The following is a 115,343-nucleotide window of genomic DNA, read 5'->3' on the forward strand; positions in this document are numbered from 1 at the left end:
CTTCTCCGGCCAATTTTTACCCACAAACTGGGTTCTCCAGGCATCAGAACCTCCAAAACCATCCATGATTTGTACAACATTATCTGTGCTGATGATGGCAGTTCGCTGTGCAAATGACAGCGAACTTGTTATCAATAAAAGCGAGATATATATTTTTCTCATTTATTTTTTTGTTTTTCTTATTGTCGCATTTTTTTAACGCTCAGTTTGTCATTCCGAGGAACGAGGAATCTCACTAGAAATTCCGCAAAGTATGTCGCCAATCTTTGTCGATTAACGAGTGCGATTTCTCCTTACGTCGAAATGACAAAAATTGCGGATAACATGAATGCGTAAAATATCTTACTTATAACTTCCAACGTAGGTAACTACAGCCCTCGCAGGAATTTGAATATTAGCAGCATCAACAGCGGTTCCTTTTTTCAGGCTTAAGGTTTCAGAAGTTGTGTATGGCGTTAATTTATTATCGGTTAATGTCCCTCCGGCAAGGTTTAATTTATAGGCTTTCGCCGATTTGCTGATGTTAACAGCAACAACAACCAGCTTTTTATTTGCGACATCTTTGTATGCAGTTACCATTACATCATTAACAGAAGCGGCATTATCTACACTAGGAATCTGCACTCTTACCATTCCCGGTTTTACGAAAAATGAAAAATTTCCTAATGCCCAAAGTGTTTTTGAATCTCTAATATAACCATCATTTTTGCAATAATCTGAATTTCCGGCACCGTTGCTTGCGCCATCGTCTACGTGAATTAAACCGTCTTTGTAATCACCGCGGCTAATAGCTGTCCACCACTGCCATGAAGTAACTCCTCCAACCGCAATATCTGTATTGATAATACGAGCTGTCCAAAGTGCCAGCGACATTCCTAAATCTCTTCCTGCTCCTGCTCCGCCTGGTAATTCTGCAGTTCCCGGATTTTCCAGAACGCAGTATTCAGATGACCAAAGGCTTATATTTCCGGCTCCCTGAATTCCTGAAGCCGCTTTTTGTCTTGAAGAAACCATTTCGCTTAAAGGCCATGCCTGCCAGTAACTGTGTGCAGAAATAGTTTTCTTTACGTTGCTTAATCCACTGATTTTTTTAGCTGAATTGGCTCCAAAGAAATAATCGATTTGGTTTGATCTGCTTTCTTTACCCGAAACTGTTTTATACAATGGTTCATAAGCACCTGCTTCGCCAACTACAATTTGTGCTGCAACTCCTTTTGACTGTAATTTTGGAGACAGAATATTTACAAAGCTGTAAATATTGGCATTTGTCGCAGGAGAACCTTCCTGATTTGTTCCGTCCCACTCGTATTGCGGTTCATTAAACGGACTTACATAATCGATTGTTAAACCTTGCTCTGTTTTTAATTTATCTAAAGAATTTGCCCAGAAATCAGCCAAATCTGGCATTTTTCCATCTTTTAAATTGTAGAACTCTTTGATGGTTGCGTGTGCTTTTCCATTTTGGGTTAAGTAAACCGGCGCACTATTTGCAAAAGCCAGTAATTTTTCAACACCGCGTTCTCTGGCAGCTTTCATAAACCAAACCTGTCCGGCTTGTTTGTTCATATTATAACTTACACCATCTGTTGTAAAACATTCTGTACGTCTCCATTCATCCGTAATATCGCTGGCATCGCCTTGCTCTGAACTTCCTGCTCCCAGATTAAAACGCCATAATGATAACCCGATTCCTTTTGGGTTTCCATCGGCATCAAAATCTTTGCTGAACAATAAATCGGCTATTTTGTTTCTTTTGTCTGAAGGCCAGTTTTTTCCAATAAAGTTACACTGCCATGCATCAGAAGCTCCAAAGCTTTCCATTGTTTGAAGATTTGCATCCAGATTGATACTTAATTCTGCTGCAGAAGATCCTGAATCTGAATCTCCGTTATTTTCAGAGTCACAGCTTACTAAAAAAGTATTTGCGAAAAGTAAGCCTGCACATAGCAGACTTACTTTATTTTGTTTGTTAAACTTCATTTTAATAACCAGGGTTTTGAGTAATTAATCCGCCGCTTAAGTCAATTTCTAACTGTGGTATTGGCCATAATAAATTTTTAGCCGGACTAAAATTGATTCCTTTGTCTTGTGATTCTCTGGTATTTGTAGTTTCATACGGATCTGTAGAATTCAAATTGTATTGAACAAAAGTCCCATTTGGCCCCATTAGAGATTCGATTACCGGTCTTCCGGTTGTTGGGTCTTTTTCACGACGAATATCAAATAAACGTAATCCTTCAAAAGCTAATTCTAAACGACGCTCTTTGTAAATTTGTTTTAAAAGCGTTGGGCCAGAAATTCCTGTTTTTGGAGTTAACTGAACACGCGCTCTGATGATATTAATATCTGCCAAAGCATCTCCGCCTGTATGGTAGTTGGCTTCTGCTCTTGTTAAATACATTTCTGCCAGACGAATCAACGGAACATTTAATGGTAAGTGTCCGTCTTTTTTATCTAATGCACGACGTGTTGCTATTGGAATATAATATTTACGGCAGATACGTCCTGATTTATTATCGTTTAAGCTGAATTTATGTGTTGGATTTAAAACTTCATCCCCGTAAGCGGCTTCTCCCCATTTTGTAATGGTGCTTCTGCGGCGAATAACATCATTTTCAGATAAATAAGCGTTTTCTAAATCACTGGTTGGCATACACCATCCCCATCCGTCAATAACATCTGCGGCATCATTACTTGGAAAATTTTTCTTGTCTTCACCTCTTGCTCCGGAGAAAGTAGGTAACATAGACCCTAAATTTTTGTCTTGTACAGATGATGACTGCGCTTCAAGAATTGATTCAACTCCGTTATGATTGTTTACATTCCATATATTTAAGAAATCAGATTCTAATTGAAATGGTCCTTCAGTAATTACTTTGTTTGAATATAATTTGGCATCAGCCCATTTTTCCTGAAATAATGTAACACGAGCCAGTAATGCATATGCAGCCCATTTGTTTATTCTTCCGTTTCTTGCTACAGGAGCGCTTTCTAATTTTGCTGCTGCATCTTTAAGGTCTGCTTCAATTTGAGCATAAACATCTGCTGCAGAGCTGCGCTGTAAATTCAAGTCGCCTGTTCCTAAAGATTTTGTATATAAAGGAACTCCGCCAAAAAGGTTTACCAATTCGTAGTAGCAATACGCACGGGCAAATAATGATTCTCCCATATATTGATTTTTTTGAGAATCAGAAATTGGTGATAAAGCCATTTTCTCTAAACCAATATTTGCCGATTGAATCGTATAGAAATGCGCTGTATAAATGCTGTTCATAGCTCCCATATTATCAGGAGTAACTAAATACTGCGCACAAGGTCTGAATGCTCCGCTGTCTTGACCTGTATTCCCCATCCAGGCATCATCTGTCGCGGTTTCGCTAACTAATCGAGGAGCAAGTAAGGTATACCAATCATTAGTAATTAACAATCTGCGGGTTAATTCGTTGGTATAATTTTCACATTCCTGTGCAGTTTGAAAATAATTTTCTAAAGTCTGCGTTCCTCTTTCTTCTTTTTCGATAAAATCGTCACAAGAAACTGTAAATACAGCTAAAGCTATTATGGATACTATTATTTTTTTCATGATCGTTTTTTATTAAAATGCAACATTAAGACCCATCAAAATTGTTGGCTGTACAGGATAATTCCATCCGCCAAAACCTGATCCTTTAACACTGTCCCCTTTATTAGGATCTCCACCAGCTACCTCAGGATCAACCCCTGTGTAGTTTGTCCATGTCCATATGTTCTGACCTGACAATGATAATCTCAATTTATCTAAACCAAATTTGTTGTAGAATGAATAACCTAACTGTAAGTTTTTCAAACGTACAAATGAACCATCTTCAACATACAATGAAGAGAATTTAGTGTAGTTCTCATTATTGTCGTCTTTTGATAAACGCGGAATGTAGTTTGAAGTACCTTCTCCATGCCAAGCCATTTGATCTAATCCGTTTACTTTGTTTGTTAGACTAGCTCCATTGTATAAATCTGAAATGTTTTGGTTTACGATATCATTTCCAATACTTGAATAAAAGTTTGCTACTAAATCAAATCCTTTATAACCAAAATTGAAATTCAAACCTACATTGTAATCTGCCCAAGGAGAACCAATTTTTGTTCTGTCTTTTTCGTCCAGTTTTCCGTCACCGTTAACATCTTTAAAACGAACATCTCCTAACTGTGCATATGGTTGTAATTTTGTACCATGTTCGTCTGTATGAGAATTTAACTCTGTTTGATTTTGGAATAAACCATCAGCAACATATCCGTAGAAATATCCCGGTTCTTCGCCTTTTACAGTTAAAGTTCTGTTGCTTGATCCGTATAATTTTTCTCCCTCAGATGATAATGACAGCATTTCGACATTTACAGTTGTAAAAGTTAAGTCTACACCATAAGAAAAATCGCCTTTTTTATCTTTATATGAAAGCAATAAATCGATACCGCTTGACTGCATTGAACCAACGTTTGTCCACATTGTAGAATATCCAGGGAATCCGCTGTATGTTGGAAACTGTTTTAGGAATAACATATCGTTTGTTTTCTTTTGATAGTATTCTAATGATCCTGAAAGTTTATTTTTCCATAATCCGAAATCAATTCCAAAGCTGACATCTTCAACCGTTTCCCATTTAATATCTTTATTGGCCATAGAAGAAGGGAAAGAAGTATCGACAACCTGCCCGTTAATTATATAAAATCCCTGTCCGATATTTGACTGATAAACAGCACTTGGTAAATTTTGATTTCCTACTTTACCCCATCCTGCTCTAAATCTTAAATCGCTTAATACGTCTTTTGTTTTTTCCATAAACCCTTCATTTAAAATTCTCCATGAAACTGAAGCTGAAGGGAAATTTGCCCATTTGTTATTGGTCATAAATTTTGAAGAACCATCTCGTCTGAATGTTCCTGTAAAATAATATTTACCATCGTAATTATACGAAAAACGAGAAATGTAAGACATTAAAGAACTTGACCAGCTGTTACCGCCGCTATTACGGTTTTTAGTCGCAGCATTTAATTCTCTCATAGATTCTGAATTGTTAGGAACTCCTTCTCCATAACCCCAAACATCATTTCCGTTATACTCCTCCATAGTGTTACCAATCATTAAAGAAGCATTGTGTTTGTCTGCAAATGTTTTGGTATACGTTGCAGTATTCTGCCATGTCCAGTCTACATTGTTTGTTGCTTTTCTTTCGATGGTATTGATTTCAGCTTTTTCGTGTGCCGCGTCAATTTCGAAATCCGGAGTAAATTTGCTCCAAATTTTATCTCCAACTTCAACAGAAGCCTGTGTACGAATTACTAAACCTTTTATTGGTTCATATTGTAAATATCCGTTTGTATTTAAGTTGTACTGATCTGTGTAATCATCATAACGGTTTACGGCTGCAACCGGATTCCATACATACGATGGAGAACGGGCGTAAATACTGTATTCATTTTCTAATCCTGTTAACTGACTGGCAGGTTTGTAAATTGGCGTAATTGGATCAATTTTATCAAAATCTGCCCAGTTTCCAGGAGATCCCCAAGTTTCATAACGAGGGTTTAAAGTGATTCCAGCTGAGAATTTATCAGAGAATTTAAAATCATTTGCAATTCTCATCGTTACTCTTTCCCATCCGCCTATTCCGTACATAGACTCTGAGTTATAGTAATTCAGACTTATCGCATAAGTATGTTTGTCTGAACCTCCGCTTACTCCAAAAGAGGCATTGGTAACAGGTGTTCCTGTTTTAATTCCGGCTCTCCACCAGTCTGTTGTTTTTCCTTTATACTGAGAAGGATTTGGCAGATAATCTGAATAGCCTGAATTGTTGTATGCTGTATTCATGATCGTTGCATAACCTTCGGCATCAGCCATATCATATGGGTTTTTCATAATCTGCATACCAGAACTCAAATCAAAATTAAATCTGGTTTTACCTGCTTTGCCCTTTTTAGTCGTAATCAGGATAACTCCGTTTGATGCACGAGAACCATAAATTGCACTTGCAGAAGCATCTTTTAAAACTTCCATAGACTCAATCTCATTATTGCTTAAGAAATTGATGCTGGTTCCCATTGGGATTCCGTCTACTACATAAAGCGGGTCTGTACTTAAGTTTACAGTAGAAATTCCACGAATTAAAACTCTTGGCTGCGCACCGGGACCTCCCTGTCCTGTAACCTGAACTCCGGAAACTTTTCCCTGCAATGATTCAGTTACGTTACCTACTGTCATAGTTTGTAATTCTTTTCCTTTTATAGAAGAAATAGAACTCGTTACAGTGCTCTTTTTTACAGAAGCATAACCTACAACCACAATTTCGTCTAACGCCTGGCTTGATTCCTGAAGAATGACATTGATCTCGGTTTTATCGCCAACAGCTAAAACCTGAGTTGTAAAACCTACAAATGAAAACTCAATTTGAGCATTTTTGTTTGGAACATTGATTGTATAATTCCCGTCAAAATCAGTTGCTGCAGATGTTGAAGCTCCTTTTACATTTACGTTTACTCCGGGAATTGGTACATTTCCTTTGTCCTTAACAGTTCCTTTTATTTTTATTTGTCCAAATGATACAGCTGTACACAAAAGGGCAATAAAAAACCATATATATTTAAATTTCATATTTAGATGTTTTATTTATTAATGTTATAAAAGCGTAATAACAAATTATTTCTTTGTTATAAAAACTCTCTCTAACTCTGTATCAAGAACTACTTTATAAACTCCGGCCGCTGCTGGGTATTTAGCGTTTCCGTTTTCTCCCGGCGACATGGTACAAATACCATTTTTAATTAATCTCCATGACGGACTCCACCATTGACCTGTAAAAGTTCCTTCCATAGTTCCGGTTAAGGTATACTCTCCAACTAATTGATAAGGATTGGCTGGATTATTGGCTAAGTGAAGTTTTTTCACAACCCACGCATTCCAGGTATCCCAGTTTGCACCGTCGATTCCGCCTCCGCAAACGCTTACGAAAGGTTTTCTTAAAGCTTCGTCGTCATGCCATAATCCGTTGGCAACATCAGCCCAGACTTTGCTCGAAGGTGTATATTTCGTTGCAGTATATTTTAAAGTGTTTGGATTTACTTTAATAATATAATATCCTTTTGTTGGCAGAATAACTGCGGTTGAAGCAACATCGTCTACTAATTCTCCAGACGCATTTAAACCAAAACAATGTGGGGCAAAATCTGATTCCTGGCCTAAGAAATAAATTTCTTTATTGTCTGTATCTGCATAGTATTTAAATTCAAAATCCTGTCCGTTTTTTTCGTGGAAATACATCGGAACTCCAACTGCATCTGTCGTTAGGTTTGTACCTTTTGGCTGGTCGCATAAATAAATTGCAGGATACTCATTTGTAGCCACAATATTTATGTTTAATGTTCCTGTATTCGGAATCGCAAATTTATCTTTTGCTGTAATTGTCAATACGTAATCAGCTGCAGTTACAGGCAGTGTATAAGTTTTATTAAAAGTATAAGATTGAGGCGATCCTGTTAACTGAACGGTTTCATCAATGCCAAGCGCAGCACATTTAACCTGAACATAATCAATTCCTGAATCGTCATTTACCGCAAAGTTTACCGGCATTTCATTGCTTGTTGATAATAAGATAACGGATCCTTCTTTTGGAGTAACCATTGTTATTGAAGGAGCAGCAAATTCGCCGTCCAGACGTAAATTAATTTCTTCATTTACTGCATTTCCGGAAACGTCTGTAATGGTAAGTTTTATTTTGAATGCTTCAGAAGTTCCTCTGTTTGCCGGAACTTCGAAAAAATAACTCAAATCGTATGATTTTAAAAGAGGATCTGTTGCAAATGAGATTACTTTATCAAGCGATAATTCTGGAATTTGAATCTCTACGCTTTTTAATCCTAAGTCATCAGCCAGAGCGGCTTTAATTTCAAATTTTCTGCTTGGTGCACCATAAATTTCTTTTGTTGATACAACTACCGTAGGATCATCAGAACTTGGAAATCCTGATTCGTTATTTTGGCATCCGGTAAAAAAGATGGCAAAAAGGGTAAGAAAAAATAAAAATACATTTTTTTTCATTTCTTAATTTTTAAGGTTAGGTTTAGTTAGTTTGTTTTTTTCTAAAAACGTAAGTTGGTTTAAACTTGTAGGTCAATTTTTAAATTTTGATTGTCTGTTCATGAGGCAAAAAACAGACTGCAAATGATTATCTGGTTATTTTCATATTGGTGAGTTTGGTTAATTGTTAGTATATTTTTTTCCTTTTTTCTTTCTTCTTTGTTCTTTTTACTTTTTTAAAATGTCTTTGTTTGTTATTTTACCCGCAGTTTTTAAGCTGCGGGTATGATAAGTTATATTGTAAAACCAACTCTTACTCAATATTTAAAGAAGGCTCAATTCTTTAAACTGATAAAAACTTATCGAAACAAACACTTATGATTTTAGTATAGCAATGCGACTAACTTCATTACTATTACTGCAAAGAAATGTTTAATTCACACTCTCTAACAGGGGTAAAATGGAAAAAAAAGGAGGTCAAATTTGTAATTAACCATTATTTTGAGTTAAAAATTACGAACTACAAAAAAATACTTACATATTTTTAAACATTACATAATTATTATTTTTAATCACTTTTATCACTTAAACGTTTGAATTTATATAAAGATAAGACTGTATCTGTTACAAAAGAGTAAAGATAATGGATAAAAACAGGCATTTTTAGCTTAACTTATTTGATAATATTGAGATCTGAGTTGAAGGAACTCTTGTACTTTTTAATATATTCTGATGGCGTCATTCCGAAGAGTTTTACAAACTGCTGTCTGAAATATTTTGGGTCTTCAAATCCTACTTCGGCACTTGCCTGAGTAATATTCATATCTTCGGTCAGCATTAACATGGCCGCTCTTCGAATACGAACTGAACGTATAAAAGCATTTAAAGTCTGTCCCGAAATAATCTTGATTTTTGTATAAAGTGTTCTGTGGCTCATTCCCATTTCGAGGGCAAAGTTTTTGATTGTAAAATCTCTTTTATGAATATTGGCTTCTACAATATCAATACATTTTTTTAGCATTTCCTGATATTCTACCGGAACTTTCTGGGTATTTTCTTTTAGTGTAATGCTGTCTAAGAAATAAGTACGCAGGTTGCTTCGGTTTCGCAGTAAAGATTCTACACGTGCTTTGAGTATATCATCATCAAATGGTTTTGTGATATAATCATCGGCGCCATCATTTATTCCCTGTAAGTGGGTTTCAGGATTTTTTGATGCGGTCAGCAGAATTACGGGTATATGAGACAAGTCGTTGCTTTCTTTTATTTTTCGGCACAATTCCAAACCATCCATTTCTTCCATTGTAATATCGCTGATTACAAGATCCGGCATGTGTTTTTTGGTCAGTTTTAAACCTTCTTCCCCATTTTCTGCACTATAAACGACATAGTTTTCTGAGAATAATTTTATCAGATAGGCTCTGATTTCCTGGTTGTCATCAATAATTAAAATGGTGCGTTTTTCAGTAAGCATGATTTTTTGGAAATCACTTTCTGAAACTATACTATTTGAATTTGCATTGTTTTCTTCGGCATCATCAATTATTAATTCATCAAACAACTGACTTCTTTGCGGAGCATCATTTGTAATTTCGACATTTTCAAAGTGGCTGTTTCCTTTCAGGAAAGTTAGTTTAAAGGTACTTCCTTTCCCTACTTCACTTTCGCAGCTTACCTGGCCTTTATGTTTATCTACAAAATATTTGACAATAAAAAGTCCGATTCCAAAACCAGTTCCTATTGAAACTTTTGAATTGATCTGTTTGAATTTTTCGAAAATAACCTCAATATCTTTTTTCTCGATTCCGTCGCCGCTATCAGAGATTTCAAGAAAAACCTCATCATCACTTTCTGTCACTATCAAATTAATTTCTCCGCCAATTGGTGTGTACTTAAAGGCATTTGACATTAAATTGAATAACGAAATCTCAATTTTTTCATAATCGCCGATAATCACAATTTCATGGTCCGGAATTGTAAAATTATAATTGATGCTTTTATCTTTTGCCTGATTTACAAAACATTGATAAACTTCATTACAAAGATTATTTACATTTATTGGGGATAAACGCAATGAATCGGCATCATTTTCTGCTTTTCTAAAAAGAAGCAGCTGATCTACAAGGCTTAAAAGTCTTCTGGCATTTCGGTGCGCAATGGCCAAATCGCTTCCCGAAGAACCGTTTTGAACATTTTCTTTCTGAACTGCTTTTTTCAGCGGATTTATTATCAGCGAAAGCGGTGTTCTAAATTCATGTGAAATATAAGTAAACATAGAAGACTGCTTTTCGGCAATTTCCTTTTCTTTCTTGCTTTCTAACTCTGCAATTTTTACTTTATATTTTAGTTTTTCTTTGTTTTTATGATAATCCAGATAAACGAAAAGAAGTCCTGAAATACTCAATATATACAATAAATAGGCCCACCAGGTTCTGTACCAGGGCGGCAGGACTTGTATCGAAACAAGGCTGACTTCTTTGTTCCAGCCGCCTTTAAAATTGGTTGTTTTTACTTTAAAAGTATATTTTCCTTCGGGAAGTCTTGAATAATTTGCTTTTCGGGCCTGACCCACATAATTCCATTGCTCGTCCCAGTTCTCTAAAAAATAAGCATAATTTATTTTGTCTGCATTATTATAATCTAAGGCAACAAATTCTAATGATAAAGTGGTTTGATCGTAAGCCAGTTCGACTTCTTTTATTTTTTCAGAATCGGTTGTAATTGCTGCTTTACTTTCTTCTATTAGCTGATTGTTAACATAAAAATCTGTCAGCAAAACATTGTTCTTTTGGTTGAATCCTTTTATTGCTTCGGGAAAAAAGACGTTAAAACCGTTTATACCGCCAAAAAGAAATTCTCCTGTCGATAATTGAAGTCCGGCATTAAAACTAAACTGGTTGCTTTGTAAACCATCATTTACAGAAAAATTGCGAAACGTTTTTCTTTTTTTATCAAATCGGCAGACACCATTATAAGTACTCATCCATAGGTTTCCTTCCTTATCTTCTAATAATCTTAAAATGGTATTTGAAGGCAGTCCGTCATCTGATGTAAATCTCTTGAAATTATTGGTTTTACGGTCATACAATACCAATCCGCCTTCTTGTGTTCCGAGCCAGAGATTTTTGTCTTTGTCTTCATGAATACATCGAATTGGATTGCTAAAAGCTATTTTTACAATCTTTCTGATATTTTTTTCTATTGAAAATAATGTACCATAATTGGCACCCCAAAGTTTCCCGTCTTTAGTTTCTATAAGACATTGCAGATTATTAATGGTTCTGTCAAAAAGAACAAAATTATTTTTAGTACGATCAAAAAGATACAAAGAACCTTCGTTAGTGGCACTTGCCCAAATATTGGCTTTTGAATCTTTATAAACAAACCAAATATTCTTTTCAATTTGTTTCGTGTACGGATTGTAACAAGAAAATCGTGTTACGCTATTGTCTTTTTTATTAATGCGGTTTATTCCTCCGGCCCAGGTCGAAATCCAGATATCGTTATTATTATCGCGGGTAATTCCGGTTATAAAAGTGCTTGAAAGAGCGTTGCCATAATTAACGTACGTATTATTTTTTCGGTTCCAGTATTTTAAACCTGCACCATCTGTACCCACCCATATATTCCTTTTTTCGTCTTCGCAAAAAGACAAAATAAAGTTTTCGGCAGGGTCTTTTGCATTGTACCTAATGCTTTTAAAATATTTAGGTGTATTGCTCAACATACTGATTCCGCCCCGTAACGAGCCAAACCATTTGTTTCCTGACTTATCTTCGTATAAACTCCAAACCGAATTGCTTTTGGCCAGCTGATTACCTTGTATGTTATTTTGGGCAATTGCTGTTTGATTTGTTCTGTCCACTTTAAAAATCCCGCAGCCGTCTGTTGTGATCCAGATTTCTTTTTTCTTATCCAAAAGAATATCGGTAACACTGCATTTTACTGTAAAGTAATTTCCTGAAAGTGCACCAGATTTTGTATTGAAAAGAAAAAGTCCTTCATCAGTTCCTAACCAAAGATTTTCATCAGGAGCTAATTTCATTGCCTTTACTTCTTTGGAAAGTGGAAAAACTACTTTTAAACTTTTAGAAGTATAACTGTAACTGCAAATTCCAACATTTCTAACGTAAACCCAGCAATGCGCCTTTTTTTTATCATCCTGAAGTGCAATTGCATCATAATTGCTGACACTGATCCTGCTGCCCAATACATTTAACGGAATATGTTTTCCAACAAAAGTGCCATTTTCAAAAGTAATTAAGCCTAAATTTTGAGAAGCAATTAATACCAGATTCTCAGACACAGACCGCATTTGATGAATGATATCTTTTAGAACTTTTGGCTTTTGATCCGATAAAATAAACTGAACAGGATTAAATCTGTTATTGGTTTTATTGTAAACACAAACACCATTTGCACCTCCAACCCAGATATTTTTTTTAGAATCACCTTCAATATCATAGATTGTATTAAACAATAATGATTTTGGGTCGTTGATTCGGTTTCTAAAAACTTTAAAATTGTAGCCGTCGTATCGGTTTAAGCCATCGTAAGTTCCAAACCACATAAAACCTTCGCTGTCCTGAAATATAGTTGTTACGGAATTATTGGATAATCCGTCGGATATATCAAGAAATTTAACCGGATAATCTTGCGGGTATCCAGAAAATGAAAAGCCTATTAGTAGAATATATAAAACAAAATGCTTCAAAACGTAATTTTTAATTTACTTGTAAAAAGTACAATTATAAGCTAATTTTATAGATAATTCACATTAATCACTAGACAAAAATAACATTAACTTCTTTATTTATGAGATTTTACCTTGAATGTTTATTTTTAATAAACTAATACCTATAAACTAATAATGTTAAGAAAAGAAACACATATTACATAAAATATCTCGAAAATACTTAAAACATAAACCCCTTAAAAACAATATTTTTTTAAGGGGTTTTTATCTAAAATTATATCTGGCTATACTTTAACTTTCAACATTAAATTTTCAATTTTAGAATTCGAAATTTCCGGGTTTGCCCCCGGCGCTTCGGCAACTAAAGCTCCTACTGCACAAGCAAAATCGATAGCGGTCTGCGGTGCTTTTCCGGTAAGTAATGATGTTATTAAAGCTGCTAAAAAGGAATCGCCCGCTCCTACAGTGTCGGCAACTTCAACAGGATAACCTCCGTTTTCATAAAGCTGTCCTTCCCACATTAACAAAGCTCCGTGTTTACCTTTAGTTACACACATAGCGGTTACTTTAGTTTTTTTTGCAATAAAATGCATATTGTCTTCTAAACTTACAAAAGGCGATTGCATTGCTGCGGCAATCTCTAACAATTCTTCATCATTAAACTTTATAAAATTGGCTGAATGCATTAATTGTTCCAGGATTTTATACGAATAATGGGGTTTTCTTAAATTGACATCAAAAACCTTATAAGCATTGGTTTGCAGCAATTCTTCCAGAGATTGTCTTGATACTTCGTCTCTGCAGACCAAACTTCCGTAAATTAAAACATCAGCATTGGCGGCTAAGTTTTTAGCAGAATCGTTCAATACAATTTTATCCCAGGCCGATGGATAACTGATTTCATAACTCGCAGAACCACGTTCATTCAGTGTCACGTTTACTAATCCGGTTGCAAAATTTTCTGTCTGTATAATAGCATTCGTTTCAAGTCCTAAACTTTTTACCTGATCAATAATCGCTTTCCCGTCTTCATCTTTTCCTACACAGCTAATCATGGCTACTTCGCAACCTAATGTTTTCATACGCAAAGCCACATTTAGAGGTGCACCGCCAATCTTTTTTTCATTGGCAAAAACATCCCAAAGTACCTCTCCATAAGCTACTGCTTTAAGATTTTCTCCGTTATTCATTCTAAAATTATTTTATATTACTATTATTCTGTTTGTATAATCTGAAGGTTAGAAAAAATGCCGTTTTATCCTTCAGCAGTTAAACCTCATTTATTTTTGTCTCTTCTGTAAATACGATTCGTTAAAGCCGCTTTTCCGTTAATGTAAAGTTAAGCAACAATTTCAAATCATTCTAATCATTAATAACCTGGATTTTGTTTGTATAATCCCTGACTGAAATTAATTTGTTTTAACGGAATTGGGCAATACTCTTCTTTATGAGCATCAAAAAAGGCATCCTGATAATAGGTTCGTTTTGTTTTTTCTCCAGCATAAAAGTCATTTAATACCTGATCTGTAACGCCCCAGCGAACTAAATCAAAGAAACGATTTCCTTCCATCGCCAGTTCTAAACGACGTTCCCAACGCATGGCTTTACGGGCAAACTCTTGTGTCCAGTTGCAATTCACTCCATCAACATAAGTGTTGATTTTAAAGTTGTTTACATATGGTAATCTTCCTGTACTCTGCGCCGCTCTTTCTCTAATTTGATTAATTAACGGTAAAGCTTCTACTTGTCTTCCTGATTCAATCAGAGCTTCGGCACGCATTAAAATCACATCGGCATAACGAATCTGGATTCTGTTTTTTGAATTTCCATAAAACGGATCAATATTCACTACACAGCTGCAGCTTGGAGCTACGTTTTCTTTTAAAGAAGCAAAATATCCGTACGTTCCCGGAGATCGTACCCAGGCTTCAACATATAAAAATTCAGGATCATATTTATAAGGCAGGCCGGGCATTGCAACGGTGTGATATAATCTTGGATCGACTGTATTTGCATTTATGTTTTTATAATCAAAATCCTGATTGTTGTAGGTATCAAATTCCGGCAAACCGTTTGTTCCGGTTTTAAAAGCATTTACTAAGTTTTGACTTGGTTTATGAAAATCGCAGCATCCTAAACCTTGCGGAGTCGAAAGAACATCCGAAAAATTTAATCTTCCGTATAAAGTTCCGTCATTGTCTGAAAATTGAATTGAAAAGATTGATTCTGCTCCGTTTTCATAAGTTCCCGGCAAAAAGTTATTGGCATAATCAGGTTCTAAACTTGCTTTCCCAATTACTTTATCGGTCGCTGCAATTACTTCCTGCAAATGCTGCTGATTGATTCCTGTAACGGCAAATGTTTCGTCTTGTGTATAAGCCTGATACAAACGCGTTTTTGCTAAATAAGCATAAGCAGATTTTTGAGTGGCACGCCCAACTTGCGGCTGTGTTTCCGGCAGATTATCGGCAGCAGCCTGAAAATCTTCAGCAATTTTGTTCCAAAGTTCTTCGTTTGTAAGTGCTTTGTTTGAAATCGTTTTGTAATCTTCCACAGGAATATCTTCAGTGATATAAGGAATGTTTCTGAACATGATTTTCAGCATAAAATAAAAATGTCCTCTTAAAAAACGCATTTCGGCCATACGTGTTTTTTTCAACGGATAATCAGCTTCCGAAATTTGCTCTAATGCTTTCAAAGCTTTATTGGCTCTTGAAACTCCTACATAACTGATGTACCAAAAAGAATCTAATTCACCAAAATCAGGTCTGATATTATTTGAAACTTCAAAAAAGTGAAAATCCTGAATATCGTTAGTTCCGCTTCCGCCTTTATAAGCATCATCAGAACGAACATTTCCAAATGGCCACAAACTGTATGGCGAGTCATAATGGTCATTTCCTAATTGTGCATAGGCTGCATTCATAAATCCTTCTACTGATTCCGGTGTCACAATATCTTCTTCAGATAAAACGCCACGCGGGTCATTTTCAAGAAAATCTGAACAGGAAGTGATGATTCCCATCACTAAAAATCCTGCTATATATAGTATTTTTTTCATGTCTTTAGATTTAAACTTTTATTATAATGTAAAATTAAGCCCCGCCGTAAAAGTGGTTGGCTGCGGATATCCAAATCCCGCATTTTCAGGGTCTACACCTGTAAAACTTTTAGCATCAATGATCAATAAATTCTGACCGCTGATGTAAAATCTAAAGCTGTCGAAATTCATTTTTTTCAATAAATCTTTTGGCAGGCTGTAGCCAAATTGTAAAACACGTAGTTTAAGATAGTTTCCATTCTCAACATAATAAGTAGAGAATCTTGATTCTGCATTTCGATCTACAGTTGTTAAAGCCGGAATTGTAGAATTTGGATTATCTAAAGACCAGGCGTTTAACAAACGAGTTCCTTTGTTAGAACCTACGTCATCAACACTCCAAAAATCAGTTTGGTATTTTATATTATTAATTACGTCAACATTACTTGCTCCTTCCCAGAAAGTAGTGAAATCCCAATTTTTATATCCTAATCCTAAATTAAAACCGTAAAGCAACCCTGGGTTTGGATTTCCAATCCAGGTACGATCTTTATCTGTAATGGTTCCGTCTCCATTTAAATCTTTGTAGCGAATTCTTCCAAGGCCTTTTCCTTCCTGATTAGCCGAATTGTCTACTTCGCCCTGACTTTTAAACAATCCGTCAGCCACATAGCCGTACATAGAATTGATTGGTCGGCCTAAAATATTATCGTTTAATCCGTCACCGCCATAATTGTTTTTTACTTCATCCGGCAATTGTGTAATCTTGTTTTTGTTTGCCGAAACATTAGCAGAAATATCATATTTTAATCCAAAAGAAGTTTCATCATGATATCCTAAAGAAAATTCCCATCCTTTATTTTCCATCGAGGCGCCATTTACCCAGCGATTTCCACCTTCGCCAATTACTCCTAAATAAGGCGGTAAAACCAAAATGTCTTCTGTTTTTTTGATGTAATAATCAACAGATCCGCTTAATTTTTGTTTGAATAATCCAAAATCTAAACCGATGTTGGTTTGTGTAGTCGTTTCCCATTTTAAATCATCATTTCCAGATTGCGTTGCGATAAAACCGGACGGAAGCAAACCGTTTCCGTTTCCTGCAATGTCATAAGCCGTACCATAAGAAGTTGCCCAGGTTGGACTTCCGCCGGCGTAACTAGCCAAATAAAGACTGTAAACGGCTGTATTACTAATTTCCTGATTTCCGGTTTGTCCCCATCCTGCTCTTAATTTTAAATCTGAGAAAACAGGGGCATTATTTTTAATGAAATTTTCATTACTGATTCTCCATCCTGCCGAAACTGCCGGAAAGGTTCCGAATTGATTATTTTTCCCAAAACGGGAAGAACCATCACGACGAATTGTAGCCGAAAGCAAATAACGATTATCAAACTCATAATCTGCTTTTCCAAAGTAAGAAAGTAATGAATATGTAGTTGATGTTCCGCTTGTAAACGATTCTCCAGTTCCTGCATCAGGATACATATAATCTGGTGTTTCGATCAAAAAGTCGTTTTTGCGCAAAGTTGTTGTGTCGTAAATGTCTTTGTACATCTCGGTTCCAGCCATTAAATTCAAATTGCTTTTTCCGAAATTCAAACTATAAATTGCAGTATTTGTCCAGGTCCATTTATCGCTCACCGATTGATCAATTGTAACCGATGTCTGATCGTTTTGCAGATAACCCGATTTATAACTTCTTTGTAAAGTCCGTTTTTTGTAAAACCCGTAATCGATACCAAAACTGGTTTTGACGTGAAGATTTTTGATGATTTCTAAATCGGCATACGCATTACCAAAAAGACGTAAATAATCGTATTTATTGTCTTTATTATATTCTAAAAGACGAACCGGATTTTGTCTGTCATTCATTCCGCCTACAGGTCCGCCCCAGCCTTTTCCGTCAACGGTATGTACCGGAATAATTGGCACAGCGCGAAGAGCCTGTTCTAAAACTCCGGGATCAGTAACTTCGTTGGTACGATTGAAACTGAAGTTTTCTCCGATAACTAATTTGCCGTCAAAATATTTATAAGAACCATTCATTCTGGCGGAAATTCTTTCAAAATCAGTTGTTTTTACAACGCCTTCATTTTCATAATAGCCCAAAGAAAAAACATAACTTCCTTTATCTGATGCATTTGAAACTGACAAATCATAAGATTCGGCAATTCCGGTTTGCGAAATCGCGTCGTACCAATCAGTATCAGAGGATTTCAGCGTTTTTTCTGCATCTAAATATTCCGGAATTATAATATTGTTTAGCTGTGGTTTATTGTTATTTACCGACCAGTCAAACTGGTAACGCAGGTTATTATTGTTCGGGTTTAAGCCGTCATTAATATTGGCCTGCCATAGAGCCTGACCAAATTGGTTCGCATTCATCACATCCAGCTTTCTCGAATAATTTGAAATGGAAGTATAAGTGCTAAAATTAATCCTCATTTTGCCTTCTTTTCCTTTTTTGGTCGTAATGATAATTACACCGTTTGAAGCACGGGAACCATAAATACTTGCCGAAGAAGCATCTTTTAAAACCTGAATTGTTTCAATGTCATTCGGGTTTAATTCCTGCATTCCAGACTTGGTTGGCATTCCGTCAATTACATAAAGCGGATCTGTGTTGTTTAAAGTTCCTACACCACGAATCACCACTTTTGTATTGGCACCGCTCGGAGATCCGTCAGACGAAATTTTCACCCCCGCTACTCTTCCTTGTAACGCTTTAATTGGGTTTGGTTCCGGCTGTTTCATGACTTCCTTCATGTTTACAACAGCAACTGCTCCGGTAATATCCGTTTTCTTTTGTTTTGAATATCCTGTTACAACAACTTCATTCAGTTGATTGTTATCGAGTTTTAAAATGATTTTTAATGTTTTTTCTCCTTTAACAGAAATTGACTGCGGTGTAAATCCGATAAAAGAAACAACAATTACGGCGTCTGAACTGATTTCCTGGAAAGAAAAATTTCCATCAAAATCTGTCGCTGTACTGGTATTTGTACCAGAGATAATTACAGTCGCTCCCGGAAGCGGCATTCCGTCATCTGACGAAATTACTGTTCCTTTAATTCCTCCTTCCTGCGCTGTCATAATCAGCATCGGAAAAAAGAAAAATAGAAAATAAATAATTTTGGTTTTCATAGTTAGTGGTTTTGGTTTTTAGTTAGTTTATATTTAATTGGTTAAATACGAGATTGCTCAATTCGATTCCTTCATTTGAAGAAACAGACAGAGAAGTAAATGGCTCGTTTGAAAAAAAGATTTCCGTCATTACTTTTTCACCATTATTGTAAAATATTTCAATAGATGTTTTGTCTAAAATGATTTTAAAAACACCTTCTTTTTGATTTCCATCTAATGCAGCTTTGGTAATTGCTGCAGCAAATTTTTCTGAGAAATCATTTTTTCCTGACTTCGAGCGATCCACAAATAAATAATGATCTGAATTATTTATTCCGAAAGTCAAAGATTCACCAACTGCGTTTGAAAGTGTGAAAGTGTATGTATCTTGTTTTAAGTTTTTTAAATTAAAATTGATAATTGCCTGAGTTAAATCAATTTTTCCTGCTTCAGGAATTGAAAGTTTTCCTTTTCCTTTCAGGCTTTTTACTTTAAGGGTTTTAGAAACATATTTGTTAATCTCTTTCACCGGACTGCTAACTAAACTATAGTCATTTCCTTTTTTGATTAACTGAATTTCGCGAGCTATGGTAGCAGCACTTCTCCAGCCAAAAGTTGGTACTTGCTGCGCATAATCCCAATTAGACATCCAGCCAATAAATAATCGCCGTCCGTCTGCGCTTGGAACATTATTCCAGGTTACACCTGCATAATTATCTTTTCCGTAATCAATCCAAACGGCTTTTTCCTGTTCTACTCTTTTGGCAAAATTTGCATCAGGCGTAAAAGTTTTTCCGTCAAAATCTCCAATAAAATACTGCGTTCCTGAACCTCCATTGGCGCCGCCTGGATTTAAACTCTGAATTAAAACCCATTTGGTTTCATTGGTTCCCTGCACTTTTATCTGAAAGAAATCCGGGCATTCCCAAACACCTCCGTGAGCTCCGATATTTTTTCCGAAATCAGATAAATATTCCCAGTTTTTAAGGTCTTTCGATTTATAAAACTGAGATCGATCTTGCGCCGCCAAAACTAATATCCATTGTTTGTGCGTTTCATCCCAAGTTGCTTTTGGATCACGAAAATCACGAATTCCGGGGTTTTTCACGACAGGATTTCCTTCCTCAAATTTCTGCCATGTAAAACCGTTGTCGTTAGAATACGCAATATCCTGCTGCTCAACATCAATTTTATTTTCTTTTTCTTTTGTCATATTATGCAGCGTATAAATCGCTACAATTGGAGCTGTTTTTCCGGTTCCTAAACCTGATGTATTATTTACATCAACAACAGCACTTCCTGAAAAAATGTATTTGTCATTGTCGGGATAAATTGCAATGGGCTGTTCTTCCCATTTTATTAAATCTTTGCTGATTGCATGTCCCCAATGCATTGGTCCCCATTTATTTCCGTCAGGATAATGCTGGAAGAATAAATGATAATATCCGTTAGCATAAAACATTCCGTTAGGATCATTCATCCAGCCTTTTTTTGGTGTAAAATGAAAGTTCGGACGGTACATTTTTTCTTCTGCAAGAGTTGACACCGAAACAACAGTCGTTTGTGCAGCAGCCAAGTATGGTTTACAACCTCCTATTGAGAGTATTACTGCACTATAAAATGCCAGCGGCAGATGTTTCTTTGATTTCATGTTTTTTGGTATTTTTTTTGGTTAGATTTTCACTTAATACTTCTAAAGAAATCCCTTTGGTTTCCGGCATCATAAAAATTACAAACAGCAATTGAAGCACCATCATCAAAGTGAAAATTAAAAAGACGACTTCCGGGCCAATTTCTGAGAATAACATTGGAATTAAAGATGGAATAATCGCTGCCAGAACCCAATGTACTGAACTCCCAAAAGCCTGTCCTGAAGCACGAATGTGATTTGGAAAAATTTCTGAGATGAAAACCCAGATAACGGCTCCCTGCCCGATGGCGTGCGAAGCAATGAATAAGAAAAGAAAAACAGGTACTGATAATCCTCCCCAATTGTAATAAAAAGAAGCCGAGACTAATCCCAAAGAAATAATATATCCGATTGAACCAATGTACATTAACAACTTTCTTCCTAATTTGTCAATTAATGCTACGCCGATTAAAGTAAATATAAGATTCGTAATTCCGATTCCGATACTGCTTAATAAAGCGGTATTTTGTCCTAAACCTGCTTCTTCAAAAATTCTTGGTGCATAATATAAAAAGGCATTGATTCCAGAAAACTGATTGAAAAATGCAATTAAAAAAGCCAGCATTAGCGGAAAACGGTATTTTTTCATGAAGATATTTTCGTGTTTCGTAACGCCATTTTCTCTTGAATCGTCCATAATGGCTGCAAGACTTGCAGACGGATCAATTTTAAACAACACTTTACGTGCTTCTTCATCTCGATTTTTAGATAATAACCATCTCGGGCTTTCCGGAATTGTAAGTATAAAAAGAATATAAATAAAAGACGGAATAGCCTGAACTCCAATCATCCAGCGCCAGGCGTTTTCGCCAATATCTTTTAAAAAGTAATTGGATATAAAAGCAATTAAGATTCCTAATACAATATTAAACTGATATAAAGCTACTAATCGTCCGCGTTTGTCAGCCGGAGCAATTTCAGAAACATAAGCCGGAGCGGCAATGGTTGAAGCGCCAACACCTAAACCTCCAATAAATCTAAATGCAGCAAAAACATAAGGGTCATTTGCAAAAGCGGCACCAATGGCTGAAAGGAAATATAGAATCCCAATCCAAAACAGTGTTTTTTTACGGCCCATTTTATTTGTTGGGATTCCTCCAAAAATAGCACCTACAACGGTTCCCCAAAGTGCCATTGCCATGACAACAGATCCGTGAAAAGCATCAGATGAATGCCAAAGAAGCTGTAATTGTTTATCAGCTCCCGAAATAACTACGGTATCAAAACCGAATAGAAAACCTGCCAGTGCAGCAGTAACAGACCAAATCAATATCTTATTCATTGTACATGTATTAAAAACTTATTGCTAAGATATCCGCAAAAAAATCAACTTATTTTTAATGATGTTACAATTTAATTCTATAATTATTAATAGTTTGATACTTAAATAGCAAAACCTTTATTTACAAGACTTTACAGGATTTAAAATTTATTTACGAAAACCGTGTAGTTTCGATTTTGTTACATTAGGTTTGAAATTGATACTAGATTTGCTTGAAAAAGTAACTAAGTAACAAAGGTACTGAGGTTCTAAGTTGTTAAAATTATAAGTACAGAAGATTTTAGGTTAAAATTTTAAGAACTATTTCTCTTTTTTGAATTGCCTCCAGCTTCAGCTGGAGGTTATAGGATTGGTCTAAATGCGGCTTTAGCCAAAAAGCTTTATTATTTTGGCTAAAGCCTTCTTACCTTTATTTTATAACTCCAGCTGAAGCTGGAGGCAATTTAAATCCCCTAATCTCTCACAAAGGTGCAAAGCTTAAACATAATATCGTCATTTCTACGAAGGAGACCCGAGCGATAGCGGTCTTTTCGAGATTAATTCTATTTATTTCCCAAGGTTTCAACCTTGGGAAATGGACATTGAACTAAAGCTGGAGGCAATTTAAGATCTTCTAATCTCTCAATATTCTAACTAATTTGAAGATTTGTATTCCTTTGGTGAAATTCCAAATTTATTCTTAAAAGCTGTAGAAAAGTAGTTTGGAGAAGAGAATCCAAGCGAGTATGCAATTTCAGAAATATTCATCTCATTTGACTTTAAAAGCTCTGCAGCCTTCTCTAATTTTACATTATTAATATGATCGCTGATATTAATTCCAATAATGGCTTTTACCTTTCGGTACAGCTGAACTCTTGAAACTCCAAGTTTATCTGCTAAATCCTCAACCGAAAATTTAGGATCTTCAACATTCTTTTTAATAATATCATTCATTTTGGTAATAAATGATTGTTCCTGATTTCCAAATTTAGACTCAGGTTCAACGCGATAAATATTATTAGTATAATAATAACGAAGTTTTTCTCTGTTGAAAAGCAGGCTCGAAATCGACTGTTTTAAAATAGAAAGGCTAAATGGTTTGGTAAGATATTGATCTACCCCGCTTTGTAATCCTTTTAAAACAGATTCCTTGTTACTTTGTGCCGTTAAAATAATAATTGGAATATGTGACGAACGTAAATCCTTTTTCAATTCTTTACTAATCTCGTAACCGTCTTTATCAACGAGGTTAATGTCGCAAATAATGATATCGGGAATAATTTCCATTGCTTTTTCAACAGCATCGCTTCCGTCAGAACTATAAACTACATATTCGTTTGATAATTTTGCTTTTAGAAATGTAACCAAATCTATATTGTCTTCTATAACCAAAAGAGTATGTTTTTCTGATTCAGAAATTACATTTGCTTCATTTAAATCAGATTCAATATCTAAATTATCTGTAATTAAATTTTGGGTTATATTATTATTTTCGGCTTTATTTATAATTTCAGAAGGCTGTAAATGGCTGTTTCCTTTTAATAAGGTAATTACAAACTCGCTTCCTTGTTTTGATTTTAATTCGATAGTTCCCTGATGCAAAAGCACAAATTCTTTAGACAAGTGAAGCCCAATTCCTGAACTGTTTTTATTATTATTTGAAGCTCTGAAAAACGGATTAAAAACGTTTGACAATTCATTTTCAGGTATTCCAATTCCTGAGTCCTTAAAACTAATTTTAACAGTATTGTCTTGATTATCGATTATCGAAATAGTTATTTTCCCGTTATCAGGTGTAAACTTAAAAGCGTTTGAAAGCAGATTGAAATATACTTTATCCATCAAACCTTTGTCAATAAACAGTTCCAGATTTTTATTTTTACACGTAAGCTGAAAATCTATATTTCTGCGTGCAGCTTCGCCTTTAAAGTTGGTCATTACTTCGTTTGTAAAATCATAAATCTTAGTATTTGAAGCTCTTAACGTAAATTTTTGCTCCTCGATTTTTCTAAAATCCAATAGCTGATTTATTAATCGCAGCAATCTGTTTGAGTTTTTATGAATCAGTTTTACTTCATCAATAAGTGCAGTACCTTTAATTTTTTCATTTTCAATTAATGATTCTACATAACTCATAATCAAAGTTATGGGCGTTTTGAATTCGTGTGAAAGTCCTGTAAAGAAATTCAGTTTTGCTTCATTGCTTCTTTCCGCAATTTTTGCCATTTCCTGAATTTCATTATTCTGGTCAATTACGGTTTGATTAATTCTTTCGAGTTGTTTTTTCTTTCTTGAAATAGAAATAGTCGAATAAATACTGTAAATCGTCAAACTCAAAATAATCACTAGAAAAAAGCTCATTAACCTAACCAGGTTATTCTGCGAAGCATATTCTCTTTCCTGCACTTTTATCGCTCCTTGCTGCGACTCAATAACCGTTTGCTGCTGATCGACTTTATCCATTTGGTTTTCGATAATTTCAGCATTATTTCGGTCGATAACAATTGTATTGAGGATATTATTTTTAGAAATTGGCTCTTTATTGTACATTTTTAAGGCCAGTTTCAGCGCTTCGTTTCCTCCAGTCGGGTATAAAATAGTTCCGTCTAAAACACCATTTTTTACCAATTCTATTCCGCCATTGACGGTATTCAATCCGTCAACGCCAATAAATTTAATTTTCTTTTCTAATCCTACTGTTTTTGCAGTTTCCCACGCACTTAAAGCCATACGATCGTTATGGGCAAAAATATATTCAATATCAGGATTTTGTAAAAGAATTGCTTTTAAAGGTGTTTTAACCGATTCTCCTTCCCAATCGCCGTGAATGATATTTTCAATTTTGAAACGCTTGTTATCATTGATTATCTGATCGAATCCGAGGCTGCGCTCATACGCTGGCGATGAGCCATTTGCTCCGGTAATTTCGATAATTTTACCCGAGCCTTTACTGTGCGAAATAATATATCGGGCGGCAATTCTGCCAATTTCTATGTTATCGGCTCCAAGATAAGCGGTGTAATTTTCGCCATCAATTTTACGGTCTACTACAAGAACCGGGATTCCGGCTTTTATCGATTTTTCGACAACGGCGGTTAAAGGCTTAGATTGAATTGGAGATACAATAATAACATCTACTTTATTAGAAATGAATCTTTCTATGTCTTCAATTTGCCTCTCGATATTATTATTGGCGTCGCTAATTTTTAAATCGACTTCAGGTCGCAATGATGCTTCAATTTTTATGGAGCTGTTCATTTGTTTGCGCCAATCATCTGTGGTCATCGCCTGAGAAAATCCTACTTTGATTTTATCTCCCTGTTTTTGTTTACAGGAGACTAAACTTAATGATGCTAAAAGTAACATCAAAATATATTTTATAAATTGATACATGAAATTGTGAGTTTATGTAAATAAAAATGAGTTCTTAAAAAATACCTTCTCGTACCAACAACTTGTCAAAATAATTAGGAAGGATTATTTTGCGATGACAAGTAAGAAGGATGTATAATTAAAAAAGTAAAATTAAACTTTTATTTCATGCATGCAAATCGGTAAAGAAATATCTGTAAACGAAAAAAGAGGATTTAAAAATCCTCTTTTTTTATATAAATCAATATTTTGTCCACATATTTTGCGACAAATATTGCCATCAATTCTACCGATATGAAACTCCTAACGGAGTAATGTTTATTCGGTCAATTCTATTTTTCTACCGATATTAAACCCCTAACGGGGTATATTTAGGGGCTAATTCTATCGTTTTTTTCTACCGATATGAAACTCCTAACGGAGTTTTTCTTAATATTTTATCTAAGTGTAAGATTCCTGATGGAGTTAATATGTAAACCCTTATTTATTTCACATATAATATCTCGGAGAGATTAAATATCGGTAGAAAAATATCGGTAACAATGATAAATATGACGTGCCAATTTGTCCCGGAGGGACTATACAAATTTAATCCAATAAAAATACAATAAGCCCTCGGGCACCATGCGCACCCAAAACCAGCGATTGTTCAATATCAGCCGTTTTCGATGGTCCGGCAATAAAAGTTCCGAAACCATATTCCTGATTTCCGATTCTTTCATAAGCTTGCTGCATCGTGCGTACAATATCATTTTTATGAACGATTATTGCTAAATACTGCGCAATAAAAGGCGAAATTCGCTGTCCTAAAATATCATCAGTTACCCAAAGTGCACTATTCTCAGCAACTCCAAAATGTGCTTTTACAACGGTTAATTCAACATCCTGAAGCGAATGCGGATCGACATTGTTCCAATCTAATGAAGCAATTTCTGAAAGTTCGGGAAGCGTTGTAATTAAACGCTTTTGAAGATTGTAGTTTGATTTTATATAATTTATGATTTCACTGTAATCAGAAACCTCAACAGGATCTCCGCCAATACCTTTTAAAACTGTTTTATAAGTTTCAAGTATATCAAAATCTTCTGACCCCAGAAGACTTAAATCCGGCAGATCTGTTATTAAATCAGGCTGGTTTAGTTTTATTCTTTTTAAAATTTCGGCTTTACTGCTCATTGTCTTTTGCTTTAGATTCTCTTGAATTTTTCTTGTACCATTCTCTAAAAGACTGTTCAGGAACGTCTGGCATTTCGCGCTGGTCGTACCATTTATTCATTTTATTATTGACCATTGCCGGAATGTTTTTCATTACAAATCTTCCTGATTTTCCTGCAATGTTAAAAATTGTTGGGTTCGCTAATACCGCTGCCATTGTTTTCATAGCAATAGTTTTTGCTTTTGGCGTATAACCGTCTTTTACCAAAACCTGACGCCATTTGTACAATTGATCGTGGATATCAATTTTTACCGGGCAAACGTTGGTACAGGAACCGCAAAGTGTACTTGCAAAAGGTAAATCGGCATTTTTGCTCATATCTAAATTTGGTGCCAAGATAGAACCAATTGGTCCCGCAACTGCGTTATGATAACTGTGTCCGCCGCTTCGTCTGTAAACCGGACAGGTATTCATACAGGCGCCGCAGCGAATGCATTTTAGGGAATTTCTAAAATCTTCTCTTCCTAACTGTTTGCTTCTGCCGTTGTCGACAATTACAATATGAAGTTCTTTTCCATCTCTTGGTTTCTTAAAATGGCTTGAAAAAGTTGTTATTGGCTGTCCTGTTGCGCTTCTTGCTAATAATCTCAGGAAAACACCTAAATGTCTGCGCTGCGGAATTAGTTTTTCAAATCCCATACACGCAATATGAACATCGGCTAAATGTGCGCCCATATCGGCGTTTCCTTCGTTCGTACAAACCACAAATTCTCCGGTTTCTGCAATGGCAAAATTCACTCCGGTTAAAGCTGCTTTTCGGGTTAAGAAAGTGTTTCTTAAACTATGACGCGCCGATTCGGTTAAATACTGCGGGTCAAAATTTCCTTTTTCTGTACCTAAATGTTCGTGGAAAGTTTCGCTTACATCTTCTTTTTTAAGATGAATGGCCGGCAGAACAATATGACTTGGAGGCTCTTTACGAAGCTGTACAATATATTCGCCTAAATCTGAATCGATAACTTCAATACCTTTTTCGGCTAAATAATCGTTCAAATGACATTCTTCTGTAAGCATTGATTTTGATTTCACCATTTGCTTTACATCATGTTTTGCCATGATAGAATGCACTATTTCGTTATGCTCTTTTGCATCGGCAGCCCAATGTACAATGATTCCGTTTTTTTGAGCATTAGCTTCAAATTCAACTAAATAATTATGGATATTTGAAAGCACATTGGCTTTGATTTTTGAAGCCGTTTCACGCAATAATTCCCAATCATTAATTTGATGTGCCGATTTATCACGCTTTGCACGAACAAACCAAAGTGTTTCATCATGCCAATTGACACGCTCTACATCTTTATTAAACTTTGCTGCGGCTTCGCTGTGCTGTATTATTTTTTCTGATGACATTTTTTATTGTTTAAAAGTCAATTTTGAAATGTTTATGATAGTGTTTATTTAACCGAAAAGTTCGCAAAGCTAATTTTTACTCTTAGTGTACTTTGCATATTTTACTTTGTATACTTTGCTGTTAAAAACTACACTCAACGCTTACTTTTAATTTTCTAGTGAATTTAATATTTCAGCAATATGAATGGTTTTTATTCGGCTTTTTTGTCTTTTCAAAATTCCGTCTAAATGCATTAAACACGACATATCACCGCCGGTTATATAATCAACATTATGGCTTTCGTGATCTTTAATTCGGTCTTGTCCCATTTTTACAGAAACAGCTTCTTCTGTAACGCAAAAAGTTCCTCCAAAACCACAGCATTCATCTTTCCTTGTTAAAGCAACCAAATCAAGTCCTTTTATATTGTGCAGTAATTGTTCCGGTTTTGAAAAAAATGGTGCGTTTAATTCAGACATCTGCGAAAGCATTAATCCGCGTTGTCCGTGGCAGCTTACGTGCATTCCTACTTTAAAAGGAAAACTTCCGTCTATGTGGTCAATTTTTAAAATATCAGTTATAAATTCAGTTAATTCAAAAACTTTGTTTCTAATTTCTGCTGCAGCTTCTTCATTTTTATCATCATGTAAGTGATCTTTTACGTGCAGTACACAGCTTCCTGAAGGGCATACAATATAATCGAATCCTGTAAAATTGGCTATAAAATTAGCATCACAGCCTTTTGTTAAGTGTGCATACCCGCTGTTTGCCATTGGCTGGCCGCAGCAGGTTTGCCCCATCGGAAAATGAACTTCACAGCCTAATTTCTGCAAAAGCTCATATGTCGCTATACCCACTTTTGGATAAAACTGATCGACATAACACGGTATAAATAGTCCGATTTTCATTTCTTATTATTTTATTTTTAGCCCGCAGATCTGGCAGATTAAACAGATTTTTATTTAAGTATCACGCACTTTTTATCTGCACAATCTGAGAGAAACAAAAAACTATTTAATCCTTCATCCCAATAACCATTAGGAACAGATTTTTTAATTTTTAATTCTTAATTTTTAATTGTTTCAATGTTTGTAAAATTTCAAATCTATCAAATCATTCTGAATCGGTTTAGGATTCCAGTTTTGATGAATCGCCAATGCTGCGCCTAAAGCACTTGCCTGCGCCATCGATGCTGCGTAAACTTCTACATCAGGAAAAGCTTCGGCTAATAAATTCATAAAAATAGAATTTTTACTGAAACCTCCGTCAACAAAAATTTTCTTTACAGGGCTGTTACGAATGACTAAATTAGTTGAAAAAACCTGTTGTTCTACCAAATCTAACATTAATTGATGATAGGCTGTTTCATAGCTTTTAAATATTGAAAGTTCTCTTTTTTGAAAAGGGCATTCTTTCAGGATGTCAAAATTATACTTTTTAGGGTAAATAATTTGAAAATTTAAGGCTCTTAAATTTGAAACGACGTTTTTATCAAAATAAACGTCTTTGAACATATCTACAGGAACGTTAAAATGTTCTGCTAATCTTTTGGTTTGTATTTCGTGTTCGTTTCCGGAAAAAAGCCTTGCGGCCTTTACAGGCTTTTCTGTGTATTGCAGATAACACAAGCAATCATGTTGTAATTCCTCAAAAGTTAAAGGCTTATTATTGAACGGATTTAAGGAAATACTCCAGGTTCCTGTTGATAATAAAACAAAAGGCTCGGTAAAGTTTATGGTATACGGAATTATCGCCGATGAACTATCGTGAAGCCCTGCGCCTACTGCTAAACCGTCCTGACTTTTTATGGTATCTTTTCCGTAATGAAATGGCGGAATTTTGACTGAAATGCCTTCACTTTTTAACCATTTATGGTATTTCATTTTTTTGAAATTCCAAAGATTGGTATGGCAGCCTACGCTTGTAATATCAGCATAAGCTTCATTGGTTAAAAGAAAACTCAAAAACTGAGGCAGATGTAAACAATATTTTACCTTTTCGAATAAGTCTGGTTTTTCTTCTTTAAATCGGTAAATCTGCATTCCAGAATTTAAACTTCCCAAAACCGGAGAAGCTGTTTTTACGGCAAATACTTCTTCTCCTTTGTATTTTTTATAGAAGTCGTTTTTTAAATCCTCCGGATAATCTTTTAAATAATTATACAGAGGAGTTAAAACCTTTCCTTCTTTATCAATGTAGACAAAACTAGCACCGTAAGTACTAAAATTAATAGCTTTTAAAACATAATTGGTTAAAGTCTTTATTTCTGATAATCGTTCAAAAACCCAGTTTTTGAGAACTTCAATATCTTCGCAGGGAAAACCGTCTTCATCGACAGTTTCGTCAAGATTGATTGATTTCTCCCAGACAATTTTATAGTTTTCATCAAATAAGAATACCTTTTTGTTTGTTTTGCCAATATCAAAAATTGCAGCTACATTCATTTTTTTAATTGTAAATTGTGAGTTGTCAATTGTGAGTTGTGATTTTTGTTCAGTTTTTTTTAGCAACTCATAATTCACAACTCACAATTCATAATTATAATCCCGTTGCCAATGTTTTTAGCCCTCTCTCTCCAATTAGATTTTTTCTGACAGAAAGGCTTCTGTATAATTCTACCGGATTTAAAGCTGCTCCTGAGCGTAAACGGGCTTCGGCAACTAGAGCGCGAACATCTGTACGAAAAGCATTTTGAAGAATTTCCTGCGCTTTTACTACGTCATTTTCTTCCTGTGCTTTTTCTAATGCTTTTCTGTCTACTGAAAGTGCTTGTGCGTAAGCAATCATAATGGCTTCAACTGACTGTAGTAAATCTTCTAACGGATCTTTAATGTTGTGCGATGCGTCGATCATCCAGCCTAAATCTTTGGCATGGTTCATACCTCTTGCGTCCATTCCTTCAACCAATTCGTTGAAAATCAAAAACAATTGATATGGTTTTAAGGCTCCGGCTGTTAAATCATCGTCACCGTATTTTGAATCATTAAAATGGAATCCGCCTAGTTTGTTTTCCATTAATAATAAAGAAACGATCTGTTCGATATTGGCGTTTGGCAAATGGTGTCCTAAATCGACTAATGTCTGTGCTTTATCGCCTAATTTTTTAACATACGAATAAGACTGTCCCCAATCAGCTACGGTCGTTGAATAAAAGTTAGGCTCAGCACATTTGTATTCTAAAAATAATTTCCAATTGGATGGTAATGCATCGTAGATTTCTTCTAAACTTTCTAATGTATTTTGATACGCTTTACGGAAGTTTAACTGCCCCGGAAAGTTAGAACCATCAGCAAGCCAAACTGTTAATGACTCTGATCCTAATTCGATTCCGTGTTTTATCACTTCAATATTGTGTGCAATTGCCTGTTTACGAACTGCTTTGTTTACGTTTTGTAAAGAACCGTATTTGTAAGTATGTTCAGCACTTGCCTGATCCTGAAATGTATTCGAGTTCATGGCATCAAACTTTAAATTATGCTGTGCCGCAAGGGTTTTGATTGCTTTATAATCTTGTGGAATATCCCACGGAATATGAAGCGAAATGGCTCCTGAAGCATTGTTTAATTTATGAAGCAGCCCGACATCTTCTATTTTTTCTTCGATTGAACGAGGTTCTCCGCCTCCGGCAAAACGTCCGAATCTTGTTCCTCCTGTTCCTAATGCCCAAGATGGAATTGCGATTTGAAAATCAATTAGTTTTTGGATAATCGACTCTGCATTGTCAATTTCTGATGCTGTAAAAACAAGTTTGTTTTGATGTTTTTTTAATAATCCCTCGTTATGAGATTCGATGTGGTTTGATCCGATTAACATAGTTATTGATATTTTAATAGAGTTACAATATATGAATTTTATCTGTTTGCGTTTATTTTTCTAACACATAGAAACATAGTTTTTCTTTACGTTCAAAGGCGTTTCACTTGCATTAATAAACATAGCTCTGTGTGATGACTTGTCATTTTTTTAATCTTTACTCAAGAAAAAAAATCTATGTTCCTATGTGTTTAAAAAACTTCTGCTGATTAATTTATATAATCTAAACTCTGGTTTAATTTTACTATTTTATGGTAATTGGTCTGCTTAGAAAAATGAGATGTCTAAAAAAAATCTAACGCTCGAAAAATCGAACGTTAGACCACAAAAAACCACTTTTGCTTAAACAAACTTATAAAAAAACTTAAATAACTTTTATCTATAAAAGCCCATTCCAACGCCGCCGTCTACGTTTAGGGCATTTCCTGTCGATTTATCCAATAAACCGCCAACAAAGGCAAAACAAGCATTTGCAATATCATCCGGCAATATAATTTCATTCAATAACGTGCGTTTTGCATAGTATGCCGGTAATTCTTCTACCGTAATTCCGTATGCTTTTGCACGGCCTTCTGCCCATCCGCCAGACCAAATATTTGAATCTGAGATTACCGCATCTGGATTTACTGTGTTTACACGAATTTTATCGGCTCCTAATTCTGCTGCCATTAAACGTGTTAAATGTGCCTGAGCGGCTTTTGCAGAGCCGTAACCTGGATTATTTGGGCCAGCAACTACTGCATTTTTAGAAACAATGTTTACAATGTCTCCTCCAAAACCTTGTTTGCGCATTACTTCAATTCCGGCTTTAGAAACAATAAATTGTCCTTTTACCAAAATATCATATAATCTATCCCACTCATCAAGCGTATGTTCTGCAATAGATTTAGAAATACTGATTCCGGCATTGTTAACAATAATATCTGCGCCACCAAACGCTAAACAAGCCTGATCTAATGCCAATTCTGTGCTTTTTTCATCGGTAACATTTAATAAAGTACTGGCAGCAGCATCTTTCCCAAAAGCTTTAATAAATTCAGCTGCTGCTGATTCTAAACGCTCTTCGTTAATATCGTTAAGAACAACGCAGGCGCCTTCCTGAGCAAATTTTTTAGCAATAGCTTTTCCAATTCCACCACCAGAACCCGTAATTAGAGCCACTCTTCCAGACAATGCTTTTGGTTTTGGCATACGCTGTAATTTAGCTTCTTCTAATAACCAATATTCAATATTAAAAGCTTCCTGGTGCGGTAATGAAGTATATTCTGAAACCGCTTCAGCACCTTTCATTACATTTACGGCATTGATATAATATTCTGATGCCAGACGCGCCATCGTTTTATCTTTTGCAAAAGTGAACATTCCCACTCCCGGATATAGAATCACAACCGGATTTGGGTCACGCATTGCAGGAGAATTCGATTTCCTGCAGGCATTATAATAATCTTTGTACATGGTACGATAAGCTTCAAAAGCCGGAGCTAATTTTGCCTTAACCGCATTTATATCTGATAAATCTTCGTTTGGATCTAATTCTAAAACCAGCGGACTTATTTTAGTTCTTAAAAAGTGATCTGGACAAGAAGTTCCTAATGGGGCTAATTTTGAAAGATCATTTGAATTAATGAATTCTAAAACTCTTGCATCATCTGTATAATGACCAATCATTTGACGTTCTGATGAACAGAAACCTCTTAGAATTGGTGCCACTTTTGCTGCTTTTAATTTACGATCTGCTTCCGAAAGACTTTCAATTTTCTGGCCGCCAAAAACCGGACGTTTTTTCCCGTAATTGCTTTCTAAATATTCAGCGCATTTCTCGATTACTTCCAATGTATTAATATAACTTTCGTACGCTGTGTCTCCCCAGGTAAATAAACCATGAGAGCCTAACATGATGCCGCGTAATTTTTTACCTTTTTTTCCAGCTTCCTCTAAACAGCTTCTTAATTGAAGTCCTAAATCAAAGCCCGGACGCTGCCAGCCAACCCAGCCAATTTCTCCATCAAATAATTCTTCAGTAATTTTTGCCCCGTCTTTGGCGGCAGCGATTGCAATTGCCGCATCAGGGTGAAGGTGGTCGATATGTTTAAATGGCAAGAAACCATGCAAAGGCGTATCGATAGACGGTGCTTTTGAAGCCAAATCGAAAATACAGTGATTAAACAATTCTACCATTTCATCTTCAAATTCGATTCCTTTGTAAACATTTTCAAGATTGCGAAGTCTGTCTAAGTATAATGCAGCGCAGCCTGATTTTGTCAATGTTCCAATATCGCCTCCGGAACCTTTAATCCACATTACTTCTGAGTTTGCCCCCGTTAAAGGATCTTTATCTGTAATTTTTACCGAAGTATTTCCTCCGCCATAGTTTGTTAATCTTAAATCGGCTCCTAATAAGTTCGATCGATAAATGAAAAGCGCTACTTCATCTCCTGCTAATGCTGCTGCTTTAGCTTCATCCCAAAGATAGCTCACATGCTTAAAATTCATATTTTTTGTATTTGTATTTGACATTGTTATCATATATTTTTTCAAGTATTTACAAAGAATTCCCAATTCCGACTAAAATGATCGAAAGCATTATCAATCCGATTCCTAAAATAAAAGTGTCGAATGTTTTTTTAGAAACACCTTTCCACTCTTTCAAATAAAATCCCCAAAAATTAGCCGTTAAAATAATGGCTGCCATATGCAGGATCCATGAACTGGCGCCATTTCCCAGCTTGCTTTCGCCCATTCCGTAAAAGAAAAACTGCAAAAACCACATTGTTCCGGCAAGTGCAGAAAACAAAACGTTTTTAGTAATTGGTGTAGATTTATTGGTATAATCTCCAATTGTTTTGTTTTTGAAATTAAGGTAGATACACCAAATAAAATTAGTTGTTAAACCTCCCCAAAGCAAAACAATATAGGTTACGTTATTTTGAAACAATGGATTACAGCCAAATTCTACTGCCTGCTCTGCCATTGGTTTTCCGGCTTCGATTCCGTAATTAAAAAAAGAACTTAAAATTCCTGAAATTACTGCGATAATCAAACCTTTTACAAGGCTGAAATCTTTGTCTTTATCTTCATGTCCAACGGCGAAATCTTTTTCTTTAAGAATTCCGGCTTTTCCAGAGATTGCAATTCCTAAAAGGCAGACTACAACACCTAATAAAACCAATTGCCCGCCAGAACTTGCCAGCATTTCTGTAAATGAAACTTTACCTTCTGTTGGATATAAATCGTAATATATTGAAGGAACTAAAGCGCCAAAGGCAGAACAAAATCCTAAAATGATAGAATTTCCCAGCGACATTCCTAAATAACGAACGCCAAGACCGTATGTTAAACCTCCAATTCCCCAAATTAATCCCATCGAAAAAGTAAAGGTTTTGATGGCTGGTGAAGCTGCTGCAATAATTTCAGTAAAATTTGGAATCGTTAAATAAGCTGCAATTGGGGGTACTATTAACCAGGAAAAAAAACCGCCAACAAGCCAGTAACTTTCCCAGGCCCAATCTTTTACTTTTTTAAAAGGCATATAAAAACTACCCGAAGAAAATCCTCCGATAGAATGAAAAATGATTCCTAATAATGATTCCATTTAATAATTTTGTATGTGGTTAATTGCGATAGTTAATTTCGTTTTGTAAAATAATATAATGTCAAAAAGAAAACTGTCCTGTACTATCCTTTATGATTCGTGTATTTTTTGTTAAAAGTGTTCATTAATTGCAAAGAACAATCGAATTGTATTGGAAAAATAAATTTAAAAACGCTACTTTAGCAATCGATTTCGTAATTATTATACCTTCATTGTAATATAACTGCCTGAAAACAAAGAACACTTTTATTTAATTGCTGTTTTTTGTAAGGAAAGTAATAAAATCAACATGTAAAGCCGTTTTTAGAATCGCTTTTTATAAAATTATAATTAAAAAAATTTGTTTCAAGCCCCTAACCTGAAACTGATTGCAAAATACCAGCATGATTAAATTAATTAAAATAGACGAAGATTCGAGGGTTCCAAAATACAAACAAATTGTTGACTCGATTTTGCAGAATATTGCTAACGGAAATTTAAAAATAAACCAAAAAATTCCTTCTATAAACGGTTTCAGTGAAGAGTTTTATATGTCGCGTGATACTGTTGAAAAAGCATATAATATTTTAAAAGAAAGAAAAATCATTACTTCGATTAGAGGAAAGGGATATTATATTACCCGAACAAAATTGGAGTCGAAAGTAAATATTTTGTTTTTATTTAATAAACTGAGCGCATACAAAATGAAAACTTACAGCTCATTTATTGATACTCTTGGTGCCAATGCACATACTGATCTTCATATTTATCATTGCGACGAAACGCTGTTTTTAAATTTACTGGATAAATTTGAGGGGGCTTATGATTATTATGTTATTACTACACATTTTAAAACAGATGAGTTAAAACATTTAAGTTTTACGGATGAAGTTGCCAAAGCTATTCAGAGAATTCCGGAAGAAAAACTGGTTTTAATGGATAATATTAAACTTTCGCATGAGGGTGAAATCATTAAAATTTATCAGGATTTTGAAAATGATATTTACAATGCACTAAAAGAAGGTTTAACCAAAATTACCAAATACAAGAAACTAATTTTAGTTTATCCTGATAAAGCGGTTTATCCTTATCCGAGAAGAATACTGCACGGTTTTAGAAAATTTTGTGTTGAACATGAAATCAATTTTGAGATTTTAAGTGAAGTTTATGACGATATGATCCTTAAAAAAGGTGACTTATTTATCACTATTGAAGAATCTGATCTGGTGAATTTAATGAAACAGATTCGTGATGAGGAATATGTTTTAGGAAAAGATATTGGCGTTATCTCATACAATGACACACCTCTAAAAGAATTATTAGGCATAACCGTTATGTCAACTGATTTTAATATTATGGGAGAAACTGCTGCCCGAATGATTTTGAATAAAGAAAAAGGGCAGTTTAAAGTGCCTTTTAATTTTATTGACAGGAATTCTATTTAGGAGTTTTGAAGTTTGACCAATTCATTTTATCTTTTTAATTGATGTTTTGTTTGTGGCTCCAAATATTTCAATATTTCACCTAATATATTAAACAGATCTTTAAACTTATCAAATTCCTTTTAAACCCATTTGTTTCAGCTTTTAGAACTGGAATCCATTCTCTATATAAAAAACTCTACATTGTAATTTTCATTATTCCATTCTTTGGACTAAATAGCTGGTCATTTTCTGCATTTTTTTGGAACTTTTGCTGTGAGAAAACAATTCACACATACCATTACTTTTAATGCATCATTTTTCATTATATCACTCTAAATCAAAATATATTCCTGATTAATTGTAAAAAATGCCTTAAGACCACTTAATTTCTAAGACAATTTTGAGCACAATTAGATTCAATAATTCCAAATTAATTCTTAAAAATGGTCTATAAATACAATAAATTTTATTTCATTTTTTGTTAATTTATTCTTAAAACCAAAAACCTTTCACAGCTTAAATAAAATTATAATAAGCTAATTTTCAATAAATTATTATCTATTAATTCAAACTAAGAATTAAGTAAACTGCCATCATCGCTTTTATTTGTTAAAAAAAATGTAAAAAAAATACTATTCCTACATTATTAATTATTATTTTTACACAGTCTAAATAAGAATAGTATTTATAGATATTTCTTATCTAAAAAGACATTGGATAAAAACAATAATGAAAAATAACAGCATCTACGGTCATTTACAAAAAATTATTACAGCAGCAATTTTTCTGTTTATCAGTTTAACTCAGTCGCAAAATAACGCTAGTATAAGCGGAATAATCTATCATTCCGGCATTCCCTTATCAAGAGCGTTAATAGTGCTGAAGCCTGTCGGAAAAACATCAATATCTGATCATAATGGCTTTTTTTCATTTTCAAGGTTATCAAATGGAGTTTACACGATCAGAGTTACGAATATGGGATATAAAGATTATATACAGGAGATTATTTTAAACGAACAGACCTCTAAATCTTTACAGATAGAAATGGAACCTGGTATTGATCTCAATGAAGTAAATGTAATAAGCCGCAGTGAAAAGAAAAATCCTGAAAATCTTGTCAATGCCCGATACAGTGCTATGCCGGTAATAATTATTGACAGAAAAACTATAGAGCTTATGGGAAGCCGCAGACTGGACGAAGTACTAAAGGAACAGACCGGAATTGCTGTCGTAAATAATATCAGCGGCGGAGCCAGATCAGTCGGAGTTCAGATGCAGGGTTTTGGCAGCGAATATATTATGGTTCTTATAGACGGGCAGCCTATGATAGGGAGAAATAACGGCAATTTTGATCTTTCGCGAATCAGTGTATCTAATGTTGAACGTATTGAAATTATTAAAGGAGCTTCTTCGAGCCTTTACGGAAGCGAAGCTCTTGGAGGCACGATAAATATCATTACAAGACATGGTGTTATTGACCCGCAGATGCGGGCTTCTTTAAGTTATGGTTCCCTGAATATTGTAGATGCTACGTTAGAAGGAGAAACTCCGTTTTTGGAGAATAAAGGAACTGCTAATGTCGCAGCAAACTACTACAGAACCGATGGTTACAACACTAATTCAAAATACATTAAAGGTACGACTTCTCCGCCTTATGACAATTACAGCCTGCAGGGACGTTCACGTTATAAGGTAAATCAAAATAGTTATTTAGGGTTTAGCGGCCGTTACGGACTTCGCCGCTCTTATATGCAGAAGGATTTTGGCCTTGGTCATATATCCGGGGATAATCAGGATGAGCAGGATCTTAATCTCTCTCTTTCCTTTGACCATCGTTTTAACAGCAGTCTAAGAAGTATTACCAGATACTACCTTACTCATTATACTGCTGATATGAGTGTGGCATGGCAGCAAAACAACAGCGCTGTAACTCAGGATGTTTTTAAACAAACCCTGCATCGTATTGACCAGCAGTTTTCGTTCAGCAGTAATAATTCCTGCCAGCTTGTGGGCGGTTTTGGCGGCAGTATAGAAAATATGAATGATGATGCGCTGACAGGTGTAAACTCTCTTGAAACATTTTTCTCTTATATTCAAGGGGAATGGACTCCTTTTGAAAAACTAAAAGCCGTTGGCGGATTGCGATACGATTATACCAATAATTTTGGAGGAAGGCTGAATCCAAGTTTTGGGCTGCAGTATTTTATAACGCCTAAAATAACTTTCAAAGCTGGAATTGGTACCGGTTTTAAAGCTCCTGATTTCAAAACCAATTATCTTGTATTTTACAATTCAAGCAGCAACTATCTGGTTATTGGCAATGCGGTGCTCACTCCTACCCTGCAGCAATTGCAGGACGATGGCCAGATAAGTGAAATAAGGCAGTATGTACTAAATCAGACAGCCGGAAAACTGCAGGCCGAAAAAAGTACGTCGTATAATGCCGGACTGGTTGTTGAACCTTCTAAAGCTTTTAAAATAGAGGGAAATGCTTTTTATCATAAAATAACAAATCAAATTAACAGCATACAGGTCGCTACCGGTACAAATAACCGGATTATTTATACTTATCAGAACCTTCCTGAAGCCGTAAACAAAGGATTTGAACTTGCTCTTAAACTCAGTCCATTAAAAAATATGGAAATAAGCGCAGGTTATCAGTATTTAATTGCTCAGGATCTAAGCGTAAAAGACAGCATCAGGGCAGGAAAATGGCCTTACAGCCAAAATATACATGATCCTGCAACAGGAAACTCTTACAAACCGCGTCCGTCAGACTATTGGGGAATTGAAAACCGCTCACGGCACATGGCAAACAGTTCTATTTTTTACCGCTATGATCCCTGGAAAATTAATGCAAATATCAGGGTAAATTTTAGAGGCAAATATCCTTTTGGAGACCGAAATGGAAACCAATTTATTGACAAATATGACATTTTTGTGAAGGATTACTGGCTCACTAATGCCAGTATCGAAAAGCAGCTTTTAAAAAATCATCTCAGTATCAGGTTTACGGCTGATAATATTTTTAACTACACAGATCCTCTCATGCCCGGACAGCCCGGACGTATACTTCTTGGCGGGGTAAGCTATCGTTTCTTTAAAGACTAATAAAACCTAATTAACATTAAATATTTTCCCAAATGATAACAAACAGACCTATTACAAAATGGTACATTTTACTGCTTCTGACTGCAGCGATTAATTTTATGGGATGCAGCAGCAGTGAAGAAAATACTGCTGCCACTCTGGAAGACGGCAAAAGTACTGTCGTTACTGATCTTGCCGGAGATACCGGAGCTTCTATGGGCGATGGAACAAACGGAAAAGAACAAAGAAGCTTTCATACATTTCTATTTCGTTTCAGCGACCAGAAACAGATTTGGCTGCACACCAAGGCAGATTCTTTGCAGTATATGAAAACGACTGACTGGGATATTGCTTTTACCGGACCTTACAACAGCGAGGTTTTTATAAACAATGCAAACTACCAATACAATCCGGGGTTTGGCGGACCTGCTGAAAATACAGCCGTCGTTCTGCTTAATGATTCATACAAAAATATAACCCAGGCCCCTGCCGATACTGACTTTGACAACAGCGGGATAACCAAAATTGGCTGGGCATCTTCTGAAAGCTCTGCCGGCTGGTTCTACTACAGCCTGAGCAGCCATATTATGCAGGCCATTCCTGATCGTACTTATGCTATTAGACTTCCAAATGGTAAATATGCAAAACTGCAGCTTGTAAATGCCTATAAAGGCAATCCGCCTGCAGTAACTGATCTTAACTGGCCTGCGCCTTATTTTACATTTAGATATTATGTACAGACGGATGGAAGCAAAAATTTAAACACAAAATAATATAACCCGATGAGAAAATTTAAAGCCTTAACCAAGAAAATACCACAAACACTGCTGCTGCTTTTTCTTATTACTGCATTAATGAGTGCATGCACATCTGATGACAGTAAACCCGCTGAAGAAGGAAATGAAGAAAACCCTGACACTGAAATACCCAATTCGAATTTGTATTACAAAGTAATTCATGTAAAAAACTATCAGGGAAGCACTTCAGATGAAAATCCTACGGCTCCATCTGCAACTTTATATTACAGCCTTGAAGAAAATAAAGCTGTTGACGGATCTTACAAGAAAACACGCAAATGGGATTTAGCTTTTGGAGGACTTTATGCCAGTTTTTTGTCGGGCAATAATGGAAGCAACTCACAAAATAATGGTTCTCTGGCGGGCGGCATAGGCGGTATCACTATTGCAGCTAAACATTTTAACGATGTGGTTGATATTCCGGCAGACAGTGAATTTAAAACCGGTATTGATCTGATTGGTACAGATGATGCCGGAGCTTTTGGCAATGGAACAGGCTGGTATTTGTATGATTTTGGCGGTGATGTTGTTTCTAATGGTAATGCACAAAAGGCCCATGTAGCGTATGCACTTGGCGAGCCGCTTACCATTGCTAATGGAACTGTTATTCCTGCAAGAACAATTATACTTAAAACTGCAAACGGCAGTTACGCTAAAATTAAAATGATATCAGTCTACAAAGATGTTTATAGTCCGGCAGACTGGTACAAAGATACACCGCATATGTACTACACATTCGATTATGTAATGGTACCGGCCGGAAGCACCAAATTTGAAATTAGATAACCAATCTCTCAATTAACATGAATATTATAAATGCCAAATTAAAGAAAATGCTTTTTTTTACTGCTGTAATGCTCTCTATTTTTTTGACATCATGCACCAGTGAAGAAGACAGATGGACAGATGTAAAAGAAGATCCTGTTACTGAAATCGTTACTGATCTTGATGCCCGAAGAATTATATCTTTTCAGGTAACAAATCCCGGCGAATCCCAAGCTATATACAGTGCTGTAAATAATCTGGAAAAGACAATTACAGTATATCTGCCTTCGTATTATGAATACCAGTATCTTGAAACTGCCATAACGCTGCCGGCAAATACTACTATTTCTCCTGCATCTAAAGAGCTCATTCCGGTATTTAATACAACACCTGTAACTTATACTACAAAAGCTTCCGACGGAACAACTGCGGTATATACTGTAAAAATCGTTATACAGCAGCCAAAACTTATTTTAGATGAGCTTTCGACTGCATCATCTGTTTTTACAGTTAATGCCGGAACCTCAATAACATTAAAGGGAGAAAATTTCCTTCCGTCTTATGAAATAACAAAGGTATTTGTAGTAGATGCACAGGGCAATAAAAAATGGCAGATGAAACAATATAACGAAGGACTCAACATAGCAGGTTTTTATGCTATGTATGTTTTTGGAGCAACTGCTGATTCGCCACTGACCCTGGAGCCTGATACTGATTACTGGCTTATGATGGAAAGCTATAACTTATCAGTAACGATGAAACTTCCATTCAGGATAACGAACTAAAAATCTATTAAAATAAAAAATGCCTGTCTTCACTGCCAGGGTAATGAAAAAAGCCAATTAATCTATTAAATATAAATAATTATGAAAAAAATAATTTTATCTATTGTAGCATTGGCTGCTATTTCATTTACATCTTGCAGTTCTGACGATCAAACTGCCGATTCACAAGCGCAGACACAGGAACAAGAATTATCGAATAAAACCGGAAAAGCGGCGCTTGACCTTTGTACAGTTACTGCTACATCAGTAACAGTAAACAGATGGCAGGCCCCATCTTCTGTTGATGCAAACTGGACTCCTGTAGCTGCAACAATTGGAGGTGTTAACGTACAGTGGGAAGGTATCTATGGAGCCTCAATACGTCCTGTAAACAACACAGCGAGATGGTATGTTGGTACAGTAAGTTTAAGCCAGACATGTGCTGACTGGGACGACTGGAACAGTAGTATTGCTGTTAAAAATGCATTAGCCAACCTTGGTACTGCGCCATCAGATCCGTACAATGTATTGGGTTATGACGGGACTATTTCAGGAACAAACTACGGGTTAGGATATTACTCATACAATATCACAACACATATTATGACTCCTGCAAAAGCTATCGTAATCTGGAAAACAACCTCTGGTACAAATTCGCAATCGATTACTAGTCCTGCATCAGCGACAGAAGCTTACCTGGTAAAAGTAACAAGCGTTACTCCAAGTGGTACAAGCAGTACAATAAACTATAACTGGACTCAGGTACTCTAATTAATAACGGCGTAAAAAAAACATGGGATCACGAAATGGTCAAAGATAATTGCAGTAAAAGCTGGCCGGCGATCTCTGCATAACACCCGTATCATATCATTCCCCCATGACTATCAAACGGCTTTATAAATTACCGCAGGCATTGAATGTACAGGCATTTTAAAAAATAAAAAGCAGACTTATTCAATAAGTCGCAAAATTAAGAAAATAAAATCATTTAAGAATTAAATAAAATTACAATCATGACTAAGAGAAACAATCCCGGCATCTTTTTATATAAGACCGTGATACTTTTTTTATCTGTATTCCTATTTTCATGTGAAACCGAATATAATGATAAAATAAATACCATTCCGGGCGATGTAATAAAAGTTCCGGGATATACCCAAATTGAATCATTTACTATAAAAGATACTGAAAACAACTCTATAAGCGCTGCCATTACTGATGAAAATATCATAATTACATGGAGCAGCTACATGAAACTTCCGCAGACTATAAAACCAGAAATAGTACTTGGTACAGAAGCTGTAATCAGTCCTGCATCAGGAACTGATGTTCCTTTTGCAAATGGTACTGAATTTACTGTTACTTCAAAAGCCGGAACTACAAAAAAGTATACACTGGAAATAGATTTTAGGCAAAAAGAGCCTAGAACCTGGACTACAACTGGCGGAGAAACATTGACCAAAGGTTTGCTGCAGAGTATTATTAACCGTGGCAGCGGAACTACAAATACTATAAATGATTTATGGATGAGCCTCGAAAACACAAGGGTTTATTTTGTATCTGCTGCTGACCAGACGGAGTATACTGCAGAAATAGTTTATTTAGGAAGCGGAGAGACTGTTTCTCCATTTCTTGAATATGGAATCTATTATTTTCTTCCTGAAAATATGCCTCTTGGATTGTATGACCTGCGTGTAAAAAACGGAACTTATGTACTGCAGAATGCAAGTGTTGAAAACAGATTTAAAATTGAGATCACAGAACCGGATTTCTTTACTACTGTAAGATATGGTTTTCCTGTTGAAAAACAAGCCGGAGAAACATTTGAAGTAAGAGGGGCAATGATGAATATTCTAACTTCTGTATCTATTTACAGCAGCAGTAATACCGCAGCGGTTTATCCATTAGAAATTGTAAGCCTGACCCCATACAGAGCTGTATTAAAAGTTCCTGCCGGAATTCCTGCCGGATTATATGAAAGAATGAGATTTATAAGAAACAACGGAGGTACCTCAAACTTAACTTATGCCGTGACCGTAAAATAAACTTTACTCATTAAGCGGATATTTTTTTTTAACCTTCAGCTGCAGTTTTGGCTGAAGGTTTTTTTTTAAATTCTTTCCTTTCTCTTGACATAGTAACTTAATTAAAGCCAACTTTTTTCAGGACAGGACAAAGCATAAAAAAACCTCGCCGGCCGGCGAGGTTTAGCTGTATTATTTTTTTGATTCTTCGATAGAAACTTTTCTGAACTCTTTTAAAAGTTTTTCAATTTCTAAAGTAGCTTTACGTGCTCTTGGTCCTGCAGCTTTGATACCTTTTTCAGTTAAAGATTCAGCTTCTGCTTTGAATGTTTCAATTTCGGCGTTGATTTTTACTAATAGATCTTTCATGCTTATAATTATTAAATTAAGGCGCAAAAATAGAAGTTTGATTTGTAGTTACAACATATTTGCTGTTAAAATTATCATTGTTTTTTGTACTTTAAATTAACCTAAAATTTACGAATCACATTTTGCTAAATCATCTTTTCGCAATAAACTATTAATCAGATAATTATTGTCAAAATAAAATTTCAGGACTCAAATGGGCATGTTTTAAAAAAGGTCTGCAAAAAAAATAAAACAATTTTAAAGTATAAGATTTTAGCTTAAAAAAATATTTTTCTATTGAGAATGTGTGGAAAAATTCCCCAATTGATTGTTTATTCATATACAGAACTACAAAATAAAGGTCAATTATTAAGATTTTGTTATTATTTGTTTTTAAAAGAAGATTAATATCGAACTCATTCTATATTAATCTTAATTTCTGCTGAAAGCTGTTTTTCCTAATTCGTCAAATAGTTGCTGGAACAGGCAGATTTTTAAAGTTTTTGCTGCATCTGGCACGACACAAAAATCAGCACAAAGAATACTGTTGATGTGTAAAGCTTGATTGTGCTTTTCATTCTTTTTATTTTAAACCAACCAGGCATTTAAGCTTAAATGAAATCAATTATAATTCTGCCCTAAATTTAAAGCACTAAAACATTTTTGCATCCAGCACTTCCTTGTTTTGGTTCAGTTAAGATATGAAAAGTTTTTTTGGAAATATTTAAGACTCAGATATAAAAAATAAAGCTTTTTGAAAACTGTCAAACTGAGATTGATAAACCGCCGGATTCGAAAATTTAATTTCCGGGATTTTTGAGATAAAATCTGAAGTATCTTTAAAATACGATTTTAAATCTTTTAGCAGCTCTGTTCTTGATTTTGATGCATCCAGGAGTTTTAGATTTTTAATCTCATTAAAGTAAAGTAAACTATTGTGCAGATGTTTATCAAAAAAACAAATCATTACATTGGTTCCTTTCTTCTCTAGTTTTAAAAAATCTATTAATTCAGTTTTATTATATACTACAAATATCGAACGTTCAAAATCTTTTGGTTTACTTCCGTTTTCTAACAAGAAGGAATCTTCAGAAAATTCAAACTCTTCTTTAAATTTTCTTTTAAACATTTTTAAAAAAACGCCCTGATTATCTCGGTTCCAGGAGCCCCGTTTCCTCCATTGATACCGCTTTTACCATCAATACCATCTTTACCATTAATTGGAACCCAGTTTTTTGGATCTGCAGGATCAGTACCAGGAGTAAGAATATAAACTGTACCTGTTGAATTATCAATATAAAAAGTTGAATCAGTCGGGATAGTCACACCATCTTTCCCTGGCGCTCCATTTCCTCCACTGATACCGTCTTTTCCACTTTTACCATTAATTGGTGTCCATGTTCCAGTTGATGTTTGAACATAAACAATACCCGATACAGTATCAGTATAAATATTAATATCATCACCAGGATAAGTTGAAGTACCTTTTACCCCAGGAGGTACAGTACCTTCCTTAAGTCCAACTTTTCCATCTTTACCCGTACCTGAACCTGCTTCACCAGAAACTGCTAATCTATTCCACTTGTTATTAAGCCAGAAATAGTAACCTGGTGTAACATCTCCAGCTGTTTTAGTATTGAAAACCAACAAACTTTCTGCTTTATCACCTACAATTGGTGCATAAATAAGTGTACTTGTTAAGCTAACTCGAGGTATCAATATACCTTTGGTACTTTTACCATATCTATCCGCTTCAGGAAGATCTACGGTCGTAATCTCTAACTGAGCTGATGAATTTGGCGTCTTAGTTCCAATACCAACCTGAGAACGGGCAGAAAAGGTAGCCAAAACAACAAATAAAGGGAGTAATCTATTTTTCATAACCTTTTAATTATTATGTGTTTAATTATTTTCTTAAGTCTTTAAAATTCAAACATCTAGATTTGAAGGTGCAAAGTTCTTCTGAAAATCAATTTATTTTTGCCCGTAAAAGTTTTTAAACTTATAGATTAAGGTATATATGAAAATAGAGGGTGGTTTATATAGTAAAATTCCTATATTACAAAGGACAAATACTAATGATGGCGTTAGACAAAAACTGACTAAATACTTAATAGACAACAAATTGATTTATAAAAATACAAAAAAAGAGATAAAACTTACATTTTATCTCTTGACACTATTTTACTACATAATTACGTTTAATGAGTAAGCATTTATTTAATTTAGAGTATGCTTTTTTATAAATGCTGATTGCACTATCTAATTCCTTTTTTGAGGTTTTCTAAAGATTTATCCTCTGAAATTTTAATTTGATTCACTACTATTTGGGCAATTATTTTAGCTCCTAATAAAGAAAGATGCGTATCATCTGCCTTATCTTTATCATAATAGTCATTTTCTCCTGCTTTGAAATGCAGGTGCAGTTGTTTTGATTTTTCCGGACCGTAGGATTGCTCTAATATTTCGGTATAATATTCTAAATCGATAAAAGGAACTTTATATTCCTGAGCAGTTAAACGGGTTTCTAAAGGGTAATCGCCGTGGGTAGGGACTAATACTCCTTTTTCATTAAAGCTGCGTCTGGCAATTGAAGTTAACAGAACTGGTATTGCTCCTTTTTCCCTGCTTTCTTTTACAAAACGAATTAAATTATATCTATATGCTGTATGTGGATTTGTATAACGGGTAGAATCTTCTATTTTTTCATCATTATGTCCGAACTCAATAAAGACATAATCTCCTTTTTTAAGTTTTTTATAAATCGAATCCCAGCGTTTTTCGCTGATGAAGCTTTTTGTACTTCGTCCATTTACAGCTTTATTTACCACCACTATATTATCTTTAAAAAATAGCTGTAATACCTGCGCCCATCCATGCTCCGGATTTCTTTCAGGGTCTTTTTTATTGGCCATTGTTGAGTCGCCTATAGTATATAAGGTCGTTTTTTGTGCGAAACAAACCGAGGAAATTAGTAATAAGATTAAGATGTGTTTTTTCATTTTTCTTTTATTTTTTTGATTACTATTGTCAGTCTGAGCGAAGTCAAAGACTTTTTGTGGTACGAGGGTCTTCGACTACGCTCAGACTGACAAAAATTATGTTTTTTTCGAGCAGCTTGTGTTCCTTCGACTTCGCTCAGGAGGACAAGATTGTGTATCTTTATTTTATTTCAAATTACAGTTGTCAGTCTGAGCGTAGTCGAAGACTTTTTGTGATACGAAAGTCCTTCTCCCGAAACCTCGGGATCGCTCAGTAGGACATATTTTTATGGATGTTCTTTGCGTAGACGCACTGCTGTGCGTCTCTACAGAAAACCTTTGCACCTCTGAACCTCAAAAAAACTAATGTTTCGAGACCGCTGTTGGCACTGTCGCTTTTTGTCCTATAAAAACATCTGTCATCAAGACATTTTCAGCATTTTCGTTTGAAAGGGCATTTTTTGCTTCTTTAATTTCTATATTTTTTAGTGATATATTTTTGATTTTTTTATCGGGGAAACCCTGAATTACAATTCCGGATTCTGATGCTTTATTGCAAGTAATATTTGAGAATGAAACATAAGATATATCCGATTGAAATCCTTTTCCTTCACCATGATAATTGGCCGTAATATAAATACAATCTTCAACCTGATCTAATTGAATATTTCGAACAAATATATTTTTGATAAAACCTCCTCGATCTGCATTGGTTTTTAAATAAATTCCTCTTTTTAAGTATCCAATAGTTTTGCAGTTCTCTACAAAAACATTTTGAACTCCGGCCGACATTTCGCTGCCAATAACTACGCCATGAAGCCCTTTAAACTTACAGTTTCTAATTATTATATTTTCACTCGGCGTTGCTGTATTAGCTCTTCCTTCATGATCTCTGCCTGCTTTTATGGCAATGTTATCATCGCCGTTATTAAAGGTTACATTTTCGATTAAAACATCTTTGGCATATTCAGGATCGATTCCGTCGTTATTATGATTCAATGATTTATAACTGATACCGCGAACGGTAATACTTTGCGATTTTAAAAGATGCAGACACCAAAATGGGGAATTTTCGATTCTCACATTTTCGACAAGGATATTTTTGCAATTCAAAAACTGAATCATCTGCGGACGCAGAAAATAACCTTCGCCAAACTTTCTGTCTTTTAGCGGCATATTATTATGGTTCATATCACGGCTTAAATTCTTGCCCGGGCCTTCTTTTGCTTTAAAGCTTTTCCATACTTTTCCTCCTTCTCCATCAATTGTTCCCTCGCCGGTTATGGCAATGTTTGTGCAATTATCAGCATATATAAGCGGGCTGTAATTATAAAGCATGGTTCCTTCCCAGCTTGTTAAAACCATTGGGAGATAATCCTGCGGATTGTCACTGAATTTGATCTTCGCTCCTTTTTCTATTTTCAGGTTTACATTGCTTACAAAATGAATTGGCCCGTTTATTTTATAGATGCCTTTTGGTACAATAATAGTTCCGCCATTATTCTTTTTGCATAATGCCATTGCTTTATCAAAAACAGCTTTATTGTTTGTTATAGAATCTCCTTTTGCCCCTAATTTTAAGATGTTTACCTGATAAGCGGGAAAAACAGGAAGCTGGATTCCATTGACTATTGAATCGACTTTTACTGTTGGAAAATCACCGTTTTGAGCAAATGAACCGAAGCTGATTAATAATAGGATAAGATATTTCATTTTTTTGAGGTTCTGAGGTGCTAAGGTGCTAAGGGTCTGAGTTTTTGAGTTTCTGAGATACTGAGGTTCTAAGACGCTAAGATTCTAAGCTTTGTATAATTCTTAGTATCTTAGAACCTCAGTACCTTAATAACTTTTGTACCAATCTTGTACAGTATCTTTTAGAATATTTTCTATCGAATATTGATCTGTTTCTGATTTAGTAAGCTGATGTGACCATGATACTCTTTTTGCCGGCTGAAATCCTTCTCCGCTGTTATTGTATTCAGCATAAAAAGTATTTTTCTCTGCATCTGGTTTTGACCAGTTTTCCCAGCCTTCGGGTTTTATATGTTTTCCTAATTCGCAGTTTATATAAACTGTTTTAGCATAAATACGCCACGGTCTTCCTAAATAAACGGCATTAGCAGATGGTTCTGCCGTTAGTCTACAATTCTTAAAAACAAAGCCGTATGCTGTTCCTTCGGGAGTTGAAGCGGCAGTTATATATGAACTTTTAATGCTGTGAATAATGCAGTTTTCGAACAATGCCGTTGCACCTCCAAAAATAAAATCGGTTGTTCCTTCAATATAGCAGTCTTTAAAATATTGTCTGGCATTTTTTCCTGATAAATAGAGCGTGTCCTGATTTCCTAAAATATTACAGTTTGAAATTTTAGCACGATTTCCCACAACTGATAGCGCAATTGCCTGACCATTATCACCGGAAACATTTTTAATGGTTAAATTTGATGCCGAAAAATCGTCAGCTTCAACTAAAAGAGTTGAAGTATAAAAGGTGCTGTTACGCCCTAAATTGATCTTCGAAAAATTATCATCAAAAGTAATGATCGTGTTTTCTTTACTTTCACCCAATAAAATCAAATTGGTGTTCCATTCCGGGATTCTAAGTTTTTCTTTATAAGTTCCGTTTTTTATAAAGATGGTCACTTTTTCATATGGAAAAGACGGGCTTGCATAAATAGCATCTTGTATTTTGATAAAGTCGCCGGAACCATCCTGAGCAACTGTTAAAAAGTTAGTTTTTTTTTTCTCTGATGGTATTTCTGAAACTTTTATGCCATTTTTTACTGCCCAGGAAGCGTATTTTTTCAAAACTTCTTTTGGTTCGTCTGTATACCAGGCATAACCGTTTCTGCGTTCTGCACCTATTTCATCTAGTGATTTCTTTTTTATTCCGTCTCGATCGCTAAAGAAAGGTTCGTTGTTATCGAGCTCCATAAATCTTGCCCAGATTGGTGACGCATTTTGAACCTGAATCATTTTTTTGTCTATAATTTTTCCGGCATCATTTAAAACACGTTTCTCTTCGAGGTTAGTGATTTTTGTTTTTTCAAACCATGCAGCAGCACTTTTTACAGCGGTAATTATTTCTGGTGAAGGTTTTTGAATTGACATTAAAAGTAAAACAATTTTAGCCGATTCTTTTCCGCTAAGTGAAGGAAGTTCATAAGCTCTGGCCTTTGCCGGAAGTAAGGTAACTTCGTCATGCTGCGCACACCAAGCCGTTAAAACTCCGTTTTGTTTGTATTGTGTTTTAATAATGCAGTCAATGCCTTTATCAAAAGCTGTTTTAGTTTTGACAATAATTTCTTTTGATGGTTTAATGCTGTAAAAATCAGTTTCTTCAGCAACTTCTTTCATCACATTTAAAATGCGCACCATCGAATCGTCATTATAAGTTATATGTGTGTAATATCCTTTTTTTAAGGGATAAAACTGAGGCCAGCCGCCGTTTGCATATTGCGCTTCTAATAAATAATTTAGACCTTTTAAAAAAGATTCTTTATAACGTTCGTCTTTAACCTGAGTATACATTTTAGACATGAAAAACATTTCCTGAGTGGTTGCTCCATTGTCTGTTGTGGTTTCTTTTGTGGTTTTCTTTATTTCAAGTAATTCTTTTTTCTGCGAGGGAGTCAGCTCATTCTGCATTTGAATGTTTTTTGGCCAGCCTCCAATATCCCTTTGATAAAGCAAAACATTTTCGGCAATTTTTTTTGCTTCTTCTGTACCAAACCAGGACGCATCATTTTTACGAATAATATCCGGCCAGTTTTTATTTGTATTTTGTGCCTTAACTGTAAAACTAAAACCAACAATAAAAAGCAGTACTATTTTTTTTAGCTGAATCATTTTATTTTCATTTAAGATATTCTCTGTATTTTTTTCGCTTCAACAGAAAGCTTAATTTTTGTTTCAAAAAAAATTAAATTTGATATTTTTGTAAGAAAAAACATTTAAACACTATTTTTAGCTGTTAATTTTTATTCAAATGTATTGAGATATTAATTTTTAAAAATCTTTTATTATATCTCATTTATTGAGTCCGTTTTTTTTATCAAAAAGTTATTTTTTAGAATTTGATGCTTTTTCATTTAGTAATTCTAAACCAATCAACAGCAGCATTTCCCGAATCGTTTGTTATTTTTTCGCCTAAAGCAAAAAGTCCGATTTTGGCTCCAATCCATTTTCCTTCTTTCGAAATAAAATCAGTTCCTACTGCCTGATAATTTTTATCGTCTAAGCTGTAAAAAAAACTGCATACTCCGCCTTTCTTAATTTTAACTCTTAAATAAATAATATTATTAGAAATCAAAACTGGTTTTGTTTCGGTTTCAGAAACGGTTTTATTAAATGTTCCCGTTTTTTGGCTTAAATATAATTTTCCTTCTACATTTTTAAAACATAAATAACTATAATCCAACCCCATAATGATTAGTCCGGTCGATTCTCCATTTAATCGTGTATTGAAAGTTATTTTGGCTGTCGCCGAAAATTCTTCGGCAGGAAACTTTTGAAGCAGCAAATTTGGAGCATCAAATATTTTATTGTCTTTAATTGTTGTGACGCAAAATAAATTCAGGTAACCCATACTGGCAGGAAAACCCCAATTGATCTGCGAATTTGCCTGCCACTGCCATTGCAAACCTAACTTAGGTTCATTAAATTCATCTGAAGTCGCCGGATTTTCAATTGGATATTTTTTACCTGCATTTGGTTTTTTAAATGTTGTAACTGGTTCGCCTATTCCGTTTTTATCAAAATCCTGTCCCATAACCGGCCAGTCATTTTCCCATTTCATAGGCTGTAAATGCACAATTCTTCCATAAGCACCTTTATCCTGAAAATGAATAAACCAGTCTTCGCCAGTTTGTGTCTGCACCCAGGCACCCTGATGCGGGCCATTTATTTTAGTTGATCCCTGCTCTAAAACTTTTTTCTTTTCATAAGGGCCAAAAACATTTTTAGATCTTAAAATAGTCTGCCAGCCAGTAGGAACACCGCCTGCAGGTGCAAAAATGTAATAGTAATTGTTTCGTTTGTAGAATTTTGGACCTTCAATTGTGCCTTCACTTTCATGTCCGTCAATCACCATAACTTCATCATTATTAGCGATTGTTCCTTCTGTATTCATTGTGCAGACTACTAATAAACTTTTAATCTGCGCACGGCTTCCTGCAAACGCATGTGTTAAATATACTTTTCCGTCATCATCCCAAAGCGGACTCGGATCAATCAATCCTTTTCCGGCTTTTACCAAAAGCGGCTCTGACCAAGGCCCTTCTGCTTTTTTAGCTTTTATCAAATAAATCCCGAAATCAGGATCTGGATAATAAATATAAAATTCGTTATTATGATACGTAATACTAGGCGCCCAGACTCCATTTCCGTGCTGTACTTTATCATAAGTTTCAAAAGGCGGCTGTTTTGGCAGGGCATAACTTAAAATGGTCCAGTTTACCAGATCTTTAGAATGCAGAATCGGAAGTCCCGGAATACAGTTAAAAGACGATGCTGTCATATAAAAATCGTCTCCAACCCTAACGACATCAGGATCTGAGTAATCAGCGTGAATAATAGGATTTGTGTAAGTTCCGTCTCCATTATCCGGTGTCCAGACTTGTGCCGAATTTTTCTCAAAAGAGAAAATAGAAAGGAGAGTGAAAATGATTTTTATATTTTTCATTTTTATTTTGTTTTTTTACCTCAACGTTTTGTCATTTCGAGGAACGAGAAATCACACTAGTTTATCGACAAAGATTGGCGACTATTGGAATAGAATTTCTTGTGCGATTTCTCGTTCCTCAAAATGACAAGCTATGCGTTTAAAACCTGTCGGGTTTCTATCGTAATTTGCAATTGGAGTTTCTTTGAGGAATTACTTTTCGATGCTTCTCCCGAAGCCTCGGGATCGCTCAGCAAGACAAAGCGTGCGCTCACTCATAACTGATAATTCAAAATTCATAACTCACAATTAACTTCTATCTGTTTAACTCCAAAGCAGCCAAAATAAAAGGTCCTGTCGCTTTAGGATCGTTGTCTTTTTTTCTTTCGTTTACGTAATATTCATAAGAACCATCACGATACGGAGTTCCGCCTAAACCTGCAACCTGACAGCAGTTTGTTAGTGTGATACCGCCGTCTTCGTCTACCTTTTTGATTAAGATTTTAGTCAATCCGTCAAAAGCTTTGTTGGCCAGTTTTTTATATTTTGAAGGTAAATACCCTTTGTTTGCTCCTTTTGCAAAAGCATAAGCAAACATTGCTGATCCAGAAGCTTCTAAATAATTTCCTTTTTCACCTCCTTTATCCGTAACCTGATACCACAATCCAGATTTATCCTGGTATTTAGCCAAAGCCGCAGAAACATTATTTAAATATTTAATTAACTCATTTCTTTTTGGATGATCTTTTGGCATATAATCTAAAACATCAACCAGGGCCATTACGTACCAGCCTAAAGCTCTTGACCAAAAGTTTGGCGAGTTTCCTGTTTCTTTATTTGCCCAAGGCATTGCTTTACTTTCGTCCCAGCCGTGGTATAATAATCCCGTTTTTGGATCTGTTGCGTGCAATTGAATCAACTCAAATTGTTTTGCGATATCGTCAAAACTTTTTCCGTTTTCAAACGTTGCTGTATATTGTGCATAGAATGGTTCCCCCATGTACAAACCATCTAACCACATTTGGTTTGGATAAATTTGTTTGTGCCAGAAACCACCGCTTGCTGTACGAGGCTGCTCTGCTAACTGCTTGCGAACTAACTGCATCGCTTTTAAATATTTATCTTGTTTTGATTCTGCATAAATATCAAAAAGTAAACGTCCGGGAACCACCAAATCGATATTATATTTGTCAAATTCGTAGGTTTTAATGCTTCCGTCTTCCTGTACCAATTCGTCTGCATAGGCTCTAACATAAGCTTTATATCTGGGATCAGGATTTTTCTTGTACAACTCCTCAATTGAATGTAAAACCAAAGCATGAACATAATCCCATTTTGGCTTTTTAGAATCGTCAAGCATATAACTTTCCGGATGGCGTTTCATTAACGTTAAAGCCATTTTATCTGACCATTTCATGTCTTTAGAAATAACAATTTCTTTTTTTGCAGGTTCTTGCGAAATCACTTTGCAGCTTGTTAAAGCCAGTACGCAAACTAATAAAACCGACATGAAACTTTGTGTCCTTGTATTTTTCATTTCAAAATATATTTAGATTCTTCTTTTGTTATTTTATAATTTATATGTTTAGAAACAGGTTTCTTCTTTTTTTGCCACAGATTAATGGATTATTTGGATTATTCTTGGCTTACGTTTGTTTTAAACACATAGTCCCGAAACTTCGGGATAGTTTTTGGAACTTAATAAAAGGCGTTTCACTTGCATTAACAAACATAGTGCGCTATATGTAAGAAGTATGCTTCTTTTTATACTCTTTTAAATCACAATAAATTCTATGTTCCTATGTGTTAAATATTGTTCACGCAGATTTGCTTCGCCTGTTCGCTATCGCTCGGGTAACAGATCCAGCAGATTTTTAATTCTTAATCTTTAATTTTTTCAAATCTTTTTAATCCTATAATCTGTGGCAAAAAACAAATTACATCTTCCCTTTTTTGTATAATACTTCTAATTGTGTGTCCAAATATTTTACAAATTCTTCCTGAGATTTTATTCCATTTTTTTCTTGTTCCCAGGCTCCTAAAAGATAAAAAACAGTTGCTTTTGTTGTTGGCTTAAAAACCAATAAATAATCTAAATCAGTATCGGCAATATTTTCGATTGTGTTTACTTGATAAAAGATAGCCATTCCTAATTTATCAGGAACCAAAGATTGTGTCCCATACGTTGCCAAATATGCCCATTTTTTATTTTTACTTTCTTTTTTAAGCAATTCTGTATTCTTTTGTTTTACAATTCCCGTACAGATTCCTTTGATTTCTTTAGATGCCTGAATAGTATGCTTTGTATACAGCTGGTCTGGTTTTATAGTCAAAATTGAAGTGAAATCAATTTTATCAGATGCAGTTTTCCATCCATAATAATTCACTTTTACGCCAGATTCCTTGTCTTTATTAACAACTGCTGCGATCGTAGAATCGACTTCGTGGAAATGCAGTTTTTCATTGTTTAAATAACGATCAACAGACCCAATCCCAATTCCTTTTCCGGCTTTTAGAATATCGGCTCCCCAATCGCTCATTTCGTGGTAGGAATCAAAATTATCCTGTCCCACAACCGGCAGGATCATGGCAGAAGTTTTCTTTCCGAAAATATCAATTGCATTTCTCCAGTCTAAATATAAACGATAACCAATTCGGTTATTTTCCCAGCCCGGACCTTCGTAACGAATATCAAAAGAGTGGTCTGTATGTTCAGGTGCCAATTTTAGTCGGTCGACGTTTTTAAAAGCTGTTCCGCCAATGTATTTGCGTCCTTCCCATTTTCCGTCTGTTTTTGCCGAAATTTCGGCATACGTTTTAGCCGTTTTTATATCATATTTTTGAGCATTAACTGATGTAAAACCAATTAAGAATAAAACTGCGGCTGTAATTTTTGTTTTCATTTTATGGTAAATTATTTGAATATCTTATTTAGAAATTTGATCGTAAAATTGGTCGTTTTATAAAACCAGGGTTCAAAAAACCAAAAAGAATGCGGTGAGTTTTCTAGTATTTGAACTTCATTGTAAATTTTATACTGATTTAAAATCTTTATCATATCATCTCTCCCGGCATGAAACCTGTCGATACTGCTGTTTATAAACAATATGGGCGGTGTATTTTTATCAGTATGGCTTAAAGCCGATGCATTTTTCCAATTCTCCTTTTTTTCTTCATAAGGGCCTCCGAGCCAAAATGATGCCATTTCTCCTTCTGAAGATTCCTGATGCCTGAATGCCAAAACGCCGTCTATATCGATAATTGCGTTTACTTTTGAAGTTGATTTACTTTTATAAGAAGCATCTTCAAAAGCCGGGTTTTCATTTGTTGTACCAATCAAAGCTGCCATCTGCCCGCCCGAAGAACAGCCTAAAACCGCAATTTTGTCTGGATCTGCTTTGAATTTCTTTGCATTATCTTTAATAAATTTAATCGCATTTTTTACATCATAAACTCCGTACGGATATTTTGCCTCGAGCGATAATCTGTATTCTATTGTAAAACAGGAATAACCGTAAGAAGCAATTTCTTCTGCCAAAGCATTCATCTGGGTTTTATCGCCAGATCTCCAGCCTCCGCCGTGAATCATAATAACGGCAGGATTTTGCTTTTTTGTATCGTATATAAAAGCATCAAAATGCAAGGCTCTTTCGTTTTCTTTAAAGTAAATTGCATCACTAATCAGATTAACCCCTTTATGTTTCTCTATAACCGGAATTGTAATGGATGGATGTTTTTTTATCAATTTATTGTATGTGCTTTTTACTGTGTATGATGTGTCTACACTATAAGTTTGCTGTGCATTTATCGCACAGGAAAACAAGAATAAAATCAATACAATTTTTCGCATTACAATCCTTTTACTTTTTAGTTAGAAAGGAGTTCGACACTTTGGTCAAACTCCTCTTTAACTTCTTCAAAAAAACAAATAGTCTCAAAAAACTAACAAATTACTAATAACCAGGATTTTGAGGAAAATCTTTATTTTGGTTTAAATCCAATGCCACCTGCGGGATTGGTCTTAAAATTTTAAGCTGTCCGCCAACACCTACAAAATTAGCTGCCTTAATTTTATAATTATGAGCCGATGCTCTTGCTACTAATGTTCCTGTACGTTTTAAGTCAAACCAGCGCTTATATTCGCCTAACAATTCTCTTCCTCTTTCATCTAAAATATAATCGATGTTGAACTCTGCCGCTGTAGCATTTGCAACGCCGGCTCTTCTTCTTACTTCGTTTAAACGGTCTAAACCTGTTCCCGGATTTCCTGCTTTTAAATAGGCTTCGGCAGCAATCAAATACGTTTCTCCCAATCTCGAAACAATAATATCTCTCGTACTTACAGGCCCTGTACTAGAAGGTGTTGTAGGATCCGGATCGTCAAATTTCTTAACTGGAATCGTATAACAGTCTAAGTTTTTTATTAAAGTATGCGCTGCAGAATATTCTCCCCAAGGATGGTACACAAACGTCGCCGATTTTCTAGCCGCATTCGCTGTTTCCCAAGCCACTCTGTCTGCAGGTGTAAACCATTTTGGCTCATAAAAATGTCTCACTTTTAATGATGCCGGATTTGTACTTCTGTAATATGGATAATACAACACATTTTTTGTAACGCCGTTTGTAGTTTCAGGACCTTCCAGAATTTCTGTCATAAAAGTTCCTTCCCATCTTTTGTCTCCTTTTTCGTAAAGACCTAAAGCGTAATCTGTTGGACATAAATTATAACTTCTTAATGGCGCACCCGTTTCTGCTCCGCCTAAATACGAACTGAAATAATAAAACTGGTTATTTCCAAGTTTTGTTGGGTCTGTGCTTGTTGAAGCTTTGTCGTATTGAACAGAGAAAATAGTTTCGGCATTTAAATCGTTTCCGGGTTTGAATAACTGGTCGAAAGCAAGAGCTAAAGTTTGTCCGCCAATTGCTGCATCTGCGTAAGCTGCAGCTTTTGCAAAATCATCGGCTTTGCCAAAAGTTTCATATCCTCTTGTTAAATAAACTTTTGCCAATAAATCGTTTACGGCTCTTTTGTTTACTTTTCCAGTTGTGCTGTAAGAGTTTGTTCCAACACTTGCTAATGCTGCATCTAGATCTGAAATAATCTGTGTATAGACTTCCTCTGCAGTATTTCTGTGAAAAGATAAAACCGGTGTTGTAATATTTTCATTTACAATTGGAACGCCGCCATAAGTCTGAACTAACAGGAAATAAGCTTGCGCTCTTAAAAATCTGGCTTCGCCCACTAAAGTGTTCAAATTAGCCGTTTGTTCTGTTATTGCCGAATAATAAACAGCTTTATTTACAGATTGAATCAATTGGTAACAAGGCGTATACAAATCTGCAACATTATCAGAAGATGGTATTAAAAGTGTGTACTGGCTTAAACCTGCTGGTTCCGGCGTTCTTCCTTCGGCATACATATCTGTTCCGGCTTCAAATAACCACGGATTTCCTCCATAAATACTTTTTAGCCATGCATAATTTGTATTAATCAATAACTGATATCCTGATGCGGTTTTATAAGTGGCATCGGCAGGAACATTCGAAAGACTTTCTTCCTCAATATAATTACTGCATGAATTTAAAACCATAGCAGCAATTCCTAATAGTATTATTATTTTTTTCATTTGATATCTTCATTAAAATTTAACACTTAATCCCAATTGCGTTGTTACAGATGCCGGACGGTTTACCCCAAAAGGAGAAGCGGCCCATTCTGGATCATATCCATCAAAATCTGTAAATACAAATGGATCTAAAACATTTACATAAATTCTCAAATTACTGATTTTAAGTCTTTTCAACAATTCTGAATCTAATGTGTACCCCAAAGATATGTTTTTGATTTTTACGTAAGAAACGTCTCTGTAGTAACCAAATAAAGAGGTCCAGTAAGCTCCCGCGCCTGTTGCAACCGGCCCCGGTCTTGGGTTTGTGTTATTTGCATTGGCCTGAATTCCTGTTCCGTTTGTTGGAATAAAATAATCCATTGCCAGTTTTTGACGTCCTCTGTCACTTACATCTGCAAAATTTTGGTGAAAAGTACTTAAAACTGTCTGTCCCTGACTTGTCAGTACAGAAAAATTGAAATCGAAATTACCCACAGTCAGTTTAGAATATAAACTTCCCTGCCACTCCGGATTTGCATTTCCAATTACCGTTCTATCATTCTGATTAAATTTACCATCGCCATTTAAATCTTTTGGTCTCGCCTGACCCGGAGCCTGTCCGTAAGATGCTGCAAGTGCAGCTTCGCTTTCCTGCCAGACACCATTGTAAACGTAGTTGTAATTAGGGTTTAATTCTGATCCCAGAATTAATTTATTTCCAATATCACTAACTTTATCCTGATTATAAATTGACTCTAATTTATTTACGTTTTTAGTAAAGGTGAAAGTTGTTTCCCAATTTACTTTTTCGCTTTTAATATTCTTTGTCGTTAATAAAACTTCGACCCCTTTATTGCTTACAGAACCCACGTTTGCAAAAGTATTTTTCCAGCCGCTTTCTGCAGGTAATTGCTGTTTGTAGATTAATTTATCTGATAATCTGTCGTAAACATCAACACTTCCTGAGATTCTGTTTTGCAAAAATCCAAAATCAAGACCAAAGTTTAATTCTCGTGTTTTCTCCCAGGTTAAATCCTGATTCGCTAAATTTTCAGACTGCCAGCCCGAAACTACATTTGCTCCGTTTGCATAAAAAGTCTGCTGATTTAATAAAGCCTGAGAAGTATAAGGTGCCACATTGTCGTTTCCAGTATAACCTAAACTTGCACGAAGTTTTAAGTCTGAGATTATAGTACTGTTTGCCAAGAAAGATTCTTTACTGATTTTCCATCCTAATGCTACAGATGGGAAACTCTGCCATTTATTTCCTTCTGATAAAACAGACGAACCATCCCATCTTGTAGAAGCTGTCAATAAATATTTGTCTTTAAAAGTGTAGTTTAAACGAACCGCGTAAGAGCTTAAAGTATTTTTTTGATATCCGGAACTGATGTTATAGCTGGTTTGAACTCCAGATCCCATATTATTTGATCCAACATCAAAAGGCTGATTATTAGAATATAAATATGAAGTCTCATCAACATTTGAATACAAACTCTGTAATAATAAAACGCTAAAATCATGTACTTCGGCAAAAGTATGTTTCAAATCAATCTGATTGTCCCAAGTATAATTGAAGTTATTGTAGTTTTTTATTGAAGCCGAATTTTTTCCGTTTAATGTAACTCCGGCATTTGTCTGTGCGCCATAAGCTGCACTTGTAACTGTATTTTCTATTCCTGCAGCAAATGTTGTTTTAAACGAAAGCCATTTTAAAGCCTGATATTGAAAGAAAACATTTCCAACTGTCTGCCATGTTTTTTCTTTTTGAGATGAATTGGCTATCTCCATTAAAGGATTTACAGTACTGGTTTTATTAATTGCCCAGGAACCATTAGGATAAGTTAATTTTCCCGGAAGGAAAAATAAAGTACCTACTCTTTCATTTCCATCGGCATCAATAGCCCAAGGCGACATTAAAGGGCTTAATCTAAAAGCATCCTGCATGGCTAAATCACTTCCTAACTGTGTGTCAACACGAGCTATAGTAACATTTGCACCTGTTGTAAATTTGTCGTTTATTTTGTGATTTAATCCTAACTTGAAAGAATATTTATCTGTCCCGTCATTGTCGATAAGTCCTTCATCACTTTGAATTCCGAATCCTAAATTGTAGCTCAACCCAGAATCTGAACGGCCTGTTACATTTAAGTAATTATTTTGCGTCATTCCGGTTTTTAGAACCGCATCTGCCCAGTCAAAATTGTAACCGCTGTTTGCTCTTGAAACCAATAACGGACTTTGATTTCCTGCCAAAGCAGCAAGCTGCGCCGGAGTCTGCGTTGCTGGTGTTGCGCTCATGTAGGCAACCTGGTGAAATTTCCACCACTCTTCACCATTCATCATTTTTGGCATTCTTGCAGCTGTCTTTGTTCCGTAAGAAGATTCAAAGGTTACATTAATTCCTGATTTTACATTAGCACCACTTTTAGTGGTAACAATGATAACGCCGCTGGCTCCCCTTGAACCGTAGATTGCGGCTGATGAGGCATCTTTTAAAACGTCCATTCTTGCAATATCCTGCGGATTCAGAAAGTCAATATTATCAACCGGAACACCGTCTACAACATATAATGGAGATGATCCTACCAATGAATTGTTTCCTCTAATGACAACTTTAAATCCGTCTCCTGAACGTCCTGAACTTGATGAAATCTGAACTCCGGGCGTACTTCCCTGAATTGCTTCAAGTGCACTTGTTGTATTTCGTTCTGTAATCGTTGCAGCACTTATCGTACTTACTGATCCTGTAAGGTCAGTTTTCTTTACAGAACCATAACCCACAACCACAACTTCGTTTAATGAGTTTGACTGCTCTGCAAGGCTTACATTAATTTTCGTTTTTCCGGCAGTACTTACTTCCTGCGTTTGAAAACCTAAATAGCTTATTATTAATACTGCTTTATTACTCGTTACGTTTATTTTAAAACTTCCTTCGAAATCTGTAGAAGTTCCGTTTTTGGTTCCTTTTTCCTGAATGTTAACGCCTGGCAGCGATAATCCTGCAGCATCTGTAATTTTTCCTTCTATTACTACAGACTGTGCGTTTACGGCATTGCACAGTAGGAAATTCAGGAAAAATAAAAATACGAGATTGTATTTTCTTTTTTTCTTTAATGGTTGTTTAATTTTCATAAGCGGTTTAGTGGTTTGGTTAAATGTTATAGTTACTAGTTTTTATTTGTTTACTTTTTTTCCATTTATATAAGTATTTATAAAATTGATGTTCTTTACATTTTTTAATGAATAGACTGAATCTGCTTTTTCTATTTTTACATTTTTCAGCGTAATGTTTTCTACTGGAGATTCTGCATAACCTTCTGCCAAAACGCCAAATTTTCCGCTGTTTTTTACCGTAACATTTTCGAGGTTTATATTTCGCACTGTTGGTATAAAATTTCCGGTTTGTGAGCCGTACACATTATAAAACATGGTTACAAGCAAAACGCATTCTTTTACCGTTCCTACTTCGAGGTTTCTAACAAAAATATTTTCAATTAAACCTCCTCTTTTTGAATTGGTTTTGATGCGAATAGCCCGATCTAAGTTTAGGCTGTCCATTACACAATTCTCTACAAAAACATTATTTACCCCGGCAGAGATTTCACTTCCAATTACAACTCCGCCATGACCGTCGATCATTTTACAATTTTGAACAATGATGTTTTTACTCGGAATCGCTACTCTCCTTCCATCGGCATCACGGCCGGCTTTTATAGCAATGCAGTCATCACCAGTATTGAAGGTGCAGTTTTTGATTACTACATTTTGAGAATATTCAGGATCACAGCCGTCATTGTTTGGTCCGTGGCTGTTTACTGTTACACCGTCGATAATGATGTTGTTGGTTTTGATTGGGTGCAGAATCCAAAAAGGAGAATTGATAACCGTTATATCTTTTACCAAAACGGTATTACATTCAAAAAACTCGATAAAGTTTGGGCGTAAATATCTTCCTTCCCCAAAAATTCTTTCTGCAACAGGAATTCCTTTTTCAGCCATATCAACTAAAACTTCACGGTTTGCCGGATCATTTTGCGACGGAATTCCTTTTTTCCAGCCGTATCCTTTTCCGCCAGACCAAATCCACCAGTTGGTGCTGTCTGCCTGACCGTTTAAAATACCCTTTCCTGTAATGGCAATATTGGTTTTATTTTTAGCATATATAAGCGGAGAATAGTTCATTACTTCTGTTCCTTCCCATGAAGTATGAACGATTGGATAATTTTTTGGATTTAGGCTGAAAAGAATCTCGGCGTTATCTTCTAAATGCAGGTTTACATTGCTTTCTAAATGAATGGCTCCGGTTAAGTATTTTCCATTTGGCACCAATACTTTTCCACCGCCATTTTCTGCACAGGTTTTAATCGCTTTTTCGAATGCTGAAGTGTTTAAAGTTTTACCGTCTGCAACAGCTCCAAAATCGTTTATATTATAGGTTTTATCCTTAAATTTTGTTTGAGAAAGACTTTTAATGGTCAATTCTATATTTTTCCACGGATCAGGTTCAGATAAAGCTGCAATTTTTTTAGCACAGGATATAGTCAAAACAACCATAATACTGACAAAAACAATTGATTTATACGCTATAATCTTATTTTTATTCATTTGTGTGGAATATCAAGTAAACAATGCAAAAACATAAATAATTATGTAATCGATTACACGAAAATAGAAAATATGTTCCACTCAGCCAAATTTATTTAGAAATAAATTGTATTTTTAATTTTTATTAAGAATTATAATTACATTTAATGCAAAAATTATTATAATTTATTATTATTGTAGAATAAAAAAACATTGTAGTAATTTGATATGGTAATCGATAACATTAAATATTACGTTATCTAAAAAAAATGTATTTTTGTCTAAGAATTTAACTTGTAAAAACCCTTTTTAATGAGCGAAAAAGTAACCATTTATGATATTGCCGAGAAATTAAATATCACTGCAGCTACTGTTTCCAGAGCGTTGAATAACAACCCGAAGATTAAAGAAAGTACTCGTGAGTTGGTTATTAAAACTGCTGCCTCAATGAACTATAAGCAAAACAAACTTGCTTTAGCATTAAAAAGCGGCCGAAGTAACAATATTGGTGTAATTGTACCTCGTATAGACAGTAACTTTTTCGCATCTGTGATCAGGGGAATCGAAGAAGAACTGCATCCTAATGGCTATCAGGTAATTATATGCCAGACACATGAGAGTAAAAAAAGAGAAAATGAAAATCTATATACTTTAATTGATGCTCAGGTTGACGGCATTTTAATGTCTTTAACTGATGTAACGAACGAAAATGACGGTGCATTTCAATATGTACTTCAAAAGAACGTTCCGCTGGTTTTTTTCGACAGAAGCAAACATATTGAAGGTGTAAGTTCTGTAACCATAAACGACTTTAGGGGCGGTTATTTAACTACCAAGCATTTAATTAATGAAGGCTGCAGACATATTGCGCATTTCTCTGGGGATCAATCGCTGGAAATCTTTAAAAACAGGTTTTTAGGTTACAAACAGGCTTTGCTAGATCACGGAATCGAATTTAAGGAAGAATATGTTATTTATACGAAAAGTGCAGTTGAAGCAGGAAAAGAAGCGGTTGATAAACTGCTGCAATTAGAAACGCCGCCGGATGCCATATTCTCTGCAAGTGATTTTGCTGCATTAGGAGCTATTCAGGAACTTAAAGAAAGAAATATCAGTATTCCGAAAGAGTTTTGTGTAGCTGGTTTTAGTAACGAGCCTTTTACTAAGTTTATGGAATTATCTATTACTTCTGTAGATCAGTCGCCGCTTGAAATGGGAAAAATGGCAGCCCGTGTTTTCTTAGAACAGGTCGACAAAACAGAAACGATTAAAATCGAAAAAAAGGTAGTTCTCGCACCAGAATTACACATCCGAAAATCATCATCAAGAAGCACCTTTTAGGTTTTTTAACCATATAAGTTATATAAGTAAATTTAAGTTTGCTTTATATAACAATAAAAAAGAGGCTGTCTCAAAAGTAAAATCAAGCTGTTGAGAATCGCGTAAATGGAAAATTTCTCCGATAGGTATCCGAATAAAAAAGAGGTTGTCTCGACTTTTAGACTGCACCCAAAAGTTTAGACAAATTTATAATTAAGTTTTATAATAATGAGCTCGATATTGTATCGGGCTCATTGCTTTTAGATTAAGTTTTATTCTGTCATTATTATAATAATTAATATACTCAATAATCTCCTGTTTTAATTGACCAATGGAACTGTATTTTTTAAGATAAAACAGCTCTGATTTTAATGTTCCAAAGAAGTTTTCAATAATGGCATTGTCAAGACAATTTCCTTTTCTGGACATACTTTGTTTAATTCCTTTTTCTTTTAATAAGTATTGGTACTGTTTCATTTGATACTGCCATCCTTGATCAGAGTGCAGCGTTAAATTAGTATTATTGGGTATTTTCTTAAATGCTTTTTCAAGCATCACAGCTACTTGGTTAAATACGGGTCTTTCAGCCAGTTCATAGCTAATTATTTCTCCATTAAACAAATCAATTATTGGTGATAAATATAATTTTTTTCCTGAGACGTTAAATTCAGTTATATCGGTTGCCCATTTTTGATTAGGTACTGATGCTTTAAAGTTTCTGCTCAGAATATTTGGGGCAATCCTGCCTTGTTCTCCTTTATAGGATTTATATTTTTTAACTCTGATAAGACTTTTTAATCCCAACGATTTCATTAGTCTTAAAACTGTTTTATGATTGATGATTATCCCTTGAAGGTTTAACTCACTAGTGATCCTCCTGTATCCGTAACGTCCCTTATGCTTATAATAAATTGATTTTATAAGTTCTTTTACTTTTTTGTATTTATCAGCTGTTTTACTCTGTTTTTGATAATAATAAAAACTGCTGCGCGCCACATTACTACAATTTAAAAGTAATTTTAAATCATAGCGATGCCTTAATTCCATTATGACTTGCGATTTTTGGCTTTTTCTTCGGCTTGAATTAAGGCTTGTAACTTTTTTAGAAAATCAATTTCACAGCGTAATGCTTCATTCTCTAACAGAAGTTCTTCTTCCCTGGTTAAAGGTTTTTTGGATTTACTTTTTTTATCTTTAGAATCACTCATAGATTTTGGCCTCCCTTTTGGTTTTAGTTTTAATCCTTCTAAACCAAAATTAGCAAAATCTTTTTTCCATTTAATGATAATTGAATCCGAAGGAATGTTAAATCGTAAACGAGCTTCTCTTAAAGATAACGAATCCCTATAAATTGACTTTAAAACCTTTAATTTAAAATCAATCGGATAAACCCGATTTTTTCGTAATAATAAACCTGCCCTTCCATATTCCCTGTAAAAACTGACCCATTTGCGTATATTAGATTTGCTGGTTCCTTTCTCGTTAGATACTAATGCAAATGAATAATGTTTAACAACTACTAATTCTACACATTCAAGTTTGAATTCATAACTGTGCTTGACTTTTCTTTCCATAAAAATGCCCCCAAATAGCGTCTAACTTTTTGGGGGCAGTGCACAGGTATGGGTCTCAGATATTACTTATATCGGCAAACGTGAGAAACCCTGTTATTTAAGTTTAATAACCGACGCTTATTCAAAAAAGATAATGGGTTATGAGGTGTCTGATTCCCTTAGTACACAAGGATGTATTAATGCTTTAAAAATGGCTCATAAGAATAGGGTCTTTAGAACTGAACCATTGATACATCATTCAGACAGAGGCATACAATATTGTTCGGATGAGTACCAGTATTTTTTAAAGAAATGCAGTCTAAAATGCAGTATGACACAAAACTCAGACCCTTATGAAAACGCAGTGGCTGAAAGAATAAACGGAATATTAAAACAAGAGTTTAGGATTGATGCCTATCATCTTGAACTATATTTAATGAAGAAACTGGTAGCTGAGATTATTAATAAATATAACCAGATTAGACCACATTGCTCAAACTATATGCTGACTCCTGATCAAATGCACTTACAGAGAAGTATTAAAATGAAAACTTATAAAACAAAAAACAGAAGTAACTCGGAAGTTACTTCTGTCTAAAAAAATGTATTTTTACTGTTATTAATCCTGTATCGTTATTTTAGGACTAGACATAAGTATAATCTAAAATGAACTTATATAACTTATATGGCTAAAAAAAAAAGACGCACTGCTGTGCGTCTCTACATATAAACCTTTGTAACTTTGGACCTTTGTAACTTTGTACCTAAAAACTAAAGCGATACTCCTCTTTTCCAAGGGATGAAGTCGTTTTGGTTTAAAAGTGCTGCTTTGGTTTTTACTGTTCCGCTTGCAACATCTATAATAAATTCTAACATTTCATCGGCCATTTCATCGATTGATTTTTCTCCGGTGATGATTCCCCCGGTGTCAATATCAATGATGTCAGACATTTTATCTGCTAACTGCGTGTTTGAAGAGATTTTTACAACCGGAGCGATCGGGTTACCTGTTGGTGTTCCTAAACCTGTTGTAAACAATACCATATTTGCACCAGAACCAACCATTGCTGTTGTACACTCAACATCGTTTCCTGGTGTACAAAGTAAAGTTAAACCTGGCTTAGTGATATATTCTCCATAATCAAAAACTCCTGTAATAGGTGAAGTTCCTCCTTTTTTAGCCGCTCCTGCAGATTTCATTGCATCTGTAATTAAACCGTCTTTAATATTACCCGGAGACGGATTCATATCAAATCCTGAACCAGCATCTACAACCGTTTTTTCGTACCATTGCATTAAATCTAAGAAACGTTTTCCTCCTTCGTCTTCAACGCAGCGGTTTACTAATTCCTGCTCAACACCACATAATTCAGGGAATTCAGAAAGAATTGTAGTTCCGCCTAAAGCAGCCAATAAATCTGAAGTAACCCCTAAAGTTGGGTTTGCAGAGATTCCAGAGAATCCGTCAGATCCACCACACTCTAAACCAATTTTTAGTTTAGATAATGGAGCAGGTTCTCTTTTTATTTCGTTTGCTTTTTTAATCGCTTCAAAAGTGTCTTTTACCACACTGCTCAACATTGTTTCGATTGTTCCAATTGACTGCTGGTCGTAAATTAAAACAGGCTTTTTACTGTTTGGGTTTATAGCATCAAGAGCGTCTTTAAAAATCTGAATCTGAAGATTCTGGCATCCTAAACTTAAAACTGTTGCCCCGGCAACGTTTGGATTGTTTACATAACCCGCCAATAATTTAGCCAGACTATGAGAATCCTGACGAATTCCGCCGCAGCCTCCTTGGTGCGTAATGAATTTTACTTCGATATTGTTGAATAAATTAGCATCGTTTGAAGCTGCTTCATTACCTGCGCCTCCAGTTTCTGATTTTACTAAAGAACGCAATAATAATTGATAATCATTTTCTTTAGGCTTCATTAATTCTTTTTCAAAAATATCTTTTAAGATTTCGATATTTCTGTTTTCACAGAAAACTAACGGGAAAAACAACCAAACGTTTTCAGTTCCAACCTGCCCGTCTTCTCTATGATAACCCTGCCAGGTTCTGTCTTTCCACTTGTCAACATTTGGAGCAGTCCAGCCAATCGTTTCTGTTTTGCCGGTAACTTTGTCGCTTTCATGTTTTACATTTTCAGTAGAAAGTAATCCTCCTCTTTCGATTCTTGCACTTGCTTTCCCTACTAAAACTCCATACATAATGATTCTGTCCCCTACATTAAAAGGAACCATTGCAATCTTATGTTTCATTTTTACATCTGTCTCAACCGTAACTGATTCCCCTTCAAAATCAATTACTTCGCCAGCCGTAAGATTCACCAAAGCCACCGCTACATTATCGGTTGGGTGAACTTTTATTAATTTTTTCTGCGTTGCCATAACCCTTGTTCTTTGTTCTTTTTGTTTTTGTTTTTTTTATTTTATTCTTTCCTGAAACCTGGCAAAACCAGCCTCAATTCCGTTTGAATCTATTTCTTCTAAAGCAATCGTAATCGCTTTTGTTAATGATGGAATCTCAGTTAAATCTTCATCCCAGAAACTTTTATTTTGCAAAGTAAGCCTTGCTACTTTTTCATAATCATCTGATTTCCATAAACCGTCAAAAAACGAAACAATATCTTCACTGTCATTAACCGGTAAGCTTTGTCCGTTCCATGTTCCTTTATAGAAACGTATTAAAGCAGCAAAAGCAAAAGTTAAATGAACCGGAAGTGTTTTGTGAATAGCAGCATATCCTGTTAAACTTGGCAAAACACGAACTTTAAATTTAGAAATTGAATTTAAAGCGATGGAAGATAATAAATGTTTTATAAATGGGTTTCTGAAACGGTCTAAAATTTCTTCAGAGAAACTTGCCAATTCATCTTTATCCATATTTAAGGTTTCATTGATCTCTTCAAAAACAGCTTTATTAACAAATTCTCCGGTAAAAGCATTATCAACAGTTTCTTTTACAGTTTCGTTTCCGTAAAGTAACGAAAAAGGAACCATTGCTGTATGCGCACCATTTAAAATTCTAACCTTACGTGTTCTGTAGGGCTGCATATCTTCAACAATTTTTACATCTAAATTTGTTTTTTCAAACGGAAGTTTTGCTTTCAATTCATCGTCGCCTTCAATAACCCATAAAAAGAATGTTTCTGCACTAACAATCAAATCGTCTTTATAAGCTAACTGGCTGTTGTATTCTTCGATTTGATCTTTCGGATAACCCGGAACAATTCTGTCTACTAATGTATTATGGAAACTACAATTGTTTAAAATCCAGGAAACAAAATCCTGACCCAATTTCCAGTCTGTACAATATTTCAAAATAACTTCTTTTAAAGTATCTGAATTATAATTGATTAACTCACAAGGAATAATTGTTAATCCTTTATCACCAGCTCCATTAAAATGTTTAAATCTTTCATGCAAAAGTACGGTTAATTTTGCAGGAAAAGATACAGGAGGCTGCATTGTTGGCAGATCTGAAGCAATATATTCTATACCAGCCTCAGTAGTATTTGATATAATAAAAGCCAGTTCTTCTTCTTTAGCCAGGGCCAAATATTCCTGAAAAGAAGCATAAGGATCAACTGCTTTTACAATATTGGTAATCAATTCTTTTTCCTGAATTTCCTCGCCTTTTTTTACACCTTTCATAAACAAAGTGTATAAACCATCCTGAGCATTGATCATATTCACCAGCCCTTTATCAATAGGCTGCACAACAGCTATACCGGCATTAAAATCAGCTTTTTGGTTTAATTTCTGAATGGCATATTCTACAAAAGCTCTTAAGAAATTACCTTCTCCAAATTGAACTATTTTAATAGGAAGTCTGTTTGAAAACCCTGAATTTGATCTGTTTATTTTTTCCATTTTAATTTTTACTTTAAAGTGTTATAAATAACCACTTAATACCTTATTGACCAATTTTAATACATTGTAAATGAAACATTACACTCGTAGTTAAAATAAATCCTGCTGTGAGGAGTGACAAGATTTATTTTTTTAAGCGTAATGCTCAATTACAATCTCTAAAATCTAAAAAAAACGCATCTAAATAAGGATTGGCATGATTACTCCTTATTTATTTTCTTATATTTTTTATGATGTCCAGAACCTGACTTACTTTCGTTTTTAATCCGTCGTAATCGTTTTTTTCTAAAATATCTTTTGAAATTAACTGCGACCCAATACCTACACAAGTTACACCAGCATTAAACCAGGAACTTAAACTTTCTACAGTTGGTAAAACGCCTCCGGTTGGCATTATAGATGTCCAAGGGCATGGGCCTTTTATCGCTTTGATAAATTCTGGTCCGTAAATATCTCCGGGGAATAATTTTACAATTTCACAGCCTAATTCTTCAGCTCTTGCAATTTCGGTAAGTGTTCCGCAGCCCGGTGACCAAAGTACTTTACGTCGGTTGCAGGCAATTGCAATATCCTCCCTAAAAACCGGAGTCACAATAAAATTAGCGCCTAAACTCATGTATAATGATGCAGAAGCAGCATCTGTAATAGAACCAACACCTAAGATCATTCCCGGTAATTCTGCCAAAGCATATTTATTTAAAGCTCCAAAAACTTCATGAGCAAAGTCTCCTCTGCTTGTAAATTCCATTAATCTTGAACCTCCGTCGTAACAAGCTTTTAAAACTTTCTTGCTTACTTCGATATCTGAGTGAAAAAACAGCGGCACCATTCCGTTATCTTTCATTGTTTGTGCCACTTCTATTCTTGAATATTTTGCCATATCTCTAATTAATTATCTTGATACTAATGCAGAACCATCACCATCAATCATATTTTCAACTTCTTTTAATGTAACCAAATTATAATCTCCTGCAATAGTATGTTTTAAACAGCAGGCAGCAACTGCAAAATCTAATGCTCTCTGGTTATTATTTTGATATTCTAACAATCCGTAAATCAACCCTCCCATAAAGGCATCACCGCTTCCTACTCTGTCTACAACCGGAGTTACTTCTTTTACAGCAGCCTGATAAATTGTTTTTCCGTCAAACAAAACACCGCCAATTCTTTGGTGCGATGCACTTACAGAATAACGAAGCGTTGTTGCAGCGATTTTTAAATTCGGAATTAATTCAAACAATTTTGAGTATAAAGCCGGAAGTGATTCCTGATCCTGATAATTAGGGTTTTCCTTCGGAATTCCTAACATGAAATAAGCAGTATCAATATCCCCTAAAATAACATTGCAGTATTGCAGCATTTCCGGCATTACTTCGCTTGGCGTTTTGCCGTATTGCCACAATTTAGATCTGTAATTTAAGTCGCAGGAAATTTTGATTCCTAGTTTATGAGCTGTTTTAATAGCTTCTAAACAAGCCTCAGCCGCGGTTTGAGAAATTGCCGGAGTAATACCGCTCCAATGGAACCACTCAGCTCCTTCTAAAACTTTTTCCCAGTCTATCTGGCCTTTTTCAATAGTCGCCATTGCACTGTGTGCACGATCGTAAACTACATTACTGCCTCGTGTTCCGGCTCCGGTTTCTAAAAAATAGATCCCTAAACGTTCTCCTCCGTAAACAATGCTTTTGGTTTCGACATTCATTTTACGCATTTCTTTTAATGCCGATAAACCAATCTCGTTTTGAGGCAATCTTGTAACAAATTCGGCATTTACACCATAATTAGCCAAAGAAACGCATACATTAAACTCTCCGCCTCCGTACGTAGCACCAAATGCTGCAGACTGCGAAAAACGTAAATGTCTTTCTGTCGATAAACGCAGCATGATTTCTCCAAATGCAACTACTCTACTCATTTTTTATTTATTTTTTACTAGTAAAAAGTTTTTTTGCCGCAGATTAAAGGATTAAAAAAGATTTTTCAAACTTTACTATTAATGAATTTTAATAGTTCAAATTCTTAATTCTTAATTCTTAATTCTTAATTCTTAATTCTTAATTCTTAATTCTTAATTCTTAATTCTTAATTCTTAATTCTTAATTAAAACTTGAAATACTCTTTAGCATTATTATATGAAATATCGGTAACTAATTTTCCTATCCATTCCATGTCGTTTGGAAGTTCTCCGCGTTTAATTTCATCTCCAAGAAGATTACATAAAATACGTCTGAAATATTCGTGTCTTGGGAACGATAAGAAACTTCTTGAATCTGTCAGCATTCCAACAAAACAGCTGATTAATCCCATATTCGAAAGTGCGTTTAACTGCTTTGTCATTCCGTCTTTTTGATCTAAAAACCACCATCCTGAACCAAATTGTACTTTTCCGCGAACGCTTCCGTCGTTGAAATTTCCAATCATCGCTGCCATAACTTCGTTATCAGCAGGATTTAGGTTATAGATAATCGTTTTTGTCAATTTATCTTTACTGTCCAATGCATTTAAAAAGCTGGATAATTTTTGTGCCTGCGGATAATCTCCAATAGAATCCCATCCTGTATCAGGACCTAAAATTCTGTGCATACGCGCATTGTTATTACGCAAAGCACCTAAATGAAACTGCTGTACCCAGCCAAATTCGTGATACGTTTCAGACAAAAACAATAAAACGGCACTTTGGAATTTTAAAGCTTCTTCTGAAGTTAGGATTCTGTTTTCTCTTTTCTTTTTGAAAATTGAGGCTATTTCACTTTCAGTAAAGTTTTCAAAATAAATCTGATCTAAACCATGATCACTTAATTTGCATCCGTTTGCATTAAAGAATTCAATTCTTTTTCTTAGTGCCGAAAGTAAATCGGCATAAGTAATAATTGCAACTCCGGACACATCCCCTAATGTGTCCAGATATGCATTATAACCATCATTAGCAATTAAGATGGCTTTATCGGGTCTGAAAGCCGTACTCATTTTAGTTCCAATTGGATTTTTGGCCAGTTTTTGATGAAACTCTAAACTGTCAGTTGGATCTTCGGTAGTACAAACCAATTCAGCGTTTACTTTTTTAAGAAGGCTTTGTGTACTGTATGCCTGCGAATTTATTTTTTCAGTTGTTTCGATATAAATTTTCTCAGCATTTTTTTCATTCAGTAAATCATAAATATCAAAATAGCGCGCTAATTCTAAATGTGTCCAGTGATACAAAGGATTACGCATCGTGTACGGAACTGTTTTTGCCCAGTTTAAGAATTTATCTTTATCTGAACCATTTCCTGTTACAAACTGCTCGTTGATTCCTAATGTACGCATGGCACGCCATTTATAGTGATCTCCATTAATCCATACATTTGTAATAGTATCAAAAATCTTATCTTCGGCAATAAACTGCGGGTTTAGGTGATTATGATAATCAATAATTGGCTGGTTTTTAGAGTAATTGTGATACAACTCTTCAGCGTATTTATTTTCTAATAAAAAATTATCGTGTATGAATGTCTGATTCGGGCTCATGTTTTTTAAAATATATTTTGAGAATTATTCTTCGTTTGAAGGTTTTCCTATTGTAGCCAGGATTCCGCCGTCAACATATAAAATGTGACCATTTACAAAATCACTCGCTTTAGAGGATAAAAATATCGCCGCTCCGGCTAAATCTCCCGGGTCTCCCCATTTTGCAGCAGGAGTTCTGCTGATGATAAAATCGTTAAACGGATGTCCGTCAACTCTAATAGGTTTTGTTTGTTCTGTGGCAAAATAACCCGGCCCGATTCCATTGATCTGAACATTGTATTTTGCCCATTCTGTTGCCATGTTTTTCGTCAGCATCTTTAAACCGCCTTTTGCAGCAGCATACGCCGAAACAGTATTACGGCCCAATTCGCTCATCATTGAACAAATGTTGATGATTTTTCCTTGTCTTCTTTCGATCATTCCTTTTGCAACATGCTTAGAAACAATAAATGGGCTTACTAAGTCTATATCAATCACTTCTCTAAAATCAGCAACTTCCATTTCAAGAAGCGGAATTCTTTTAATAATTCCTGCGTTGTTAATCAAAATATCGATTGGGCCGACTTCGCTTTCAATTTTTGCAACAGCTGCTTTTACTTCCTGTTCTTCGGTTACATTAAATTTAGAACCAACCGCATTAATTCCTTCACTTTTAAGTAATGCCACAGCATCGTCAATTTTTTGCTGGGACGAATTTCCGTTTACCACAATTGTTGCTCCGGCTTGTCCCAATCCTTTTGCCATTGCCATTCCCAGTCCGTGAGTACTTCCTGTAATAAGGGCAACTTTTCCTTTTATATCAAATAAGTTTGTCATTTTTTATCTTAAATCAGTGATTTTACAAACATCCATATCTCCGTAATCTAAGTTTTCACCCGCCATTCCCCAGATAAAGGTATAATTACTGGTTCCTGAACCTGAGTGAATTGACCAGGGCGGAGAAATAACTGCCTGATGATTGTTCATCCAGATATGTCTTGTTTCCTGCGGCTGTCCCATAAAGTGACAAACGGCCTGATTTTCCGGAATATCCAAATAAAAATAAACTTCCATTCTGCGGTCATGTACGTGCGCCGGCATAGTATTCCAAACACTTCCCGGTCTTAATTCCGTCATTCCCATCTGCAATTGGCAGGTTGTTACAACGCTTCCAATAATCATTTGGTTTACTGTACGGTGATTGGCAGTTTCCATCGTACCTAATTCTAATTTATTTGCTTCTGCCAAACTTACTTTTACCGTTGGGTAAGTCGTGTGAGCCGGTGCAGAGTTGATGTAAAATTTAGCCGGATTTTTGCTGTCAGCACTTTTGAAGATCACTTCTTTATTACCGCTTCCAATGTACAAGGCATCTTTAAAACCAAGTTCGTAAGATGTTCCTTCAACTATTACAGAACCGCTTCCTCCAACATTAATAATTCCTATTTCTCTTCTTTCTAAAAAATACGGCGCTTTAAGCGGATCGATTGTTTCCAGAGTTAAATCATCTTTTACAGGAACTGCAGAACCAGCAATGTATCTGTCGTAATGCGAATAAACCAATACAATTTCATCTTCCTGCATTAAGTCATCAATTAAGAATTCTTCTCTTAACTGCTGTGTATCGTATTTTTTAACTGCTTCTGGGCTTGACGCGTATCTTGAACTATATTTTGTCATAATTTTATTTTAATGTAATCGATTGCACAAAATTAATTTTTTATATTGAAAAAAGCATAATTCAAACATAAAAATATTTTAAATAAAGCTAAACTACAGATTAGTAATTGGGCTGTATTTTGGAACTAAAGTTTTCATTACAGTCCAGCCAATTAAATAACACACGGCACAGATTGAGAAAATAATCATATATCCTGTATTGATTCCATCATAAATTACTGCGCCGTTTTTCTCTAACTCTTTAAAAAAAGTTTCCGGTATAGGCTGTGTAACAAATTGCGGGAATTTCTCTAAAAACGGCTGCCCGTTTACAGTTGTAAATGCTTTATGGGCATAATCAAATAATACTCCCGAACCTTTATTAATCAAGGTTGACCCAAGACCTCCTGCTAAACCTCCAATTCCTGTAATTGTTGCAATAGCTTTTTTAGGAAACATATCACCAACAGTTGTAAAAATATTAGCCGACCATGATTGATGCGCCGCTCCTGCGATTCCGATAATAATGATAGGAACCCAATAACTGATATATCCTAAAGGCTGTGCGATTAAAGCTAATAACGGAAAGAAAGCAAATATCAGCATAGCTCTCATTCTTCCTTCGTAAGGGTTCATCCCTTTCTTTTCAACAAAATAAGTTGGAAGCCATCCGCCAATAATTGATAATAAAGTAATCAAATAAAGTACAAATAATGGTAAAGCTGCCTCTGTTGAATCCATTTTATAAACAGAACTTAAATAGGCCGGAGTCCAAAATAAAAAGAACCACCAAACACCATCTGTCATGAATTTACCAAATGCAAAAGCCCAGGTTTGTTTGTATTTAAAACAGTCTGCAAAAGATACTTTTGAAGTTGTTTCAGGAACATAACCTTCTATTTTACTGTCTGCTATATCATCCTGCTGGATATAAGCCAATTCTTCTGCACTTACTCTTTTATGTCTTTCTGGTTTATCGTACATAAAAATCCAGAATCCCATCCAGATAAAGCCTAATGCCCCAATGATAATAAACGCCATTTCCCATCCAAATGATTTTGCAATAAAAGGAATTGAAATTGGAGCTGCCAATGCACCAACAGTAGCACCAGCATTAAAGATACTGGTAGAAAAGGCACGGTCTTTTTTAGGAAAATATTCGGCAGTGGTTTTAATTGCAGCAGGAAAATTTCCAGCCTCACCAACTGCTAAAATAAAGCGGGCGAAAATAAACAATGTAACACTTACATTAATAACTTTTCCGGTATCGCTTAGAGTACTTATTATTTCTTTTGATCCTTCAAAACCAACTAACCAGTTACCTGTTATAATTCCAGAAGTTGCAATACCGCAAAAAGCATGTAAACAAGCTCCTACAGACCAAATACCAATTGCCCATAGAAATCCTTTTTTAGTATCTAACCAATCTACAAATCGTCCTGCGAACAATAAAGAAACGGCATAAAAAATAGAAAATAGTGCTGTTATATTTCCGTAATCATTGTTTGTCCAATGAAACTCCGGCGCAATAAAATCACTCCAGGTTAACGAAAGAACTTGTCTGTCGAGATAATTAATTGTAGTTGCAAAAAACAACAGTGCACATATACTCCAGCGATATCTTCCTGCAGATTTAATACTTTGATTTACTGTAACAGCATCGGTTTGACTCATGTTTATGGTTATTATAGTTAGATATTTTAATTTTAAAATCTATACACAAAATGCATAATTTAAACACATTAGAATCAACAGATTAAAATTATAGAACTGCAATAATGTAATCGATTGCACAAATATAGTTTTTAATCTTTATATTCCAAATAAATTATATATAAAATTATTTTATGTATCAAATTTAAGACATTGCACAAAAAAAAGAACTCAAAATTAAACATTAAACAATATATTTGTTAAAAGCTAACAGGCGAAATTTATCCTTATTTAGGAGTAAAATTGTCCCAGGATTTTATCCCATTCAAATTGTTATTATTTATCTTTCATTTATTCAAATCGAAATTTGTAAACCAGCCGGAACAAACGAGTAAACAATTGTAAAACAACTAATTAAATTTAACATTGAAAAAATCAAAAAATCAATATTTTCAACAAACTGTATTAGCTTTCACGCTTTTTACAGCTATACAGTTCAATATCAATGCGCAGAATCAGGTAATTCCGCTTTGGAATAAAATTCCTGATGAAATTAAAGCAGCAGATTATAAAGAGAAAGAAATCACTAATGAGGGAAAAGTACAAAGTACCAGTTTAGTTACAATTCCTACTTTAACAGCGTTTTTCCCTAATGTAACAAAACCAAATCAGACTGCAGTAATTATTCTTCCCGGCGGCGGATACCAGCATTTAGCGATTGATAAAGAAGGTACAAAAGCTGCACAATGGTTTAATAGTTTAGGTATTCCGGCTTTTGTATTGAAATACCGGCTTCCAAGTGATTTAATAATGAAAAACAAAAACGTTGGCCCATTGCAAGACGCACAGGAAGCGGTTCGCTGCGTAAGACAAAATGCAGCAAAATGGAACATTGATCCAAACAAAATTGGAATTTTAGGCTTTTCTGCCGGCGGACATTTAGCTGCTGCCCTGTCTACTCATTATGATGATAAAGTCTATGAATCTGTCTACAAAGTAAGTGCGCGACCAGATTTTTCTCTTTTGATTTATCCTGTAATTTCAATGCAAAATGATATTACGCACAAGGGATCACAGATTAATTTATTGGGAAATAATGCTTCACAAGATTTAATTGATTCATTTTCAAACGAAAAGAAAGTTACAGCAAAAACGCCTCCCGCTTTTTTAATCCACGCCACAGATGATACGGTCGTTTTACCGGAAAACAGTATTGATTATTATTTAGCGCTTAAAAAAAATGGTGTTACCGCGGAGTTACATTTATATGAAAAAGGAGGCCATGGTTTTGGTTTAGGCGTAAACGATACCAGCAAATATTGGACAAGAGACTGCGAAGAATGGCTAAGAGCAAACGGCTACAACTAAAATCAAAAAATATTAAGCAAAAAAAAGGCTTTTAGATAGGGGCTAAGTAGTACCCTAATCTAAAAACCTATAAAAAATTTAGACATTTGTTGTATTATTTGCAAATTTCTACAAGTTACCCATGATAAAGTGAATATGTCAAATTTTTAAAAAATTAAAAAAATTGTTTTCTCCAAAAACAGTTTAACCATTAAGATCTTTTAACAGAAATAATTTAAAAAGCAGTACGTAAATCATTATCTCAGAATCTCAACAGGACAAATCTAATACAGCCTTTTGAGCCCCCATTACGGGTTTCCCGTATATTTTTTTTAAAATCTGCTAAGGTTCTAAGATTCTGAGGTTCTAAGTTTTTTTTTAAAGCTTAGAACCTTTCTTGTTCTAGATTAAGTTGAAACCGTAATGAAAGAAATAAATTTGCATAGTAGATTACAAGTTCTGTCAAAAACTGAAACAAATAGAAAAGAAAACTTACAATCTTAGAACCTCAGTATCTTAGAAACTTTAAAAAGAAAAAAAATGAAAACTCTTGAATTCTTATTACTCGGAAAAAATGAAGCGATTCTGGCCATTTTACTTCGCCTTGTAAACGCATATGAAGATTGGAATGCAGTTTCTTTCAACAATGAAAAAGAAGCTCAGGAATATTTTCAAAATAACAAAATCGATGTTGTTCTTTTGAGTTCCGGAATCGAAGACCATATCGAAAAAGAATTTACTTCATTTTGCTTAAAACAGCAGCCGGAAGTTGAAGTAATTGAACATTTTGGCGGAGGAAGCGGTTTATTAAAATCAGAAATTCTCCACCGATTACATCTAAAAGGAAAAATTTAGGTACCAGTATTTTTCTATTTTAAAATTCATTATTGGATTTTCTCAAAAACCAAGTCCGAAAATCTAGTTGAACGCAGATGAAACGGATTCTCTATCACGAAAACGCGGATAAAAACGGATTTAAAACTTATTAATCAGCATAAATAAAAATCTGTGTAAATCTGCGTCTTTGCAAAGCAAATCAGTAAAATCAGTGTGTCATTTTTATTTCGCTGATAATGAATTTAGAACCTTTGCCCAAAAAGCACCAAAAGCAATTCCAGATTGGAGTCCTGTAAATTACTTTGGAGGTTACCAAAAAAACTAATATGAAAAATACATCCCGATTATTGATCATTTTTTCTGCAAATGCACAACAAAAAACAGTTTCCCAAAAGCTGCGATGAAACCTCTGGCGGCGACAGCTATTTATCGTCAAGATACTTACTAAATGCCAATATTCATTTAGAAAGATTCAGAACTTTTATTGAATTCCAAAGCAGTTTAGCAAATAGTAAAATTTATCCGAGTCCGGTTGATGAAAACGAACTCAATTTTCATCAGGCATATTAGATGTTGATTTTATTCAAACTAAAAATCAGCAGTTAACTTTATTTATTCAAAATATCGATTTGTATTATTTAGGTTTATGAAAAATCACGCCGTTTTTGATAACGCTATTGGCGAAGAAACCAGACATTCTACTAGGAACAAGAATTTGGAAAACAAAAGGAAACTGGAAATATGATTTTGAAGGATTGTACCAATTCGGAAAAATCAATACTCAAAATATTTCCGCGTGGACACTTTCATCTAACACATCGTATACTTTTGAAAATGTAAAATTCAATCCAGGAATTGGTTTAAAAACCGAATTCATTTCCGGAGATAAAAACAGTAATGGCAATAAATTACAGGCTTTTAATCCGTTGTATCAAAAAGGCGCTTATTTCGGTTTAGCCGGCTTAATTGGCCCATCAAACTTAATTAACATTCACCTGTCAATTGCTTTAGATTTAACCGAAAAATTAGGCTTCCAAATTGATTATGATGTTTTCCGGAGAAGTTCTATTCACGGCAGTTTATATGCCCCCAACATGCAGCTTTCATATTCTGGGGACAACACAACCGAACGTTTTATAGGAACTCAATTAATTGCAAATTTTGATTATAATGTAAATCCTTTTTTAACCGTTTCTGTTGAAAGAGCCTGGTTTGATGCAGGTGCATTTTTAAAAGAAACCGGATCTGGAAAAGATTATTTTTATACCGCTTTGAAAGCACAATTTAAACTCTAAATTTGTGTAACTCAAAATCCAAATATATGGAGAAAAAGTATTCTGCTGCCATTTATCCTTCACAAGATGTCATTGATTCCATCAAAACGATGAAGGATTATTTAAAAAGCAAAATTGATTGGTACAACAGCAGTAATTCTGTTGGGCATATTACAATTTGCGAATTCACAATTACTGAATCTGAAATTGATAAATACAAACAAAAGCTTTTTAAAGTTTGTGATACTTTTACTCCTTTCCAAGTTCATTTAGATCATTTTGGTTCGTATGACAATGCCGGAGCATTCTATATAGCTCCAAATGAAGAATCAAAAAATAACCTGAAACCCATTATGAAAAAGATTCAGGAATCTTTAAAACCTTTAAAACTTAAAAAAAGTGACGATCCGCACTTGTCCATCGGCAGAAAATTAACGCCTGAAAATCTTAAAATAGCATCACAGCTTTTCACTACAATCGATATTGATTTTTCATGCAAGGAAATTGTACTTCGAGAACTTGATCCTGTTAAAAAACAGTTTTTTGTAATTGATACTTTTTCTTTTAATGGAAATGCACAGCCAGAGTTTGTTCAGGGGAGTCTTTTTTAACCGCAAAGCTTGTTTTTTCGTATATTTGAATTTTACAATTCACACTTATGAAATCCCTAGATTCATTTTATCAGGATATTACCGAAGGCTCAACGGTTGAACCTAATTCACTACTGCCAAATGACATTCAAAAAGAGATTGGTCATTTTAATGTTTTTGATATAAAAGAACTTCTGGAACGACTTCAGGGAAAATCAGTTATGCCTTATGACAGAAGAGCTTATTACAAAATAAGTTTAATAAGAGGTCATAACAGAGCCGAATATGCTGATAAAGTAATCGAAATAGAAAAACAAGGATTGTTATTTGCTACACCAAAAATCCCATACAATTACGTTCCGCAAGACACCAGCCAATCTGGACAGTTTTGCGTTTTTACAAGTGAATTTTTATCAAAAGCCAAAAGCGGAATCGACTTAGACGAACTTCCTATTTTTGCCTCAGACGGTTATCCTATTTTTCAATTATCAGATGAAGAAGTCGAAGAAGTTGCATTGATTTTCAATAAAATACAAAAAGAAATTAATTCCGATTATATCTATAAATATGATTTAATCAGAAATTATGTGGCTGAACTAATTCACTTCGGGCAAAAATTACAGCCTATAACTGCTCTGTATTCAAAACATAATTCTGCTGCGAGAGTTTCCTCTTTATTTGCAGAATTATTAGAAAGACAATTCCCAATAGAATCTCCGCACCAGCGATTAGAATTAAGAACTGCAAAGGATTTTGCGGCGAGATTATCTGTTCACGTCAATCATTTAAATAAGGTTTTAAAAGAAAATACCGGAAAAACCACAACTGAATTAATCAGCACAAGATTAACAAACGAAGCAAAAATCCTTTTAAAACAAACGGATTGGAATATTTCTGAAATCGCTTATTCTCTTGGTTTTGAGGAATTAGCACATTTTTCTAACTTTTTTAAAAAACAAACTACTTTAACGCCGCTGGCTTTTAGATTGTAGAATTATTTTAGATTGCAGAGTTTAGATTTTAGATTGTCGCAAAGCTTGTCCTCCTGAGCGAAGTCGAAGGATCTCATGCTGAGTCCATACAGTACGTCCTACTTTGCGTGTCCTTCGACTTCGCTCAGGATGACATAAAATGAGAATTTTTATTTAAGCGAGTAATAATCAGAATTGGAATTTGGAATTTTAAAAAATTGGAATTTCATTTACATCTGATTTGAATTTCGCAAACATCGGTTTGATATTTACAATTCCCCAACACTACTTCACTCCTACCTTTGTCTTATCAATTTAAAAGATCGAAAAGATGAATTTATCAAACAACAAAATTTTAATAACAGGCGGTGCAAGCGGAATTGGACTTGGACTTACTGAAAGATTTATTCAGGAAAATAATACTGTAATTATCTGCGGCAGAAGAGAATCTGTTTTAAATGAAGCAAAAGCAAAATTTCCTTCCGTAATCACAAAAGTATGTGACTTATCTTTAGAAGAAGAGAGAATCGCACTTTATAAATGGATTACAGAAAATCATCCTGATTTAAACGTATTAATTAACAACGCGGGAATTCAAAAATGGGTTTCTGTTACAGATGCTGATTTCTACGAAAGCATGAAGGCAGAAATCAACACTAATATTGAAGCGCCGCTGCATTTAACTTCCCTATTTATTGAATTGAAATCTTTAACAACAGTAATGAATGTAACTTCTGGACTGGCATTTTCGCCTTTTGCAAAAGTTCCGGTTTATTCGGCTACAAAAGCATTTTTTAGATCGTTTACGCTTTCTCTTCGTCATTTATTAAAAGCTAAAAATATCGAAGTAATCGAAATTATTCCACCTGCATTGAATACAGACCTTGGCGGAGTTGGTTTACACGATGCACATCCAAGCGTAAGCAGTTTTATCGAATCTATTTTTGAACAATTAAAAGATGGAAAACCGGAACTTACTTTTGGAACCAGCGAAACGAGATTAAACGCAAGCGCAGAAGATTTGAGAAATCATTTTAATGCAATGCACTCTTAATTAATTTTTATTTAAACACATAGAAACATAGTTATTGTAAACGCATAAAAGGCATTTCATTTTATCTAAACAAACAGAGAAATAGCAACAAGAAATTATAAAGACAACTAAACACATCGCTATGAGTTAGAAACTAGTTTCTTTTTATAATCTTTTCAAATCAAAATAAAACCTATGTTTCTATGTGTTTAAAAAAAATCATACTGTGCGGGATCTTCGACTTCGCTCAGACTGACAGAAAAAAACAATTCACAATTAATAATTAACAATTTACAATTAAATAAATATGGCAGTAAATACAAAAATAGCTCTGGTTACAGGAGGAAGCAGAGGTTTAGGGAAAAATATGGCAATTGCAATTGCAAAAAAAGGACTTGACGTTATCATTACTTATAACAGCAAAAAAGAAGAAGCAGACGCAGTTGTAAAAGAAATTGAAAGTTTAGGTCAAAAAGCGGCATCACTTCAATTGAATGTAGGAGATTCTCATACTTTTGATAGCTTTTTTGAAAGTATTTCTTCGACTTTAAAAAGCATTTTCAATACTGATAAATTTGATTTTTTAGTAAACAATGCCGGAATTGGAATTCATAATTCATTCGCAGGAACTACTGAAGCAGAGTTTGACCAATTGACTAATATTCAATTTAAAGGCCCGTTTTTCTTAACTCAAAAAGCTTTGAACGTAATGAACGACGGCGGCGGAATTGTAAATATTTCAACTGGTTTAGCCAGATTTTCATTTCCAGGTTATGCCGCTTATGCTTCTATGAAAGGTGCAATCGAGACGTTAACAAAATATCAGGCAAAAGAATTAGGCGAAAGAAAAATCAGGGCAAATGTTGTTGCTCCGGGTGCGATTGAAACTGATTTTGGCGGAGGCGTTGTTCGTGATAACGAACAATTAAACAAAAACTTAGCCTCAATTACAGCTTTAGGAAGAGTTGGTTTACCAGACGATATTGGCGGTGTTGTTGCCTTTTTATGCACAGAAGATGCACGCTGGGTAAATGCGCAGCGTATTGAAGCTTCTGGCGGAATGAATTTGTAAATCTTATTTACGTTAAGAATTAAACCCGACAGTCCCCGAAACCTCGGGATAAAAACCTGTCGGGTTTGCTGTTGTAAACGAGTATTTTTTTAACCTATTTGAATTGTTTTAATTAAGTTCCCATCTGTATCAAAAATGAGATTATAATTTTTTCCATCTTTTACAGCTTTCACCTCATAAGTTGTTTTGTTTTTAGCATCAACAACAGAATAAGCTTCTCTTACAGGTGCAGCGGGTGCTGCTTTAGTTTTAGTTTTTGACTTACTTTTTGATTTTGAACTTGATTTTGCGGTTGATTTAGCAGGGTAATTAGCATCCAGATAAGCCAGTACTGCTTGTGGTAATTTAGCGCTTGAGATCTGTTCTTTGTAAGCTTTAAAATTTGCATCACTATCATAAACTGCATATGCCTGTGTTTTGCCTGTAGTTGTAAATTTTGCTGCAAAATAAATATCATTTTCATTCTTGCCATATTCCATAGACCAAATTGGTTTTTTCTGTGGATATTGTTTTTCAAATGCCTTTACTATATTTTCTGAAGGAAGCAGGATACTTTGCTGCCCTATTAAAAAATTAAAGCATAGTAAGGTTTTAAATAATAAAAGTTTTTTCATAGTAATATTTATAAAATTAAACACAATGTAAATAAAGTAGTAAAATTACTACATTTATAATTAACTAAAAAATTAAATTATTAGAATATTTTCTAATAGAAAAAACAAAACCCAACAAGCTTTAAACTTGTCGGGTTTGCCGTTTTAAATATAATTGAATTAGTAAGTGTACTTTTTAATTTTTTTCGATGATTACATCAAAACCTCCATTTTGATCGAAAACAACATCATAAAATCTGGAGTCTTTTTCAATACCCACTTCATAAGTGGTTTTATTTTTATCATTTACTATCACAGCGATTTCCTTAATCGCTTTTGGTGCATAATTTTTCTTTAAATAACTCTGTGCTTTTTGAGGTAATTGACTTAGCGGAATTTGCAATTCATATGCTTTTAAAATTCCTAAATTATCATAAACCGCAAGAGCTTTGGTATTCTTGTCTGTATTAAATTTTGCTTCGTACCTAATTTCGTCATTGTCATCGCCAACATAATCTATAGACCAGACAGCAGCTTTATTGGGGTATTCTTTTTCAAAAGTAAATCGTACTTTTTCCGGCGGTGTTACTACTTCATTTTGAGCACTTAAATAACTGCAGTAAAATAAAACCAGCAGTAATAATACTTTTTTCATGATCTTGACTATTAAATTAAAACCTAAATAACGTATTAAAATTATTACTTTTAAAATGAAATCCAAATATTTTTTAATAAAAAAAATGCTACTTTTTTAATCTGTCCGTCAATTCCCTTTTGTAGGTTATTCCAACAGGCAGTTTTTCATTTTTAATCATTACAAAATCTTTTTCTGTTGCTTCAATTTTGTCCAGCGATACAATAAAAGATTTATGAATTCGGATAAAATTCTTTTCCGGCAGGCATTTTTCAAGCTCAGTTGTTGTAATTGAAGCCAGATAAATTCGTTTTGCAGTATGCAGTTTCACATAGTTTCCAAAACTCTGTGCATACAAAAGCTGGTCTAATTCAATATCAATAAAATAACCGTCGACTTTAACACTTACTTTGTTTACCACTATTTCTTCTTCTTTAGTTTTTACATTTTCTGTAGAGAAAAAACGGTCAACAGCTTTTAAAAATCTGGGGAAATAAATAGGTTTCAGTAAATAATCAATTACGCCGTAATCGTAACTTTCGAGTGCAAATTCAGAATAAGCTGTCGTTAAAATTGTTTTAGGATGATTGGGAATAATCTTTAATAATTCCATTCCTGAAATCTCAGGCATATTAATATCCAAAAACATCAAATCGACTTTATTTTCCCTGAGATAATCCATTGCTTCAATCCCATTATATCCCTGAAAAACCAATTCTAACTGCGGATTTTGTTTTATATAATTAGCTAAAACATAATGCGCCGCCGGCTCATCATCAACAATAATGCATTTTTTAGGATCTCTCATTATGCAAATCTTTTCAACTGCAGTTTTAAATCAACAATATAAGTGTTTTTGTTCTCCTGAATGTCGAGTGTATAGTTTTTCCCGAAAATCAAATTCAGTCTTTCAATCGTATTTTTTAAACCAATTTTAGTCGAAACAACATCTGTTTTCTTTGTTGGAATTGAGTTCACTACATGAAGATGCAGCTGTCCGTCTTCTACCGTAATAAAAATCTGGACGAAGCATTTTTCAATTGCGCAGGTTCCGTGTTTAAAAGCATTTTCAATAAAAGCAATTAAAAGCATCGGCGAAATTTTATATGCATTTTCATTGTCAACTTTAGAATCCAAAGTAATATCACAGCGATACCCAACACGCTCTTTTTCCAGCTGTACATAACTGTTTATAAACTCTAATTCGTCTTCTAAAGATACGCATTGTTTGCTGTTACTCTCTAATTGGTAACGCATTAACTGCGAAACTTTCATGATTAAATCCGGTGTTCTGTCCGGGAATTCCAGACTAATTCCGTAAAGCGTATTAAAAGTATTAAATAAGAAATGCGGGTTCAATTGTCCTTTTAACGAATTCAACTGCATTTGGTTGAATAACAAAGCTTCTTCGGTACGTTTTCTGTGTATTCTGTAGAATTTAAAAACAATAATCGGGCTTAAAATACAAACCAAAGTTCCCAAAACGCTGGCTAATTGGTACAAATAACTTCTTTGATGGGAGTTTTGATACAAATGACAGCTGCTAAACATATCCAGCATTGTAATCTCATATAAAACAATCGAGAAAACAAGAACTCCAAAAAGCGTTAATACCAGGTAAGTAAAAGGACGGCGGGTTTTAAATAATATTGGAAAAAGAAAGAAACGATTGAATTGTGCGTGCATGTACAAAATGCAATAAAAGAAAATACCCATTAAAACAGATGTTATAGAACTAAATAACATCCAGTCGTTTTTTAAAGTATATATGGTAAAGGAAAACGCGACGACGGCAATTTCCTGCCACCATTTGTTATCCAGAATATTATCAAATTTTATGCTCATTTTTTAAACTTAAATAGTTCACAAAGTACGGACAAATATTTAATTATCATTTCTAAAAAATGACCAATTGAATTGGTCATTTACTATTGCAGTACATCACTTAACATGACTTTTATCAGTACAAGAGAAATAAATTTGTGCTATAATTTCACACTTGAGTTTATGTATTTCAAAAAAATTACCTTATTATTTTTCTTGATTTTTGCATCAATCGGTTACTCTCAAACCCTTTCTTTAAAAGAAGCAGTAAAAACTGGGCTTGAAAATTACGGTTCGATCAGGGCAAAAAACAATTACACCAATGCATCAAAAGAGACTCTAAAACAATCTCGACGTGATTATCTGCCTAACCTTAACTTATCGGCACAGCAGGATTACGGAACAATAAACGGTCAAAACGGGCCGCTTTATGGATTTGGAGGTCTTGGAGTTGCTTCATCAGGATTACCGCTGCCGGAACAAAACTGGAATTCGGCTTTTGGCGCACTTTATCTGGTCAACATGAACTGGGATTTTTTCACCTTCGGAAAAACACAGGAAAAAATCAATTTGTCTAAAATTGATGTTCAGGCCAAAGAAAAAGATTTACAGCAGGAAAAATTCCAGCAGGAAATCAAAATTTCTGCTGCTTATTTAAATTTACTGGCAAGCCAGAGATTATTGATCTCGCAGCAAAAAAATCTGGATCGTGCAGAGGTTTTCAAAAAAACTGCGGTTGCGAGAGTTAAAAACGGATTATTGGCCGGCGTAGATTCTACATTGGCTACAGCCGAAGTTTCTAAAGCTAAAATTGCTTTAAATCTGGCGAAGAATTTCGTTAAAGAACAAAACAATAAACTGGTCGATTTAATGGGCGTTGCGCCTCAGGATTTTGTTACCGATACTCTTTTTGTAACTCAGATTCCGAAAGAATTAATTAAAGGAAATACAGCTGCAGATAGTCTGCATCCTTTATTGCAATTCTATAAAACGAAAATCGATTACAGCAATCAGCAGGTTAAATTATACAAACGTTTTTATTACCCAACAATGAGTGCTTTTGGAGTTTTACAAACCAGAGCTTCGGGATTTGAAAATAGTTATGCTACAGACCAGCATGCTTTTAGCAGAAATTACTGGGATGGCGTAAATCCGGATCGTACCAATTATTTGGTTGGAGTTGGAATTACATGGAATTTAACCACGCCTTTTAGATCAAGCAAACAAGTAAGTGCTCAGAAATTTGTTTCTCAGGCTTTACAGGAAGAATATAATCAGGCAGACAGAGAATTAAAATCACAATTGACTTTTGCCGAAGATAAGATCAAAATTACTCTTGATAATTATGCCGAAGCGCCCATTCAGGTTGATGCGGCTAAAAGAGCTTACATTCAAAAATCGACTTTATACAAAAATGGTTTAACCGATCTAACCGATTTAACCCAAACGATTTACACTTTAAATCGTGCCGAAATCGATCGTGATATTGTGAACAATAATGTATGGCAGTCGTTTTTACTGAAAGTTGCTGCAACGGGCAATTTTGACTTATTTATAAATGAATTTTAATTATAACGTCTAATGAATTTAATACGTTTTGCACTCCGCAAACCCATTTCCATATTAGTATTGGTTGCGGGTCTATTTTTCTTCGGAATTGGCGCCATCAAAGACATTAAGGTAGATATTTTACCAAAAATGAATTTGCCGGTTATTTATATTGCGCATCCGTTTGGAGGTTATACGCCAGACCAGATGGAAGCTTATTTTGCTAAAAACTACGTGAATGTTTTACCTTTCTCGAATGGTATAAAATCGGTAGAAACCAAAAATATTCAGGGGTTAATGATTATGAAATTAACCTATTATGAAGGTACAAATATGGCTCAGGCTGCTGCCGAGTTAAGTGCGCTTTCCAACAGGATTCAGGCGGTTTTTCCTCCGGGAACTCAGCCTCCGTTTATCATTCGTTTTGATGCTTCTTCACTGCCAATTGGTCAATTGGTTTTGAGCAGTAAAATTAGGTCAAATAACGAATTACAGGATTTAGCCAACGTTTATGTTCGTGCTTCGTTTACTTCGATTCCCGGTTTATTATCGCCGGCTCCCTTTGGCGGAAGCCCAAGAACAATTGAGGTTAACGTTGATCCTGATTTATTGCGTTCGCATAATATGACGCCGGATCAAATTGTGGAAGCGATTCGTTTAAACAACCAAACGGCTCCATCCGGAAATGTTCGTATGGGCGACAAAAACTATATTACGCCAACTAATAATACGATTAAAGAAGTTAAGGATTTTGAGCAGATTCCGTTATTTAAAGGCGGCGTTCAGAATCTAAAATTAGGTGATGTTGCTTCTGTAAAAGATGGTGCCGATATTACGGCGGGTTACGCTTTAGTAAACGGAAAACGTTCGGTTTATATTAGTATTGCAAAAGCGGGTGACGCTTCGACTTGGGATGTGGTTCAGAAATTAAAAGCCGAACTTCCTAAAATTCAAAGTACACTTCCTGAAGATGTAAACATTACGTATGAATTTGACCAGTCGGTTTATGTAATCAACTCGGTTAAAAGTTTAATTACTGAGGGAATTATTGGTGCGGTTTTAACGGGATTAATGGTTTTATTATTTCTGGGAGATAAACGTGCGGCATTAATCGTAATCTTAACGATTCCTATTTCTATTATTTCTGGAGTTTTATTCCTGAAATTATTCGGACAAACAATAAACTTAATGTCTTTATCAGGATTGGCTCTGGCAATTGGTATTTTGGTGGATGAAAGTACGGTAACTATTGAAAATATTCACCAGCATCTTGATATGGGCAAACCCAAGGCGCTCGCTATTTGGGATGCGTGTCAGGAAATTGCATTGCCTAAATTATTGATCTTACTTTGTATTCTTGCCGTGTTTGCACCAGCGTTTACAATGGTTGGTATTCCGGGAGCGTTGTTCTTGCCTTTGGCTTTAGCGATTGGATTTTCGATGGTTATTTCCTTTTTATTATCTCAGACTTTTGTGCCTGTAATGGCAAACTGGATCATGAAAGGTCATGAAAAACACGAACATGGCCCAGAAATTACAGATGATGAAGCAGAATTTAGAGACTGTGGTTTAACTCCTGAATCTGAAAAAGATTTAATCAGCCAGAAAAAAGTAATGGTTGAAAGAGAAGATTTTAATAATGACGGAAAATTGAGTCTTTTTGAAAGATTCAGGGTTCGTTTTATGAGAACTTTAGACCGTTTGTTTCCATACAAAAAAGCGACAAGTATTATATATCTGGTTTCTGCTACAGCTTTAGCGATTGTATTTATTGGTTTTATTGGCAAAGATGTATTCCCAAAAACCAATTCAAGTCAGTTTCAATTAAGACTTCGTGCTCCAGACGGAACACGTTTAGAAAGAACAGAAGAACAAGCCAGAGTTGTATTAAAGGAGCTGGAGAAAATGGTTGGAAAAGAACATATCGGAATCTCTTCTGTTTATGTGGGCCAGCACCCGTCTTTATTCTCCATTAACCCAATTTATTTATTCATGGCGGGTTCGCATGAAGCTGTTTTCCAAGTAAGTTTAAAGGAATATCATGTTGATATGGATGAGTTTAAAGATGATTTTAGAGCAAGACTTAAAAAAGTACTGCCCAATACTAAAGTTTCTTTTGAACCAATCGAGTTGACAGACAAAGTTTTAAGCCAGGGTTCTCCTACTCCAATCGAAATTCGAATTGCAGGAAAAGACAAAAAACGAAATGAATTGTACGCCAATCAAATTGTTGATAAACTAAAAGCCATTTCGTATTTCAGAGATGTGCAAATTGGTCAGCCAATTCATTATCCGGCAATGAATATTGATATTGACAGAACCCGTGCGGCAGAATTAGGTGTTGATATGAATGATATTTCACGTTCGCTTATTGCTTCGACTTCATCATCAAGATATACAGAAAAAAATACGTGGGTCGATGAAAAAGCGGGATTATCGTATAACGTTCAGGTTCAGGTTCCTTTGAATAAAATGAAAAGCAAAACTGATATTGGAGAAATTCCGGTATTAAGAAACTCGATTCGTCCGGTTTTAAGTGACGTTGCAAAAATTACACCCACATTTGTAAGTGGTGAAAATGACAATTTAGGGGCTATGCCTTACATTACTGTTACGGCAAACATCAACCAGACCGATTTAGGTACGGCTTCAAAAGATGTGGGCAAAACAATTAGTTCTTTAGGCGAATTACCTCGTGGTTTGTTCATTTCGCCAATTGGGTTAAGTACTGTATTGAGCGAAACATTAAGCAGTTTACAAACAGGATTATTGGTTGCCGTTTTTGTAATCTTCTTAATGTTAGCCGCTAATTTCCAGTCGTTCAAAGTTTCATTAGTAATTTTAACAACGGTTCCTGCGGTAGTTTTAGGAGCTTTATTAATGCTTACGCTTACAGGTTCTACGTTAAACTTACAATCGTATATGGGAATCATTATGTCGGTTGGGGTTTCGATTGCCAATGCCGTTTTACTGGTCACAAATGCCGAACAACTGCGTAAACGAAACGGAAACGCATTAGAATCTGCGCGTGAAGCTGCGGCGCTGCGTCTTCGTCCTATTATCATGACCTCTGTGGCGATGATTGCGGGAATGTTACCTATGGCAATTGGGCACGGTGAAGGCGGCGATCAGGTTTCTCCGTTAGGAAGAGCGGTTATTGGCGGATTATTATTTTCTACTTTTGCCGTATTATTAATTCTTCCTCAGATTTTTGCCTGGGCACAAGAAAAAACATCAACACAATCTGTTTCTTTAGATCCCGAAGACGAAGAAAGCGTCCATTATATCTCATCAATAAGTAAGTCGAAAGTTATAAAGTCGTAAAGTTATAAAGTCGAAAGTTGAAAGTCGAAAGTCGAAAGTTACAATCGTCGCGAAAACACTTCGATAAACTTTTATACTTTCCGTATACTTATAAAACATATTTATATAAAACCAAAAAATGAAAAATAATATAAAATCAATCGCAATATTGTTTACAGCTTTAGTGGCACTAAGCAGCTGTGAAAAGAAAAAAGAAGAAACTGCGAAAGCAGAAATCGAACCTAAAGTTGAAACTTTCCTTTTAGCGAAAGAAAAATTAACAACAGAATTGCGTTTACCAGCCGAATTAACTGGTTTTCAACAAGTAGACTTGTATGCTAAAGTGAGCAGTTTCGTAAAAACTTTAAAAGTTGATATTGGTTCTAAAGTAAAAAAAGGACAGCTTTTAGTGGTTTTAGAAGCTCCTGAAATCAGTTCGCAGCTGGCTGCAGCCGAATCGAGATTAAAATCGATGGAAGCCATTTATGCGACCAGCAAAAGTACTTACAACCGTTTGTATGAAACAAGCAAGGTTGAAGGAACGATTTCTAAAAACGATTTAGAAATGGCAAGCGGAAAAAAGAATTCTGATTACGCACAATACCAAGCCGCAATTGCAGCTCACAAAGAAGTTTCGATTATAAGAGGTTATTTGGAAATTCGCGCTCCGTTTGATGGCGTTGTGGCGGCAAGAAACGTGAATTTAGGAACATTTGTTGGTCCGGCAGGAAAAGGTTCAGATTTGCCTTTATTAACCATTCAACAGCAAGATAAATTACGTTTAGCGGTTTCTATTCCGGAATTGTATACAGGATATTTACACGAAGGCGACGAAATGAGTTTTAATGTAAAATCACTGCCTGAAACTTTTAAAGCTAAAATTACCAGAATGTCTGGTGCTTTAGATTTAAAATTGCGCTCTGAGCGTGTTGAAATGGATGTTATAAATACAAAAAAAGATTTATTACCCGGAATGGTTGCCGAAGTTTTATTACCGCTTAACGCGAAAGACAGTACATTTGTAGTTCCGAAATCGGCAGTAGTGAATTCTGCTGAAGGTTTGTTTGTAATTAGAATTGTGAATCATAAAGCAAACAGAGTTGACATTAAAAAAGGAAGAGAAATCGACGATAAAATCGAAATTTTCGGAGATTTAAGCCTTAAAGATAAACTGGTAAAAATTGCCAGCGAAGAAACTAAGGAAGGCGATATCATAAACGAATAACCTGCGTTTAGTCTTCAATTTAGTGATTACCAAAAACTGTACGCATTCCATAAAGGACAGCATTTAACCAAAATGTTGTCCTTTTAAAATATTTAAATATAATTATATATCTTTTTACATTTTGGAAATAATATTATTCCATTCTTTTTTATGTTCAAATTTCAAGGCTGCATCATTCTCAATTAAATTAACATAATTTTCTATAAATTCAGATGTATCAGATAGAAGTCGTAAATAATATTTTAACGAATGAATTAATCCATTCACTATCACATGGCAACCGTGAATATTTTTAATGCGGTCAATTTCTTGATTTATCTCATTAGATTGTGAAGGATCGACATTTGCTGTTGAAAGTAAATAATAACGTGTAACTTGTGTTGTTTTAAATTTTTCAAAAGCATCCTTAACAAGCTGTAACGTTATTTGAATACCATGCTTAACTTCTACTGCTTCGAATGCTCTATTTTTTTCATCTACAATATCTATGTCACCAATTCTACCACTTCTAACATCAGCTGAAGTATGGCTCTCAATTGGCAATAAAACTTTTGCTTCAAATCTCTTCGTCTCACCTATAAGACATTGATAAACAGCATAAAGTGCAAGAACTGGTAATCTAGAAGCTCCTTCAGCTGAATATTTTTTATCAAAATGTTGTGAAAGTAAATTTATGATTGTTGCAATAGGCAAATTCAGTGGTTTTGCTAAATCAATTTGCTGTGTATTTCGCTGAATAATTAGACCTTGAAATAAAAAACTCAAAAGTTTATCAATCTCTTTTCCATTTTGAATAAAATTAATTGTATTTAAAAATGCATTTTTTAACGATTCAGGTCTAATAGCTCCTGAATAATTTATATCATACGGTACTTTTTGCTCTAAAGAACGAGTTAACCATCCACTTTCTGCCATTGCTGGAAATTTTAATTGCTTAAGAAATGGCGTAATATATTTAGAATCAAATGTTCTTCCAGAATATCCGTCTTGAATACTTGTTTGATGATTTTTGATATTTTGTTCTGGATGCAAAAATTTGTAAACCGCACTTGTCAAAATTACTGTTAGAACTGCTTTAGCAGACTCAGATTTATTTAATATTTCATTTAAATAGTTACAAATATCTTCATCTAAATCTGATTTAATTATACTATCAGAACCAACAATTTCCATTGACTCATTGTAAATCTTTTCCAAAAATTCTACGGGATGCATTATATTTCTTTTTTTAAAAGTTGTATCTTAATTTGCTCTGTAACAGATTTAATCATTGGAATCGCGACCGAATTACCTATTTGTTTATACAACTCGGCTTTATTATTCAATAATTTAAAATCTTGTGGAAAACCCATAATTCTATAACACTCTTGTATTGTCAGCTTACGAACTTTATTCTCGTGCCAGATCCAAAATCGCCCAGAAGATTCTTGTGATGGTAACGCTGGATGAACACCTTCAGTTGAATAAATTCTGTTTGGCTGCTTATGCACTCTTGATAAATGCTCTGTTCCCGGCCTCACACCTGCTTTCCGAATTGTTTTATTTCGATAACCTGCAAAAACTAGACCCGAAACCTGTACTTTTTGATCTTCTAAAATCGTATATGATTCTTCTAAATACTCAAAATTATTATCCTTATCTAAAAAGTTTTTTAATGAACTCTTACTTTTCTTTTTTATTTTAGAAAAGTCAAATTTTGTTTTTTTATGTCCAATTATTATAATTCTTTCTCGATTTTGCGGTAATCCAAAATCAGATGCATTTAATACTTTTTTTGAAACTATATAACCTAATTCTTCTAAATGTTGAATAATAGTTGCTAATGTTCTCTTATTATCATGATATACTAAATGTTTAACATTCTCAAGAAAAACAACTTGTGGTTCATGTTTTTCTATAATTTTAAATACATGATAGATTAAAGTTCCTCTAGTATCCTCAAATCCTTTCATCTTACCTGAAATACTAAATGGTTGACAAGGAAATCCTGCACACAAAATATCGTGCTTCGGTACTATATCAATATTAATCTTTGTTATATCCCCAAATGGAAATTCTCCAAAATTAAGTTCATATGCTCTCTGTGCGTGATAATTAAACTCTGAAGAAAAAACACAATTTCCTCCAAGTTCTTGTAAAGGAATTCTAAACCCACCAATTCCAGCAAACAAATCAATAAAAGTAAAATCAGGTGTTTCCGAGGAAGGAAAAGGAATATCCCATTTAATTGGGAGCATCGCTTGAATTTCAGGTTCACAAATAATATCCAAATTTTCATTTATAACTTGAAAATATTCTTTAGCTTTTTTTTCATAGGATTTTGAAACCCCATTTTTATGATTATGCAAATAATGAGTAAAAAAAGCTAAATCTTCGCTATTAGCATTTAAACTATCAACTTTTAGTTTTTCCCTAAGTTTTGAGTATTTAATCATTTCTAAAAGTTTATTTTTTTATAATTTAATTTACTTTAATCACAGCTAGCAAACTTAATCAAAACTCTTTACTTCTGCAATCACATTGTTTGAAGAATAGTTAATAAAAATAAACCTCGACTTAAAAAAATCGAGGTTTTTTATAAAATTTATTCCTTCTCCAAATAAGGATTCAAAACTTCAGCCAATTCATTTAGCCAAAAAAAGCTGTTTTCTAAGTTATCAATTCCGTTTTGAAGGGTTTCATGTTCTCGCATAACGCCTAAAGCAAGGATATAATTTACCTGCCTTATTGCTTTAGCCATGTCTTGCGGATCAATTTTGTCGTTGAAGAAATTTAGAAGTCTAGTTTCGGTTTCTTTTGAAAATGTGTTTGTACTCATAACTCTGTAATTTAGGAAAATATAAAACCCGCATAGCTAAGGTGTCCTACACTACAGAAGTGTTACGGTTGTTTCCAATACCGTCACCATACCACGCGGGCAAAAGTTTTTTAGCTTTCATAATTCTGTAATTTAGGAAAAACAAATATAACTAAATTTTAAATATTTTCCTGCAAAATAATAACACATTTATTCAAATATAATAAATATTAAATTGTATAAAGTTTCTAGCTTTTTAAAAATTACTTATTAAATATTTCCAAAACACAAAAAATAAGAGTTGGACATTATTCGATTTTAACTTAATATTACATCAGCTAAAAACCATAAAATACCTTATGAAAAAAATTATTTCTTTACTATTTCTTGTAGTTCTTTCTTCATGCGATCAGAATCATTCGAATGAAAAATTTGAAAAGAAAACAGTCAAAAATAAATATTCATTATCTGTTCCGGAAAATCTTGGCGTTACGACAGAATTGAATGATGAAGCTTCTTTACAATTACAGAATCAGTTTGACGAATTTTATGTTATTGTAATAGATGAATTAAAAGCTGATTTTGTAAATGCTGTTGAAAATAATTTATTAAACACAACACCAGATCTCGATGGGTATTACAATGCTACTTTGAATAATTTAAAAAAATCCGGTTTAAAAGATTTTAAGCTCTACGATGTAAAGAAAAAGAAAATTAATTCCTCAAGTGCTATTGTTTTTTCAGTATCTGGAATCACTGACGGTTTTAACGTTTTTTATCGATTCGCAATTGTACAGGGAAAAGACCGATACTATCAAATCATGTCATGGACAGAAGCCAGTAAAGAAAAACAATATACCGAAAGAATGAATAGAATTCTAGATTCTTTTAATGTAGAAGAAGCGGGTTATTCTAAAAGTAAAAACCGTTTGGCAAAAGACAGAACGAAAAAATAATGAGAGAAAACATTCTATTACTTCTTCAAATAATAACTGTAGACTTTTTTACAGCCTTTGGTTTATATTCAATTCTATATCTAATTGTTTCGATTTTTGTAAAGAAACCTATTCTGTACAAAATAGATGAAGAAGCCGTTAAATTTATTTCTTTGGCTGGCGTAATTTATTTTGCTGTCTGGATAATTGGAATTTTTGTTTTTTATGCAGAAAACAATCCAGAAGAAAAAAGTGATATGCTAAACAGAATGTTCGGGAAATACTGGATTGGATATTGGTCGCAGCCTATTTTATGGTTCGTTCTTACTCAATTATTGCGATTTAAAAAAGTCAGCAAAAATGCTTTATTGAGAATCGTATTCAGCTTTTTACTTATTGTTTCAATTGAACGATTGATAATATTTACTGTCGCTCTTCATCGCGATTATTTGCCAAGCTCGTGGACAATGTATCGTGATTTGGATATTTATCCTTCTAACTTTTTCCTTGCTCTTTTAATGAAAATAGTATTCTTTTTGTTTTTTGTTGGAATATATTATCTGGCAAAAAATCAAATAAAAATATTTGCCAAAACTAAGAGAATTGAGAATTAAAAATACTTTTTCTGTTAATACTCAAAAATACCTTATTTTATCATAATAAAAACTTTTAAGGGTATAGTAAGTAAAAACCACAGTCTTATATTTACAATACTACACCAAAATTTAAAAGATTTTATATGCCCAATACACAAAAAATAACCGAATTATTGTCACAAAAATTCAATTCAAATATCTCTATTCATGGTAGTTTCCTAAAAAGTAAATTTACCTCTATACTTGATGTTAATAACGGAACTAACTTTATTACTTCAGAAAATCATATTTATTCCTTCAAAGATCACGAGCGCAATCGCTGGCTTACTGTTGTAAATTCATTTCACGCAAATGGAAAAGAATATTTTCCAAATATCGGCGATCACTATACTTTAGAAAGCGGTGCAAAATATAGTTTTACAACCAAAGACGAAATTATAGAAATGGCAATTGCATATTTCAGTAAACATATGTCGATAAGCTGATTTTACTTAAAAGCTCTATAAATTGTCGATTATGATTGCGGGAGCTTCGACTTCGCTCAGCCTGACAACATTGTGGCATTTTTTTTAGCGTGCTGTTTGTCATTTCTGTAAAAGTCACTTATTTCGGTAACGGATTTATCATTTCAATTGGCTTTTTTCCATCAATTCCCTGATGTGGCCTTTCATGATTGTAATAATATAAATATTGTAATAATTCTTCCTTTAGTTCTTCTTGAGAATCAAAATCAGTATCTCTTAATAAATCATCTTCCAGAGTTCTCCAAAAGCGTTCTACTTTGCCGTTTGTTTGTGGTCGATATGGTTTTGTGTATCTGTGCACTATGCCTAATTCCATTAACATTCTTTCAAAAGGATGATTATTTTTTACCTTGCTTGTTTTAGGTCCAAACTCAGCTCCATTGTCAGATAATATCTCTTCAAATTTTATTTCATAATGACTGCTTAAGATGTTTAAGCATTTTAATGCGGCAAACATAACTGTCAAACTTGTGATGTCGGGAACCAATTCTGCCCAGGCAACCCGGCTGTAGTCATCAATTACACAGACTAAATAGAGCTTTTTGTTTTCTCCTCGAACAATACTTTTACTTAAATAATGACAATCAATATGACCCAGCTGTCCCATTCTTTCCTTGATTATTTTTTGATGATTCCTTTTAATCTTCGGAGTTAATCTATTTATTTTATGCCGTTTTAAAATATTATAAACTCCAGAATATGATGGTGTATGTTTTCCTAATTTGGGATTCAATATACTAACAATTTCATATCTGTTGTTTCCTTTTTCTCGTAATTCTATTACTTTCTGTTCTATAAAGGGCAAAGGACGTCTGGTTTTATATTTTGGACCCCGCTTTTGGGGTAATAGATCCCGAGATTTCCCGCTCTGTTTATAACGATTATAATACTTTAAGAAACTTTTTCTGCAAGTGTCATTTGCTGTGTAAAAATCCATCGCTTTTTTATAAAGCGGGTGAGTTTTATTTTTTACCTGCTCATATTCTTTTATTAAGAAACGATATTTCTCTAAATAGTTTCTCTCTAATGTGCAATCTTGACTATTATTTCTCATCGCAACAAAATTTATTAAAGTTAAATTTTGTTACCGAAATATCTAACCTTTACAATTTCGACGTAAGGAGAAATCGCACTAGTAACTCGACAAAGATTGGCCATTTAGATTGCGGAATTTATACATTTTTAAACTGGACTGAAGTCCAGCCCTACAATATGGGTCATTCCTTCGGAATTTTCTTTTAATGGAATTTTAATCAATTCTTATTATGCAATCTTTTACCTCGTTGTTTGTCATTTTGATTTCTATGAAAAAGAGCCAGCGGCTCGATCAATATTGTAGGGGCTGGACTTCAGTCCAGTTGATATTAAGAACGGATTTCAATCCGGTTTACACATAATCATATCATTTGTATTTTTGTTTTCTAATGAAAAAATATACCTTCTCGCCTAGCCCTGATCGGAACGGCATCCTTTTGTGGTGGTCCCGATAGCTATCGGGACAAAAAAGATATAGTGAAGAGCGGGACATTTGGTCTTAAAAACACAAATTTATCTGCTCCTTAAAAAAATTACAGGATTACAAACATCAATAAAATAAAGGATTCGCAAGCTTTTTTAGATCAATCTATAACACGATAAGAAAATATTATGACAAAATTATTTCATAATTAGAAAAACCGCCATACATTTGCCTAACAGTGTTAAACAATTTAATACTCGAATATAATGGCTAGCAAAGATCGAATTTTAAGACAAAAAGAAGAAACAAGAAATAACATTCTTGGTGCTGCTTATGATATCGTAAAAGATGAAGGCTGGAATGGTTTGAGTATGCGTAAAATTGCCGACAGAATCGAATATACTGCTCCTATTATTTATGAATACTTTTCGAATAAGGAAGCAATACTTGAAGAATTGACAGGTAAAGGTTTTATTAAACTGACTAAAGAACTGCAAATTGCAATAGATAAGTTTGAAAAACCGGAAGATCAATTAGAAGCCATGTGGATGACTTACTGGGACTTCGCTTTTACAAATACTGAAATGTACCAACTAATGTTTGGTGTTCAAATGACCTGCTGCGCACAGCGATGTTCGGCTCAGGAGGGGCCTTACAGATTATTTACTCAGGTAATTGCTGAAGTAATGAAAGACAGTAATCCGAGTGAAGATATCATTAAACAAAAATATTTTACTTTCTTTTCTGTTATTCATGGTTTAATCGCCATCAATATCATTAACAAAAGTGATATTTTAGAAACAATAAATGCTCAAATTTTGAAAGATGCCATTGGCGGCATCATCAAATCAATACAATAGATTTTTTTTCAATTTTTACTTAACAGTGTAAAATAATTTAATTGGATAATATAAAATCCTTTTTTTTATAACCTTAACTTAACACCGTTAGAAAATTTAATAGAGTAATAAAAACTCTTTTTTTAGACTTTTGCTTAACGCTGTTAAATATTTTAATAATGATTTAGAATAGAATTGAAAAAGCTTAAAGTATGAAAGTCTGCGCACATTTACTTAACAACGTTAGATAATTTAATTTAATTAGATATGAATCCCGAGAATTCCAGAATACCTAAAAATTTAATCCGAGAAAATGTTCAACCAATTAAAACCACTATGAAAATGAAAAATGTAATTATAACCAGTTTTATTCTGGCCTTAGTATTAAGCAGCTGTGGCGACAAAAATCAGGCGCCTACTGCTCCACCACCGCCGGTTTTACCTGTGTTGGCTATAACAAGTGCAAATACAACTACTGATGCTGAATATCCAGCTGCTATACAAGGAACTGTAGATGTTGAAATTCGTCCGCAGGTAAGCGGAAACCTTGACAGAATTTTTGTTGACGAAGGTGCTTATGTAAGCAAAGGACAAACTTTATTTAAAATAAACGAACGTCCATACCGTGAGCAGTTAAACAATGCTTTAGCAAGTCTTCACGCAGCTGAAGCGGCTTTGATTAACGCTAATTTAGAAGTAGATAAATTGACTCCTTTAGTACAAAACAAAGTAGTTTCTGATTATCAGTTAAAAACAGCTAAAGCTTCTCAAAAAATTGCTGCTGCAAATATCGAGCAGGCAAAAGCAATGGTAGGTTCTGCTAAAATTAATTTAGGATATACAAATGTTACAGCTCCAGTAAGCGGATACATTGGCAGACTTCCAAAAAAACAAGGAAGTTTAGTTTCTGCTTCTGATGTTGAAGCTCTTACAACTTTATCAGATGTTCACGAAGTATTTGCCTATTTCTCTTTGGGTGAAACCGATTTCATCAACTTTAAAGAGCAATATAAAGGAAGTTCTCTTGGTGACAAAATCAAAAAATTACCTCCGGTTACTTTGATTTTGGCTGATAACAACGCTTATCCTCAAACGGGAAAAATCGATATGGTTGACGGTCAGTTTGATAAAACTACAGGAGCTATCACCATTAGAGCAACTTTCCCAAATGCAAACGGAACATTACGTTCTGGAAACACAGGAAGAATCCGTTTAGGATTAAACCACGACGATGCGATTTTAGTTCCACAGTCGGCTACAGTTGAAATGCAGGATAAAGTATTTGTATTCACTGTAGGTAAAGACAACAAAGTAACTAAAATGCCTATTACAGTTGTGGGTAAAAGCGGTACCAATTATTTAATTAAAGAAGGTGTAAAAACTGGTGACCAAATCGTGTTAAGCGGTATTGACAAACTTCAGGATGGACAAGCGATTCAGCCAGAAAAATCAACTAAAGTTGCCGAAGTAACTAATAAAAAATAATCAGAAGAAATAATGTTCAAAATATTTATACAAAGACCTGTACTGGCAACCGTAATCTCCATTTTACTGGTGATTCTTGGAGTACTTGGTTTAACTAAACTGCCTTTACAACAGTTTCCTGATATTGCGCCGCCATCGGTTTTGGTAACGGCGGTATATCCGGGAGCAAACGCAGAAACGGTTTTACGTTCTGTGGCACCTTCTATCGAAGAATCTATAAATGGTGTAGAAAACATGACTTATATGAGTTCTACAGCCAGTAACGACGGTACCTTGGCAATTACTGTTTTCTTTAAACTGGGAACTGATGCCGACCAAGCTGCGGTAAACGTACAAAACCGTGTTGCGCAGGCAACGAGCCAGCTTCCTGCCGAGGTTGTACAGCAAGGTATTGTTACTGCGAAACAACAAAACAGTTTCATCATGGCAATTGGTATGTACACCGATGATGAAGCAAAATACGATCAGACGTTTGTTGCCAACTATGCGCAAATCAATATTATTCCGGAACTAAAACGTATTCCTGGTGTGGGTTCTGCCAGTATTTTTGGTGGGGTAAAAGATTACTCTATGCGTGTTTGGTTGAACCCAACACAAATGTCAACTTACAAAGTAACGCCAAGTGAAGTTATGGGAGCGATTCAGGACAAAAGTTTGGAAGCGGCTCCGGGTAAATTTGGAGAGCGAAGCAAAGAGGTTTTTGAATACGTTATTAAATACAAAGGGAAATTAACTAAACCTGAGGATTATGAAAATATTGCTATACGTTCTAATGCAGATGGTTCAGTACTTCGCTTAAAAGATGTAGCGAGAGTTGAACTTGGTGCTTACTCTTATAACAGTTTAACTCGTTTAAATGGTAAAAAAGGAATTGTAATTGGGGTTATTCAGTTAGCTGGATCTAACTCAAATGATATTCAGATTGCCATTAACAAAATGATGGAAAAGGCTTCTAAAGATTTTCCTAAAGGCATAAAACACAATATTTTCTATAGTACAAAAGTATCTCTTGACCAATCTATTGAGCAAGTTGAGCATACATTACTAGAAGCTTTTATACTTGTATTTATTGTGGTATTTATCTTCTTGCAAGATTTTAGATCAACATTAATCCCGGCTATTGCTGTACCTGTAGCAATTTTAGGAACGTTCTTCTTCATGCAGTTATTCGGATTTTCGATCAACCTTTTAACACTTTTCGCATTAATTCTGGCGATTGGTATTGTGGTCGATGATGCCATTGTGGTAGTCGAAGCGGTGCATGCGAAAATGGAGCATAAACGCTTGTCTCCAAAAATCGCAACCCATGAAGCAATGCACGAAATAACGGGTGCTATTATCTCGATTACGCTGGTAATGGCTGCTGTATTCCTGCCGGTTGGTTTTATGGAAGGCTCAACAGGAGTTTTCTATCGTCAGTTTGCCTTTACTATGGCAATTGCAATTGTAATTTCGGCAGTAAATGCCTTAACATTAAGTCCGGCGCTTGCGGCATTATTCTTAAAAGATAATCACGGAGCACACGATCACGATGCGCCTCATGAGAAAAAAGGATTTAAAGAGAAATTCTTCAGCGCTTTTAACAGCAGTTTTGAATCGTTGACAAATCGTTATGTTGACGGACTTAAATTCTTAATCAGAAGAAAATGGTTGAGTTTGGGCGGATTAGCTTTAATTACTGTAGCAACTGTTATAATGGTAAAAACAACTCCTGCAGGATTTATTCCAACAGAAGATCAAGGATTTATTGCGATTGCAGTAAATACACCATCTGGAACATCATTAGACGGAACTCAAAAAGTAATGACCGAAGCTGAGAATACTTTAAAAGCATTAGACGCTTCTCGATTTGTAACCGCAATTTCAGGTTTTAACTTATTGACCAACTCTACAAGTCCATCTTCTGCGGTTGTATTCGTATTGCTTAAACCAAACGAAGAACGCGGCGAAGTAAAAAATATTGACGAAATCATGAATCAGGTTCGCGGCAAACTGGGTGCTATTTCTGGCGGAAGTTTCTTCGTATTCAGTTTCCCAACTGTTCCCGGATTTAGTAACGTTGAGGCTTTAGATTTAGTACTGCAAGATAAAACAGGAGGAAAACTGGATAAATTCAGTGGAATTTCTCAAAACTTTATCGGTGAATTAATGAAACGTCCTGAAATTGCAGTTGCCTTTACCTCTTTCAAAGCAGATTATCCGCAATTACAATTGGAAGTTAATGATGAAAAAGCAAATCAATTAGGCGTAAATGTAAAAGACATTCTGCAGACAATGCAGGCTTATTTTGGTAGTGCACAGGCATCTGATTTCAACAGATTTGGTAAATACTACCGTGTTGTAGTTCAGGCCGATATCGAAGACAGAGCTGATCCAACAGCAATTGACCGTGTATTTGTGAAAAACAGAACAGGCGAAATGGTTCCAATAAATACTTTAGTAAAACTAACCCGTATTTATGGTTCAGAAACCGCATCACGATACAATTTATTTAACTCAATTTCTATTAATGCCATTCCAAAACCAGGATTTAGTTCAGGAGATGCCATTAAAGCAATTGAAGAAGTAGCAGCACAACAATTACCTGCAGGTTACGGGTTTGAATTCTCGGGCCAGACTCGTGAGGAGATATCATCTGGAGGACAATCCGCAACAATATTCTTACTGTGTTTGATATTCGTTTATTTCTTACTTGCTGCACAGTACGAAAGTTACATTTTGCCTTTGGCAGTAATCTTATCAATCCCTGCAGGTATTTTTGGAGTATTCGCAGCTATTGGTTTAACTGGAATTGAGAACAACATTTACGTACAGGTTGCACTTGTCATGCTGATTGGACTTCTCGCCAAAAATGCCATTCTGATCGTCGAATTTGCCGTACAGAAAAGAAAATCGGGACAAGCGTTAATTAGAGCTTCAATCGATGCTGCAAAATTACGTTTACGACCAATTATCATGACGTCACTAGCATTTGTGGTAGGTTTAATACCAATGATGAGTGCCAAAGGACCATCTGCACAAGGTAACCACTCTATTAGTATTGGTGCAGCCGGAGGTATGCTTTCAGGAGTAATTCTAGGTTTGTTTATCATTCCTGTTTTATTCATCATCTTCCAGCATTTACAAGAAAAGGTCTCTGGAAAACCAGCTGCCGTAATCCATAATGAAGAAAAAGAATAAATGGAAAACTATATAACCACAGCTTTAGTAGCCATCATAATTGGCATCGCTTATATATCGTACAGAATCTCAAAAGATCTTGAAACCAGAAAAGATACTTGTACAGAAATTTAACCCTTTGGGATGAAAAAATATTTTAACACATAGAGACATAGATTTCTTATTTCGAAAAAAGAGAATAAAAGAAACTAGTTTCCACACATAGAAAACTATGCGTATTTAAAATAAGTGAAACGCCTTTTTTAAAACTCTCAAAAAACTATGTCCCTATGTGTTTAAAAAAATACACCCAACGGATAAAAAAAATTAATAAAAAGACAATGAAAAATCATATAACCAAAATCGTGACCTTCGCCATTCTGATCACGACATTAATATCCTGTAAAGTTTCGAAGGATATTGAAACTCCAAAAGATGCATTTCCTGAGAATTTCAGGAATGCATCAACTTCGAGTGATACAACCAGTATTGCTGATGTGGAGTGGAAAAACTTCTTTACCGAAAAAGATATTATCAAATTGATCGACAGCGCCGTTGCGAGAAACAACGATTTGCAGATTGCCGAAAAAAACATTGAAATTGCACAATACAGATTTACACAATCAAAATGGGGAAATGTACCTCAGGTTAATTTATTTGTAAACGCAAGCACAAGCAATCCGTCAGACAATAGTTTTACGGGATTGAACTTAAATCAGGCAATTGGTGCGAAACATATTGACGATTATTCTGCCGGAGCTTCACTTTCGTGGGAAGCCGATATCTGGGGAAAAATCAGAAATCAGAAAAAAGGTGCTTATGCAGGATATTTACAATCTGCAGAAGTTAAAAAAGCATTGCAGACCAATATTGTTGCCAATGTTTCAAGAGGATATTACAACCTTTTAATGCTGGATGCACAATTAGAAATTGCCAGACAAAATCTAAAACTAAACGATAGTACAACCAATATTATCAAATTAAAATACGATGCTGGTCAGGTAACTACATTAGCGATTCAACAATCTGAAGCACAGAAATTAAACTCAGCGCAATTGATTCCGTTATTGGAACAAAACATCGCGATACAGGAAAATGCTTTAAGTGTTTTAACAGGTTCTTTTCCGAATTCTAAAGAAAGAACAATTAAGTTAAGTGCTATTGAAGTAAAACAGAATACCGCTATCGGGATTCCGTCTGCCTTAGTAAGCAGAAGACCTGATGTAAAAAGTGCTGAATTAGCTCTTAAAGCCGCAAACGCAAATGTCGGTATCACAAAAGCAGATCTATATCCAACATTAAGAATTACGGCTCAAGGCGGAGTAAACTCTTTCGAAACCAGCAATTGGTTCAACATTCCGGCTTCATTATTCGGAACTGTTGCAGGAGGTTTAACACAGCCTCTTTTGAACAACAAAAGAGTGAGGACACAATATAATATCGCTGTTGCAGAAAGAGAAAAAGCGGTTTTAAGTTTTAGACAATCTGTTTTGGTTGCCGTAAGCGAAGTTTCTGATGCTTTAGTTAAAGTAGAGAAATTACAACAGCAGGAAACTTTCTTGAAAGAAAAAGTAAAAACTTTACAACAAGCAATTAAAAATGCTAACCTTTTATTCAAAAATGGTATGGCAGAATATCTTGAAGTTTTAACCGCTCAGGCAAATTTATTGCAAAGCGAACTAGAACTTGCTGATGTAAAAAGACAACAACTTACAGCCAATACTGAATTGTACCGCGCTCTGGGCGGAGGCTGGAAATAATACCCATTACCCAGTTAATTATTTATTTTTTGAGATGAAAACGCTGTGAGACCTTTGGTTTCATGGCGTTTTTTGTTTTTTTTAAAATTTGCCGCGAAGACGCTAAGGCACGAAGTTTTTTTGTTTGCCACGAATTTCACAAATTTTCGCAAATTTCTTTTCTCTCAAATTATAAAAATAATTCGTGAAAATTTGTGAAATTCGTGGCTGTAAACTTTGTCCCTTAGCGCCTTTGTGGCAAAACCAAACGAATCTATGACTTTCAACAAAGAAACATACCTCAACAATCTAAAATTATATTTCGAAAGTTACGCTCCTATTTCTGAAAAATCATGGAAATTGATTGAAAAGTTGACACATTTCCAAACGATCAAAAAAGGAGAAATAGTACTAGAAAATGGGGAAATCTGCAAAAATCTTTATTTTATTGCAAAAGGAATTCTACGAACTTATATCACAGATGAACAAGGAAATTTCTACAACAAAAACCTTTTTCTCGAAAACAAACTTGCATGCTCTAAAGTTTCAGCAATGCTGCAAACTCCTTCCAGCTTTACGATCGAAGCTTTAGAAGATTGTATTTTAATCAATCTTAATTACAAGAAATATATACAGTTGATTAACGAAAATGATAATCTTAAAAACTTCTATATTGCATATTTGGAAAAAAACTGGATCATTGAAAAAGAACAAAAAGAGATTGCTCTGGTTATGCAAAATGCAACTGAAAGATATTTAAGTTTACTAGAGAAAAATCCAAATATAGCAGATCGAATTCCACTATTACATATTGCGTCACATTTAGGCATTACGCCAACACAGTTAAGCCGAATCAGAAAAAATCTGGAAAAAGATTTGTAAATCAACATATGTAAAGGTTTTTATAAAAGACCAGATTTATCTTTGCTTTATAATTCAAACCCGTTATTATAATGAACAATATAAACCTCATCAGTATAAACCTCATCAAAGACAACATTGATAATCTTACCACTCTTTGGAAAACCGTTGCTGCACCTCTCCATTCCTATCATGCAGCTGATTTTTTAGAATTCAGTCAGATCAAAAATTCGGGCTGGCCAAACCGTTTATGGTTTAGAAAAGATATTACCGAAGAAAACCTTCCGCAGATTCTTGAAACTATTGAAAACAATCCGGGCTTAGTTGTACCGTATTGGGATATTTTCGGAAGTAATTCAAATATTTTTTTTGAGAACAACGGGTTTGCTATTCGAAATCAGCTTGTGGCAATGGCTTTAAAACTGGATAAAAAAATCACGTTTCAAAACAATCTGACATTTAAAAGAGTTTTAAATGAAGAAGATGCCAAAACCTGGTCTGATATTTATCCGTTATCTTTTAATTATATAATAAGCAAAGAAACGCTGGTTCATAACTATGAAAATGTAAAGTTCTATCTGGTTCACTTTGAAGAAAAATCAATTGGAACGCTTACTCTTTTTCAAACCGGAAAAATAATGGGAATTCATGGCGTTGGCGTTATTCCGCAAATGCGCAAAAGAGGTTTTGCCGAAGAAATCATGAAATTTGCTATCAACCAAGCTATTGATGCTGATTGTGAATATGCACAATTACAAGCTTCGGCTTTAGGGAAAGGAATTTATACGAGATTAGGATTTGAAGATTTATTTTTGATTAAGAATTACTTTTTGAATTCAAATTCCAATTAAAAAATTCTAAATTCCAATTAATTCGCTTTACATGTCATGCTGAGCGAAGTCGAAGCACTCTCATCGTACAAAAGGTCTTCGACTTCGCTCAGACTGACAGTTGCTATTAAAGCTTATGGGTAAGCACATTTTATATCATTTCGACTGAAAGGAGAAATTGCGCTAGAATTTCCACAAAGTGAGTCGCCAATCTTTGTAGAGTTACTTGTGCGATCCTTCCTTCGTCAGGATGACAAACTGCATGTTCTTCTTTCCAAAAAATCTAAAATCAACCCTCTAAAATCTAAAATCAAGAAATGTCCCAAATGCCCCTAAAATAGTCGTAAATAAGTATTTCATGAAAAAATTAAGAATAGTACATTTGTAATACATTAACTAATAACTATTTAAAAATATACCACATGAAAAAAGCAAAAATTATTTTTTGGATTACAACAATTATTATTTTTTTATTTGAAGGTGTTATGCCTGCTTTGACTTCGCAGACCGAATTGGCAAAAGAAGGAATCAGACATTTAGGTTATCCTGAATATTTTGGAAATGCACTGGTAATTTTCAAAATTCTGGGGGTTTTAGTATTAGTGATTCCGCAAGTTCCTAAAAATGTAAAAGAATGGGCTTACGCAGGATTTGGTTTCGATTTTATATTTGCTTCAATCAGTCATTTTGCAATTGACGGGGTTAATTTTCAAAGTTTCTTTCCGTTAATCTTTTTAGTGATTTTAGCGATTTCTTATATCTATTATCATAAAATAGAGCGCTATAAAAATATTGCTCTGTAAACTTATAAACTCTGGAAACGATGATAGAAGTTTTCAAAACAAATGTTCAGGAAGTCGAGCAGTCTATAATGATTGTAGGGAAACTTCTTGAACATTTCCCAAACAGCGCTATCAATTTTGATCTCGAAGATTGTGATAAAATTCTGCGAATTAATGCTTCTGCAATTTCAAACCACAAAATAATTGAGGTTCTAAATTTACATGGTTTTTACTGCGAAGTACTTTTGTAAAATCTTAATTTACTGATTTACAAAATATTAAAATAAAAATTTGTAATTTTAAAATCCTAAATTTAAAAATTACAAAAAAATGAATATACCAGCAGAACATCAAACCATAATGCCGTATTTAATTTTACAGGGCGCATCAAAATTTATTGACTTTACCAAAAAAGTCTTTGGCGCATCAGAGACCAATACGAAATCAATACGTGAAGACGGAACTATTATGCATGCCGAAATTACCTTAAATGGAAGCACCATAATGATTACCGATGAAATTACAGACTGGGCAAAGCAAACCTCAAACTTATTTGTATATGTACCCAATGCCGATGAAACCTATAAAAAAGCATTAGAAAACGGGGCCGTTTCTTTAATGGGATTAAGTGATCAGGATTACGGCAGAACTTGCGGCGTAACAGATCCGTTTGGAAATGTTTGGTGGATTACTTCGGTAAACTAAATCTTAAAAATCAATAAATATGAAGGCAGACGTTCAAAAAGATATTGTTGAAACGTTCAAAAAATTAAATGAAATACTTTTCAAATTTTCTGAAAACGAGTTAAATCAAATCCCATTTCAAGGAAGCTGGACACCAGGACAAGTCGTTCAGCATATTATTTTGGCCAGTTCCGGGTTTCCTCAATTATTTGCAGGAAAAACAGAAAAAACGTCTAGAAAGCCTGATGAAAAAATTAAAGACATTGAAGGGCTCTTTTTAAACTTCAATATAAAAATGGATGTGCCGGTATTTCTAAAACCAAAGGAAAAAGAATACAGCAAAAATGAACTTAATCTGGAATTACTGAAAATAGAATCTGAGTTATTAGATTGTGCCGAAAAATATGATTTAACATTAACCTGTTTAGATTTTCAGGTACCAGGTTTTGATAAATTTACAATGTATGAATGGATTGATTTTGCATTAGTTCATACACAAAGACATACTCACCAATTAAATACTATTTTTCAATACATAACTAAACTTTAAATTAATGAGATCTAAATCTACAACTATTTTATGCTCAGGTTTACTGGCAGGAACTTTAGATATTCTGGCCGCAATTTTAATTTACTCCGTTATATTGCATAAAACAACAGCCGAGAAAATTTTACAGTCTATTGCGAGCGGGGTTTTTAAACAGCAGGCTTATACAGGCGGCGCACAAATGGTTTTTTATGGTTTATTATTACATTATTTTATAGCGTTGGTTTTTGCTTATTTTTATTATAAAATATATCCGCATGTTCCGCTTTTAAAAAAGAATATTTTTCTTTCGGGATTTGTGTATGGAATTTTTGTCTGGATTGTAATGAATCTTATTGTGCTTCCAATTGTTTTTCCGAAACTTCCATCAAAAGAATTTGATCTTCCACTAATAATTTCAATTTTAATTTTGATTTTCTGCATCGGTTTACCAATTGCTTACGTAACTAAAAACTTCTATCATAAACATTTATAACCTAAAACCTGAAACTTAAAACAAAATCAACAATAGGGTACTTCAACGTAACATAATACCATAATTTAAGTTAGAAATATAATTATTTTCTGCCTCTCAAAGCCTCTCTTTACTTACAAAAAACATTAATCAAAATACTGTATTTTTTACCACAATAATCTAAAAATCATAATTTTATCTGCCAATTTTAGAATTTCAGCCTGATCGTTATACAATTTCCATATAAATGCTTTAGAGTTAATTTTTTGATCGATTGAGTTAATTCCCGTTCTGTTCCCAAGGTAATTTTAATACAAATTAATCGGCAGCACATTTTATATGACTTACCCAATGTGTACGACAGTTTAAATTTATACAGACCTGCTGCAGCTTCAAAAGATTTGATTTCACTTAAAAAGAAAAAAATTATTATGCAGCTGGATATAATAAAAGACATGGTTATCTAAATTATATAGTTTTTCCAACCGGAACAAACATTTTTGATCACCAATTATATACTTATTACGGTGCTGCCGACGATCAGACTGCGGTGGCTGCTTTAGATCTTAACGACTTATTAACTGAGCTAAAACAGAATCCCAATGAAGACGATATCAAATAAATCAAAAATAGTTTTTCTTTCTACATTTCCTCCAACACAATGTGGAATCGCAACTTATACTCAGGATACAATTAAAGGGATTACCAATGTTTTTGGTAAATCTATCACTTGCGAAATTTGTGAATTGGTCGATAAGCCCAAAGCAGATCCAACGCAGGCTTTTACTTTAAATACCAGGGAAAAAGCAGAATATGCAAAAGCTGCTGAAGAAATTAATAAAGATAAAAACGTAAAATTGGTTCATATTCAACATGAATTTGGTTTATTTGGCGGAAATTACGGAGATCACTTACTCGATTTTTTAAATGCAATTAAAAAGCCCTTAACTTATACTTTTCACAGCGTTATTCCGAACCCGAATAATGAATTAAAGACTTTTGTAAAATTACTTTTAAGCTACAGCAATTCTGTTTTTGTAATGACAAATCAATCAAAAGAAATTTTGATAAAAGATTATGATATTGATGAAGATATAATTACAACTGTACCACACGGAACGCATATAGTAATTTATGAAACTCCAAAGCAGGCAAAAGTAAAATTTGATATTCAAAACAAAATCGTATTGTCAACTTTTGGGCTTTTGGGCGAAGGAAAAAATATCGAAACCGGTTTACAGGCTTTGGCAAAAATCGTTAAAAAAGAACCGGATGTATTGTATTTGGTTATTGGCAAAACGCATCCAAATTTAATTAAAGACGGTATTGATGCTTATCGTAATAAACTGGAAGCACTTGTAAATGAATTAAACTTACATAACAATGTTCGTTTCATCAATCGATATTTAGATATTGAGGAACTTTTAGAATATTTAAAAGCAACCGATATTTATCTATTCACTTCAAAAGATCCAAATCAGGCAGTAAGCGGCACTTTTGCTTATGCAATGAGCTGCGCATGTCCAATGGTAGCATCAAAAATTCCGCATACCAGAGAAGTTTTGACCCCGGACAGCGGTATTTTAGTCGATATTGGAAATGCAGACCAGTTTGCAAAAGCTGCTTTAAAACTAATTGCCAATGAAAATTTAAGACGTGAAATGGGAATCAATGCCTTTACCAAAATGAGAGCATCATCTTGGGAAAATGCGGGATTAATACATATGGATACTTATAAAAAATTAATTAAAAATCCATCAGATATTAAATACAGTTATCCCGACATTCAATTAAGACATATTAAAAGATTAACAACAGAACTTGGAATTATTCAGTTTAGCAAAATTTCAGTTCCTGATCTTGATTCAGGTTATACTTTAGATGATAATGCACGTGCGCTTATCGCATTTTGTATGCATTATAAATTAACGAGAGATAAAGACAATCTTCCGTATATTTTAATTTATTTGGATTTTATTGAGAGATGTCAAAAACCAAAAGGAAATTTCATCAATTATGTCGACAAGGAAAACCGTGAACATGTTGAACAAAATGCCGAAGTTAATCTTGAAGATTCAAACGCAAGGGCCATTTGGGCTTTAGGAACTGTAATTGCAAATGCTGATATTCTTCCTGAAAATATTTCTAAAAAAGCAACAAAATGCTTTCTGAATTCATTAAAATGGATAGAAAATATTCAGTCGCCGCGCGCTATAGGTTTTGCTACAAAAGGCCTGTATTTGTATCACTATGCAATTCCTAATTTATATGTTGCAGCAATCATCAATAAATTAAATGCAAAATTACTGGCAAACTACGAAGATACAGCTTCTGAAGACTGGCAGTGGTTTGAAAATTATTTAACGTATGGAAATGGAATTCTGCCAGAATCAATGTTATACGCTTATTTAATTACTAATAAAGCAGTTTATAAAAAAGCAGCTTTAGACTCATTAGATTTCTTAATGTCAAAAACATTTATTGACGGAAATTTCAAAGCCATTTCAAATCAAAGCTGGTATCATAAAGGTTCTGAACCGCAGCAATATGGAGAACAGCCAATTGATGTAACCTATACAATCCAGACTTTAAATGCTTTTTATAATGCATTTAAAACCCCAGAATATAAACATAAAATGAAAATTGCATTTAACTGGTTTTTAGGTAAAAATCATTTAAATCAAATTATGTATAATCCTGTAAGCGGAGGCGGTTATGACGGTCTTGAAAAAGAAACTATAAATTTAAATCAAGGCGCAGAATCAACTGTATGCTACTTAACGGCAAGATTATTAATGGAAAAATTTGCCCTTTCAGAGTTAAAGATTATTCCTTTAATAAAATCCAAAACCGGAGTAGCAATCAACTTATAGAAAAAATTTCGATTTTTTAGCAATAGACTGACCAAAATTCTATTAAACCCAGAAAATCTCTTTCTCAATGAAAGGGATTTTTTGTTTTTAAGGAATTTTTTCCTTAACGCATTATTTATGCAAATATTGTAATTCTATGTAAATTATATAAGGCTCAAAAAAAGTTGTGTAAAATATTTTAACAAGTATTGAGGTAACTTTCATGTATGATTTAAAAAGTGCAAAAAACTGTTAAATAATTGATTATATAAACCATACCTAACATAAAATAAAACATTTTGATTCTCAGCTTAAAAAATACATTCGCACAAATTGGAGATGCAGCATTGTTTGCCAAGAGGTTTTTTAAGGAGGTATTTATTCCTCCTTATGAGGTAAAAGAATTTTTGAAACAATGTTATGTCATCGGTTATAAATCATTGCCTTTAGTAACAATTACAGGTTTTATTATGGGGTTGGTACTAACGCTTCAATCTCGCCCGACATTGGTAAAATTTGGTGCCGAAAGCTGGCTTCCGGGAATGGTGGCGCTTTCATTAATAAGAGAAATTGCTCCGGTTATTACTGCCTTGATCTGTGCCGGAAAAATTTCGTCAGGAATTGGTGCCGAATTAGGTTCTATGAAAGTAACAGAACAAATTGATGCTATGGAAGTTTCTGCCATCAATCCATATAATTATTTGGTTGTAACCAGAATTTTGGCCTGTACATTAATGGTTCCCATTTTAGTGTTTTATGCAGATGCTATTGGAATAATTGGCGGTTATGTTGGAATAAATATTCATGGCGATGTTAATTTCTATCGCTACTTAACGCAGATTATTCAGACATTAGATTTTTTAGATGTAATTCCGGCTGCGATAAAAACTTTCTTCTTTGGATATTTCATCGGAATGATTGGATGTTATAAAGGATTTAATGCCGAAAACGGAACCGAAAGTGTGGGACGCGCTGCAAACTCTGCCGTAGTTACAGCCTCTTTAAGCATATTTATTATTGATATGGTCGCAGTACAAATAACCGATTTATTTTTTTAAGATGATTGAGGAAGAAAAAAATACCGAAACAAAATCAAAAAATAAAAAACAGACTCCAATTATCGAGATCAGGGATCTGCACAAAACTTTTGGCAAAGACAATACGGTTTTAAAAGGCGTAAATCTTATGGTAAATAAAGGCGAAGATTTAGTTATTTTAGGACGTTCGGGCTCCGGAAAATCAGTAATGATAAAATGTATCGTTGGTTTAATTGAACCCGACAAAGGCGAAATAAAAGTTTTTGATGAAAATGTGCTCAATCTTTCTAAAAAAGAATTAAATAAGATAAGAGTCAAAATTGGATTTTTATTTCAAAGCGGTGCTTTATACGATTCAATGTCGGTTAGAGAAAATCTTGCTTTTACATTACGCGCGCACAAAAGAGAATTAACCGAAGATGTAGTAGAAAATGAAGTTATTGAAGCGCTCGAAAGTGTTGGTTTGGGCGGCGCAATCGACAAAATGCCCTCTGAATTATCCGGCGGAATGAGAAAAAGAATTGGTTTAGCAAGAACCCTGATTATAAACCCCGAAATCATTTTGTATGATGAACCTACTACAGGTTTAGATACGATTACTTCAAGAGAAATCAGTGAATTGATTCTGGATATAAAACACAAACAAAAAACATCATCGATCATTATTACGCATGATATGGCTTGCGCCAAAATGACCGCAGACTGGATTATCGTTCTAAAAGACGGCATAATTCACGCCGAAG

At 34.6% G+C, this 115,343-nt stretch carries 85 protein-coding genes and 2 pseudogenes (2 of these 87 running past the window's edge); 38 read left to right on the forward strand and 49 right to left on the reverse strand.

Translation table 11 applies throughout. The annotated features are described in order from the left end of the window. The 19 genes from AABD74_RS18045 to rhaT all read right to left on the reverse strand — a co-directional run. Positions 1–162: the start of a glycoside hydrolase gene (locus AABD74_RS18045; protein ID WP_406843808.1), read on the reverse strand. Its footprint begins 1,422 nt before the window's first position; only the first 162 of its 1,584 coding nucleotides appear in the window; it begins with the start codon at positions 160–162; its stop codon lies off the left edge, out of view. A gap of 180 nt (positions 163–342) precedes the next feature. Then, positions 343–1,980: a glycoside hydrolase gene (locus tag AABD74_RS18050; RefSeq protein WP_406843809.1), complete on the reverse strand. Its 1,638-nt coding sequence runs from the start codon at positions 1,978–1,980 to the stop codon at positions 343–345. Between the two features lies 1 nt (position 1,981). Further along, on the reverse strand, positions 1,982–3,583 hold the full coding sequence (locus tag AABD74_RS18055; RefSeq protein WP_406843810.1) for a RagB/SusD family nutrient uptake outer membrane protein: 1,602 nt from the start codon (positions 3,581–3,583) through the stop codon (positions 1,982–1,984). A gap of 12 nt (positions 3,584–3,595) precedes the next feature. Then, the gene (locus tag AABD74_RS18060; protein WP_406843811.1) at positions 3,596–6,628 is read right to left on the reverse strand and encodes a SusC/RagA family TonB-linked outer membrane protein; all 3,033 of its coding nucleotides are present in this window, start codon (positions 6,626–6,628) and stop codon (positions 3,596–3,598) included. Positions 6,629–6,673: 45 nt separating this feature from the next. Beyond that, positions 6,674–8,071 carry a hypothetical protein gene (locus AABD74_RS18065; protein ID WP_406843812.1) on the reverse strand — a complete coding sequence of 466 codons (1,398 nt, stop codon included), beginning with the start codon at positions 8,069–8,071 and terminating at the stop codon, positions 6,674–6,676. Between the two features lie 652 nt (positions 8,072–8,723). Further along, positions 8,724–12,764 (reverse strand): two-component regulator propeller domain-containing protein, encoded by a 4,041-nt coding sequence (locus tag AABD74_RS18070; RefSeq protein ID WP_406843813.1) that lies wholly within the window; start codon positions 12,762–12,764, stop codon positions 8,724–8,726. A 266-nt stretch (positions 12,765–13,030) separates the two neighbouring features. Beyond that, positions 13,031–13,936, reverse strand: a complete 906-nt coding sequence (locus AABD74_RS18075; RefSeq protein ID WP_406843814.1) for a carbohydrate kinase family protein — start codon at positions 13,934–13,936, stop codon at positions 13,031–13,033. 179 nt (positions 13,937–14,115) lie between these two features. Then, the gene (locus AABD74_RS18080) at positions 14,116–15,807 is read right to left on the reverse strand and encodes a RagB/SusD family nutrient uptake outer membrane protein (protein ID WP_406843815.1); all 1,692 of its coding nucleotides are present in this window, start codon (positions 15,805–15,807) and stop codon (positions 14,116–14,118) included. 21 nt (positions 15,808–15,828) lie between these two features. Beyond that, on the reverse strand, positions 15,829–18,933 hold the full coding sequence (locus AABD74_RS18085) for a SusC/RagA family TonB-linked outer membrane protein (protein WP_406843816.1): 3,105 nt from the start codon (positions 18,931–18,933) through the stop codon (positions 15,829–15,831). A gap of 22 nt (positions 18,934–18,955) precedes the next feature. Further along, on the reverse strand, positions 18,956–20,563 hold the full coding sequence (locus tag AABD74_RS18090) for a glycoside hydrolase family 32 protein (RefSeq protein WP_406843817.1): 1,608 nt from the start codon (positions 20,561–20,563) through the stop codon (positions 18,956–18,958). Then, positions 20,526–21,884, reverse strand: coding sequence for a sugar porter family MFS transporter (locus tag AABD74_RS18095; protein ID WP_406843818.1), 1,359 nt, complete (start codon positions 21,882–21,884; stop codon positions 20,526–20,528). Before AABD74_RS18095 ends, AABD74_RS18090 begins: the two co-directional genes overlap by 38 nt. Positions 21,885–22,517: 633 nt before the next feature. Next, entirely contained in the window at positions 22,518–25,256 is a 2,739-nt protein-coding gene (locus tag AABD74_RS18100) for a substrate-binding domain-containing protein (RefSeq protein ID WP_406843819.1), read from the reverse strand. A 567-nt stretch (positions 25,257–25,823) separates the two neighbouring features. Continuing rightward, entirely contained in the window at positions 25,824–26,411 is a 588-nt protein-coding gene (locus AABD74_RS18105) for a lactate utilization protein C (RefSeq protein ID WP_406843820.1), read from the reverse strand. Then, complete coding sequence (locus AABD74_RS18110) at positions 26,401–27,804, reverse strand: lactate utilization protein B (protein WP_406843821.1); 1,404 nt, start codon at positions 27,802–27,804, stop codon at positions 26,401–26,403. The genes AABD74_RS18105 and AABD74_RS18110 overlap by 11 nt, the downstream gene beginning before the upstream one ends. 147 nt (positions 27,805–27,951) lie before the next feature. Continuing rightward, the gene (locus tag AABD74_RS18115; protein WP_406843822.1) at positions 27,952–28,692 is read right to left on the reverse strand and encodes a (Fe-S)-binding protein; all 741 of its coding nucleotides are present in this window, start codon (positions 28,690–28,692) and stop codon (positions 27,952–27,954) included. A gap of 174 nt (positions 28,693–28,866) precedes the next feature. Then, entirely contained in the window at positions 28,867–30,228 is a 1,362-nt protein-coding gene (locus tag AABD74_RS18120) for an FGGY-family carbohydrate kinase (RefSeq protein WP_406843823.1), read from the reverse strand. A 94-nt stretch (positions 30,229–30,322) separates the two neighbouring features. After that, positions 30,323–31,597, reverse strand: coding sequence for a TIM barrel protein (locus AABD74_RS18125; RefSeq protein WP_232682621.1), 1,275 nt, complete (start codon positions 31,595–31,597; stop codon positions 30,323–30,325). A gap of 375 nt (positions 31,598–31,972) precedes the next feature. Continuing rightward, positions 31,973–34,114: a bifunctional aldolase/short-chain dehydrogenase gene (locus AABD74_RS18130; RefSeq protein WP_232682622.1), complete on the reverse strand. Its 2,142-nt coding sequence runs from the start codon at positions 34,112–34,114 to the stop codon at positions 31,973–31,975. Between the two features lie 25 nt (positions 34,115–34,139). After that, entirely contained in the window at positions 34,140–35,189 is a 1,050-nt protein-coding gene (gene rhaT / locus AABD74_RS18135; RefSeq protein ID WP_406843824.1) for an L-rhamnose/proton symporter RhaT, read from the reverse strand. Positions 35,190–35,572: 383 nt separating this feature from the next. Between rhaT and AABD74_RS18140 the strand changes: the two genes are divergently transcribed. The 7 genes from AABD74_RS18140 (at position 35,573) to AABD74_RS18170 (ending at position 44,053) form a co-directional block, all read left to right on the forward strand. Then, on the forward strand, positions 35,573–36,613 hold the full coding sequence (locus AABD74_RS18140; protein WP_232682624.1) for a GntR family transcriptional regulator: 1,041 nt from the start codon (positions 35,573–35,575) through the stop codon (positions 36,611–36,613). Positions 36,614–37,321: 708 nt separating this feature from the next. Beyond that, positions 37,322–39,703, forward strand: a complete 2,382-nt coding sequence (locus tag AABD74_RS18145; protein ID WP_406843825.1) for a TonB-dependent receptor domain-containing protein — start codon at positions 37,322–37,324, stop codon at positions 39,701–39,703. A gap of 32 nt (positions 39,704–39,735) precedes the next feature. Next, positions 39,736–40,455, forward strand: a complete 720-nt coding sequence (locus AABD74_RS18150; RefSeq protein WP_406843826.1) for an HmuY family protein — start codon at positions 39,736–39,738, stop codon at positions 40,453–40,455. A gap of 9 nt (positions 40,456–40,464) precedes the next feature. Further along, positions 40,465–41,265 carry an HmuY family protein gene (locus AABD74_RS18155; protein WP_232682627.1) on the forward strand — a complete coding sequence of 267 codons (801 nt, stop codon included), beginning with the start codon at positions 40,465–40,467 and terminating at the stop codon, positions 41,263–41,265. 17 nt (positions 41,266–41,282) lie between these two features. Continuing rightward, positions 41,283–42,029 (forward strand): hypothetical protein, encoded by a 747-nt coding sequence (locus tag AABD74_RS18160; RefSeq protein ID WP_406843827.1) that lies wholly within the window; start codon positions 41,283–41,285, stop codon positions 42,027–42,029. 81 nt (positions 42,030–42,110) lie between these two features. Next, positions 42,111–42,779 (forward strand): hypothetical protein, encoded by a 669-nt coding sequence (locus AABD74_RS18165; RefSeq protein ID WP_232682629.1) that lies wholly within the window; start codon positions 42,111–42,113, stop codon positions 42,777–42,779. A 242-nt stretch (positions 42,780–43,021) separates the two neighbouring features. Next, on the forward strand, positions 43,022–44,053 hold the full coding sequence (locus tag AABD74_RS18170) for a hypothetical protein (RefSeq protein WP_406843828.1): 1,032 nt from the start codon (positions 43,022–43,024) through the stop codon (positions 44,051–44,053). 171 nt (positions 44,054–44,224) lie between these two features. On the opposite strand, the gene AABD74_RS18175 is transcribed toward AABD74_RS18170, so the two are convergent. The 13 genes from AABD74_RS18175 to AABD74_RS18235 all read right to left on the reverse strand — a co-directional run bounded on the left by AABD74_RS18175 (position 44,225) and on the right by AABD74_RS18235 (position 63,240). Continuing rightward, complete coding sequence (locus tag AABD74_RS18175) at positions 44,225–44,401, reverse strand: histone H1 (protein WP_012026201.1); 177 nt, start codon at positions 44,399–44,401, stop codon at positions 44,225–44,227. Between the two features lie 703 nt (positions 44,402–45,104). Beyond that, the gene (locus AABD74_RS18180; protein ID WP_232682631.1) at positions 45,105–45,509 is read right to left on the reverse strand and encodes a hypothetical protein; all 405 of its coding nucleotides are present in this window, start codon (positions 45,507–45,509) and stop codon (positions 45,105–45,107) included. Positions 45,510–45,511: 2 nt separating this feature from the next. Beyond that, the gene (locus AABD74_RS18185; RefSeq protein WP_406843829.1) at positions 45,512–46,261 is read right to left on the reverse strand and encodes a hypothetical protein; all 750 of its coding nucleotides are present in this window, start codon (positions 46,259–46,261) and stop codon (positions 45,512–45,514) included. Positions 46,262–46,638: 377 nt separating this feature from the next. Further along, positions 46,639–47,382 (reverse strand): rhamnogalacturonan acetylesterase, encoded by a 744-nt coding sequence (locus AABD74_RS18190; protein WP_406843830.1) that lies wholly within the window; start codon positions 47,380–47,382, stop codon positions 46,639–46,641. A gap of 342 nt (positions 47,383–47,724) precedes the next feature. Further along, the gene (locus AABD74_RS18195; RefSeq protein WP_406843831.1) at positions 47,725–49,074 is read right to left on the reverse strand and encodes a glycoside hydrolase family 28 protein; all 1,350 of its coding nucleotides are present in this window, start codon (positions 49,072–49,074) and stop codon (positions 47,725–47,727) included. A gap of 126 nt (positions 49,075–49,200) precedes the next feature. After that, positions 49,201–51,210 carry a pectate lyase gene (pelA, locus tag AABD74_RS18200; RefSeq protein WP_406843832.1) on the reverse strand — a complete coding sequence of 670 codons (2,010 nt, stop codon included), beginning with the start codon at positions 51,208–51,210 and terminating at the stop codon, positions 49,201–49,203. Between the two features lie 238 nt (positions 51,211–51,448). Next, positions 51,449–53,044, reverse strand: coding sequence for a glycoside hydrolase 43 family protein (locus AABD74_RS18205; RefSeq protein WP_406843833.1), 1,596 nt, complete (start codon positions 53,042–53,044; stop codon positions 51,449–51,451). A gap of 295 nt (positions 53,045–53,339) precedes the next feature. Next, a complete protein-coding gene (locus AABD74_RS18210) occupies positions 53,340–54,560 on the reverse strand; it encodes a glycoside hydrolase family 105 protein (RefSeq protein WP_232680517.1) in 1,221 nt (406 codons plus the stop codon). A gap of 400 nt (positions 54,561–54,960) precedes the next feature. Continuing rightward, positions 54,961–55,926, reverse strand: a complete 966-nt coding sequence (locus AABD74_RS18215) for a DUF4861 family protein (protein ID WP_406843834.1) — start codon at positions 55,924–55,926, stop codon at positions 54,961–54,963. Positions 55,927–55,937: 11 nt separating this feature from the next. Continuing rightward, positions 55,938–56,873, reverse strand: coding sequence for an alpha/beta hydrolase fold domain-containing protein (locus AABD74_RS18220; RefSeq protein ID WP_406843835.1), 936 nt, complete (start codon positions 56,871–56,873; stop codon positions 55,938–55,940). A 103-nt stretch (positions 56,874–56,976) separates the two neighbouring features. After that, positions 56,977–58,650 (reverse strand): RagB/SusD family nutrient uptake outer membrane protein, encoded by a 1,674-nt coding sequence (locus AABD74_RS18225; protein ID WP_406843836.1) that lies wholly within the window; start codon positions 58,648–58,650, stop codon positions 56,977–56,979. A gap of 12 nt (positions 58,651–58,662) precedes the next feature. Further along, positions 58,663–61,767 (reverse strand): SusC/RagA family TonB-linked outer membrane protein, encoded by a 3,105-nt coding sequence (locus AABD74_RS18230; RefSeq protein WP_406843837.1) that lies wholly within the window; start codon positions 61,765–61,767, stop codon positions 58,663–58,665. A gap of 42 nt (positions 61,768–61,809) precedes the next feature. Continuing rightward, positions 61,810–63,240, reverse strand: a complete 1,431-nt coding sequence (locus AABD74_RS18235; protein WP_406843838.1) for a glycoside hydrolase family 28 protein — start codon at positions 63,238–63,240, stop codon at positions 61,810–61,812. Between the two features lie 291 nt (positions 63,241–63,531). Between AABD74_RS18235 and AABD74_RS18240 the strand changes: the two genes are divergently transcribed. Then, a complete protein-coding gene (locus AABD74_RS18240) occupies positions 63,532–64,560 on the forward strand; it encodes a LacI family DNA-binding transcriptional regulator (protein WP_406843839.1) in 1,029 nt (342 codons plus the stop codon). Between the two features lie 192 nt (positions 64,561–64,752). Here AABD74_RS18240 and AABD74_RS18245 read toward each other — a convergent pair. Then, positions 64,753–66,113, reverse strand: a protein-coding gene (locus tag AABD74_RS18245; protein ID WP_406843840.1) for an IS3 family transposase whose coding sequence is annotated in 2 segments (ribosomal slippage) — positions 64,753–65,630 and positions 65,630–66,113 — 1,362 coding nt in all. Because the reading frame shifts where the segments join, the coding sequence is not laid out codon by codon here. Between the two features lie 52 nt (positions 66,114–66,165). Between AABD74_RS18245 and AABD74_RS18250 the strand changes: the two are divergent. Continuing rightward, a pseudogene (locus AABD74_RS18250) lies at positions 66,166–66,690 on the forward strand (transposase); the annotation flags it as partial. Between the two features lie 173 nt (positions 66,691–66,863). Here AABD74_RS18250 and AABD74_RS18255 read toward each other — a convergent pair. The 8 genes from AABD74_RS18255 to AABD74_RS18290 form a co-directional block, all read right to left on the reverse strand. Next, entirely contained in the window at positions 66,864–68,486 is a 1,623-nt protein-coding gene (locus tag AABD74_RS18255; protein ID WP_232680503.1) for a UxaA family hydrolase, read from the reverse strand. Between the two features lie 36 nt (positions 68,487–68,522). Then, positions 68,523–69,971, reverse strand: a complete 1,449-nt coding sequence (locus AABD74_RS18260; RefSeq protein ID WP_406843841.1) for a tagaturonate reductase — start codon at positions 69,969–69,971, stop codon at positions 68,523–68,525. A gap of 211 nt (positions 69,972–70,182) precedes the next feature. Continuing rightward, a complete protein-coding gene (locus AABD74_RS18265) occupies positions 70,183–70,851 on the reverse strand; it encodes a bifunctional 4-hydroxy-2-oxoglutarate aldolase/2-dehydro-3-deoxy-phosphogluconate aldolase (protein WP_232680499.1) in 669 nt (222 codons plus the stop codon). Positions 70,852–70,863: 12 nt separating this feature from the next. Next, positions 70,864–71,886: a sugar kinase gene (locus AABD74_RS18270; RefSeq protein WP_232680497.1), complete on the reverse strand. Its 1,023-nt coding sequence runs from the start codon at positions 71,884–71,886 to the stop codon at positions 70,864–70,866. A gap of 185 nt (positions 71,887–72,071) precedes the next feature. Next, the gene (gene uxaC / locus AABD74_RS18275) at positions 72,072–73,478 is read right to left on the reverse strand and encodes a glucuronate isomerase (RefSeq protein ID WP_406843842.1); all 1,407 of its coding nucleotides are present in this window, start codon (positions 73,476–73,478) and stop codon (positions 72,072–72,074) included. Positions 73,479–73,502: 24 nt separating this feature from the next. Then, positions 73,503–74,294, reverse strand: coding sequence for a gluconate 5-dehydrogenase (locus AABD74_RS18280; RefSeq protein ID WP_232680492.1), 792 nt, complete (start codon positions 74,292–74,294; stop codon positions 73,503–73,505). 3 nt (positions 74,295–74,297) lie between these two features. Next, on the reverse strand, positions 74,298–75,137 hold the full coding sequence (kduI, locus tag AABD74_RS18285) for a 5-dehydro-4-deoxy-D-glucuronate isomerase (protein ID WP_406843843.1): 840 nt from the start codon (positions 75,135–75,137) through the stop codon (positions 74,298–74,300). 93 nt (positions 75,138–75,230) lie between these two features. Then, positions 75,231–76,790 carry an MFS transporter gene (locus tag AABD74_RS18290; RefSeq protein WP_232680488.1) on the reverse strand — a complete coding sequence of 520 codons (1,560 nt, stop codon included), beginning with the start codon at positions 76,788–76,790 and terminating at the stop codon, positions 75,231–75,233. A 405-nt stretch (positions 76,791–77,195) separates the two neighbouring features. On the opposite strand from AABD74_RS18290, the gene AABD74_RS18295 reads away from it, so the two are divergent. From AABD74_RS18295 to AABD74_RS18330, 8 genes are all read left to right on the forward strand, one after another. After that, complete coding sequence (locus AABD74_RS18295; RefSeq protein WP_406843844.1) at positions 77,196–78,137, forward strand: prolyl oligopeptidase family serine peptidase; 942 nt, start codon at positions 77,196–77,198, stop codon at positions 78,135–78,137. Positions 78,138–78,656: 519 nt separating this feature from the next. Beyond that, positions 78,657–78,971 carry a hypothetical protein gene (locus AABD74_RS18300; RefSeq protein WP_232680484.1) on the forward strand — a complete coding sequence of 105 codons (315 nt, stop codon included), beginning with the start codon at positions 78,657–78,659 and terminating at the stop codon, positions 78,969–78,971. A 348-nt stretch (positions 78,972–79,319) separates the two neighbouring features. Further along, a complete protein-coding gene (locus AABD74_RS18305) occupies positions 79,320–79,523 on the forward strand; it encodes a hypothetical protein (protein ID WP_406843845.1) in 204 nt (67 codons plus the stop codon). Positions 79,524–79,618: 95 nt separating this feature from the next. Beyond that, positions 79,619–80,248, forward strand: a complete 630-nt coding sequence (locus tag AABD74_RS18310) for an alginate export family protein (RefSeq protein ID WP_406843846.1) — start codon at positions 79,619–79,621, stop codon at positions 80,246–80,248. A 26-nt stretch (positions 80,249–80,274) separates the two neighbouring features. Further along, positions 80,275–80,838, forward strand: coding sequence for a 2'-5' RNA ligase family protein (locus AABD74_RS18315; RefSeq protein ID WP_406843847.1), 564 nt, complete (start codon positions 80,275–80,277; stop codon positions 80,836–80,838). Positions 80,839–80,885: 47 nt separating this feature from the next. Then, positions 80,886–81,809, forward strand: a complete 924-nt coding sequence (locus tag AABD74_RS18320) for a helix-turn-helix domain-containing protein (protein ID WP_406843848.1) — start codon at positions 80,886–80,888, stop codon at positions 81,807–81,809. Between the two features lie 310 nt (positions 81,810–82,119). Continuing rightward, positions 82,120–82,842 carry an SDR family oxidoreductase gene (locus tag AABD74_RS18325; RefSeq protein WP_406843849.1) on the forward strand — a complete coding sequence of 241 codons (723 nt, stop codon included), beginning with the start codon at positions 82,120–82,122 and terminating at the stop codon, positions 82,840–82,842. A gap of 286 nt (positions 82,843–83,128) precedes the next feature. Next, positions 83,129–83,893: an SDR family oxidoreductase gene (locus tag AABD74_RS18330; protein WP_232680472.1), complete on the forward strand. Its 765-nt coding sequence runs from the start codon at positions 83,129–83,131 to the stop codon at positions 83,891–83,893. An 89-nt stretch (positions 83,894–83,982) separates the two neighbouring features. Here AABD74_RS18330 and AABD74_RS18335 read toward each other — a convergent pair whose 3' ends face one another. The 4 genes from AABD74_RS18335 to AABD74_RS18350 all read right to left on the reverse strand — a co-directional run bounded on the left by AABD74_RS18335 (position 83,983) and on the right by AABD74_RS18350 (position 86,965). Continuing rightward, positions 83,983–84,507, reverse strand: coding sequence for a hypothetical protein (locus AABD74_RS18335; protein ID WP_232680469.1), 525 nt, complete (start codon positions 84,505–84,507; stop codon positions 83,983–83,985). A gap of 175 nt (positions 84,508–84,682) precedes the next feature. Further along, positions 84,683–85,141, reverse strand: coding sequence for a PepSY-like domain-containing protein (locus AABD74_RS18340; protein WP_232680467.1), 459 nt, complete (start codon positions 85,139–85,141; stop codon positions 84,683–84,685). Positions 85,142–85,229: 88 nt separating this feature from the next. Next, the gene (locus AABD74_RS18345; RefSeq protein ID WP_232680465.1) at positions 85,230–85,928 is read right to left on the reverse strand and encodes a LytTR family DNA-binding domain-containing protein; all 699 of its coding nucleotides are present in this window, start codon (positions 85,926–85,928) and stop codon (positions 85,230–85,232) included. Further along, positions 85,928–86,965 carry a sensor histidine kinase gene (locus tag AABD74_RS18350; protein WP_406843850.1) on the reverse strand — a complete coding sequence of 346 codons (1,038 nt, stop codon included), beginning with the start codon at positions 86,963–86,965 and terminating at the stop codon, positions 85,928–85,930. Before AABD74_RS18350 ends, AABD74_RS18345 begins: the two co-directional genes overlap by 1 nt. Positions 86,966–87,127: 162 nt before the next feature. Here AABD74_RS18350 and AABD74_RS18355 point away from each other — a divergent pair, with 162 nt between their 5' ends. From AABD74_RS18355 to AABD74_RS18365, 3 genes are all read left to right on the forward strand, one after another. Further along, positions 87,128–88,513: a TolC family protein gene (locus AABD74_RS18355; protein WP_406843851.1), complete on the forward strand. Its 1,386-nt coding sequence runs from the start codon at positions 87,128–87,130 to the stop codon at positions 88,511–88,513. A 12-nt stretch (positions 88,514–88,525) separates the two neighbouring features. Then, positions 88,526–91,816: an efflux RND transporter permease subunit gene (locus AABD74_RS18360; protein WP_406843852.1), complete on the forward strand. Its 3,291-nt coding sequence runs from the start codon at positions 88,526–88,528 to the stop codon at positions 91,814–91,816. A 118-nt stretch (positions 91,817–91,934) separates the two neighbouring features. After that, positions 91,935–93,020 (forward strand): efflux RND transporter periplasmic adaptor subunit, encoded by a 1,086-nt coding sequence (locus tag AABD74_RS18365; RefSeq protein WP_406843853.1) that lies wholly within the window; start codon positions 91,935–91,937, stop codon positions 93,018–93,020. A 114-nt stretch (positions 93,021–93,134) separates the two neighbouring features. Here the strand turns inward: AABD74_RS18365 and AABD74_RS18370 are convergent, their stop codons facing one another. The 3 genes from AABD74_RS18370 to AABD74_RS18380 form a co-directional block, all read right to left on the reverse strand. Then, a complete protein-coding gene (locus tag AABD74_RS18370) occupies positions 93,135–94,235 on the reverse strand; it encodes a hypothetical protein (protein WP_406843854.1) in 1,101 nt (366 codons plus the stop codon). After that, the gene (locus tag AABD74_RS18375; protein ID WP_406843855.1) at positions 94,235–95,455 is read right to left on the reverse strand and encodes a DNA cytosine methyltransferase; all 1,221 of its coding nucleotides are present in this window, start codon (positions 95,453–95,455) and stop codon (positions 94,235–94,237) included. Before AABD74_RS18375 ends, AABD74_RS18370 begins: the two co-directional genes overlap by 1 nt. 149 nt (positions 95,456–95,604) lie before the next feature. Beyond that, a complete protein-coding gene (locus AABD74_RS18380; protein ID WP_406843856.1) occupies positions 95,605–95,838 on the reverse strand; it encodes a hypothetical protein in 234 nt (77 codons plus the stop codon). 338 nt (positions 95,839–96,176) lie between these two features. On the opposite strand from AABD74_RS18380, the gene AABD74_RS18385 reads away from it, so the two are divergent. The 3 genes from AABD74_RS18385 to AABD74_RS18395 all read left to right on the forward strand — a co-directional run bounded on the left by AABD74_RS18385 (position 96,177) and on the right by AABD74_RS18395 (position 97,833). Beyond that, complete coding sequence (locus AABD74_RS18385; RefSeq protein WP_406843857.1) at positions 96,177–96,773, forward strand: hypothetical protein; 597 nt, start codon at positions 96,177–96,179, stop codon at positions 96,771–96,773. Beyond that, complete coding sequence (locus tag AABD74_RS18390; protein ID WP_406843858.1) at positions 96,773–97,366, forward strand: hypothetical protein; 594 nt, start codon at positions 96,773–96,775, stop codon at positions 97,364–97,366. The genes AABD74_RS18385 and AABD74_RS18390 overlap by 1 nt, the downstream gene beginning before the upstream one ends. Positions 97,367–97,491: 125 nt before the next feature. Further along, complete coding sequence (locus AABD74_RS18395; protein WP_406843859.1) at positions 97,492–97,833, forward strand: hypothetical protein; 342 nt, start codon at positions 97,492–97,494, stop codon at positions 97,831–97,833. A gap of 118 nt (positions 97,834–97,951) precedes the next feature. On the opposite strand, the gene AABD74_RS18400 is transcribed toward AABD74_RS18395, so the two are convergent. After that, complete coding sequence (locus AABD74_RS18400) at positions 97,952–98,926, reverse strand: integrase core domain-containing protein (RefSeq protein ID WP_406843531.1); 975 nt, start codon at positions 98,924–98,926, stop codon at positions 97,952–97,954. A 671-nt stretch (positions 98,927–99,597) separates the two neighbouring features. Here AABD74_RS18400 and AABD74_RS18405 point away from each other — a divergent pair. The 15 genes and pseudogenes from AABD74_RS18405 to AABD74_RS18475 form a co-directional block, all read left to right on the forward strand. Next, on the forward strand, positions 99,598–100,191 hold the full coding sequence (locus tag AABD74_RS18405; RefSeq protein WP_232680444.1) for a TetR/AcrR family transcriptional regulator: 594 nt from the start codon (positions 99,598–99,600) through the stop codon (positions 100,189–100,191). Between the two features lie 246 nt (positions 100,192–100,437). Then, complete coding sequence (locus AABD74_RS18410; RefSeq protein ID WP_406843860.1) at positions 100,438–101,655, forward strand: efflux RND transporter periplasmic adaptor subunit; 1,218 nt, start codon at positions 100,438–100,440, stop codon at positions 101,653–101,655. 12 nt (positions 101,656–101,667) lie between these two features. Beyond that, complete coding sequence (locus AABD74_RS18415) at positions 101,668–104,835, forward strand: efflux RND transporter permease subunit (protein WP_406843861.1); 3,168 nt, start codon at positions 101,668–101,670, stop codon at positions 104,833–104,835. A gap of 320 nt (positions 104,836–105,155) precedes the next feature. Continuing rightward, positions 105,156–106,574: a TolC family protein gene (locus tag AABD74_RS18420; protein ID WP_406843862.1), complete on the forward strand. Its 1,419-nt coding sequence runs from the start codon at positions 105,156–105,158 to the stop codon at positions 106,572–106,574. Positions 106,575–106,829: 255 nt separating this feature from the next. Next, positions 106,830–107,435, forward strand: a complete 606-nt coding sequence (locus tag AABD74_RS18425) for a Crp/Fnr family transcriptional regulator (RefSeq protein ID WP_406843863.1) — start codon at positions 106,830–106,832, stop codon at positions 107,433–107,435. A 71-nt stretch (positions 107,436–107,506) separates the two neighbouring features. Beyond that, positions 107,507–108,265 carry a GNAT family N-acetyltransferase gene (locus tag AABD74_RS18430; RefSeq protein WP_406843864.1) on the forward strand — a complete coding sequence of 253 codons (759 nt, stop codon included), beginning with the start codon at positions 107,507–107,509 and terminating at the stop codon, positions 108,263–108,265. Between the two features lie 401 nt (positions 108,266–108,666). After that, positions 108,667–109,047, forward strand: a complete 381-nt coding sequence (locus AABD74_RS18435) for a DoxX family protein (RefSeq protein WP_232680434.1) — start codon at positions 108,667–108,669, stop codon at positions 109,045–109,047. A 20-nt stretch (positions 109,048–109,067) separates the two neighbouring features. Next, complete coding sequence (locus AABD74_RS18440; protein ID WP_232680427.1) at positions 109,068–109,277, forward strand: hypothetical protein; 210 nt, start codon at positions 109,068–109,070, stop codon at positions 109,275–109,277. 79 nt (positions 109,278–109,356) lie between these two features. Then, positions 109,357–109,731 carry a VOC family protein gene (locus AABD74_RS18445; protein WP_232680425.1) on the forward strand — a complete coding sequence of 125 codons (375 nt, stop codon included), beginning with the start codon at positions 109,357–109,359 and terminating at the stop codon, positions 109,729–109,731. A 19-nt stretch (positions 109,732–109,750) separates the two neighbouring features. Beyond that, a complete protein-coding gene (locus tag AABD74_RS18450; RefSeq protein WP_232680423.1) occupies positions 109,751–110,260 on the forward strand; it encodes a DinB family protein in 510 nt (169 codons plus the stop codon). 4 nt (positions 110,261–110,264) lie between these two features. Continuing rightward, positions 110,265–110,732: a DUF1440 domain-containing protein gene (locus tag AABD74_RS18455; protein ID WP_232680421.1), complete on the forward strand. Its 468-nt coding sequence runs from the start codon at positions 110,265–110,267 to the stop codon at positions 110,730–110,732. Between the two features lie 442 nt (positions 110,733–111,174). Beyond that, a pseudogene (locus AABD74_RS18460) lies at positions 111,175–111,333 on the forward strand (pesticidal protein Cry7Aa); the annotation flags it as partial. Next, entirely contained in the window at positions 111,314–113,584 is a 2,271-nt protein-coding gene (locus AABD74_RS18465) for a glycosyltransferase (RefSeq protein ID WP_406843865.1), read from the forward strand. The pseudogene AABD74_RS18460 and the gene AABD74_RS18465, both read left to right, overlap by 20 nt. Positions 113,585–113,862: 278 nt before the next feature. After that, on the forward strand, positions 113,863–114,621 hold the full coding sequence (locus AABD74_RS18470; RefSeq protein ID WP_406843866.1) for an MlaE family ABC transporter permease: 759 nt from the start codon (positions 113,863–113,865) through the stop codon (positions 114,619–114,621). Between the two features lies 1 nt (position 114,622). Then, positions 114,623–115,343 carry the 5' portion of an ABC transporter ATP-binding protein gene (locus AABD74_RS18475; RefSeq protein ID WP_406843867.1) on the forward strand. The gene runs 59 nt beyond the window's last position, so only the first 721 of its 780 coding nucleotides appear in the window; its start codon is at positions 114,623–114,625; its stop codon lies beyond the right edge, outside the window.

Source organism: Flavobacterium soyae, assembly GCF_045348165.1.
Lineage (GTDB): Bacteria > Bacteroidota > Bacteroidia > Flavobacteriales > Flavobacteriaceae > Flavobacterium > Flavobacterium soyae.

Bases quoted from the DNA above. Each gene is read 5' to 3' on its own strand.
- AABD74_RS18050 (WP_406843809.1), bottom strand. From the start codon at position 1,980: ATGAAGTTTAACAAACAAAATAAAGTAAGTCTGCTATGTGCAGGCTTA.
- AABD74_RS18055 (WP_406843810.1), bottom strand. From the start codon at position 3,583: ATGAAAAAAATAATAGTATCCATAATAGCTTTAGCTGTATTTACAGTT.
- AABD74_RS18060 (WP_406843811.1), bottom strand. From the start codon at position 6,628: ATGAAATTTAAATATATATGGTTTTTTATTGCCCTTTTGTGTACAGCT.
- AABD74_RS18065 (WP_406843812.1), bottom strand. From the start codon at position 8,071: ATGAAAAAAAATGTATTTTTATTTTTTCTTACCCTTTTTGCCATCTTT.
- AABD74_RS18075 (WP_406843814.1), bottom strand. From the start codon at position 13,936: ATGAATAACGGAGAAAATCTTAAAGCAGTAGCTTATGGAGAGGTACTT.
- AABD74_RS18080 (WP_406843815.1), bottom strand. From the start codon at position 15,807: ATGAAAAAAATACTATATATAGCAGGATTTTTAGTGATGGGAATCATC.
- AABD74_RS18085 (WP_406843816.1), bottom strand. From the start codon at position 18,933: ATGAAAACCAAAATTATTTATTTTCTATTTTTCTTTTTTCCGATGCTG.
- AABD74_RS18090 (WP_406843817.1), bottom strand. From the start codon at position 20,563: ATGAAATCAAAGAAACATCTGCCGCTGGCATTTTATAGTGCAGTAATA.
- AABD74_RS18095 (WP_406843818.1), bottom strand. From the start codon at position 21,884: ATGAATAAGATATTGATTTGGTCTGTTACTGCTGCACTGGCAGGTTTT.
- AABD74_RS18100 (WP_406843819.1), bottom strand. From the start codon at position 25,256: ATGTATCAATTTATAAAATATATTTTGATGTTACTTTTAGCATCATTA.
- AABD74_RS18105 (WP_406843820.1), bottom strand. From the start codon at position 26,411: ATGAGCAGTAAAGCCGAAATTTTAAAAAGAATAAAACTAAACCAGCCT.
- AABD74_RS18110 (WP_406843821.1), bottom strand. From the start codon at position 27,804: ATGTCATCAGAAAAAATAATACAGCACAGCGAAGCCGCAGCAAAGTTT.
- AABD74_RS18115 (WP_406843822.1), bottom strand. From the start codon at position 28,692: ATGAAAATCGGACTATTTATACCGTGTTATGTCGATCAGTTTTATCCA.
- AABD74_RS18120 (WP_406843823.1), bottom strand. From the start codon at position 30,228: ATGAATGTAGCTGCAATTTTTGATATTGGCAAAACAAACAAAAAGGTA.
- AABD74_RS18125 (WP_232682621.1), bottom strand. From the start codon at position 31,597: ATGTTAATCGGATCAAACCACATCGAATCTCATAACGAGGGATTATTA.
- AABD74_RS18130 (WP_232682622.1), bottom strand. From the start codon at position 34,114: ATGTCAAATACAAATACAAAAAATATGAATTTTAAGCATGTGAGCTAT.
- rhaT (WP_406843824.1), bottom strand. From the start codon at position 35,189: ATGGAATCATTATTAGGAATCATTTTTCATTCTATCGGAGGATTTTCT.
- AABD74_RS18140 (WP_232682624.1), top strand. From the start codon at position 35,573: ATGATTAAATTAATTAAAATAGACGAAGATTCGAGGGTTCCAAAATAC.
- AABD74_RS18145 (WP_406843825.1), top strand. From the start codon at position 37,322: ATGAAAAATAACAGCATCTACGGTCATTTACAAAAAATTATTACAGCA.
- AABD74_RS18150 (WP_406843826.1), top strand. From the start codon at position 39,736: ATGATAACAAACAGACCTATTACAAAATGGTACATTTTACTGCTTCTG.
- AABD74_RS18155 (WP_232682627.1), top strand. From the start codon at position 40,465: ATGAGAAAATTTAAAGCCTTAACCAAGAAAATACCACAAACACTGCTG.
- AABD74_RS18160 (WP_406843827.1), top strand. From the start codon at position 41,283: ATGAATATTATAAATGCCAAATTAAAGAAAATGCTTTTTTTTACTGCT.
- AABD74_RS18165 (WP_232682629.1), top strand. From the start codon at position 42,111: ATGAAAAAAATAATTTTATCTATTGTAGCATTGGCTGCTATTTCATTT.
- AABD74_RS18170 (WP_406843828.1), top strand. From the start codon at position 43,022: ATGACTAAGAGAAACAATCCCGGCATCTTTTTATATAAGACCGTGATA.
- AABD74_RS18175 (WP_012026201.1), bottom strand. From the start codon at position 44,401: ATGAAAGATCTATTAGTAAAAATCAACGCCGAAATTGAAACATTCAAA.
- AABD74_RS18180 (WP_232682631.1), bottom strand. From the start codon at position 45,509: ATGTTTAAAAGAAAATTTAAAGAAGAGTTTGAATTTTCTGAAGATTCC.
- AABD74_RS18185 (WP_406843829.1), bottom strand. From the start codon at position 46,261: ATGAAAAATAGATTACTCCCTTTATTTGTTGTTTTGGCTACCTTTTCT.
- AABD74_RS18190 (WP_406843830.1), bottom strand. From the start codon at position 47,382: ATGAAAAAACACATCTTAATCTTATTACTAATTTCCTCGGTTTGTTTC.
- AABD74_RS18195 (WP_406843831.1), bottom strand. From the start codon at position 49,074: ATGAAATATCTTATCCTATTATTAATCAGCTTCGGTTCATTTGCTCAA.
- pelA (WP_406843832.1), bottom strand. From the start codon at position 51,210: ATGATTCAGCTAAAAAAAATAGTACTGCTTTTTATTGTTGGTTTTAGT.
- AABD74_RS18205 (WP_406843833.1), bottom strand. From the start codon at position 53,044: ATGAAAAATATAAAAATCATTTTCACTCTCCTTTCTATTTTCTCTTTT.
- AABD74_RS18210 (WP_232680517.1), bottom strand. From the start codon at position 54,560: ATGAAAAATACAAGGACACAAAGTTTCATGTCGGTTTTATTAGTTTGC.
- AABD74_RS18215 (WP_406843834.1), bottom strand. From the start codon at position 55,926: ATGAAAACAAAAATTACAGCCGCAGTTTTATTCTTAATTGGTTTTACA.
- AABD74_RS18220 (WP_406843835.1), bottom strand. From the start codon at position 56,873: ATGCGAAAAATTGTATTGATTTTATTCTTGTTTTCCTGTGCGATAAAT.
- AABD74_RS18225 (WP_406843836.1), bottom strand. From the start codon at position 58,650: ATGAAAAAAATAATAATACTATTAGGAATTGCTGCTATGGTTTTAAAT.
- AABD74_RS18230 (WP_406843837.1), bottom strand. From the start codon at position 61,767: ATGAAAATTAAACAACCATTAAAGAAAAAAAGAAAATACAATCTCGTA.
- AABD74_RS18235 (WP_406843838.1), bottom strand. From the start codon at position 63,240: ATGAATAAAAATAAGATTATAGCGTATAAATCAATTGTTTTTGTCAGT.
- AABD74_RS18240 (WP_406843839.1), top strand. From the start codon at position 63,532: ATGAGCGAAAAAGTAACCATTTATGATATTGCCGAGAAATTAAATATC.
- AABD74_RS18255 (WP_232680503.1), bottom strand. From the start codon at position 68,486: ATGGCAACGCAGAAAAAATTAATAAAAGTTCACCCAACCGATAATGTA.
- AABD74_RS18260 (WP_406843841.1), bottom strand. From the start codon at position 69,971: ATGGAAAAAATAAACAGATCAAATTCAGGGTTTTCAAACAGACTTCCT.
- AABD74_RS18265 (WP_232680499.1), bottom strand. From the start codon at position 70,851: ATGGCAAAATATTCAAGAATAGAAGTGGCACAAACAATGAAAGATAAC.
- AABD74_RS18270 (WP_232680497.1), bottom strand. From the start codon at position 71,886: ATGAGTAGAGTAGTTGCATTTGGAGAAATCATGCTGCGTTTATCGACA.
- uxaC (WP_406843842.1), bottom strand. From the start codon at position 73,478: ATGAGCCCGAATCAGACATTCATACACGATAATTTTTTATTAGAAAAT.
- AABD74_RS18280 (WP_232680492.1), bottom strand. From the start codon at position 74,294: ATGACAAACTTATTTGATATAAAAGGAAAAGTTGCCCTTATTACAGGA.
- kduI (WP_406843843.1), bottom strand. From the start codon at position 75,137: ATGACAAAATATAGTTCAAGATACGCGTCAAGCCCAGAAGCAGTTAAA.
- AABD74_RS18290 (WP_232680488.1), bottom strand. From the start codon at position 76,790: ATGAGTCAAACCGATGCTGTTACAGTAAATCAAAGTATTAAATCTGCA.
- AABD74_RS18300 (WP_232680484.1), top strand. From the start codon at position 78,657: ATGAAAACTCTTGAATTCTTATTACTCGGAAAAAATGAAGCGATTCTG.
- AABD74_RS18305 (WP_406843845.1), top strand. From the start codon at position 79,320: ATGCACAACAAAAAACAGTTTCCCAAAAGCTGCGATGAAACCTCTGGC.
- AABD74_RS18315 (WP_406843847.1), top strand. From the start codon at position 80,275: ATGGAGAAAAAGTATTCTGCTGCCATTTATCCTTCACAAGATGTCATT.
- AABD74_RS18320 (WP_406843848.1), top strand. From the start codon at position 80,886: ATGAAATCCCTAGATTCATTTTATCAGGATATTACCGAAGGCTCAACG.
- AABD74_RS18325 (WP_406843849.1), top strand. From the start codon at position 82,120: ATGAATTTATCAAACAACAAAATTTTAATAACAGGCGGTGCAAGCGGA.
- AABD74_RS18330 (WP_232680472.1), top strand. From the start codon at position 83,129: ATGGCAGTAAATACAAAAATAGCTCTGGTTACAGGAGGAAGCAGAGGT.
- AABD74_RS18335 (WP_232680469.1), bottom strand. From the start codon at position 84,507: ATGAAAAAACTTTTATTATTTAAAACCTTACTATGCTTTAATTTTTTA.
- AABD74_RS18340 (WP_232680467.1), bottom strand. From the start codon at position 85,141: ATGAAAAAAGTATTATTACTGCTGGTTTTATTTTACTGCAGTTATTTA.
- AABD74_RS18345 (WP_232680465.1), bottom strand. From the start codon at position 85,928: ATGAGAGATCCTAAAAAATGCATTATTGTTGATGATGAGCCGGCGGCG.
- AABD74_RS18350 (WP_406843850.1), bottom strand. From the start codon at position 86,965: ATGAGCATAAAATTTGATAATATTCTGGATAACAAATGGTGGCAGGAA.
- AABD74_RS18355 (WP_406843851.1), top strand. From the start codon at position 87,128: ATGTATTTCAAAAAAATTACCTTATTATTTTTCTTGATTTTTGCATCA.
- AABD74_RS18360 (WP_406843852.1), top strand. From the start codon at position 88,526: ATGAATTTAATACGTTTTGCACTCCGCAAACCCATTTCCATATTAGTA.
- AABD74_RS18365 (WP_406843853.1), top strand. From the start codon at position 91,935: ATGAAAAATAATATAAAATCAATCGCAATATTGTTTACAGCTTTAGTG.
- AABD74_RS18370 (WP_406843854.1), bottom strand. From the start codon at position 94,235: ATGCATCCCGTAGAATTTTTGGAAAAGATTTACAATGAGTCAATGGAA.
- AABD74_RS18375 (WP_406843855.1), bottom strand. From the start codon at position 95,455: ATGATTAAATACTCAAAACTTAGGGAAAAACTAAAAGTTGATAGTTTA.
- AABD74_RS18380 (WP_406843856.1), bottom strand. From the start codon at position 95,838: ATGAGTACAAACACATTTTCAAAAGAAACCGAAACTAGACTTCTAAAT.
- AABD74_RS18385 (WP_406843857.1), top strand. From the start codon at position 96,177: ATGAAAAAAATTATTTCTTTACTATTTCTTGTAGTTCTTTCTTCATGC.
- AABD74_RS18390 (WP_406843858.1), top strand. From the start codon at position 96,773: ATGAGAGAAAACATTCTATTACTTCTTCAAATAATAACTGTAGACTTT.
- AABD74_RS18395 (WP_406843859.1), top strand. From the start codon at position 97,492: ATGCCCAATACACAAAAAATAACCGAATTATTGTCACAAAAATTCAAT.
- AABD74_RS18400 (WP_406843531.1), bottom strand. From the start codon at position 98,926: ATGAGAAATAATAGTCAAGATTGCACATTAGAGAGAAACTATTTAGAG.
- AABD74_RS18405 (WP_232680444.1), top strand. From the start codon at position 99,598: ATGGCTAGCAAAGATCGAATTTTAAGACAAAAAGAAGAAACAAGAAAT.
- AABD74_RS18410 (WP_406843860.1), top strand. From the start codon at position 100,438: ATGAATCCCGAGAATTCCAGAATACCTAAAAATTTAATCCGAGAAAAT.
- AABD74_RS18415 (WP_406843861.1), top strand. From the start codon at position 101,668: ATGTTCAAAATATTTATACAAAGACCTGTACTGGCAACCGTAATCTCC.
- AABD74_RS18420 (WP_406843862.1), top strand. From the start codon at position 105,156: ATGAAAAATCATATAACCAAAATCGTGACCTTCGCCATTCTGATCACG.
- AABD74_RS18425 (WP_406843863.1), top strand. From the start codon at position 106,830: ATGACTTTCAACAAAGAAACATACCTCAACAATCTAAAATTATATTTC.
- AABD74_RS18430 (WP_406843864.1), top strand. From the start codon at position 107,507: ATGAACAATATAAACCTCATCAGTATAAACCTCATCAAAGACAACATT.
- AABD74_RS18435 (WP_232680434.1), top strand. From the start codon at position 108,667: ATGAAAAAAGCAAAAATTATTTTTTGGATTACAACAATTATTATTTTT.
- AABD74_RS18440 (WP_232680427.1), top strand. From the start codon at position 109,068: ATGATAGAAGTTTTCAAAACAAATGTTCAGGAAGTCGAGCAGTCTATA.
- AABD74_RS18445 (WP_232680425.1), top strand. From the start codon at position 109,357: ATGAATATACCAGCAGAACATCAAACCATAATGCCGTATTTAATTTTA.
- AABD74_RS18450 (WP_232680423.1), top strand. From the start codon at position 109,751: ATGAAGGCAGACGTTCAAAAAGATATTGTTGAAACGTTCAAAAAATTA.
- AABD74_RS18455 (WP_232680421.1), top strand. From the start codon at position 110,265: ATGAGATCTAAATCTACAACTATTTTATGCTCAGGTTTACTGGCAGGA.
- AABD74_RS18465 (WP_406843865.1), top strand. From the start codon at position 111,314: ATGAAGACGATATCAAATAAATCAAAAATAGTTTTTCTTTCTACATTT.